Here is a 113836-nt window from a genome sequence, read left to right on the forward strand (position 1 = left end):
TGGGGTATCGCCAAGCGGTAAGGCAGCGGGTTTTGATCTCGCCATCCCTAGGTTCGAATCCTAGTACCCCAGCCATTTTTACTTGTATTCGACGAAAGTCGTGCACAAGACGGCTATGTAGCTCAGTTGGTTAGAGCATCGCACTCATAATGCGGGGGTCACAGGTTCGAATCCCGTCATAGCCACCATTACTCTTGCGGAAGTGGCGAAATTGGTAGACGCACCAGATTTAGGTTCTGGCGCCCTAGGCGTGAGAGTTCGAGTCTCTCCTTCCGCACCATCGAAAGCAGTACCAAACAGACCAGCCCAGGCTGGTTTTTTTGTATCCGGCGTTTGCCACTCTTCTTCCCCTCTCCATGCCATCGCACCTCTACAACCCCTCCCATCGCTGGGCCATGTGCTCTCCTCTGCGACGGCGCTCATGCCCGGCTTTCGCTTTATGTCGTCTTTTTCATGTCAGATTACTGCGGGCAATAAAAAAGGCGGCCCGCAGGCCGCCATGTCATATGTGTCGTCAGAACGGGAAGAACCAGGGGATGGCGATGACGCTCACCACCATCACCAGCGCCGTAAAGGGCACGCCGATGCGCACGAAGTCCACGAACTTGTAGTTGCCTGGGCCCAGCACCAGGGTGTTGACCGGCGAGGAGACCGGCGTCATGAAGGCCGCCGAGGCGGCGATGGCGATGGTCATGGCAAACGGATAGGGCGAGACCCCCATCTGTTGGGCCGTGCCGAGCGCGATCGGGGCCATCAGTACCGCCGTCGCGGTGTTGGAGATGAACAGCCCGATGACGGCGCACAGGGCGAACAGACTGGCCAGCATCACCCGCGGCCCCATTTCCCCCACCGCCGAGATCAGTGCGCCGACGATGAGATCCACCCCGCCGGTCTGTTGCAGCGCGAGCGCAAAGGGCAGCATGCCGACGATGAGGATCAGGGTCGGCCAGTGGATGGACTTGTAGGCGCTCTCCATGTCGATGCAGCGAAACTTGCCCATCAGCAGGCAGGCGATCAGCGCCGCTATCACGTTGGGCACGGGATCCGTCACCATCAGCACTATCATGACCCCGAGCGCGATCAGGGCGTGAATGGCCTGACTGCGGGCCGGCGCCATCTCGTCCACCTCCGCCGGCAGCCCCAGCAAGAGAAAGTCACGGCTGTGGGTCTGCAGCAGGCGGATCAAGCTCCAGTTGCCCACCACCAGCAGGGTATCCCCCATCTGCAGCGCCTCGTCCACCAGCTTGCCGCCAAGCGCCTCGCCGGCGCGGCGGATCCCCACCACGTTGAGGCCATAGTGGGAGCGAAACGCCACTTCGCGGATGCTCTTGCCGAGCAGACGGGATTCGGGGATGAGCGACACCTCCGCCATGCCCACCTCCCGCGCCTGATCGGAAAAATACTCCCCGCGCAGGATCATGGGTTCGAGCCGCGCCTCGCTGCAGAACTCCCGCACGTCCGCATCGGGGTCGGACATGTCGATGAGCAGCACATCCTTGGCCTGGAACTCGGTGACGCCAGAGACGGTCACCATCACCCGCCGGAACTTGCGCCAGCGCTCCACCCCGATGACATTGGCCCCGTAGCGGGCCCGCAACTGCAGCTCGTCCAGGGTCTGGCCGATCAGGGGGGAGTCTGGCCGCAACGCCAACCGGCGCGCCCGCCCGGCCAGCCGATAGTCGCGAATGAGATCGCGCATGGTACTGCGCCCGCTCTGCTTGTGCTTGCCCTCCTCCTCGCTACGTACCAGAGAGGTGCGCATCAGCAGCATGTAGAGGATCCCCATCCCCAGGATGATGACCCCCATGGGGGTGAAGCCGAAGAAGCCGAAGCCGTGGATGTCGTGGCGCATCAGCTCACTGTTGACCACCATGTTGGGCGGCGTAGCCACCAGGGTCATCATGCCGCTGATGAGGCCGGCAAAGCCGAGCGGCATCATCAGCCGGCCGGCCGGGATCCCCATCCGGTTCGCCACGCTCAGCACCACAGGGATGAAGATGGCCACCACCCCTGTGCTGCTCATCACAGCCCCCAGCAGGGCGACCGCCACCATCAGCAGCACCAGCAATCGGGTCTCGCTGCTGCCGGCCACCTTCACCAGTGCGTCCCCCACCTGATAGGCGATGCCGGTGCGCACCAGCCCCTCCCCCACCACGAACAGGGCGGCGATCAGGATGACGTTGGGATCGCTGAACCCCGCCAGCGCCTGTGGCAGGGTCAGGGTGCCGCTCAGCACGAACAAGATGATGATCAGCAAGGCAACCACGTCCATGCGGACCCTGTTGCTCACAAACAGATAAATGGCGCCCACCAGCATGCAGAGGACCCAGACCAGCTCGGAATTCACGCTCGCTCCTTTCGTTCAACACCACCCCAACCATAGCGGGGGGATTCCATCAAACCACAGCCCATTCATCCCCATTTTGTGACATGTCAATAAAGGGCAGGGCATCATCGCATATCAGGGTGTCATCGGGGGCCTAAAGTTGCTTGCGGTTTGTCCATTCTTTGAGGTGGCTCGGCCCTGCACGGACAAAAGTCCTGCAAACACCCTCACACCGCCCCTAGAATAGGCCCGGTTCACTCCCCCCTATTTTCCAAGGAAATGAAAATGAGCATATTCGAGTGGTTCAGCATCAATCACACCCTGGTGACCATACCGCTGGGTGGCGGCTACGCCATGTCGTGGATCGAGGCCGTCGGCACCCTGTTCGGACTGGCCTGCATCTGGTGCGCCAGCCAGGAGAAGACCATCAACTACCTGTTCGGGCTCATCAACGTCAGCCTGTTCGCCATCATCTTCTTCCAGATCCAGCTCTACGGCTTGTTGCTGCTGCAGCTGTTCTTCTTCTGCGCCAACCTCTATGGCTGGTACGCCTGGACCCGCCCGGCCAATGCCCAGGGGGACACCCTGCAGATCCGCTGGCTCAGCAAGTCTAAGCTCATCGCCACCGCCGCCGTGAGCGTGCTGGCCATCGCCCTGCTGACCCTCTACATCGACCCAGTGTTCGCCGCCCTGGCACGTACCTCGGTCGCCCTGCTCAACCTGTTTGGCGCCAACCTCGCCACCCCTGAGCCCTCCCCCGATGCCTTCCCCTTCTGGGATGCCAGCATGACGGTGCTCTCCGTGGTGGCCCAGATCCTGATGACCCGCAAGTACGTGGAGAACTGGATCCTCTGGGTGGTCATCAACATCATCAGCATCGGCGTCTATGCCGCCCAAGGGGTCTATGCCATGTCCCTTGAGTACCTGATCCTGCTGTTCATCGCCGCCAACGGCACTCGCCTGTGGATGGTCAGCGCCAAACGTCCGCAACAGGAAGTGATCGCATGAGCCTGCTGCCCCATCTGCAATGCCGCCCGGATCAGATCGCCGAACGGGTGGTGCTGTGCGGCGACCCGGCCCGGGTCGACCGCATCGCCGGCCAGCTCGATGAGTGTGATGTGCTGGGCCAGCATCGGGAGTTTCGCCTGATCAACGGTCGCTACCGGGGGCTGCCCATTACGGTGTGCAGCACCGGTATCGGTGGCGCCTCCGCCGTCATCGCGCTGGAGGAGCTGGTGCAGGCGGGCGCCCGCACCCTCATCCGGGTCGGCTCCGCTGGCGCCCTGCAGCATGAGATAGCGCTGGGGGATCTTATCGTGGTGGAGGGGGCGGTGCGCAGCGAAGGCGCCTCGCAGGCCTACCTGCCCCCCGAGTACCCCGCCTGCGCCGACATCCGTCTGCAGGCCGCCCTGCTCACCCATCTCGGCGCCAGCGAGCATCCCCATTGGCACGGGCTGGTGCGCTCCCACGACAGCTTCTACCGGGATGACGAGCAGGAAGTGTGTCGCTACTGGCACGCCCGCGGGGTGCTCGGGGCCGACATGGAGAGCGCCTCCCTGCTCGCCGTGGGGCGCCTGCGCAAGGTGCGGGTGGCCGCCGTGCTCTGCAACGTGGTGGCCTTCGAGCAGGACGTGCAAGCGGGGGTGAGCGACTACGCGGCCAGCGAAGCCGCCATGATGACCGGCGAGCGGCTGGCCATCGCCGCCGCCCTCCACGCCCTGACGCAATAGGGCGGGTCTGCCGGGGCCGCAAAGGCCCCGGCAAAACGTTACGCCCGGCACATTCGGGAGCACCAGCGCTGGCATCCAGCCCCCGCCCTTGCTAGCCTCATGACCCTCGTCAAGCCGGGCCTTCCCCATGCAGCAACAACCCTACCCCCTCGGTCGCTTTCACGCCGAGCTTGCCGCACTCGAACCGCGCTTTGCCGCGGCGCTGACGGCCTGCACCCTCTATTCGCGCCGCTACCTGCCGGGCGAGCCCATCATGCGGCAGGGGGAGCGGTGCGAGCAGCTCTATCTGGTGGCCCAGGGCCGCATCTCCCTCAACAGCGCGGTGCACTCGGGACGGCTGTTTCAACTCGGCGAGATCGAGTGCCACCAGCAGATCTTCGGCGAGATGGAGTTCTTCAGCGCCACCCCGGTGCAGTGGAGCGTGGTGGCCGAGACCGAGCTGGACGCTGCCGTCATCTGCGCAGGCAAGCTGGCCAAACGGCTGCTGACCGAGCCCGAGCTGACCCTCTTCTTCGCCGCGGCGCTCGCCAGCGATTATCTGGATACCCTGGACATCACCACCAGCCGGCTGTTGCATCCCATCGCCTACAACATCGCCTTCGAGCTGTGGCGCGAGCGCCAGCGCACCCCCATGCTGGGTTCACGCAAGCGGGCCCACGAGGCGGCGCGCTTCGGCACCACCGAGCGGGTCTATCGGCGCGCCCTCAAGGAGCTGATCGAACAGGGCATCGTCGCCGATGGCCCCGACGGCCCCCTCATCGCCGATCTGGCCAGGCTACGCGCCTATCTCGACCTTTGATTTCCATTCACCCCATTTCGATTCACCCTGTCAGGAGAGTGCCATGTCTACCCATCCCGAGTTCACCTTCTTCAGCCGCTTCGTCGCCGACATCCAGGCCGGCCGCAAGACCATCACCATCCGCGACGAGAGCGAGGCCAACTGGCAACCCGGCCAGCGTCTGGCTCTGTTCACCAACCCGGAGCACCAGCCCTTTGGCACCATAGAGGTGCTCTCGGTCAAGGCGGTCGCCTTCGATGAGCTCAATGATGAACACGCCCGCCAGGAGAACATGACCCTCCCCGAGCTCAAACAGGTCATCCGCGACATCTACCCCACCCTGCCGCCGCTCTATGTCATTGAATTCAAACTGCTTGATTGAGCCGGATTTGGTCTTTGCCGAGCGATGTGTTAATAGTGTCCTCTTTTGAATCAGGGAGGTGATCCGAGTGTTTGAGATAGCGAGCCTGCGAGAGGGCATGATGCACGGGGTCGAGCTGTTCCAGCTGCTGCTGGAGATCATCTCCATCGCCTGCGTGGTGATTGGGCTGGGCAAGACTCTCTGGCTGGCGGCACGGGTGCGGGATCACGAGCCCGGCTTTCCCCATATCCGGCTCTGTTTCGGCAGCTGGCTCATTCTGGCGCTGGAGTTCCAGCTCGCCGCCGACATCCTGGCCACCACGGTGGCGCCGAGCAAGGAGGAGCTGATCCGCCTCGCCATCATCGCGGTGATCCGCACCTTCCTGAACTACTTCCTCGGCAAGGAGCTGGAAGCCCAAACGGAACGCCAGCAAGACAAGGCAGAGCGCCAGCAGGAGCAGCGCAGCGAACAGGCCAAGGCGGCCCAGTAGCCCGCTTCCTTGCACTGCGTCATCGCTGAGTGTCGTGCCATCCCGACCACAACCATGGCTCGGGATGGCCCAGTTGTGACCCTCCCCTCACTTTTGGCAATCAGCCAACTATGGAACCCTTTTCAAGCCTTCCCCCGCCCTGTCGAGGGCCCGCGCATCTGCGTAAGATAAACCATCGCTTCCCCCAACCGGCCCAGTTGATGAACCCGCTACCTCTCCACACACCCGACATCGACCTCGATAGTTGCGTCATCTACCAGATCTACCCCATGAGCTTTCAGGACAGCGATGGCGACGGCATGGGCGACATCAACGGCATTCGTCAGCGGCTCGGTTATCTGGCCACCCTGGGGGTCGATATGCTGTGGCTCACCCCCCTCTATCGCTCTCCCAAGCGGGACAACGGTTACGACGTGGCGGACTACCGCACCATCGATCCCGCCTTCGGCACCCTGGCCGAGATGGAGCAGCTGGTAGCCGAGGCGGCCGCTCACGGCATCGGCATCATGATGGATATCGTCGCCAACCACACCGCCACCGAGCACGCGTGGTTTGTGCAGGCGCTGGCCGGCGATCCCCGCTATCAGGGCTATTACGTATTCCGGGATCAAGCCTTTGTCGATGCTCACCCCATTACCTCAATTTTTGGCGGCAGCGGCTGGCAGTATGTGCCGGCGCTTGATCGCTACTACCTGCACAACTTCGATGCGAGTCAGGCCGATCTGGACTGGGACAACCCGGCGGTGCGCGCCGAAATGGCCGGGGTGATCAACTTCTGGCTGGGCAAGGGAATCAAGGGATTTCGCTTCGATGTGATCGACATGGTGAGCAAGGAGTGGAAACGGCTTGCCATGAGCAACGGCCCGCGCCTGCACGACTATATTCGCGAGCTCAATGCCGAGAGCTTCGGCGGCCAGGGGATCATCACGGTGGGGGAGACCTGGGGAGCGGATCTCGCCCATATGCAGAACTATTCGAACCCCGATGGCAGCGAGTTCAGCATGGTGTTCAACTTCGAGCATCTGGGGCTCGGCAGTGACAAGTGGACCTCCCGCTTCAATCCCCTCGCCTTCAAACGGGCCATGGCCCGCCACCAGCAGGGGCTGCACGGCCGAGGCTGGAACAGCCTGTTTCTCGGCAACCACGACCTGCCCCGCGCCGTCTCCCGCTTTGGCGACGACAGGCCCGAGTGGCGCGAAGTGAGCGCCAAACTGTGGGCCATGGTGCTGCACCTGATGCAGGGCACACCCTTCATCTATCAGGGGGAGGAGCTCGCCATGACCAATCGTCACTGGCAGCCGGACGAGCTGCGCGACCTGGAGGCGATCAACTACCGCGCCAGTCAGGCGAAACTGGACCCTGCCGAGCTCGCCCGCCGCCTCAATGCCATCGGCCGCGACAACGCCCGCACCCCGATGCAGTGGGATGCCGGCCACCAAGCCGGTTTCAGCACCGTCACGCCCTGGATTGCGCTCAATGCCAATCACATCGAGATCAACGCCGCCGAGCAGCTGGCCCGCCCTGACTCGCCGTTTCACTGCTATCGCCAGCTCATCGCCCTGCGCAAGGCCCATCCGGTCATTCGCCACGGCGACTTCGAGCTGCTGGATGGGGATGACCCGGAGCGCATCGGCTATCGCCGCTGCTGGCAGGATCCGGCGAGTGGAGAGCGGCACACCCTGCTGCTGCTTGCCAACCTCACTGACCACCCCCTGGTCATGCCGCACTTTGATCAGGTGGAGGCAGGTGCCACCCTGCTGATGAGCAACTACCTGGGGCAACCCGCCGCCACCTTTGCCCCCTATCAGGCGGCAGCCTGGCTGCTGAAAGCAAGGGGATAACGGCACTCCCTGGCTCGGCGCCAACCTTCGTCACGGGGGCTGGCCCCTGCCCCCTGATGATTCCCCTCCCCTCGGCGGTCGATGCGCCCCGGTGATTTACTCACTTAAAAACTTCACGTTTTCACGCCTGCACCGCCTTGCCAGGCAATATCCAGTCACGGCTCGCTATCGACAATTGAAATAGTTCAACACCTTGTTTTTATTGGCAATAAACCACATCAAAAACGATGTCTTTATCATCAAGTGGCGATATTAAACGCTGTTTAGTCAGGGTTAAAAGTCAATTCAGATTTGCGCCCTTGTGGTTCTTCACCGGCTCCTTATGGTTTCCATCCGAAGCGTGCAGCACGGCGCCGCACGCCGAGGTTCAGGCTCGCGGGCACTCTCCCGCCATAACAACAGGAAATCATCATGCGCAAAACCGGCGTGGCACTTGCCATCTCCACCCTCTTCTGGTTCCACTCGGCCATGGCGGCCCCTCTGATCTTCCCGGACGATCCGACCCTCACCAACGGCCCGCACTCCCCCGCCCTCGATCGCAGTTTCCAGCTGGCCCAGGACGATCTGGGCAACCGGATCCACCAGCTTCACCTGCCCCTCCAGACCGAGCCGGAACTGGTGGCGGAGCTGGAGCAGATCGGCAGGGAGCAGGGCTTTTCGGTCAGCACCCACGCTGACATGTACACCTGGACCGAGGACAACATGTGGCTGTCGCGCGATGGCGCCCTCGTCTTCCGCCCCCGGGCGCCACTGGCCGACAAGGACAGCTACCACGCCTTCGTCACCGCCCTGACCGAGCAGAGCCCGGAGGCCCAGCAGGAGGGCCATCACAGCCTCGGCAGCCAGGCCTCCCAGGGGCTCAACGAGAGCATGCTCTCCCAGGCCAACACCTTCGCCGAGGCGCAGGGGCGCGAGCTCATCCCCACCTTCTCCATCATCGATGGCGGCAACATGCTGACCGGCCAGCGGGCCGACGGCACCCCCTATGCCCTGATCGGCCGCGATGCCCTGCTGCAGACCACCCTGCACCACAGCCGGCTGGACAGTGAGCGCATCGCCGCCCTGCAGGAGAAGATGGAGCGCGACGGCGAGTTTCGGCTGCAACTCAGCGAAGAGGAGTGGCTGGGCAGCCCCTATACCTTCCAGAAGGGCCATGACACCGAGGTGGACCTCATCCTGCTGGAGGCGGCCAATCTGTTGCCGCAGGGGCTGGATGAGCAGCAGCGCCACGCCTTTGCCAGAACCGCGCGTGCCAAGGCCGAGCTCGCCAAGTACGAAGTGGATGGGCCAACCCGGGAGGCGGTGGAGCAGCGGATGTTTCTGAGCCCGCAGCAAGGGGAGCGGATTGCCGAGCGCTATCGCGCCATCCATGGCCAACCGCTGCCGGCCTCCTTCGATCTGCTGACCCGCCTCAAGCAGGAGTACGCCAGCCTGGTGGTGACCGCCGAGCTTCACTCCGAGTTTGGTGATGAGCAGATAGCCCAGGCACTGCCGACGCTGACGGCCGATGCCGCCACTCTGGCCCGGCTGGGCCGCATGCTGCAGGCCGGCGGCTACCAGCGAACTGGGCTGGCTGGCACCGAGCAAGATCATCAGACCCGTCGCTTCCTCGCCATGATGGCCATCAGCCAGCGCCTGATGGCGCAGGAGCTCAAGGTGGCCGAGCGGGATCTGGTGATCCTGGCCCAGCCCGGCTTCCACCTCGACATGGCCATGCGCCCGCTGGCCGACGGCCGCATCCTCTTCAACGATCACGCCGCCAGCGCGGCACTGACCGAACAGGTGCTGGCCAGCGATGCCACCCTGAGCGACAGCGAGCGGCAGGAACTGGCCAAGAGCGTGACCGACCTGCGCCAGCAAGGCGAGCGCTGGCACAAGATCCACGCCCTCATCCATCAGCAACTGCGCGATGCCGGCCTGACCCCCATCGCTACCCCGGGCGCCTTCAGCGTGGGCAAACGGCAGGTGAACTGGATGAACGGCATCATGGGCACCCGTCAGCAGCCCTTCTACATCACCAATGCCGCCAGCATAGCCCCCCTCAATGAGGCGTTCGCCGCCTGGTTGCAGCGCGAAGTAGCCGGGATCACCCCCTATTTCGTGGGGCAGGCTGCCAGCAACCGACGGGATGGCTTGAACCAGGCGGAGGCCCTGCTGCGCGGCAGCGGCGGGCTGGACTGCATCACCCTGCACCACGAGTAGCGCGGGGGTCGCAGATTTGACTCACCGGCAAATTCTGGGTATTTTGCGACCAGAATTTTTGTAGGACCGCTTTTCAATGTTGTACATCCTGTTCAAATGCTCGGTCAGGAGGCTGTGCTCCGTGCACTAACACGATGAAGTGTTGCCCGGAGCCCATCGACTGAATCTTCATCAGCTGCGCGAATGCCCTCTCTTTGGGAGGCTGCCCCGCATCTGATGAAAACAGGAGACACAGGCCGGCGAGATGCTTCATCGCCGGCCTTTTTGTCTCTGCCATTTGGCAGCGTTTCACCTTGCTGAGACGGGGGGCCGGTACGTCGCGTACCTGCCCCCCGTTTTTTTATGGATGTTACAACCATGAGTGTGCTCACTATCCACAACCTGACCTACCACATCGGCGACAAGACCCTGTACCAACAGGCGAGCTTTCGTCTCCACGCCGGCGAGCATGTCTGCCTCACCGGCCACAACGGTGCCGGCAAGAGTACCCTGCTCCAGCTGATCCAGGAGGAGCGCCTGCCAGACGGCGGCGACATCCTCTGGCAGCCCGGCATCAAGGCGGGCTATCTCGACCAGCACGCCGCGCGGGATGGCCACCTCACCCTGCGGGGCTACCTGCAGTCGGTGTTCGCCGACCTCTATGAGGCGGAAGCCGAGATGCTGGCCCTCTACGCCGACCCCGAACTGGGGCCGCGGCAGCTGGCCCGGGCGGCCGATCTGCAGGCGCACCTGGAGAGCCAGGGTTTTTACCAGTTAGATCCGCGCATCGACGAGGTGGCGGCCGGCCTTGGTCTGACCCAGCTCGGGATGCAGACGCGGCTCGCCAGTTTAAGCGGCGGCCAGCGCCACAAGGTGATGCTGGCCGGCCTGCTGCTGCGCACGCCGGAGGTGCTGCTGCTCGACGAGCCGACCAACTATCTGGACACGGCCCACGTCGACTGGCTGGCAGGCTATCTGGAGCGCTTCCCCGGCGCCTTCCTGGTGGTCTCCCACGACCGCGCCTTCGTCAATCGCATCGCCACCGCCATCGCCGACATCGACCGCCAGCAGATCCACACCTATCGCGGCAACCTCGACCAGGCGCTGGCCCAGAAGGGCGCCGCCGAGGCGCTGCACGCCCGTCAATACCAGGCCCAGCAGCGGCAGATCGACAGGCTCGAGCAGTTCATCGCCAAGAACGGGGCCGGGGTCAACGCCAGCATCGCCAACGGCCGCAAGAAGCAGCTGGCGCGCATCGAGCGGCTGGCGGCCCCCGAGCAGGCCAAACCGGTCACCCTCAGCTTTCGCGCCGCCCAGGGGGGCCAGCCGCAACTGCTGACCGCAAGCGAGCTGGAGATCGGCTACCACCAGCCCCTGCTGGCGCCGCTCAGCCTGCAGCTGCGCCGTGGCGAGAAGGTGGTGATCGCCGGCTTCAACGGCATCGGCAAGTCGACCCTGCTCAACACCCTGACCGGCCGCCTCGCCCCGCTCGCCGGTGAACTGGCCCTGGCCCCCGGCCTCAAGTCGGGTTACTTCGAGCAGGCGTTGCACTGGCCCGATCCCGCGGCCACCCCGCTGGCTCTGGTCAAGGCCGCCGCCCCCGGGCTGGATGACAAAGGGGCCCGCCAGCAGCTGGCGCGCCTTGGCATCGGCGGCAAGCTGGCCATCCAGCCCATCAGTGCCCTGAGCGGCGGTGAGCAGACCCGGGTCAAGCTGTGCCGACTGGCGCTGCAGCCCACTCATCTGCTGATATTGGATGAGCCGACCACCCACCTGGATGCCGGCACCAAGGCCGCCCTGCGCCAGGCCCTGTGCGACTACCCGGGCAGCGTGCTCGCCGTCTGCCACGAGCCGGCCTTTGTGGCCGACTGGCCGGATCGGGTGGTGGACATCCAGCAGTTCGCCGCTGTATCGACCCAAGCTTAAGGAATAAAAATTATGTTACTGAAAGTACTGCTGTTTTTGATTGCATTTCTGGTCGGGGCCGATGAGCTGATGCTGGGCCCCCTGCTCGCCCCCATCGGCGCCGAGCTGGGGGTCGCCCCGGAACGGGTGACCCTGTTCATCACCGCCTACAGCGTGGCGCTAGCCCTCATCGCCCCCCTGCTCGGCGGCCTGTCGGATCGCCACGGCCGGCTGCGGGTGATGCTGCCGGCCTCCCTGCTGTTTGGTGCCGCCTCGGTGGCCACCGGCCTGGTGGCGAACTTCGAGGTTGGGCTGGCGACCCGGGTGATCACCGGGCTGGCAAGCGCCGGCATGCTCCCCATCGCCTTCGCCATGGCGGCAGACGGCGCACCGGCCGACGCCATGAAGCGCATCGCCTGGGTGCAGTCGGGGCTCACCCTCGGCATGATCTCGAGCCCGGCGGTGGGCGCCCTGCTGGCCCAGCTCAGCAACTGGCGCACCCCCTTTATCGTGCTCGGCCTCTGCGCCTGGGCCGTGGCGGCGGCCTTGGCCTGGCTCACGGCGCGCACGCCGCAGGTTCATGGGAGCGGCACGCACCCCGCGCCGCAGGGCTCGGTGCTGGCCATTCCGGGGGCGCTCGGCGCCCTGCTCGCCATGGGGTTGGGACTGGGGGGAGGCATCGGCCTGTTCAACCTGGTCGGCCAGCACCTGCACGACAGTCAGGGGCTGCCCGTCTGGTCGGTGGGGCTGCTCTACGGCGCCCTTGGCGTGATCAGCGTGGTCGGCAACGTGCTGATGCCGCGCCTGGCCGGGTATGTGGAGAGCGGCCGCCCCCTGATGCGCGGAGCCCTGGTGGTGTGCGCCCTGGTCAGCGCCTTCTTCTACCTCTATCCGGCCGGCAGCCTGGCCAGCCTCGCCCTGCCGCTGGGCCTGTGGGCGCTGGCCGGCGGCATCGGCTCACCGGCGTTGCAGGGTTACATCGCCCAGCTCGCCCCGGCTCAGCGCGGCATGCTGATGTCGCTGGCCATGACCCTGATGCACCTCGGGGTGGCGCTCTGGTCCGCCGTCGCCGGCTTTGCCTACAGCGCCGGCCCCATGGCCATGGCCCTGCTGGCCCTGCTGCTGTTTGGCGGGGCCATCCTCGCCCTGCGCCCGGTGCGGCTGCCGGGCTGAGTACAACAGGCACAATGACAAGAGGGCTCCCGCGGGAGCCCTCTTCATGACCTCTGCCATGTGGCAGACAACGCCTGGTAACTCCTCCTCTTCACAAGCCGAGGAAATGCATCACCCAAGGTTGACGCTCACTCTGCGGGCCACAGGGACAACAGCTGCTGCACGGCCCGATCGGCCTGCTCTGCGCTGGCAAAGTTGGCAAACCCCATCATCACTCCCCTTTGCTGCGCCGGGTTCATGTACCAGCTACTCAGGGCGTGCAATGCCAGCCCATTGGCTTGGGCGACCTCGACCAGTTGCTGGTCCGTCACGCCCCCGGCAACCTGCGCCAGTAGCTGGATCCCGCCAGCCTGCGGCTGCACCCGCAACCGGTCGCCCAGGCGGGTGGCCAAGGCATCGACCAGATAGCCATGCCGCTCGGCATAGACTCTGCGCATCTTGCTCAGGTGACGGGTGAAATGCCCCTGATCCATGAAGTCTGCCAGGGTGGCCTGCAGCACCGGATTGCCCGCGCCGGGCAACTGCGCCACCAGCTCGCGAAAACGGGCGACCTGCGCCTCGGGCACCACCAGATAGGCCAGCCTAAGGCCGGGGTAGAGCACCTTGCTGAAGGTCCCCGTGTAGAGCACGCGCCCCTGATGGTCCAGGCTCTTGAGGGGAGGCAAGGGCCGGCCGTGGTAGCGAAACTCGCTGTCGTAATCATCTTCAATGATCCAGGCTTTACGCCGCTCTGCCCACTCCAGCAGCGCCAGTCGACGCGGCAGGCTGAGGGCCACCCCCATCGGGCTCTGGTGGGTGGGGGTGACCACCGCAAACCGGGCCTCGTCGGCGGTTTGCTCACCCAGGCTGACGTCCATGCCGTGCATGTCGACGGGCACCGGGTGCAACCGCAGGCCCGCCTGCTGCAAAAACTGGCGCGCATGAAAATAGCCAGGCTCTTCAAACCAGCCCAGATCTCCCGCTCGCAGCAGGGCGCGGCACACCAGATCCAGCGCCCCCCGATAACCAACCGTGATGAATACCTGTTCGTGGCTGCAGCGGATCCCCCGTGAAATGCCCAGATAGGTGGCGATGGCGCGGCGCAGGGCCGGGTGCCCGGCCGGATCCGGCGTCACCATCTCCATATTGCGCAGATGCCGGGTGGCAAGCCGGGCCCAGCTCTTGCGCGGGAACAGATCCAGCGCAGGCACACCCAACTGGAACGGCAGGATTTCGCTGTGAGGGATCCCCTGGGCCGGCGCAGGCGCGGCGGCGGGTCGGGGAGAGGGCGGCGCCTCGACGAGCCTGTTCAGCCCGGCGGCAACCACAGTGCCCGCGGCACCGCGGGATATCAGATACCCTTCACCGATCAGCATCTGATAGGCCATTTCAACCGTGCCGCGCGCAAGGTTGAGTTCGCTTGCCAGACTGCGCACCGAGGGCACACGGTCACCGGCGTTCAAGGCTCCGCTCGCGATGGCATGGCAATAGCGCTGGTATATCTGCAGATAGAGCGGGGTTGCCTGCTCCCGGCTGAGGTTCAGATCCTGAATGTCCATGAGAGGGGTCCATGAAATATGGCTCTGTATTCTATCACTTCCGTTGTTTATCCATTATCCACTCCTGTTGGCATCACGATAGAAGAGCAGCATGACAATATTGGCTGATAACACCCTGTACCATGGAAACATGGTATATGGCGTCATCACGGGCGTGCATTGGCTGACCGCTATTTGCTGATCAGCGTCAGCTTGTCAGTGGTAAAGGTGGTCGTACCGTGGCCATCTGTCGTCGATTTTATTTCATCAGCTTCAGCATTGAATTTTTCGGCAGACAAGGTGACCTTGCCAGAATATTCCATGCCATCCTGGCTTTTTCTGACCGAATCGGCAGAGACAGTCACAGACTCATTATCATTTACCTTCAACATGACATTGCCGGTAAATTCCTGAACCGTTCTGGTTTTATCTGCAGATATTTCCATGGCCATGGCCGAGGAGGTAAATAACAGTGAAAGAGACAGCAGCGCCGCCTTATTAACAGTGAACTCGAACACGACACACTCTCCTTGGTATAGCGCTATCAGCTGGCGTGTTTTTTATACAAGCCTGCGCAATACGTCAAGATTAAAATCCGTCGCCTCCCGCCCGTCTTTATATCACGCTGTGGCCGAATTATCTCTGCCAGCCTACCGGTTGTCGGCAATCAATAAAAGGGAGTCAAAGGAAATCCAATTACTCCCTATTATCTGTATGGACTACTCCATATGACCATTCTTGTCCCTGTTACCCCTTGGCCGCTTTTTTTATCCTCACATTATCAACCTGGCACTCAGTTAAAGGGGAAATAAAACATATGCAGTACCTGACCTCCTTGCTGAGATATTCCCTGGAATAGATTGGCCCACCTCTCGCCGGCCCCGATTGCTGGGAGCCGACTCTCGGTCACTGCGGCCGCTCGCTCATGGCGGCATGACGGGTTGCCTCGCGCAGGATATCGCGCCGCGGTTATCTGAATAGACCCGAATCAAGGTGGTTTTCCGCCCTATCAAGCAGGAATATCAGTATGCCCTTACCTTCCAGGATCGCGGACGAGAGCCGCGAGCACATGATGGTGCAGCGCCCTCACACACTCTGTCTGCTCCCCCCGCTGGCCGCGCTCGGCTATCCGTTTCTATTAGTGATCTTCAACACATTGGTCGGCCAGAACGGCGCTGCCAGTCTGCTCGGCGCCCTGCTCTCGCTGCTGCTGGCCTTGGCCGTTCCCCTGACGGGGCTGATCGTCGCCAATCGGCCCGGCATCACCACAGGCATGCGTCGACTGGCTTACCTGAGCGTGGCGGCCCCCAGCCTCTATGTCCTGCTCGGAGTGGTGCAGACGCTGGTCGGCAGCCCGCTGCCCGATGTGCTGGTGTGGTCTCTGTTCTGGGTTGGCGCCATGCTGCTGGGGTGGGAGTCACACCAGACAGAGGCAGTGCAGGCCCGTCCCGTGAGCGGACCGGGACGCTGGCGCGTCGCCCATGGCATCAGCGCACTGGTGCTCTGTTGCTATGTGATCTTTCATCTGGCCAATCACCTGACCGGGCTGGTCGGCCCCGAGCTTCACGCCCGGGTCATGGAGGCGGGTCGCACCGTCTACCGGGCCGGCGTTGTCGAACCCCTGCTGGTGGCGGCGTTTCTCTTCCAGGTCGGCTCAGGTCTCTATCTTGCCTGGCGCTGGAGCAGTACCCGGCATGGCTGGCTGACCACCTTCCAGATCGCCTCTGGCGTCTATCTGTCGGTGTTCGTGCTGGGGCACATGAACTCGGTGTTCATCTATGCCCGCAGCTTCCTCGGCATACCGACCGACTGGAGTTTTGCCACCGGTGGTGAGGCGGGCCTGCTGATGGATCCCTGGAATATTCGCCTGGTGCCCCACTACACCCTCGGCGTCTTCTTCGTACTGGCGCATCTGCTGGCCGGGTTGCGGGTGGTGCTCGCGGCCCACGGCGTGGCAACGAGCCGCATCAGGCTGCTGTGGTACACCGGACTGGCCGGCTCGGCAGCCCTCGCGCTGGCCATCATTGCCGGTATGGTGGGCGTCAGAATATAAGAAAGAAGAGATGTCAAATCATGGCTTGTGCCGCTTTAAATAGTATTGATGCCTGACCATGAAATATTTCACCGTTCATATTTCGTTGAAATAAATTCGATAAACGACCGGTCCTTTTCGCTTGAACCATCAGTCCCAAAGGAGTGTAGATAATGAAAAAGCATATATTTATGACGGCTTCCGCATTGGTAACCATGCTGACCAGTTATGCCACATTGGCGGACGTCAACTTATATGGCCCCGGCGGGCCGCACACCGCCTTGATCAAGGTGGGCAGCGCCTTTGAAGCGGAGACGGGGATCAAGGTCAACGTCCATTTCGGGCCGCAGGCGACCTGGAATGACGATGCCGGCAAAAACGCCGACATGCTGTTCGGCGCCTCCGAGCAATCGGCCCTGGCGATCGCCACCGACCATCAGCAGCAGTTCGACATCAAGAAGATTACCCCGCTCTACCTGCGCCCGGCCATCATTCTGGTCAAGAAGGGCAACCCCAAGAATATCAAGGGGCTGGCCGATCTGGCCAAACCGGGTATCGGCATAGTCGTGCCGGAGGGGGCCGGGGTCAGCAACACCTCGGGAACCGGTGTGTGGGAAGACATGATAGGTCGCACCGGTGACATCAAGCTGGTCGCCGATTTTCGAAACAACATAGTGCAATACACCCCCAACAGCGGCAGTGCCCGCAAGGCGTTCCAAGAAGATCCCAACGTCGATGCCTGGATCACCTGGATTGACTGGGCCAGGAGCAACCCGGACGTGGGCGACGTGGTGGCGATTGAAGAGCAGCTGGTGGTTTATCGGGATGTGAACATAGTCCTTAACAAGAATCCCAGCCAGGATGCGGTACGTTTCGCCGAATATTTGAAAGGGGAAAAATCAAAGCAGATTTTTCAGCAGCTGGGCTGGTCCGACAAATTTTAATGACAAGAGAATGATGACCTGCTGATGACCATTATTGCATGCCAGTGCAGGGACGCATTGGCATCCATTCCCCCATAAACAGGATGGTCTGATTCACCAGATATTTATTTTGGCAATGCCGACTCTTGCTTAATAAATATGAAGCCTTAATTCATCGAACGGATAAATTTGAAGATTGACAATCACAACGGCAAAACATTACTCATATTAACGTTCCATCACATATTTTTCTTGCCGCAACGTTGATTCACCCCAGCGCAGGATCAGCGAATTCACCGTCACAGGCCAGTGACACAGATTGCCACAAGGAAGGGCACAGCACGCTTTCGCTCCCCCCGGGGCAAGGCCCGGTCTCTTTTGTCGTTTGCGTACCCACGCCGACTGTGCAACCAAGGTTTGAGAATGAAACACGACATGCTAACGACGGACGCCAACAGCGCCGTTGCCTCCGTGGTTTATCGCACCAGCGAAGTGATCGCCATCTATCCCATCACCCCCAGCTCCGCCATGGCCGAGCAGTCGTCGGCCTGGGCGAGCCAGGGCAGTGCCAACCTGTGGGGGGATGTGCCGCGGGTGGTGGAGATGCAGTCGGAGGGGGGCGCCATCGCCACCGTCCACGGCGCCCTGCAGACCGGAGCGCTGGCGACCTCGTTCACCTCCTCCCAGGGGCTGCTGCTGATGATCCCCAACCTCTACAAGCTGGCGGGTCAACTCATCCCCTTCGTGCTGCACGTGGCTGCGCGCACCGTGGCGACCCACGCCCTGTCGATCTTCGGTGACCACTCGGACGTGATGGCGGTGCGCCAGACCGGCTGCGCCCTGCTCTGTGCCAGCAACGTGCAGGAGGCGCAGGACTTCGCCCTCATCTCCCAGGTGGCCAGCCTCAACAGCCGACTCCCCTTCATCCACTTCTTCGACGGTTTTCGCACCTCCCACGAGATAGCCAAAATAGTGCCGCTCGCTGACGACACCCTGCGCGCCCTGCTGCCCGCCGAAGCGATCCGTGCCCATCGGGAGCGAGCGCTGACCCCCGACAAGCCGGTCATTCGCGGCACCGCCGCCAACCCGGACACCTACTTCCAGTGCCGGGAGGCGAGCAACCCCTGGTATGACGATGGCTATCGCCACGTGAGCGAGGCGATGGACGCCTTCGGCGCGCAGACCGGCCGCCATTACCGGCCGTTCGAATACCTGGGTCACCCAGAGGCCGAGCGGGTGCTGGTGCTGATGGGTTCCGCCATCGGCACCTGCGAGGAGGTGATAGAACACCTGCTGGCCAGAGGGGAGAAGGTGGGGCTGGTGAAGGTGCGCCTCTACCGCCCCTTCTCGGCCGCGCACCTGCTGGCGGTCATTCCCGCGAGCGCCAGCAAGATAGCGGTGCTGGATCGCACCAAGGAGCCGGGCGCCCAGGCCGAGCCACTCTATCTGGATGTGATGGCGGCACTGGCCGAGGCGGTCAGCCGGGGTGAGCGGGTCAGCTTGCCGCGGGTCATCGGCGGGCGCTACGGCCTCTCTTCCAAGGAGTTCGGCCCGGCCTGCGTGCAGGCGGTGTTTGACGAGCTGGCGCTGGCTAATCCGCGCCCGCGTTTTACCGTCGGCATCTTTGACGACATCACCGGCCTCTCCCTGCCGCTGCCGACCTCAGTGCCCCCGGCCAGCCACCTCAAGCTGGAGGCGCTGTTCTACGGCCTTGGCAGCGACGGTACCGTGTCGGCGGCCAAGAACAGCATCAAGATCCTCGGCAACCACACCGAGCTCTACCCCCAGGGCTACTTCGTCTACGACTCCAAGAAGGCGGGCGGACTCACCGTCTCCCACCTGCGGGTGGGAACGCGGCCGCTGCAGTCGGCCTACCTGGTGGAAGAGGCGGACTTCGTCGGCTGCCACCAGTGGCAGTTCATCGACCTTTACCAGATGGCGGAGCGGCTCAAGGCGGGGGGCATCTTCCTCCTCAACAGCCCCTATGGTGCGGCCGAGGTCTGGGGCCGCCTCCCCCTCGAGGTACAGCATGCCCTGCGCGAGAAGGGTGCCCGCCTCTACACCATCAACGCCGCCAAGATTGCCCGCGACTGCCAGCTCGGCCAGCGCATCAACACCGTCATGCAGATGGCCTTCTTCCAGCTCACCACCATCCTGCCGCTGGATGAGGCCATCCGGCTGCTGAAACAGGCCATCGCCAACAGCTACGGCAGCAAGGGGCAGGCGCTGGTGGAGCGCAACTGGCAGGCCCTCGCGGCCACCAGTGCAGCCCTGACCCAGGTGCCCCTCGGCGAGATGGAGGCCGACAGCCGGCCCCGCCCGCCGGTGGTCTCCCCCAAGGCCCCCGACTTCGTGCAGACCGTCACCGCCGCCATGCTGGCTGGGCTTGGCGACAGCCTGCCGGTCTCCGCCTTCCCGCCAGACGGCACCTGGCCGGTGGGCACCACCCGCTGGGAGAAGCGCAACATCGCCAAGGAGGTACCCATCTGGCAGGCAGACCTCTGCACCCAGTGCAACTACTGCGTGGCCGCCTGCCCCCACTCCGCCATCCGCGCCAAAGTGGTGGACAAGGCGGCTATGGCCGATGCGCCGGCCACCCTGGATGCGCTGGATGTGAAGGCCCGCGACATGCGCGGCCAGCAGTACGTGCTGCAGGTGGCGCCTGAGGATTGCACCGGCTGCAACCTCTGCGTCGAGGTGTGCCCGGCCAAGGATCGTGCCGATCCGAATCGCAAGGCGATCAACATGGAATCGCGGCTGGATCACCTCGAGGCCCAGAAGGCCAACTACGACTTCTTCCTGGACTTGCCCGAGCGCACGGCCGAGCAGCTGGAGCGCATCGACATCCGCACCTCCCAGCTCATCTCGCCGCTGTTTGAATACTCCGGCGCCTGCTCCGGCTGCGGCGAGACCCCCTACATCAAGCTGCTGACCCAGCTCTACGGGGACAGGTTGCTCATCGCCAACGCCACCGGCTGCTCGTCGATTTATGGCGGCAACCTGCCCAGCACCCCCTACACCACCAACGCCGATGGGCGTGGCCCGGCCTGGGCCAACTCCCTGTTCGAGGACAACGCCGAATTTGGCTTGGGCTTTCGGCTCACCGTGGATCAGCATCGCGAGCGGGTGCGCCGCCTGCTGGCGAGCATGGGGGACGCCGTCCCGGCCGAGCTGCAGCAGGGGCTGCAAGACGCCAGCCTGCCGGTCGCCGAGCAGCGGGCCCATATCGCGCAGCTGCGCGCACTGCTGGAGGGGCGCAGCGACGCCGCGGCCCGGGAGCTCGCCCGTGATGCGGACTACCTGGTGGAGAAATCGGTCTGGCTCATCGGCGGTGACGGCTGGGCCTACGACATCGGCTACGGCGGGCTGGATCACGTGCTGAGCCTGGGGGAGAACATCAACGTGCTGGTGCTCGACACCCAGTGCTACTCCAACACCGGCGGCCAGCAGTCCAAGGCCACCCCGCTCGGCGCCATCACCAAGTTTGGCGAGCAGGGCAAGCGCAAGGGGCGCAAGGATCTCGGTGCCAACGTGATGATGTACGGTCACGTCTACGTGGCGCAGATCTCCCTCGGCGCCCAGATGAACCAGACGGTGAAGGCAATTCAGGAGGCGGAGGCCTACCCGGGCCCCTCCCTCATCATCGCCTACAGCCCCTGCGAGGAGCACGGCTACGATCTGGCCCAGAGCCACGAGCAGATGAAGCAGCTGACCGCCACCGGCTTCTGGCCGCTCTATCGCTACGATCCGCGCCGCAAGGAGGAGGGCAAGGCGCCGCTGGCACTGGACTCCCGCGCCCCCAGCGCGTCGCTGGCCGACACCTTGCAGCAGGAGCCCCGCTTCGAGCGCCTCACCCGCCAGCTGCCGGAGGTGGCCAGCCGGCTCTATGAGGAGGCGCAGGAGGATGCCCACCGCCGCTTCGCCTGGCTGAGCCAGCTGGCCGGCAAAGAGGCGCCGGCGCAGGAGTAAGCGCGCAAGCTGCCACCAATAAAGAGGGCTCCCCGCGGGGAGCCCTCTTTTTATCGGCTGGCGGCCATCAGGCGGGCATGTCGGCCAGCTCGTGGCGCTTCAACGCCAGCAGGGTGACCAGCAGGGCGGCACTGGCGATCAGCGCCATGCCGATATAGGTGGCGCTGAAGCCGGGCGCCAGCTCGACCGGGCTCAGGCTGGCCAGGTTGTGGCTGCTGCCCGCCGGCAGGGCGGAGTGGAACAGCACGGCGCAGATGGCCACCCCGACCGCGCCCCCCAGCTCGCGGCCGAAGTTGAACAGCGACATGCCGATGCCGCGATCTTCCCGCGGCAGGGCGTTTTGCACCACCACCGAGAGCGCGGGCAGCACCAGGCCAAGGCCGATGCCGGCAAACGCCAGCCCCAGCCTGATCCAGACGTCGAAGTGGATCTGCCACAGGGCCAGCGCCGCCAGGGCGAACCCCACCACCACGAAACGCTTGTAGTAGCCGGTGTGACCGATCAGCTTGCCGCCGACGAAGGCCCCCGCCGTGATACAGACCATGAAGATCACCATGATCTCGCCGCTGTCGCTGGCGCTCATCCCTTTCTGCCACTGCATCTGCAGCGGCAGGTAGACCAGCACGGCGAACATCAGCAGTTGCGAGGCCAGCGCCAGCAGCACGCTCACCAGATAACCGGGCTGACGCGCCAGGTGGGCCGGCAAGATGGGGTCGTGGGCCCGCCGCTCGATCAGCACCAGCAACAACAGGGCCACCACTAGCGCGGCCGCGAGCCAGATGGCGGGCAGCGCCGCCTCCGGCGAGAGCAGCAACAGGGTGAGAGTGGTGACAGTGATGAGCAGCGCCGCCCCCTTCCAGTCGAAGCGGCTGTGACGACGCACATTGAGGTGGCCCAGGTTGCGGTTCACCAGCCAGAGGGCGATGGCCCCAAGCGGCAGGTTGATCCAGAAGATCCAGCGCCAGCTGAGCTGCTCGGTAAAATAACCGCCGAGCAAGGGGCCGGCAATGCTGGAAACCGCGTAGACCGCCGAGATGTAGCCCTGATACTTGCCCACCTCCCGCGGCGGTATGCTGTCGGCGATGACGGTGAAGGCGAGCGCGATCAGGCCGCCGCCTCCCAGCCCCTGCAGCACCCGGGCGGCCAGCAGGGTCGGCAGATCCTGGGCCAGGCCGCAGGCCACCGAGCCGGCCAGAAACAGGCCAATGCCGATGTTGAGCATGCGCACGCGACCGAACATGTCGCTCAGTTTGCCGTAGATGGGCAGGGCGGCGGTGGCCGCCAGCAAGTAGGCGGTGACCACCCAGGTGAGGGCGGCGCCGGCATTGAGCTCGTCCCCTATGATGGGTAGCGGGGTGGTGACTATGCTCTTTTCCAGTGAACCCAGCGCGATCACCAGGGCCACGCTCGAGAAGATGGTTTTGGGGGACATAAGACGGGCTCGCTCCTTTGTTGCTCCAGCGTCTGCGGCGCAGAACTTGTTATTGTCTCATACATCACCGGCGGATGACCAAAACCAGGGCATCCATGCCGGCAAGCATGACCCCGGTCGCGGCATTGTGCCCCCCGCTCTGGTAGGCTGCCCTTTTACCCCGAGAGGAAGCAGCCCCATGTCCGAGCAGTTCCGGTTTGAGCAGTACGACGCCCTGATTTTCGATATGGACGGCACCCTGGTGGACTCCATGCCGCGCCACCTGGATGCCTGGGAAGCCACCAGCGCCGAATTCGGCCTGCCCTTCGATCGCGCCCAGCTCAACGAGTACGGCGGCATTCCCACCCGCAAGATCGTCGCCATCCTGGCCGAACAGCATGGGCTGGATATCGATGTGGAAGCCTTCGCCCGCCGCAAGGTGGCCCTCTACATGGAGCATATCCAGCAAGTGAGCGTCTTTCCTGCCATGTGGGAGCTGGTCAGGCGCTACCACGGCAAGGTCCCCATGGGTATCGGCACGGGCTCGCCGCGCAATCAGGCGGAGTCGATCCTCAAAAGTACCGGGCTCGATGCCTATATCCAGGTGGTGGTGAGCGCCGACGACGTGGTCAACCACAAGCCCCACCCCGACACCTTCCTGCAAGTGGCCGAGCAGCTGGGGGCCAACCCCGCCAACTGCCTGGTGTTCGAAGACACCCAGATCGGCCTGCAGGCGGGTCGCGCCGCCGGAATGGAGACGGTACTGGTGCTGGAGGGGGAGCTCTACCAGCGCTAGGCCCAACACTCTGTGTCAGCAAGGACAAAAACGCCTCCACAAGGGAGGCGTTTTGCATGCAGCAGTGCCGGGATGAGCCGGCCCCGCCTTACATGGCGTTGGTGGATTCGAAGATCTTGTCGGCCGACGCCTCGACGAAGCCCGGGTAGAGCACGCCGTCGGCCTGCGGGTAGCGCAGGGCGAATTCGTAGAAGCAGCTCGGGATGGTGCGCACACCGTCGGTAAAGGCCACGTCCGCCTTGTCGGCCATGGTGGAGGATTGCTCCAGCATCACCTGCGGGTCCCCTTTCACCTCGCCGCCCACGCTGTTGAGCACGAAGCCGGCCGCTTTCAGGGCTGCGTTTACCTGCTCTATGGTGTCGAAATCCCGCAGGCGGTTGATGTTGACGGTGAAGTGGTTGGCGCGATAACCCCAGGCTCCCATCCAGGCCGCATACTCGCTCTCGGCCAGCAGAGTCTGGTAGTCGGCATAGGAGACCTGCCAGGGGGCACCGGCATATAGGAAGGCGGCGGTATCGGTCAGATGATCGGGCACCTGATCCACCAGCTTGTGGATGATGGCCTGAGCGCCTTCGGAGAGCTCCTCTACCTTCAGCTCGCTGATGAACACCTTGGGAGCGTCCGGATCCTTGTGCTCGAAGTGCTTGGCGTAGAGCTTCTTGGCCTTGAACACGTACTCGCCCTTCTGCTCGTAGCCGAGCGCCAGGAAGTGGGCCGCCAGCTTCTCCAGCCCCAGCTTGGGCAGGTTGTAGGTACGAAACGCCACGTGATCGTTGACGATGGGTTCACCGCCCCCCAGCAGGGTGTGCACCTTGTGGGCACTCGGGGTCACCTTGATGTAGTTGTCCCACAGATGACTGAACAGGGTGTCGATATCCTTTTGCATCTCTCTTTCCTTTGATTGCGGGTACAGACAGGGGCCCCCTGAGGTGCCCCCTTTTCGTTGTTGTCAGAAGCTCAGGCCGGGAGACAGCTGATCCGGCATGGCAGCCTTGCTGTCTTCGACGGAAGCGACCGGATACGCACAGTAGTCGGCGGCGTAGTAGGCGCTCGCCCTGTGGTTGCCGGAGGCACCGATACCGCCGAACGGGGCGGCACTGGAGGCACCGGTGATGGGCTTGTTCCAGTTGACGATGCCGGCGCGAATGCGCTTGAAGAAGTGGTTCCAGTCCGCCTCGCTGTCGCCGAGCAGGCCGGCCGAGAGGCCGAAGCTGGTGGCGTTCGCCTTCTCGATAGCGGCATCGAAGTCGTCGTAGCGAATGAGCTGCAGCAGCGGGCCGAAGTACTCTTCGTCCGGCAGCGCGCTGACTGCGGTCACGTCTATGATGCCCGGGGAGACGAAACCGGTGCCTGCTTCCAGATGCTTGAGGGAGAGCAGACTCTCGCCACCGAGGCGCTGCAGGTTGACTTGCGCCTCGACCATGCCGAGCGCTGCCTTCTCGCTTATCATGGCGCCCATGAACGGCTGCTCGGCGGCGTCATAGAGGCCGACCTTGATCTGGCTGACCACCTCTACCAGGCGCTTGACCAGGGTATCGCCCCGCTCGCCGCGCTCGACAAACAGGCGACGCGAGCAGGTGCAGCGCTGGCCCGAGGTAATGAAGGCGGACTGCACGATGGCATGGACGGCGCCGTCGATGTCGCTCACGTCTTTCACGAGCAGCGGGTTGTTGCCACCCATCTCCAGGGCCAGGATCTTACCCGGCTGGCCGGCAAACTGCTGGTGCAGGAAGTGACCGGTACGGGACGAGCCGGTGAAGAAGAGGCCGTCAATGTCCGGATTGCCGGCCAGCGCCTTGCCGGTGTCGACCTCGCCCTGCACCAGGTTGAGCACGCCCTTGGGCAGCCCCGCCTCCTGCCAGATCTTCAGCATGGCCTCGGCCACCATGGGGGTCAGCTCGGAGGGCTTGAACACCACGGTATTGCCAGCGATCAGCGCCGGTACGATATGGCCGTTGGGCAGATGACCCGGGAAGTTGTAGGGGCCGAACACGGCCACGACGCCGTGGGGCTTGTGGCGCACGAACGCCTTGGCGCCCGGCATGGGGTTCTCCACCGTGCCGGTACGCTCGTCATGGGCGCGGATGGAGATGGCTATCTTGCCCTGCATGGCGGCCACTTCGGTGCGGGTCTCCCACAGCGGCTTGCCGGTCTCGCGGGCGATGGTCAGGGCCAGCGCCTCCTTGTGCTCGCCAAGCAGGTCGGCGTAGCGGCGCACGATGGCCAGACGATCGTCGAGGGCCAGATCGGACCAATGATAGAAGGCTTGGCGGGCGGCCTTGACGGCGGCATCCACCTGGGCGGCGCTGGCGGCCTCCCCTTGCCAGATCACCTGATTCTTGGCCGGATCCTTTGATTCGAACGGCTTGCCTTCACCGGCCAGCCACTGACCGTCGATAAACTGCACTAAATGAGTCATCCAATCACTCCCTGTGGTATGCAGGCAGCCGAGGCTGCCTGTTTCATATTCGGTTTCGTCGCCAGCCGGATCAGTCGAGATCGACGGCACGCACCATGTCGCCATCCTGCACCTTGAGCGCCGCCGCCATCTTGGGCGGAATGATGGCCTCGTGCTTGTCGAGATCGACCCGGATGTTGCCGTAGCAGGCGCGGTAGTGCTCGTAGCGGGTGTTGCAGATCAGGTGGGTCTTGCCGCCGATGGGCTCGCCCACCAGTACCCGCAGCTTCTGGCTGCGGCGCACGCTGCGAATGTTCTTCACGTCGCACTCGACAGTGGGGCCGGCATCGAAGATGTCGACATAGCCGCGATTCACGAACCCTTCGTCCTGCAGCATCTTGATGGCCGGGCGGGTCTTCTCGTGGGTCTGACCGATGACGGCGCGCGCCTCGTTGCTCAGCAGATTGACGTAGATGGGGTACTTGGGCATCAGCTCGGCGATGAAGCGCTTCTTGCCGATGCCGGTCAGATAGTCGACGGTGGGAAAATCCATCGAGAAGAAATGCTTTTGCAGCCACTCGTAGAAGGGGCTGTGACCATCGCCATCGGAGACGCCGCGCATCTCGGCGAAGACGGTTTCGTCAAACAGCTCGGGGTGTTCGGCCATGAACAGAAAGCGGTGCTTGGAGAGCAGACGGCCGTTGAGCCCCTCGCGGGCGCATTCGCGCAGAAACAGGGTGCAGAGCTCGGAATTGCCGGTGTAGTCGTTGGAGAGGGTGAGCGTCTCCACCACGTTGTAGATGCCGAGCTTGGGGGAAGAGTGCACCACCTTGCCGATGTGATAGTTGTAGAACGGCTGGGACAGGCCCACGGCCGCATCGATGGCGCAGGTACCAACCATTTCGCCGGTCTCCAGATCCTCGGCGACGAAGAAATAGAGGCAGTCACCCTTGCCCGCAGGCTTGTCCGAAAAGGTCTGGATGGAGGCGTCTATCTTGCGCTGCAGCAGTTCATCGTTGACGGGCAACGAGGTCATGCCGGTGCCGGATTCGATGGCACAGGTCTTGAGACCGGCAAAATCTTTTTGCTCGATGGGACGGATAACCAACATAAATGACAACTCCCTTTCATTGACGACAGGTGGGGGCCCGGCTCCTGCCGGGCGGGTTCCCCACCTCAATTTGGATCAGGCGTTAACCACCTGGGCAACCGCTTTCTCGAACCGGGCCAGCCCTTCCTTGATGTCCGCTTCCGGAATAACAAGGGACGGCGCGAAGCGCACCACGTTGGTGCCGGCAACCAGCGCCATCAGGCCCTGATCGATGGAGGCCAGCAGGAAATCGCGCGAGCGTCCCTTGTAGTCGTCGTTCAGCACGGCGCCCAGCAGCAGGCCCTTGCCGCGCACTTCGCTGAAGCAGTGGTACTTGGCGTTGATGGCTTCCAGCCCTTCGCGGAACAGCTGCTCGCGCTGCTTGATGCCGCTCAGCACTTCCGGGGTGTTCACCACGTCGATCACCGCCTCGGCCACCGCACAGGCCAGCGGGTTGCCGCCGTAGGTGGAGCCGTGAGTGCCCACTTTCAGGTGGGAGGCGATTTCGGTGGTGGTCAGCATGGCGCCGATGGGGAAGCCACCGCCCAGCGCCTTGGCGCTGGTGAGGATGTCCGGCGTGACGCCCAGACCCATGTAGGCAAACAGATCGCCGGTACGGCCGACGCCGGATTGCACTTCGTCATAGATCAGCAGGGCGTTGTGCTGGTCGCACAGCTCGCGCACTCCTTTGGCAAACTCGTCGGTGGGACGAATGATGCCGCCCTCGCCCTGCAGCGGCTCCATCACCACGGCGCAGGTATTGTCGGAGATGACCTCGGCCAGTGCGGCCAGATCGTTGTAGGCCACGTGGGTGATGTCAGCGGGCTTGGGACCGAAGCCATCGGAGTAGGCAGCCTGGCCGCCGACGCTGACGGTAAAGAAGGTACGACCGTGGAAACCCTGATGGAAGGCGATGATCTGGGTCTTGTGGGCACCGAACTTCTCGATGGCGTAGCGACGGGCCAGCTTGAGGGCGGCTTCGTTGGCTTCGGCACCCGAGTTGCAGAAATAGACCTTGTCGGCGAAGGTAGCGGCGACCAGCTTCTTGGCCAGGCGCAGAGCCGGCTCGTTGGTCATCACGTTGGAGAGGTGCCACAGCTTCTCGCCCTGGGTTTTCAGGGCCTCTACCAGCTTGGGATGGCAATGGCCCAGGCCATTGACGGCGATCCCGCCGGCAAAATCCACATACTCACGGCCTTCCTGATCCCAGACACGTGACCCTTCACCACGCACCGGGATGATCTTGGCGGGCGCATAGTTGGGAACCATCACTTCATCAAACACTTCACGTGTCACTGCCAACAACTCTGACATATTGCTCTCCTTCGATCTGGCGACAGAATAATCCACCGCCCAAAAGTTAAATCCATGTAAACACATCGGCATTGTCACAGAAAAAAAGCTAAAAGTCTGCAACAAAGCGCGTTACAGGGAACAATGTTCGATTGCCCGTGAGATTTTAGGCAACCGCATTGCATAACGGCTCAGGGGGTGTTGGCAAGAGATAATTTGGACAGGGAGGCAGGTGAATAAAGTGTCAGGGAAAATATTTTTGGCCTCATCACGATTTTGAGAGGCCGATCACGACTTGTCAGGAATTTGCCAGAAAATTGGCCAGCAATTGATGGCCCTGTTCGCTCAAAATGCTCTCCGGATGGAACTGAACCCCTTCTATATTCAACTGCTTATGGCGCAGGCCCATGATCTCGTCCGGGCTGCCGTCGGCATGTTCGCTCCAGGCGGTGATCTCGAGACAATCGGGCAGGGTGTCGCGTTCCACGATGAGCGAATGGTAGCGGGTGACCCGCAGCGGGTCGTTGAGCCCCTTGAAGACTCCCTCCCCCCGATGACGGATGAGCGAGGTCTTGCCGTGCATCACCTGACGAGCGCGCACTACCCGGGCGCCAAAGGCTTGCGCCAGAGACTGGTGGCCGAGACAGACGCCGAGAATGGGAAGCTGACCGGCAAAACGGGAGATGGCCGCCAGAGAGATGCCCGCCTCGTTTGGCGTGCAGGGGCCGGGAGAGATCACCAGATAGCGGGGAGAGAGCCGGGCGATGGCGTCCAGCGTCAGTTCGTCATTGCGCTTCACCACTACCTCCTGTCCCAGGGCGCCAAAATATTGCACCAGATTCCAGGTAAAGGAGTCGTAGTTATCGATCAACAACAGCATGGGTCAACCAGGGCAGAGAATTAACGATCCAGATAGCGACCCTGCTCCATCTCGCGCTCGCGCTGGCACTCGGCCAGGTAGATGGCGGCGGCAATGGCGGGGATTTTGTGGTGCTTGTCGATGGCGTTGGAGACCATCAGTTGCAGGGTATGCAGGTTCTTGGCCTTGCGGAACTTGCGCAGCCAGTGACCCTTGTCACCCAACTCTTCAATCGTGGTATTTGATTCGACAGACATGCTAACTCTTGGGGCAGACGCCCGCGTTTGAAATTGGAAGATGAAAACAACGAATAGCAGGTCGGGTAAAACAAAGAAAGCCAGGCAAATACCCAGCTCTCTTCTACTACACCTTCCCAGTATGTCAGGCTCGAGGAACGAAGCCGACTACATCATATACGCTGGCCAGGGTTTTTTCAGCCCTTTCCCGCGCCTTTTGTGCACCTGCCGCCAAAATGGCCTGCAGATGAGCCTCATCCTGACGCAGCTCGTGGAAGCGCGCCTGGATCGGCTCCAGCAAGGCAACCACGGCCTCGGCGGTTTCGGTCTTGAGGTGACCGTACATCTTGCCTTCGAAATGCTGCTCCAGCTCGGGGATGGAGCGACCGGTCACCCCGGACATCAGGGTCAGCAGGTTGGAGACCCCCGGCTTGTTCTCCGGATCGAAACGCACCACCGCCGGCTCGTCGGAGTCGGTCACCGCACGCTTGATCTTCTTGACGATCTGTTTGGGATCTTCCAGCAGGCCGATGAAGTTAGCCTCGTTGTCATCCGACTTGGACATCTTCTTGGTTGGATCCTGCAGGCTCATCACCCGGGCGCCTTCGGTCGGAATGAAGGGCTCCGGCAGGGTGAACACCTCGCCGTAGAGGTTGTTGAAGCGGGTGCAGATGTCGCGGGTCAGCTCCAGGTGCTGCTTCTGGTCGTTGCCCACCGGCACCTGATTGGCCTGATAGAGCAGGATGTCGGCCGCCATCAGCACCGGATAGCCGAACAGGCCGACGTTGACGTTGTTCTCGAAACGGGCGGACTTGTCCTTGAACTGGGTCATGCGCGACAGCTCGCCCATCTGGGTGTAGCAGTTCAGGATCCAGCCGAGCTCCGCATGCTGCGGCACGTGGGACTGGATGAAGACGGTGCTCTTGGCCGGATCGATGCCGACCGCCAGATAGAGGGCGGCGGCGTCCAGGCAGGCCTTGCGCAGGGCGGCCGGATCCTGGCGGGTGGTGATGGCGTGCAGATCGACGATGCAGTAGAGGCAGTCGAAGTCATCCTGCATGTTGACCCACTGACGCAGGGCCCCCATGTAGTTGCCGATGGTCAGCTGGCCCGACGGTTGGGCCCCGCTCAATACGATAGGTTTAGTCATCAGAGTGTTGATCCTTGTTATTCGGCCTGCCTGGCCAGCTTATTCGGCCAGCAGCGCGTCGAGCTGGGCAAACTGCTCGCATACCCAGTCCGGGCGGGAATCTGCGATGGGACGGCCATAGTTGTAGCCGTAGGTCAGCCCCACCACCTTCATGCCGGCAGCCTGGGCGGCCAGCACGTCATTTTCGGAGTCGCCCACCATCAGGGTGCGCGACGGGCTGACGCCCAGCTCGTGGCAGGCCAGCAGCAGCGGTTCCGGACTCGGTTTCTTGACCGGCACGCAGTTGCCCCCCAGCCAGAGCGCGAAGCAATCGGCGATGCCGAGGGCATCGAGGATCGGCTGCACGAAGTGGCTCGGCTTGTTGGTCACGATCCCCTGCCGGTAGCCCAGCGCCTGCAGGCGGCGCAGGCTCTGCTCGACCCCGTCATACATGGCCAGCCCTTCCAGCAGGCAAGCCTGATAGTGGCGGTCAAACAGCGGACGGGCGCTGGCAAACAGCTCAGGCGCCGCGCGATAGTCCAGCGCCCGCTGGATCAGCTTGTCGGCACCGTTGCCGACCCAGGTCCGCACCACGGCCTCGTCGGCCTCGGCCAGCCCGAGTTCGGTCAGCGTACGGTTGACCGCCAGCGCCAGTTGCGGAGCGCTGTCGATAAGGGTGCCGTCCAGATCGAACAGCACCAGGTCAAAATCACGTTCAGCGTTTGACATGAGAGAGCTCCGCCCGCATCTCGTCGATCACCGCCTTGTAGTCCGGGCGGCTGAAGATGGCAGAGCCGGCCACGAACATGTCGGCACCCGCCTGGGCAATTTCACGGATGTTCTCCACCTTGACCCCGCCGTCGATCTCGAGACGGATGTCACGGCCGCTCTCGTCGATCAGGCGGCGCACCTGGCGCAGCTTGTCGAGGGTACCAGGAATGAAGCTCTGGCCACCGAAGCCCGGGTTGACCGACATCAGCAGGATCACGTCCAGCTTGTCCATCACGTACTCCAGGCAGGTGAGCGGGGTGGCCGGGTTCAGCACCAGACCGGCCTGGCAGCCCTGCTCCTTGATAAGGCCCAGGGAGCGGTCGACGTGGTCGGACGCTTCCGGATGGAAGGTGATGAGGGAGGCACCGGCCTTGGCAAAGTCGGGAATGATGCGATCCACCGGCTTGACCATCAGGTGCACGTCGATGGGGGCTTCGATACCGTAGTCACGCAGGGCCTGACAGACCATGGGGCCTATGGTCAGGTTGGGCACATAATGGTTGTCCATCACGTCGAAATGGACCACGTCGGCACCGGCGGCCAGCACCTTGGCGACATCGTCCCCCAGACGGGCAAAGTCGGCGGAGAGGATCGAGGGGGCAATCAGAAAGTCTTTCATCAGCGTCATCCATTGGCAGCGTGGCAGAAAAAGCGGCGCAATTTTACCGCAAACGAGCGCCGAAAACGACCCGCACACGGTATGGAAAAAGCGGACGCCATCATCAACCGCGGGAGAGATAAAAAACGGCACCCAAGGTGCCGTCTGTCTCAGCCGAGTGGCGCCAGTTCGGCGTCGCTCGGGTAGTATCCCTGCTCCGGCTCGATGCCGGGCGGATAGAGCGCCAGCAGCTCGGCTACCTTATTGCGGGTGCCACCGTTGCGGCTGATGGTGCGCTTGACCAGGATCTCGTCGAGGCGGGCGCCGCGATAGAGTTCGCGGGTCAGCTCGATGTCGTGGTTGCTGATGAGCACGGGCACTCCTTTGCGAGCCGCGGTGTGGCGGGCCAGCCTGGCCAGCACGGCCTGATCGTCCAAGGTAAAGCCGCCGGCCGAATAGGTGGTGAAGCTCGCCGTGGTGGAAAGCGGCGCATAGGGCGGATCGCAATAGATGACCCAATCCTCTTCGGCGCGCTGGATGGCGTCGGCATAACTTTCACAGATGAAGGTCGCCTTCTGCGCCTTCTCGGCGAAGGCCCACAGCTCTTTTTCCGGGAAATAGGGTTTCTTGTAAGAACCGAACGGGACGTTGAAGCCCCCTTTCTTGTTGTAACGGCACAGGCCGTTGAAACCGTGCCGGTTCAGAAACAGGAACAGCAGAGCACGCTCGAAACTGGTATCAGCCTGATTGAACTGGGTACGCAGCCGGTAGTAGGCGGCCTTGTGGTTATGCTCGGCCACGAACAGCTTGCGCGCCTCGGCGATGAAGCTGTCCGGGGTCTGCTTGAGGTGGTTGTAAAGCCCGATCAGATCCGGATTGATGTCGTTGAGCACATAGGCGTCGTAGTCGGTGTTGAGAAACACGGACCCGGCCCCGACGAAGGGCTCCAGCAACACACGCCCGGCCGGCAAACGCTCGGCAATCTCTTCAACCAGGGAGTATTTTCCCCCGGCCCATTTTAAAAAAGCGCGTGTTTTTTTCATGGAAATCCGGTGTTAAGAAGGCATCGACCAAAAAAGGGGGGACGATTCTACCCCCTTCCCGGCCAAAATGGCTATTGCTTCAACTCTTTTTGTACCTGCGCAAACGACTTGGGCCAGGGTTGACCCTTCAGTAAGGCGGGCGACAGCTTGCGAATGGCGGCCTTGGCCTGGTTGCTGCTGGCGTAGTCCCCCTGCAGCACCACGTACCAAGGGCTGCCGCGGAACTGGGTCTGATAGACCCAGATCTTGCCGGCCAGACCATTTTCGGCCACGAACTTGTCGACCGCCTTGGTGTTGCTCGCCCCCATCAGCTGGATGCTGTAGTGGCTGCGCGGCTTCTTGTTCAGGGTGGCAGCGGGGGTCAACGCCACCTTGGGTGCAGGAGTCGCCACCGGCTCGGCGGCAGCCGGTTTGACCACCGGCTTACTGGTAGCCTGCGCGGGCTGGGCCTTGGCGGCTGTTGCCGGCTGGGCAGCCTGGGCGGTGGCATTGGGTGTGGCCGCCTGCTTGGCAGGCGCATCCTGGGTGGCTGCCGCCCGGGAATCAGCACCGGTCAGCTCATCCACCACCGCCGTGGGCAGGGCTCCGCTGACGTTGGGCTGCTTCATCAGCTTCTCGACCACCTCGTCGGAGATCACCACCCGGCGCCCCTCGTAGTTGGTCGATTCGGTGGTAACCGTGTCGCTCTCCACCGCCTTGGGCAAGGCCTTGGCATCGGGCTGCCAGTCACGAACCACACCACCCTGATTGGTGGCGGCACCATCATTGTTCACACTCTGATTGCCGTTCTGGCTGGTGTTGCTGCCGCCGACGGTGAGCGGATCGCCACCCGACACCGGGATCGACAGCGCCGTGCTCTGGGCGGGTTCAGACACGGCCCCTTTGTCGTCACTGCTGAACAGGGCCGGCAGCAGATAACTCAGGGCCAGCAGGCCGCCGGCAACCAGTGCCAGCAGGGTCGCAATCTTCTTGACGGGCAACTCGGCCTGACGTTTCTTGGGCCTTCTGTCGGTCATGATATCCTCCAGTAACTGCATGATGGTGGACGGATGTCCATTCGCCACTTTCAGGATCTCTTCCACTTTCGGCTTGGGCAAGAGGGCTGTCGGGATCTTGAGCTCTTTGGCCTTCTCATACAAGAAGATACGTTGTTCGGGGGCGCTCAGTGGCGCGACTTCCAGCTCCAGTGCCGGCATGGCACGCCCTTTGAGCAACGCCTTCTGGGTGCGACACCAGACGTCACTGCCGGACACCATGATCGCCAGCTGATGGGGCACAGCCAGGGTGTCGTTGTGGCGGCACAGGCTCCACAGCTCGCCAACCAGTTCGGCAGGCAGCTCGTCTGCCCGTTCGATCAGCAGCAGCAATGTGGCCGGTTTGCCCTCCAGCATGCGAAAGAAGCTGTCTGCCAGCGCATCCTGTGGATTGAACAGCGGGCGGGCCACCACTTGGGGCAGCAACAGCTGACGCACGTCCACCATCTTCATGGCCGGACTGCCGATCAGGCTGGCGACGCGGACTTTTTCAGGCAGACGATCGAGCATGTCCTGGCACAAGGTGCCGCGACCACTACCGGGTTTGCCGGAAAGAAAAATGAAAGGATGATTGAATTCAATCAGATGCAGCAGCCGGTCAACCAGCTGCCGCTGGGAAGGAAGCTTCAGCAGTTTATTTGTCACGACCAGACTCGATCACCGCCAGCAGTTCAGCATCGGAGACATCGGCCACTACCTGGGCATGACCGATGCCAACCGGCAGCACCAGACGCAGTTTGCCTTCCAGCACCTTCTTGTCGCGACGCATGTGGCGAATGAAGGCGGCAAAATCCATCTCGGGCGGGGCCTGTACCGACAGATTGGCCGCCAGCAGCAGCGCCCGGATACGGGCTACGTCCTGCTCGGTCACATCGCCACGGGCCTGTGCGGTCCAGGCAGCCAGCATGGTGCCCGCCGCCACGGCCTCGCCGTGCAGCCAGTTGCCGTAGCCCTTTTCGGCTTCGATGGCATGGCCGAAGGTATGACCCAGGTTGAGCAGGGCACGCACGCCATGCTCGGTCTCGTCCTGACCGACCACGTCGGCCTTGATTTCGCAGCAGCGGCGGATGGCATAGGCCAGCGCGGCCGGCTCCTGCGCCTGCAGACGGGACATGTTGGCTTCGAGCCAGCAGAAGAATTCGACATCCCAGATGATGCCGTACTTGATCACCTCGGCCATGCCGGCGGCGAATTCACGGGCAGGCAGGGTCTGAAGGCACTCGGTGTCGATGACCACGTGTCTGGGCTGATAGAAGGCCCCGATCATGTTCTTGCCGAGAGGATGGTTGACGGCGGTCTTGCCGCCGACGGAGGAGTCAACCTGGGAGAGCAGTGTGGTAGGCACTTGAATGAAAGGAATGCCACGCTGGTAGCTTGCCGCAGCAAAGCCGACCACGTCACCTATCACACCGCCCCCCAGGGCGATCAGAGTGGTATCACGGCCATGGTTGGTTTCCAGCAGAGCGGACATGATCCGCTCGAAGGTTGCCAGGTTCTTGTAGGCCTCGCCATCCGGCAGGATCAGGTGTTCAACCTGATAACCGGACAGCAGCTGGGTAATGCGCTCAAGATACAAGGGGGCGACAACGGTGTTGGTCACTATCATGACCCGCTTGCCCTTGATGGTTTGCGTCAGCACCTCTGCATGCTGCAACAGACCTGCCGCTATCTCGATGGGATAGCTGCGTTCACCCAGTTCGACCTTCAACCTTTCCATGGACGTCCTCTTGATTACATGCCGATCAACTTGACGATTTGATTGGCAACAACTTTTGCGCTCTGGTCATCAGTCTGGATGACAAAGTCAGCCACTTCTTCGTACAGGGCGTTGCGCTCTTGCGCCAGACGTTCGAGTACTTCGCGCGGCGGCTCTTCGGTTTGCAGCAGCGGGCGACGTTTGTCACGTTGCGTCCGGGCCAGCTGCTTCTCAATGGTGGTCTCGAGGTACACCACGATGCCGCGAGCAGAGAGTTTGTTGCGTGTTTCACGGCTCTTGATGGCACCGCCACCCGTTGCCAGCACGATACCCTGCTGTTCGGAAAGGTCACCAATGACCTTCTCTTCGCGGATCCGGAAACCCTCTTCGCCTTCAACATCGAACACCCAGCCGATATCGGCACCACTGCGGCGCTCAATCTCATGATCTGAGTCGAAAAACTCCATATGCAGTTGTTCTGCCAGATGTCTACCTATGGTGCTCTTGCCCGCACCCATGGGACCTATCAGGAAAATATTGCGTTTCTCAGCCATGTCTTTTCGTTAGTAATTACAAACTGTACGACCCCGACAAACTCTCGATCGGGGTACCTATGAACCTTATCTTGCGATGGATCAGGAGGGGGATTATCTCAATAGAAATCAGGACTGGCAACCGCAGCCCTTACGCCCCAGCCTCATTGGGGCGTAAGGTTATATGTGTTTTACCTTCACATGTAAAGTCTTCAGAAAGTCTCGGTCACTATCTTCGGTGTCACGAAAATCAGCAGCTCCCGCTTTTTGTTCGCACTGGTCGTCTTGCGAAACAACACCCCCAGACCCGGGATATCACCCAGCAGGGGAACCTTGGTCACATCGTTGGTAATGGTCTGCTGATAGATACCGCCCAGCACCAGCGTCTCGCCATTGTTGACCAGCACCTGGGTGGTGATCGACTGGGCATTGATGGAGACGGCATCGCCGGTACCGGTAGGTACGGTTTCACCCTTGGTGTCCTGGGTCACGGTCAGATCCAGGATCACCCTGTTGTCAGGGGTGATCTGCGGCGTCACCTTGAGACTCAGCACTGCCTTCTTGAAGGTGACCGAGGTAGCCCCGCTGGAGGAGGACTCCACATAGGGTATCTCGGTCCCCTGTTCGATCAGCGCCGGCTTCTGGTTGGCCGTGGTCACCCGGGGACTGGCGATGATCTCGGCCTTGCTCTCCTTCTCCAGAGCCGACAACTCGAGATCCAGCAAGGTGCCGTTCGCCAGCCGCGCCACCTGGAAGGCCAGGGTACCGGCGGCATTGGTCACCGGCAGGTTGACGTTCAACCGATCGTCCACCCCGGGGCGGGTAATGGTCGAGCCACCGTTGTTGTTGCCGGAACCATCATTGCCCTCGATGGAGCCCGAGGTACTGTTGCCGTGACCGTCGTTCTTGGTCACCCCCCAGCGCACCCCGAGAGCCTCGTCGAAGCCATCGTCTATGGTCACCATGCGCGCTTCGATCACCACCTGCTTGACCGGGATATCCAGAATATCCAGCATGCGCTTGATGTTGCTGATGACGTCGGCGGTGTCCTTGACTACCAGCACGTTGGTCCGCTCATCCACGCTCACCGCCCCCTTGGCAGAGAGCAGCTTGGTGCTTTCAGACGAAAGCAGCGCCGCCACCTCGGATGCCTTGGCATAGTTTATCTGCAGATATTCGGTGTAGAGCGGGGCCAGATCGGCGACCTGATTGCGGCTCTCCAGCTGCTGTTTCTCGCGGGCGGCAATCTCTTCCGCCGGTGCAACCAGCAGAATGTTGTTGTCCAGCCGCTTGTCGAGTCCACGCACCTTCAAGATGATGTCGAGGGCTTGCTCCCAGGGCACCCCATCCAGCCGCAGGGTGATGTTGCCCGACACCGAGTCCGTGGTCACCAGGTTGAGATTGTTGAAGTCCGCGATGAGCTGCAACACGGTTCTGACCGGAATATCCTGGAAATTGAGGGAGATGGGTTTGCCCTGATACTGCTTGCCGGCACTCGCCGCGGTGCGCTTTTTCACCTCGACGATGAACATCTTGTCCGCCTGGTCGTAGCGATAATCAAACTGGCCGTTGACCGACAGCTCGAACAGGGTGTCATTGCCCTGGCGAAACACCTCAACCTGAGAAACAGGGGTGGCAAAATCCTGCACATTGATCAGATTGAGCAGGTCGTCCGGAACCCGGGTGCCGTGAAACTTGGCCAGCACAGTCTGACCGCGGCTGCTGACGTCCACGGCGGCTGAGCTGTTATCCAGCGTCACCAGAAATTCCCCCTGTCCGTCCTTGCCACGTCGAAAATCCACGCCTTTGACGGAGTTGAAGTAAGCGCCACTGGCCGAAGTTTGCGGGGTTGGCAACACAGGTTTGCTGGCAACCGGCGCCGCCACCGGAGCACTCTGGCGAGCAAGCTGCTGGCTGTTGATCAAGGCCGACGAGGTTACCGGCTGGGTATTGATAAGGGCGGACGAGGTCGGCTGGGAAGCCACCAGTCCGGAGGAAGAGGTCGTGGTTGGCAATGGCATGGCCGCCTTGTCCCCCAACGCAACTAACAGCTTGTTGCCCTGCTGGTGCACCTGATAGGGAGTCAGTTGATCGAGCGCAATCTTGATATCGAGACCCGCCCCCTTGCCCTCTACCTTGATGTTATCCACCCCCTGCTGCTTGATGGGCAGGGGATTCACGTTGAGTGCCCCCACCGCCCCCGGCACATGCAGCAGCAACTGGTTGGGTTCATAGGATAGCCGATCGGTAAACCCGCTGACCGGTTCACTGAAACTCAGCTCCAGCAGCAGTTGATCGGCCATCAGCGGATTGACTTTGACCTCCTGCAGGGTGGCCACCGCCCAGGCCTGGCCCCATGCACCGACGCAAAACAGCAGGGCCACTCTGGTTGCCTTACCTATTGTTGTTCTCATCGCAGTTCATCCCTGATTATCGTTTTGCTTCAAGATTGGCCATGCCCAGCTGGGTTTCTCGAGTCACCCAGCATCCCTTGCCGTCCGGTATAGTCTCAATCAAATCCACATAAGTGTCAGTGATCCTGATCACCCGCCCCTGATCCAGCCCCATATGCTGGTTGAGGCCCACTCGGATGGACTGACCATCCGGCGTTCTGATCAGGGCCCAGAGCTGCCCCTGCTTGCCAAGGGAACCCTGCATGCTCAGGCTGGCCAGTGAATAGTTCTCCAGCACCTCTTTCTCTCTGTTGGCGACAATCTGGGCGCAATCCGGTTTCACCTTGGCATCCGTCTTGGCACTGCTGGCCTCGGGCTGGGGAGCGATGAAGGGACTGCGCTGATCACTGAGATGATAAGCCATGGGAGAGAAGGGCTTTATTTCGGGAAGCGGTTCAATGGGAACCGGCTTTCTGGCCTTCACATCGGCCACGTAATTATCCATGTCATCCTGACCGCCGCAGGCCGTCAGCAACAATGCCGGCAACAGAACGCAGAGTATCCTCATTTTTTCTGCTCCACCGTCTTGCCGTTGTATTTATAGGTCTTGGCCAGCATCGACATGGCGATCATGTCATCCTGCTCCTTGCCCTGACCCAGTGTGAACGACTCCAGAATGACAATCCTTGGCAAGGCCGCCATGTCTGCCGTGAACTTGCCGATCTCATGATAGGTGCCCACCACTTCTATTCGCATGGGCAGCTCGGTGGAAAACTCGTGCTTGATCTCCGGCTCCCAGTTGATGCGATTCAGCTTGAGGCCGTTGTCGGTGGCAATGAAGCTGATGTCATCCAGCAGCCCGGCAACCTCATGGGTATTGGGCAGCTGTTTGAGCTGGGTATCGACCAGTTGTTCAAGCTGCACCATCTGCGCCTTGTAGGCACCGAGGTTGGCAGCCAGCATCGCCTTGCTCTCAAACTGTGACTTGAGCTCTGCCTCCTTGTCGGTTTCCTGGGTCAGCAGAGTCAGCGACTTGGCAATCACGTAGTAATAGATGGCCCCCCCAAGCAGGGCGCAGAAGAACAGAATGAAGATCCCCTTGGCCAGTTTGGGCCAGCTGGCGATATTGTTGAAATCCAGTTCGTTGAGCTGTTGCAGGTTCATTTCTGCCCCTTAGCCATGTCGAGGCTGGCTCCAGCCGCCACGGCGACCTTGAACATCATGGAAAACTGGCTGAGCGAAACTGGTGCCACATCAGCCGCAAAGATGGTGCTGATCTGCGACTGTCCAAGCCAGCCGGAACCATCGATGCGACGCATCATGCTGGCCACCCTGCCATAGGCTTCGGTCTTGCCGTTCACGTCGATCCGGTTGTCCTGCAGGGCCAACGTGTTGAGATACACCCCATTGGGTACCAACGAAGGCAACTGGTTGAACAGACGAACCGGCAGATTGCGACGCATCTGCAGATGCTCGATCAACTGCATGCGGTCAATCAGCTCCTTGCGCCGCTCCTTGAGCAGACGGATCTCGCCAAGCTGGGCATCGAGAATGGTCATCTCCTGCTGCAGACGCTGGTTGCGCTGCTGCTGATGGCCGATCTGCTGTTCCACCAGCCAGTCGGCGGCAAAACCGAGGGACGCCGTGATGGCCATGAAGATACCGAGCATGACGCCGAACTGCTTCTTCTGACGCAGCGCCCTGGCTTCACGCCAGGGAAGGAGGTTTATATTTGACATGGCGTGAAGCTCCTCAATGCCAGACCCAGCGCCGTCATGTACTTGGCACCATGGGCAGCGACCTCTCCCTTGGGTTTGCCGAACAGGGTAAAGGGATCGGGATGCAACACCTCGCAGCTGAGCTCGTTGCCAATCTGAGCCGCCAACCCGGGCAGCAAACTGCCCCCTCCGCTCAACACCAGTTTGGAAAGCTCCCGGTGGCCGGAAGAGCTGCAAAACAGCTGGACGTTACGCCGCACCTGCTGCAACAACGCATTCATGTGGGGCAGCAACACATCCAGCTCGTGATCAACTGGCAACTTGCCCTGCAGCTTGGCCTGCTCGGCATCATCCAGAGAGAGGCTGTAGAAAGAGGCCAGCGCCTGGCTGTATTGGTCACCGCCAAAGTTCTGCAAGCGGGAGTAGATCACCTCCCCCTTCACCAGCGCGGCAAATGTCATGGCGCTGGCGCCGATGTCGATGACACCGACCGGTTTGTCCCACTCCTGCAACTCAGGCAGACAGGCGAGTACCGCCCGCCCCAAGGCGTGTGCCCCGACATCCACCACCTTGGTGGTCATGTCGGCTTCCGCCAGCGCGGTGACCCGACCATTCACGCTCTCGGTGCGGGCCGCGCTCAGCAGCACCTCCTGACGCTCCTGATCGGCGACCTTGCCCAGGATCTCGAAATCCAGGCTCACTTCATCGAGGGGGAAAGGGATGAGCTGTTCGGCCTCAAGCTGGACCTGATTTTCCAGCTCGCTTTCACTCAGGCTGGCATCCACCTGAATGACCTTGGTGATCACGTTGGAGCCGGTGACGGCAGTAGCCACATACTGGCTGCTGCCCGAGATGAGGCGCTTGAGACTCTTGAGAGACTGGCCGACCCGCTCGATATCCTGCAGCTGATAATCGACCAGGGTGCCTTTGGGAGTGGCAACCTCCGCCACGGATTCGAGGTGCAGCTTGCCGGGACGGCCGGTGATGGTCACGGCCTTGATGGTCTGACTTCCAAAATCAATGCCTGCCAGTGGAAGCAGAGAACCCTTGTTGAATAGCCCAAACATATACACATCCATGCGTTATATGGGTTTTAGGATTGATTGTAGGACAGCTAATCAGAAGATGATGGCTTAACTCATCCTAAATGCTCTATCTATCAATGTCATAAAGTTTATGCCGAAAAGTGATGCAACTCGCTTTCCGAGCCGCGCCCTCCTCCCCTTGGTTATTGAGTCGCAGAGTGCTAACCTCCCGCCTCTTCTCGAGGAACCGGACCATCGTCAGGAAAACCTCGAATTCACGAAGGCAAAAGGGCTATACTCTGCGCCCGTTGGCTAATTTTAAGACGATTGGTAGTTCTTCCATGCTGAAATGGCTCGTACGCCTGTTTATTGTCATGATGCTGGGTGCTGTGCTGGGTGTTGCCAGCCTCATCGGTATCTACTTCTACATCAAGCCCCAGTTGCCGGATGTGACCGCACTGCGCGACGTCAAGCTGGCCACCCCGATGAAGGTGTACAGCCGGGATGGGGAATTGATCTCCCAATTTGGCGAAATTCGTCGCATCCCCCTGCATCTGGATGAAATTCCCCAGTCCATGATCGATGCGGTGCTCGCCACCGAAGATGCCCGCTTCTACGAGCACCCCGGCATCGACCCCATCGGCATTCTGCGGGCTGCCACCGTCTGGGCCGTCTCCGGCCAGGCACGCCAGGGCGCCAGTACCATCACTCAGCAGGTTGCCCGCAACTTCTTCCTGAGCAACGAGAAGACCCTGGTGCGCAAGATCAAGGAGGTCTTCCTGGCCTGGCGCATCGAGCAGAATCTCTCCAAGGACGAGATACTGCAGCTCTACCTCAACAAGATACCGCTCGGCTATCGGGCCTTCGGGGTCGGCGCCGCCGCCCAGGTCTACTTTGGCAAAGAGGTGAAAGAGCTCACTCTGGATGAGATCGCCATCATTGCCGGTCTGCCCAAGGCCCCCTCCATGCTGAACCCGATCCGTTCGCCGGAACGGGCCTTCGCCCGCCGCAACGTGGTGCTGGGCCGCATGCTGGAAACCGGCAAGATCACCCAGGCCCAGTATGACGAAGCCTCCAAGATGCCGATCAAGGCCCGTTATCACGGAGCAGAGACCACCCTCAACGCCCCCTATCTCGGCGAGATGGTTCGCCAAAAGATGGTGGAGCAGTTTGGGGAAGACGCCTACACCATGGGCCTGCACGTCTACACCACGGTCACCGCCAAGCGTCAGCGGGCTGCCCGTCAGGCTCTGCTCGACGGCGTGTTCGACTATGACACCCGCCATGGCTACAAGGGGGTGACCGCCCAGCTGTGGAAGAGCGGCGAGGCCGACTGGGATTACGACAAGATCATGGCCCATCTGGCCAAGCAGCCGACCTATCAGCCGCTGATGGCCGCCGTGGTCACCAAGCTGGGTGACAAGAGCGCGACCATAGTGCTGAAAAACGGCAAGCAGGCCGAGCTTGGCTGGAACGGCATCAAGTGGGCTCGTTCTTTCATCACCGACGATCGCCAGAGTTTTGCCCCGAAATCGGCACGGGACGTACTCAAGGTCGGCGCCCAGATCTGGGTACGGGAGAAGGGTGAAGAGCTGCTGCTCTCCCAGATCCCCGAGGTCAACGCCGCCCTGGTGGCCATGAATCCGCAGGATGGCGCCATCGAGGCGCTGGTCGGCGGCTTCAGCTTCGAGCTGTCCAAGTTCAACCGGGTCGATCAGGCACGTCGCCAGATAGGCTCCAACATCAAGCCTTTCCTCTATGCCACCGCGCTGGAGCAGGGCTATACCCTGGCCTCGCTCATCAACGATGCGCCGATCAACCAGTGGGATCCCTCCAAGGGCCCCATGTGGCAGCCCAAGAACTCCCCGGCCATCTATGACGGCCCCACACCGCTGCGCCTTGGTCTTGCCAAGTCGAAGAACGTGATGTCGGTGCGGCTGATGCGCGCCATCGGGCTGGATACCTATATCGACGGCCTGACCCGCTTCGGCTTTGCCCGCGACACCATCTCGCCCAACGAATCGCTGGCACTGGGCGCGGCCGAGTTCACCCCGCTGGAAGTGGTGCGCGGCTATTCGGTGCTGGCCAACGGCGGCTTCCAGGTCACCCCCTACTTCATTACCGAGGTGACCGACAGCTTCGGGGCGCCTCTCTATCAGGCCAATCCGGCCGCCGCCTGCCGCGATTGCGGCGTACTGGCCGCCGCCGGTCTGGACAGCGCGGATGCCTATGCCAATACGGCCCCCGACTGGAAGGCCCAGTGCCCCATCGATCCCGTCGTGCCCAACAATATGGCGCCGCAGACCATCAGTGCTCAGAGCGCCTTCCTGGTCACCGATACCCTGACCACCGCCATCTGGGGCGGCAATGGCTGGCGCGGCACCGGCTGGCGGGCGGCTCGCGATCTCAAGCGCCACGATATATCGGGCAAGACCGGGACCACCAACGAGTCGCGCGATGCCTGGTTCTCAGGCTATACCCCGAACCTGGTCGCCACCTCCTGGATCGGTTTTGACAACCACCAGCGTGGCCTGGGCCGGGCCGAGTTTGGCGGCGGCGCCGCACAGCCCATCTGGATCGACTTCATGAAGACGGCACTCAAGCAGATCCCCGAGCGCAAGATGCCGGTGCCGGAAGGGATCATCACGGTGCGCATCGACCGTGAAACCGGCCTGCTGACCAACCGCACCGATGGCAGCAGCACGGACGAGTTCTTCAAGGAAGGCACCGAACCGACCCGCTTCGCCACCCAGAGCTCGGATGGCAATCAGGTCTATGGCGGCGATGGCTCGGACACTGACGGCCCTGTCTCCACCGACGATATCTTCTAAGCAACCGCAGCAGACAAAAACCGGCGCCCAGGCGCCGGTTTTCTTTTGGTGAACACGAATGCGTTGTCGTCAGCCGAGCAGGCTTTTCATCAGGGTCGAGATGCGGGCCGCCAGCTCGTTGAAGCAGGGCCGGCGCACCGAGTAGTGGCGATAGAGCAGCGCTATGGTACGCCCCGGCACCGGATCGATCACCGGCCGGTAGCTCACGCCCCCCTCCTCGGTATTGGCAGGCACCGCTAGCCTGGGTACCAGCGTCATGCCGCTGCCGGCTGCCACCATGTTGCGCAGCGTCTCCAGGCTGGTGCCCTTGAAACGCTGATCCTCGCCGATGCCGGCTGCAAAACAGAAGCCCATCGCCTGATCCCGCAAACAGTGGCCATCGGCCAGCATCAGCAGCTTCTTGCCCTTGAGATTGCTGAGCGGCACCGCCTTGGCCTTCGCCTCCGGATGCTGCTCGGGCACCGCCAGCCACATGGGCTCCTGATAGAGAGGAATGGAGCCAAACCCTTCCATCCCCTCCAATTCGGCCAGGATCAGGCAGTCCAGCTCCCCCTCTTCCAGCCGTTTGAGCAGCACCTGGGTCTGCTCTTCATAGAGGTAGAACTCCAGCTTGGGAAAATGTTCGCGCAGATCCTGGATGATGTGGGGCAACAGATAGGGGCCGACGGTGGGAATGAAGCCGATGTGGATCTCGCCGGACATGGGTTCGGCAAAGTGCTGGCCTATGCTCTTGAGTTCGCGCACCTCTTTGAGCACCTTGCGAGCCTGCTGGGCCATGGCATCACCAGCCGGGGTAAACAGCACCTTGCGGGAGGTGCGCTCGATCAGGATCACCCCCAGCTCATCCTCCAGCTTGCGCAGCTGGCCGCTCAGGGTCGGCTGGCTGACGAAACAGCGCTCCGCCGCCTTGCGAAAGTGCTTCTCCTCTTCCAGCGCCACCAAATACTCGAGATCGCGAAGGTTCATACATCCAGAATCCTGCCAACCAATGGGGCCATTAGCATGCCCAAGAACGGCGGGAGGGACAAGGGATGGTGAGATTGGACAGACCATGCACAGGGGATAAATAAAACGGGCCCGGATCCTGGATCCGGGCCCGTCGGGTCAGCGTCGCCTCATCACACCCGGAAGCGGCGTACCAGCTCCTGCAGCTGGGTGGCCAGATGGTTCAGGTCGTTGCAGGCCTGCGCCATCTGGGTCGCCCCTGCCGCCACCTCTTCCGAGGCATGGCTGATATTGACCACGTTGCGGTTGAGCTCTTCACTCACCGCCCCCTGCTCTTCGGTGGCGGTCGCAATCTGGATGTTCATGTGGGAGATGCTCTCCACCGAGCCGCTGATCTCGGAGATGGATGCCCCCGCCTCGCGCGCAGTACTGACGGTGGAGTTCATCATGTCCTGACTTTGCTGCATGGTGGTGCCGGCCTGCTCGGCCCGCTGCTGCAGCTCGGCAATGATGGTGTTGATCTGGGAGGTGGAGTCCTGGGTCCGTTTCGCCAGGGTACGCACCTCATCGGCCACCACCGCAAAACCGCGTCCCTGTTCCCCGGCCCGGGCCGCCTCGATGGCGGCGTTAAGTGCCAGCAGGTTGGTCTGCTCGGCGATCCCGCGAATGACCTCCAGCACCATGCCGATGTTGCGACTGTCGTCCCCCAGCTGGCGGATCACCACGGCGGTACTCTCGATGGCACCGGCCACCTGTTCAATGCGCTTGATGGAGTCGTTGACGGTGCGGGCCCCCAGCTCGGCGGTGCTGCTGGCGGCGCTGGCGGCACTGGCGGCATCGCTGGTGTTGCGGGACACTTCCTGCACCGTCGCCTGCATCTCGTTCATGGCGGTGGCCAGCTGGTTCAGCTCGTGCTGCTGGCTGTTCATGTTGTTGGCGGACTGACGGGCAACCGCACTGATCTCTTCGGCCGCTGAGCTCAGTTGCACCACGGAGCCGGAGACTTCACTGACCAGAGTGCGCAAGTTTTTCTGCATCTCGCCAAAGCCCTTGGCCAGTTGACCCAGCTCGTCATTGTTGAACTGGCTGGCATCAAGATGAGCCGCCAGATCGCCGGCTGCCACCTTGCGGGTCTGCTCCAGCATCGCCATGACCGGGTTGCGGATCTGGCCAGTCAGCAACCAGGCCACCACCACCACGAACAAGACGGTGATGAGGCTGACGATGATGCTCATGGTGCGCGAGCTGCTGTAGAGGTCGGCAACTGCCTTCACCATGCTGTCGGCAAGCTCGTTGTTGATCTCGCGCAGACGATAGGATTTGGCCCCAGCCTCTTCCAGTGCGACACGGGTTTCGTTCCGACGCAGACTCTTCACTTTATCCAGATCACCGCTGGCAAAGGCCGCCATCAGCTCTTCATGTACGGCGAAATACTTGGCACCGGCGGCCAGCAACTGCTCGTAGGTCTGTTTCTCTTCGTCCGTGCTAAACGGCAGTGAACCATATTTTTGCGCAGCGGTGTTGAACTCCTCCTTGGCCTTGTTGAAGGTCCCGGTACGTTCGCTCACCTCCTGCGGATCCTGGTTGAGGCCACCAATCACCTGAGCAAGCTCAGAGCGACGAGCATCGAGAATGGCCACGTGCATCTGGCTGGCATAACGGGTCGATGGCAACAGGTTGCCCGAGATGGTGGCGGTATCGGCATAAAGGTGGGACAGCTGAGTGATGGAGAACCACGCCAGCCCCACCACGAGCAGGGCCAATACGGCAAAACCGGCGCTCAACTTCTGACCTATAGACATATTTTTGAACATGATTGGTATCCTTGGCGGCTAGACGCAAGCCCCTGACATCGAACGTCCGGGCTATCCCCATAGAGCATAGCGCGATGACTGCAAGCGGATGATTTTCAGACTATCCGCTGCTGAATATATCGTCCTGCCCGGGGATAGCATGAGGGTCGCCCAGGCAAGAAAATCCACTCAGGACTCATCCGATCAAGGTTATCTTCGGCAGGATACCAATTCCCCCCTCAGCGCCCCATCAGCTGCTGGATATGGCGGGCAAATGCCTGCGGCTCGCCCAGGAAAGAGGACGCTGACAAGGGCGTTACCTTGTCCCCCTGCACCAGCCCCAGAGTCGGGTAACCCTGCCCGCCGAGACGACGCATCCAGACCTGGCTGTCCGCCAGATGGCTTGCCAGCTCAACCGCCTGATACGCCTGCACAAAGGCCTCCTGCGCAATGCCCTGCTCCGCCGCCAGGCTGGTCAGATGCTCGAGAGAACCGATCCAGATGCCATCGCGATAGTGGGATTGCTGGATGCGGTGCAGCATCACCAACCCATTGCCCCCCAGGGATGTCATCGCCAGGATGGCGCGGATCGGTTGCTCCGAGTCCAGCAGCAGCCCATCGCGCAGCAGCAGCTCGTTGAAATAGCGCTCGCCGAAGGGCTGACCGGTCAGCGCCTGGATCCGCTCGTCATGGGGGCGTACATAGTCGCGCAGCGCCTGACCCATGGCCTGGCGGCGGCCACCCAGCCAGAGGCCGCCGGCATGCAGTTCGATCTGCAAGCCGGCGACATCGGCCGCGGCTTTCAGCAGCGGGGCGGCGCCATAGCACCAGCCACAGAGGGGGTCATAGACATAATGGAGGGTTGTTTGCACTTCGTTCATCATCATTCTCGCTTCAATTCTGGATAAAAAACCGGGCCCTCGGGCCCGGTAAAAAAACACAGGGAAGTAGGCGTCAGGGGATTACCACTTCATCTCGCCGGTATTGACCTTGGCACCGATGGCCAGACCATCGTCGACCGGCAGGGACGGGTAAGCCTTCTTCAACGCTTCAATCAGCTGCCCGGAGTTCTTGGCCTTGGCCAGCTCCTGCTCAAAGCGCTCTACGTAGTCACGGGTGAAGGTCACGGCTTCGGTACCCTTGGGCGCAGTCCCCAGGAAGTGACCCGGCACCACGCGCTCAGGCTTCAGCGCCAGCAGATTGTTCAGCGCCTTGACCCAGTTGCTGCGAGCGGCCTTGGTCTGGCTGTCCGCCATCCACACATGTACGCCGCTGTAGACCGGCACACCACCAAAGGCAGTTTTGATGGACGGCGCCCACAGGTAGGCGTTCGGAGTGTTCATCTCCTTGATCTCGATCTTCTCGCCATCCAGGGTCAGGTGGCTGGCCGTCATCACTTGCGGCACGGTCAGGCTCTTGGGTGCTCCCTTGCCCAGAATGGGGCTCCAGTAGCTCAGCTTGGCATCCTTGGTCTGGTTGATGTGGTCAACCACATGCTGGTCGGCCAGCACCTTGACGTCGGGGAACGCGGCCATGACAGGTTCCAGACCGAAGTAGAAGTCGGGGTCACCGGCACTGATATAGACGGTGGTCAGTTTCTTGCCGCTCTTCTTGATCATGTCGACCAGCGCCTGACCGTTTTGCACGTCAAACTGGGCATCGATCAGGATCGCCTCCTTGTCACCGGCCACCAGGGAAGAGGAGACCGGGAAGATGGCCTTCTCGCCAGGGTTGTAGACAGTTACGGTCAGCGGGGCGGCCATGGCGGCACCGCTCAGCAGGGTGGTAGCCAGGGTCAGATTGCGGATCAGGGTATTGTTCATCGGGTATTCCTCATCAAGTCATCAGGGGTTCATCAGATGGACACAGTTTATTGGATCACTTTCGGTACAAATACAGCATAATGAGCGCATCACTGTTGCATTAATCGAGCATATAGAGAGCCTGAACATGGATCGACTGACCGCATTGCGGGTCTTTGTCAGCGTAGTCGAACAGGGCAGCCTGAGCGGCGCCGGGGAGAAACTGGAGATGTCGCGCGCCATGGTGACTCGCTATCTGGCGGAGCTGGAGCAGTGGATGGGGGCGCGGCTGCTGCACCGCACCACCCGCCGGCTCAGTCTGACCGGCCCGGGAGAAGAGGCGTTGAACCGGGCCCGGGCCATGCTGGCGCTGGGGGAAGAGATGGAGCAGATCGCCGTGCGCGGCGACGAGGCGCCCAAGGGGCAGCTGCGCATCACCAGCAGCTATTCGCTCTCGGAAGCCCTGCTGGTGGGGGCCGCCAACGACTACCTGGCGCGCTATGCGGGCACCGCCATCGATATCCTGCTGCTGGACCGGACCGTCAACCTGGTGGAGGAGCGGATCGATCTCGCCATCCGCATCACCAATGATCTCGATCCCAACCTGGTGGCCCGCCGGCTCGGCACCTGCCACTCCGTGGTTTGTGCCAGCCCGGCCTATCTGGCCAGGCACCCGACACCGCACAAGGTGCAGGAGCTCGCCCTGCACAACTGCCTCACCTACACCTATTTCGGCAAGAGTCTGTGGGAATTTCAGGGGCCGGACGGGCCCGAATCCGTGCCGGTCAGCGGCAACCTCAGCGCCAACATCTCCAACCTGTTGCTGGAGGCGACCCTGGAAGGTGCCGGCATCAGCCTGCAGCCTCGCTATTCCGCCCAGCCCCATCTCGAGACCGGCACTCTGGTACCGCTGCTGGAGCAGTGGCAGCCCAAGCGACTCGGCGTCTACGCCGTCTATGGCACCCGCAAGCAGATGTCACCGCTGTTGCGCAGCTTCCTCGACTTTATGGTGGAGCGAATGGCCGCCGACCCCATGTGGCGTGATTAAACCGGCATGAAAAAGGGGCCAGCAGGCCCCTTTCGTTCAATATGCCAGACTCGCTGGCCGCATTCAGGCTTCGAAACCGCTGAGCGGGGCCTCGGCCGGCGTCTCCTGCGCCACATCCAGGAAGATCTCCCGATATGCCACATAGATGGAGTAGTTGAGCGCCGGGATCACTACCAGCAGCCCCACCAGCATCAGCGCCGCACCAAACAGCATCAGGATGGCGGCGACTATGCCCCACCAGAGGAAGGGCCACATGTTGGTCAGGCAGCCTTTGAAGCTGAGCTTGGCCGCCTGCAGGATCCCCACGTCGTGGAAATAGATGAGCGCGGGGGCGAAGGTGATGGCCATCAGCGCCGGGATCAGCAGCGCCAGCCCCAGCAGCAGGCAGAGCAGCAGCCCCTGGGCCTGGGCCGCCGTGACCACCAGAGATTCGGGATCCTGGGTCAGCAGGGAGGTGAGCCCCCACATGGAGAGCAATCCCAGGCAGATGAGACCGATCAGGCTGAACAGGGCCAGCACCAGCAGGCCCCCCAGCATCAGCGGGGTCAGCTTGTGGCGAAAACCGGAGAAGAAGTCGGCGAAGCGCAACGGGTTGCCTTCATAGCCGTGGTGGGCCACCGCCACCCAGCCAGCGCCCCAGACCATGTAGAGCAGCTGGGAGATGAGGCTGCCCGCCGGCAGGCGTTCCAGCAGCAGACCGACCGCAAACCAGACGAGAACCATGCCGACGCTGGCCCCCATCCCCTTGTTGAAGATATCGAAGCCGGACCGCACCCAGACCCAGCCACGCCCTATGGGGTGACGGGCGGGTGCTGTGCGCAGGGGGGACAATCCATTCATAACAGTTCCTCGGATGAAAACGGCTGGTTGCCGATTCTAGAGCCATGGGGCCCCCGACTCAATGGCGGGCCGCCGTCGACACCGCAGGTGCACGTCATGGCTGCTTGTATCAGACGTTACGGTTATCATAAGAGACCCCTCTGCGAGGGGCGTTCACTTATTCAAGAGAATCCAAAATGCGTACATCTCACCTGGCGCCGCTGCTGCTGGCCTCCCTGTTGCTCAACCTCTGGCAGTGGCAAGCCGACCACACCGCCGCCCAGCCGGAATCCGACGCCGCCGGCACCGCTCGCGCAGCCCAGTGCGACGCGTCAGCTTCCCAGAGCAGCAGCCAGAACCCGGGGCAGAACCTGCTGGCCAAGCTGCCCGGCAAGGGCCCCCAGAGCGAGCCTGCGCCCACCCAGGAGGCGCTCCCCCCCAACCCCGAGCTGGAAGCCGCCATCAGCCAGTGGAGCCAGTCGAGCGAAGGGTCCGTGCTGATCGAACGGCTCTATGACGCCGAGCAGGGCAGCCAGCTCACCACCGTCTTCGATCGGCTCGACATCGTGGAGGACGTGCGCGGCCAGGTGCAGGAGCAACTGCGCGAGCTCTATCGCCTCGGCTTCGATCATCCCGACGCCTATGAGCAGGAGAGCCAGCGCATCTGGAGCAACCTCAGCAACCTGCTGGGGGAGGATACCCGCACCCGGCTCGAGCAGGAGATCTACTCGGGCGACACCAACCGCCTGCTGGAGATCCAGGGACGCCTGGCGGAGCGCGGCGAGCTGCTGGCACCGGCCCAGCGCCAATCCCTGACGCGCCTGTTAAGCGAGGCGAACCAGCAGCTGGCCCAACAGGAGAGCGGCGATGCCGGCACCTATCTGGAGAACCAGCGCGCCTATACCCAGCGGGTGCTGGAGAGCAGCCGTGGATTCCTGAGCCCGGATCAGCTCAAGGTGCTGCAAGACATGCTGGAGCTGGATCTGGTGCGCCAGGAGGTCTCGGTCCAGATGGAGGCCATCTACCAGCGCTTCCAGCCAGCCTCCTGATTTCGTTACCGTTTTGTCTTAGTCAACCCAGCCTGGAATCATCATGAGAGTCGTTTGTTGTCTATTGTTGCTGCTGGCCAGCCAGTCCGCCCTCGCCGAGGGCTTCATCAGCCGCCTGCTCAATCACCCGGTGCCTGGCGGTGTCGCCGTGGTGCCCCTTGGCAGCGAGGCGCAGGCCCCGACCGCCCGCTATCAGGACAAGCCGGTGCTGGTGGTGCGTGAAGAGGGCAAGCGCTGGATTGCCATCGTCGGCATCCCTCTCAAGAGCCAGCCCGGCCCCCACCAGCTGCAGGTGAGCGATGGCCGCACCCTCGGCTTCACGGTCGGCAGCAAGCACTACCGCGAGCAGCACATCAAGCTCAAGAACAGCCGTCAGGTCAACCCGCTGGCCGAGGACATGGCCCGCATCAACCGCGAGCTGGCGGAACAGACCCGCGCCTACCAGACCTTCAGCCCGACCCAGCCCAGCAACCTGCTGTTCGACAAGCCGGTGGAGGGCCCGCTCTCCAGCCCGTTCGGGCTGCGCCGCTTCTTCAACGGCGAGGAACGCAACCCCCACTCCGGTCTCGACTTCGCGGTCGGTGCCGGCACCCCCATCAAGTCGCCGGCAGCGGGCAAGGTGATCCTGATCGGCAACTACTTCTTCAACGGCAATACGGTGTTCGTCGATCACGGTCAGGGGCTCATCAGCATGTTCTGCCACATGTCGAAGGTCGACGTGAAGCTGGGCCAGAGCCTGCCCCGCGGCGGCATCGTCGGCCGGGTCGGCGCCACCGGCCGCGCCACCGGTCCCCACATGCACTGGAACGTCAGCCTCAACGACGCCCGCGTCGATCCCGCCATCTTTATCGGGGCCTTCAAGCCCTGAGGCCGGAGACCTGTCGCGCGCAGGCAGGGGCGTTCAAAACGAAAAAGGCAGCCGAGGCTGCCTTTTTCATGGCCGAATGACCACCTGTCTGGCAGCGCTGTGCTGGTGCGCCTCCCTGTTCATCGCCCGCCACATCACCAGTACCAGCAGGGTGCTGCAGGTGGGCAGCGCCAGCCAGACGCCGGATACCCCCCACAGGGAAGAGAAGCCCCACAGAAAGCCGCCGATCAGCACCAGCTTGCCGCCGGTGAGCAGGGAGGCGACGCGGGCCCGGTTGATGGCCTGGAAGTAGGTGGCCCCCACCAGCAGCAGGCCTTCCATCGGCAAGCCCCAGAAGTAGAGCCAGATGCCCAGGCTGGCCACCGGCAACAGGGCCGCGTTGTCACCGGCAAACAGGTAGACCACCCCCTCCGGCCAGAGATAGAGCGGCAACATGCCGCACAGGGCCACCAGCAGCGTCACCCCGAGCGCCAGGTTGCGCACCCGCAGCACCCGTGCCCAGTTGCCCGCCCCGGCGTTGAAGCTGGCGATGGGCTGGATGCCCATGGCGATCCCCTCGAAGATGAGATAGAAGAAGGCCTCGCTGTAGCTGATGACCCCATAGGCAGCCACGTGCAGTGAAGTGCCGACCGAGAGCAGCGCCTTGTTGTGCAGCGCCAGCACCACCGACAGATAGAGGTACATCAGAAAGCTCGACACCCCGAGTCGCAGCGTCTCCCCCATCAGCCGCCAGTCGGGCCGCAGGGTATCCCAGCCAATGCGCAGCTGGCTGCGCGGGGTGAAGAAGTGCCACAGGCACAGCCCCCCGGTCACCGCCTGGGAGAGCATGGTGGCGATGGCGGCCCCCGCCAGCCCCCAGGGGATCACCGCCATCAGCAGGTAGTCGAGCAGCACGTTGAGCACGCCGCCCCCCACCAGGATCCAGGTGGTGAGGCCGGGTCGCCCGTCGTTGCGCAGCAGGGCGGTAAAGGCCATGGAGAGCACCGCGAACACCCCGAGCCAGGAATACCACTGCAGATAGGCGTATCCTGCGTCGAAGATGGCCCCCTCCGCCCCCATCCACACCAGCATCTCGTCGCCATAGTGGATGCCGATGAAGGCGAGCAGCGCCGAGGCAATGAGCACCATCACCAGCGCGTTGCCGACGATGTGACGGGCCCTGGCCTGCTCCCCCTTGCCCAGATAAAACGAGGCGAGCGCCGAGGAGCCCATGCCGATCAGCGCCCCCACCGCATAGAGCACGGCGCAGATGGGGTAGGCCAGCATCATGCCGGCCAGGCCGTCCTGGCCCAGGATATGGCCGACGAAGATGCCGTCTATGGTGACATAGATGCCGGTGACCAGCATGGCGGCCACGGTCGGAGTGACGTAGCGCCAGAACAGGCGGGAAAGGGGGGCCGTGCCCAGATCGACTGCGGACATAGGATGCTCAATGGAGGGGAAAACGGCCGGAATGATAGCCAAAGCGGGCCGGGATCGCCCGTTATTTATGTTACAAATCATTAATATGGAAAACTTTACCCGCCCAAGCCCCTGCTTTAGGCTAGGGCGACTCCACCTGAACGGAAACGTGCGCCATGTTGCAACGCCTGCTCTCCCTGCTGCTCTGCCTTACTCTTCTCTCTCCCCTTGCCCAGGCCGATGACGCCATCACCCAGGTGGAAGAGCTGCTGCAGAGCGTGCCCAAGACGGACACCCCGGAGAACCAGAAGCTGCGGGAGAGCTACCAGCAGGCGCTGCAATTTGCCCGGGAGGCCCAGCGCTACCGCGAGCAGGGCAAGGCCTATCAGCAGGTGCTCATCGACTATCCAAAGGAGTCGGCCCGCCTCAAGGAGAGCCTGCACAACTACCAGCCCCAGCCTCGCCCTGCCCTCTCTTCTCTGAAGGAGGAGGCGCTGCGCCAGGCCATCGGCCTGAGCAGCAACCGCCAGCTCAACCTGCGCAAGGAGCGCCAGGGGGTGATGGACAGCCTCAACCAGCTGGAGAGCACCGGCCAGGAGTATCACCTGCGGGTCGACGAGCTGCGCAAGCAGTTGCAGCAGACCCGTGCCCTGCTCGATCGGCTCAGCTTCAGCAGCGAGTCTGACCGCCAGCAGGATGCCCAGCAGCTGGTGACCCGCCTCAAGGAGCAGAGCCTCTCCGACCGGATCCAGATGCTGGAGCTGGAGCAGCTCTCCGCCCAGCAGCGCAACGACCTGGGCAAGCTGAGGTTGCAGGAGCTCAACCTCGCCATCACCGACGAGGACGAGTGGCAGACCAGCCTGCTCAACCAGCAGAACCAGCTGCGCCGCGACAAGACAGAACAGGCGCTGGCGGAGAGCGAGCGGCTGCGCAAGCAGCTCACCTCCGACATGCCGCTGCTGCTGGAGCAGCAACAGCAGAACCAGGCGCTCTCCATCCAGCTCGGCGCGCTCGAAGATCAGATTGAACGGGTGCAGGACGAGCAGCGGGTGATCGACACGAACCTCTCGACCCTGAACGACCTGGTCAACTCGGTGCGCGAGCAACTGGAGTGGCTGCAGATCAGCAACGCCTACGGCGAGAACCTGCGCAGCAAGCTCTCGGATCTGCCCGCCTACTTCCCCCTCGACAAGCTGGAGTCGGCCATCGTCAACGCCCGCATGGCCAAATACCAGTACGAGACCGAGCAGGATGCCCTCAAGGATCCGCGCCAGCTGCGCGATCAGCTGCTGGCCACCGACGGCATCACCCTGGATCGCGCCCAGCTGGCGGTACTCGACAACCTGCTCAAAGCCAGACGGCAACTGCTGACCCGACTCAACGACGCCGCCGACAGCCTCATTCAGGAGCAGACCCGGCTCAAGCTGCTCTACAGCCGCCAGAACAGCAAGATCGACGAGATCCGCGAGCTCAGCGCCAGCCACCTGTTCTGGATGCCGGACGTGCGCCCGCTCACCCCGGCCGTGCTGCTCGGGGTGCCGGCCGCCCTCGGTCTCGCCCTCAACCCGGTCAACTGGCTGCAGCTGCCCCAGGCCATCGCCGAGAACAACCCCATCACCCTCACCTTCGCCGGTATCGGCATCCTGGTGCTGGCCTGGTGCTGGTTCAAGCTGGCTCGCCACCTGACCCACTACAGCCAGTACATAGCGCCCCGCATCGGCAAGGTGACCCAGGACAAGTTCAGCCTCACCAGCCGGCTGCTGATGCGCTCCCTGCTGGCCTCCCTGCCGCTGCCCGCCATGGTGCTGATGGTGCGCGGCCTGCTCGACGGCGCCTGGCAATACCCGTTCGCGGTGGCGGTGGCCCGCGGCCTCGGCGAGATCTGGTTCCTGCTGCTGGCACTGCTGATGGCCCGCCACCTGACGCTGGAGAAGGGGATCCTGATCCTCCATTTTCGCTGGCAAAAGGAGAGGGTGCAGAAGGTGTGGAGCCAGTTTCGCACCCTGCTGCTGGTGATCATCCCGAGCTTCTTCGTGCAGGGCATGGCCAACAGCTATCAGGAGCACGCCTTCTACGACTCTCTCGGCCGGCTGGCCTTCATCGTCGGCGCCCTCTGGCTGCTGCTGTTCTTTGCCCGCCTCAACCGGGAGCGGCTGCCGCTCACCTGGGGTCAGGCCGACATGAGCAAGCCCCACCTGCTGCACCACTTCATCTGGAACAGCCTGATGCTGGCGCCGCTGCTGGCGGTGATCGGCTCTCTGCTCGGCTACTTCTATACCTCCCGCATCCTGCTGCGCCAGCTGGAGCTGAGCCTGCTGATGGGGCTGGGTTGCCTGCTCGTCTACTATCTGGCCCACCGCTGGATGCTGATCCAGCGTCGTCGCCTCGCCTTCGAGCGGGCCAAGAGCAAGCGCGCCGAGATCCTGGCCCAGCGCGGCCGGGAAGAGGGACACGACGAGCTCAGCTCCGAGATCCCGGATGTGGTAGAGGACACCGAACTGGATCTGGATACCATCAGCGCCCAGTCCCTCGGGCTGGTGCGCACCCTGCTGATGCTGGGCTTCACCATGCTGGTGGTGGTGCAGTGGTCCGAACTCAACTCGGCGTTCAGCTTCCTGCGCAGCATCGAGGTGTGGCAGGTGAGCAGCAAGATCGGCGGCATCGAGCAGGTCGTCGCCATCACATTGCAGGATCTGATGCTGACGGCCTTCACCTTCATCCTGACCGTGGTCACCGCCCGCAATCTGCCGGGCCTGATGGAGCTGACCCTGCTCCAGCACCTGAGCCTCTCCCCCGGCACCGGTTTTGCCATCACCACAGTGACCAAGTACATAGTGCTGGTGGTGGGGGCTCTGACCGGCTTCTCCATCCTCGGCATCGACTGGTCCAAGGCGCAGTGGATGGTGGCGGCCCTCTCCCTGGGCCTGGGTTTCGGGCTGCAGGAGATCTTCGCCAACTTCGTCTCCGGCCTCATCATCCTGTTCGAGAAACCGATCCGGCTCGGCGACACAGTCACCATCCGCGAGCTGACCGGCACCGTCACCAAGATCAAGACCCGCGCCACCACCATAGTGGATTGGGACCGAAAGGAGATCATCGTCCCCAACAAGGCCTTCATCACCGAGCAGTTCATCAACTGGTCGCTGTCCGACGCCATCACCCGGGTACGGCTGCGCATCCGCATCGGCCTGACCCAGGAGCCGAGAAAGATACAGACCATTCTGGAAGAGTCGATCAAGGCCTCCACCCTGGTGCTGGAGACCCCCTCCCCCGAGGTGTTCCTGATCGAATTCACCGACTCGGCCCTGATCTACGAGATCCGGCTCTACGTCAACAGCATGGATCACCGCATGCCCATCACCCACGAGGTCCACTCGCTGGTGCTGGAGAAACTGCAGCAACAGGGGCTGGGGCTGCCGCACCAGCAGATCGACATTCGTCTGAGCCGGGCCTGAGTCGCCCTCACAGGAGCACAACATGCAGATCATCGCCCATCGCGGCGCCAGCGGACTGGCACCGGAGAACACCCTCAAGGCCATCCGGCTGGCGCTGACGCTGGGGGCTGAAGCCATCGAGATCGACGTGCAGCAGGCCGACGGCGAGCTGTGGGTCTTCCATGACCGAAGACTGGAGCGCTGCACCGACGGCCGCGGCGTGCTGATGGCCCAGTCACGCACCTATCTGGAAAGCCTGAATGCCGGCGAGGGAGAGGGGATCCCGACCCTGTGGCAGGTGATGAAGGCCATCGCCGGCCAGGCCGAGCTGCATATCGAGCTGAAAGGAGGACAAACAGCCGACGAGGTGGCCCGACTGACCCGGCGCGCCGAGGCCGAGCTTGGCTTCACGACCGCCCAGTGGGTCGTATCCTCCTTCCACCATCCCGAGCTTGCCCGCTTCGCCGCCCTGCGCCCCGAGATCAGGCTGGGGGCGCTCACCTCCACCATTCCCCTCACCCAGGCGGCCTTTGCGGCCGAGCTGGGGGCCTGGTCACTCAACTGCGACGTGGATTTTGTCGATCAACAGCTGGTGCAGGATGCCCACGATCGCGGGCTAAGAGTGCTGGTCTACACGGTCGATGATCCCGCCGATCAGGCGATGCTGGCTGCCATCGGCGTCGACGGCATCTTCACCAACCGGCCGGATCGCTTTCTGCCATCCGCCAAATTGGACTCATTGTGTCGGGGGTGATCGATAACCGCTGATTTAAGCTATAAATTTAAAGGCGCACCGGGATACAAAAAGTTCTACTTTGGCCGATACAGTGTTGGCCCATAACAATAAAACCACACATCGCAGACTGAAGCTCACAAGGATGTAAACATGAACTTATCCATCAAGAACAAGCTTGTCCTCGCCATCGGGGTCATTATCCTGGTCATCACAGGCCTGCAGGTCTGGTACAACACCAATCAACTGAAAAGCGAGACCCAGCGTCTGATCTGGAGCTTCATCGACGACAGCTCGGTCTCGAATGTCAAAGGCATCTCCCGCTGGCTGGATGCCCGCATCGGCATGGTCACCGCCACCAAAGAGGCCTTCGCCAAGGAAGACGAACCCATCAGCCACCTGGCCCAGACCATGAACGCAGGCAACTTTGACCTGGTCTACGTGGGTACCAAGGATGGCAAGATGATCCAGAGCAAGCCGACCAACCTGCCGGCCGGCTATGACCCCCGTCAACGTCCCTGGTACAAGGACGCCATGGCAGCCGGCAAGCTGGCCATCACCTCGCCCTACGCCGACATCACCACGGGTCAGCTCATCATCACCATCGCCGAGCCCTTCACCCGGGGCAACACCCAGGGGGTCATCGCCGGTGACGTCTCCATCGATGCCCTGGTACGCGATGTGCTGGCCCTCAATTCGGAAGGTACCTACGCCATCCTGGTTGACGGTAATGGCACCATCATCGCCCACCCGGACAAGGAGCTGGCGCTCAAGCCGGCCACCGCCCTCTCCCCCGATCTGACCGCCGCCAAGGTCAACGAACTGGCCCATGACAACACCATCTCCGAGATGGAGATCAGCGGCAAACCCAGCGTGTTCGACCTGACCGAGATCCCGAACACCAACTGGTATTTCGGTATCGTGGTGGACGAAGCAGTCGCCTACCAGTCAGTCTCACGCATGGTCACCTCCGCCCTGCTGCAAGGCCTGCTGACCATCCTCATCGTGGCCGGTTTCTCCTACGTCGCCATCAGCGGCTCCCTGGCACCGTTGAAGACCCTTGGCGAGGCGATTGCCGATCTCTCCCGCGGCAACGGGGATCTGACCCGCCGCGTCAAGATCGAGCGGGAAGACGAAGTGGGCATAGTCGCCAAACACGTCAACACCTTCATCGACCGCATCCACGTGATGGTGCAGGACATCTCCAACTCCTCCGGGCAACTGAACCAGCAGGCCAAGTCGTCCCACAACATGGCGGAGAAATCGAGCCAAGGTCTGGCCCGCCAGCAAAACGAGATCTCCCAGATCGCGACTGCGGTGCACGAGATGTCCGCCACCGCGGTGGAAGTGGCCAGCAACGCCGAGCAGACTGCCGATGCGGCCCGCAGCTCCTCCAGCAGCTGTGAGCACGGCAAGCAGGTGATCGCCCGCAACCAGCGCTCCATCACGGATCTCGCCACCCAGGTCAAACAGGCTTCCGGCATCATTCAGGAGCTGGAAAAGAACGCTCAGGAGATCAACACCATCCTCTCCACCATTCAGGGCATCGCCGAGCAAACCAACCTGCTGGCACTGAACGCCGCCATTGAGGCAGCCCGTGCCGGCGAGCAGGGCCGCGGCTTCGCAGTGGTGGCCGACGAAGTGCGGGTGCTGTCACAGCGCACCCACAGCTCCACCGTCGAGATCCGCAACATGATCGAGACCCTGCAGCGCAACACCCAGGGCGCCGTCAGCACCATGCATGAAGGCCAGCTGCTGGCCCAGAACAGCGTGGAAGATGCCAACGATGCCACCCAGGCACTGGAGCAGATCACCGCCTCCATCAACCAGATCTCCGACATGGCGACCCAGATCTCCAGCGCCGCCGAGGAGCAGCGGGCCGTTACCGACGAGGTGAGCCGCAACATCCAGGCGGTCAAGGACGTCTCGGACGAGCTGGCGGTCGATGCCGACAGCTCGCGTCATCTCTCTGAACAACTTAAAAATATTTCAGGTGAACTGAGCAATCAGGTCGGCATGTTCCGCATCTGATGCGGAGCGACAAAAGGGGCCATGCAGGCCCCTTTTTTTATGAAAAAATGCTTTGGTTTCAATAGTTATTACCACATCAACCCGCAGGGATTACCGACTCACCTGCACGACACCGGTCAGCCCTCGCTCCTGCAAAAGCTGGTGCACCGTGACATTCGGATTAGTTTTTTGAACTCAATCACCACATTCTTCTATCCGTGAATAATTCTTATTAAATATTTTTGATAAAAAACTTAAAAACTTTGGGGGTAATACCTAAAAAGAGAGGTATTTCTCATTTTTTTGAAAGAAAACTACGTATAATCCTGAGCTTAAAATAACCATAGCAATGACAGCGGCTGATACCGATAACTGTAGGATGGCGATAATTACGGCGTTTTCATCCAAGGAATGGGGTGATTTTGATAAAAATCACCATTGCCAAGCACTAAAACAGACCAGTTTGACTTGCATCAAGCCTGAATTTTTTTCATAGAGCAAAATCGTGCCCAGCAAATCTATCCCTAAGGAGGCAGATGTGGATATTATCAAGACCGATGTCGCCATCATCGGTGCTGGTGGTGGTGGCCTGCGAGCCGCAATCGCCATAGCGGAAGCTCACCCGGAGCTGGAGATCGCCCTGATCTCCAAGGTCTACCCGATGCGCAGCCACACAGTGGCCGCAGAGGGCGGCGCCGCCGGTGTCGTCCGTGATGATGACTCCCTCGAAAACCACTTCAACGACACCGTCTCCGGTGGCGACTGGTTGTGTGAGCAGGACGTGGTCGACTACTTCGTCAACAACGCCACCAACGAGATGATCCAGCTGGAGCACTGGGGTTGCCCCTGGAGCCGCAAGCCGGACGGCAAGGCCAACGTGCGCCGTTTCGGCGGGATGAAGATCCCCCGCACCTGGTTCGCGGCAGACAAATCCGGTTTCCACATTCTGCACACCCTGTTCCAGACCTCCATCAAGTACCCGAGCATCAAGCGCTTTGACGAGCACTTCTGCATGGATCTCATCGTGGAAGATGGTCGCGTCCAGGGCGTACTGACCTTTGACATCCAGAACGGCATCACCCGCTTCATCCAGGCCAAATCCGTCATTCTGGCCACCGGTGGCGCCGGCCGTGTCTATCGCTACAACACCAACGGCGGCATCGTCACCGGTGACGGCATGGCGCTGGCCTACCGCCACGGCGTACCGCTGCGCGACATGGAATTCGTCCAGTATCACCCGACCGGCCTGCCGGGCACCGGCATCCTGATGACCGAAGGTTGTCGTGGTGAGGGTGGCATCCTGCTCAACAAGGATGGCTACCGCTACCTGCAAGACTATGGCTTGGGCCCGGAAACTCCGGTCGGCCAGCCGAAGAACAAGCACATGGAGCTGGGTCCCCGTGACCGTCTCTCCCAGGCCTTCTGGCAGGAGCAGCAGAAAGGCCGCGTGATCCAGGGCCCGATGGGCGACGTGGTTCACCTCGACCTGCGCCACCTCGGCGAGAAGTACCTGAAGGAGCGTCTGCCCTTCATCTGCGAACTGGCCAAGGCCTACGTGGGTGTGGATCCGGTCAAGGAGCCGATCCCGGTACGTCCGACTGCCCACTACACCATGGGCGGCATCGAGACCAACGGCGCATGCGCCACCCGTCTGCCGGGCCTCTATGCCCTGGGCGAGTGTGCCTCCGTCGGTCTGCACGGCGCCAACCGTCTGGGTTCCAACTCCCTGTCCGAGATCGTGGTGTTCGGCAAGGTGGCCGGTGAGCACGCCGGTGAATTTGCCAAGACCCAGTCTCACGGCAACACCCAGGCGCTGGCCGCCAAGGCCGAGGCGCTGATCAAGCAGCACCTCTCCCTGCTCGACATCGACGGCACCGAAAACCCGGCGGATATCCGCAACGAACTGGGCATGTCCATGGAAGCCGGGGTCGGTATCTACCGTACCGAAGAGCTGATGCAGGGCACCATCGACAAGATCAACGAGCTGAAAGCCCGTTACAAGAAGATCAAGATCAACGACAAGTCCTCCGTCTTCAACACCGATCTGCTGTACGCCATCGAACTGGGCTACATGCTGGACGTGGCCGAAGCCATGGCGCACTCCGCCATCAACCGGAAAGAGTCCCGCGGTTCCCACCAGCGTCTGGACGGTTACGAGGAGCGCGATGACGTCAACTTCCTCAAGCACACTCTCTCCTTCTACAACGGCGAAGGGGCCCCGACCATCGACTATTCCGATGTGAAGATCACTAAATCCCAACCGGCCAAGCGCGTGTACGGTTCCGAGGGTGAGAAACAAGACGAGGCTAAGAAGAATGGCTGAGATGATTGAAATTGAAATCCTGCGCTATCGTCCGGAGCAGGATAACGAGCCCTGGATGCAGACCTTCCAGGTGCCCTACCAGAGAGAGATGTCTCTGCTGGATGCGCTGCAGTACATCAAGGATCACCTGGACTCTACCCTGAGCTTCCGCTGGTCCTGCCGGATGGCGATCTGCGGCTCCTGCGGCATGATGGTCAACGGTATTCCGAAACTCGGTTGCAAGACCTTCCTGCGGGACTACCTGCCGGGCAAGATGACTATCGAGCCGCTCAACAACTTCCCGATCGAGCGCGATCTGGTGGTCGACATGTCCGACTTCATCGAGAAGCTGGAGAGCATCAAACCCTACATCATCCCGTCTGAGCCGCGCAACCTGTGCGATGGCGAGTACACCCAGACCCCGGCTGACATGGCGAAGTATCACCAGTTCTCCATGTGCATCAACTGCGGTCTGTGCTACGCAGCCTGCCCGCAATATGGCATCAACAAGAAGTTCACCGGTCCGGCGGCCCTGGCACTGGCCTACCGCTACAACGCCGACAACCGCGACAGCGCGTCCAAAGAGCGGATGAAGATCATCAGCCAGGACGAGGGCGTCTGGGGTTGCACCTTCGTGGGCTACTGCTCCGAAGTGTGCCCGAAAGGCGTGGATCCGGCGGCGGCCATCCAGCTTGGCAAGGTCGAGAGCGCCAAGGACTACATGATCGCCATGTTCAAGCCAGATTGAGAGCAGGAATGAGACCATGAACAACACCAATAGCAAACGTAAGCCTTACGTCCGCGAAATGAAGAAAGACTGGTGGCTGAAGAATGCCTTCTACACCGGCTACATGATCCGCGAAGGCACCAGCATCTTCGTCTCCATCTACGCCGTCGTGCTGATGTGGGGTCTGCTGCGGCTGGTACAGGGTCAGGAGGCGTTCAACGGCTGGCTGGAATCCCTGCAAAGCCCGATCGCCATCCTGTTCCATGTCATCGCCCTGGCAGCCTGCCTGTTCCACGCCAAGACCTGGTTCGCCCTGGCGCCGAAAGCCATGCGCATCTTCCGTGGCGAAGACCTGGTGCCGGAGAAGCCGATCGTCATCGCCCAGTATGTGGCGCTGGCGGTGGTATCCCTGCTTGTCCTGATCATCGTGGCCTGAGGAGAAAACAATGAGACGTTCTGACGAGCCTATATATTGGGGTCTGTTTGGTGCCGGCGGCATGGTCGTTGCCATGCTGCTGCCGGTCATTGTCCTCATCACAGGTCTGCTGGTGCCCATGGGCATCATGGACGTGGAGACCATGAGCTACGAGCGCGTGCTGGAATTCGCCAGCTCCTGGTGGGGTGCCTGCATCCTGCTGGCCATCATCGCCCTGCCCATCTGGCACGGCATGCACCGCATCTACCACGGCCTGCATGATCTGGGGATCCACACCACCAAGCTGCACCACTATGTGTTCTATGGCTTCGCCTTCCTGGTGTCCGCCATCACCCTGGGTCTGCTGATGGTGCTGGTGTTCCAGTAAGCACATCCAGACTGCATGACAAACCGGGCCAAGTGCCCGGTTTTTTTATGTTCATCTCTGCCGCTCATCTCCGTCCGATAGCAGGCCAGCTGTGCTTGATGAGACAGCTTTCAACATCCCTTCACCAGAGCCGCGGTGCCGGCTCACGACCGTTTTCCGCGTAGTAGAGCGACGGCAGAAACTGCGCCAGATAGCTGAACTCGCTGTAGCAGTGGCGCATCAGATTGAAGCCGATCTCGTCCGGCACCTCGTCAAGCGGATTGGCGCAGGCCTTGCCCAGCAGGAAGCGACTGCGCAGCACACAGCCATAAGGGGTATCGCGCACCAGGTGCAACATCTCGCCATCCAGCGGCGCCCCCTGCTCATCCAGCGCCACCTCATCGCCAAAGCCGATGCGGGCGCAGATGGCGGCAGAGAGAGCCTGTGTCTCCCGCGCCTCCTGCAGCGGCTGCGGGTCGAACACCTCTTCGGCGCCATGGAACTTGAGGCGGGCAGCCACCGGCGGCAGCTCGGCAAGCCACTCCACCGCCGCTATGCTGGCTCCCACATAACGCTCACCTCTCTTCCAGTGATGATCCCAGCCCCGGTGCTCGACGTGGTCGTGAGGGTGCCACCACCGGATGTGCTGGGTCGTCTCGAAGAAGGTGAACCACCAATCCAGCATGCGCCCCTTGCAGCCGTGCAGATCGGTGCGGATGGCGACCGTCAGCAGGCCCTCGGTGCTGCGGGTCAGGCCCATTTCCAGGTGCAGCGGCTGCGATCTTAGCAACTCATTGATGTCATTGACGCCCCAGGGGGCAAGCAAGGCGGAAGTATTCATGATGAGACTCCGATAAATTTAGGAAACGAAAGTCGTTTCCTAAATTACGCTATGCCTGTATGCTGAGTCTGTCAATGCTTTCCAGGAGCCCATCATGTCGCACCAAACCGATGAAGAGACACGCTCACGAGGCCGCCCGCTCACCCCGGAAGCGGATCTGCGTGGCGCCCTCGCCGAGGCAACGCTGACCTTGCTGCTCAAGGGAGGATACGGCGCCGCGACCGTGGATGCGGTGGCCAAAGAGGCGGGGGTCGCCAAGAAGACCCTCTACCGCTTTGCCGCCAACCGCGACGAACTGGTGGCGCAGGCGGTGCGCAGCTGGACCGATGCCTTTCAACCCGCATTCGAGCAGGATGCCACTCACCCAGGCGCCCTGGGGGAGATACTGGAGCAGGGCTTGCAGGCGATTGCAGATCAGGTGCTGAGTGCTCAGGCGGTCGGCATGTTCCGGCTGCTGCAGCATGAGTTCACGGGGCGCGATGCCCTGTTGATGGCCTATCAGGAGAACGGTATTGCGCGCGGCAGGGCGACGCTGGCGGCGTGGTTGCAGCGCCAGCAGCAACTGGGCTGGCTGCGCGAGCTTGATTCAGCCCAGACCAGCGATCTGCTGCTGGCGATGACCATGGCGGAGCCGCTGCGCCAGATGGCGCTCGGCTTGCTGGCGCCGGGCAGCGATATCCGCGCGCGCATCGCCGCCGCCGTTGCTCTGGTCCTGCCCGGCCTGGTGCGAGGGTAAAGCCCCCTCGGCCAGGAGGCTACGTCGCGGCAAAGGGCGAGATGACATCAGAACGCGAAACCTGCCGAGAAGTTGCCGCCCCAGTCAGCGCCATCACAGCCATAAAAAACCGGGCATCAGGCCCGGTTTTTTATGGTCATCACTCCATCGGCGGCAAAAAACGGCGCATCACCTCGTCGCTGTAACCGCTGTCCTGAAACTCGATCAGCAACTGGTTGAGTCGGGTCACCAGCTCATAGGAGCGCGGCGAGCCCTTGCTCACCAGCAGATAGAAGCCCTTGCGGCTGGGCAGTGCGAGGTGGAGCAGCCCGCTCTCGCTCTGGTAGATGCCAAGGCCGATACCGCTCATCAGGGGTTCAATCTCGCTGGGCAAGAAATCGCAGCGATCGCGCCCCAGCATGTCCAGCGCCTGCTGCAGCTGCTTGAGCCGGCGCGGCTCCTGCGCCAGCCCGTAGGGGGCATAGTTGTAGCCGAGCACCCCGCACACCCGGGAGCGATTGACCATCTGCAGATCGGGCGCCTCGGGGAAGCGCCGCTTGAGGTAGAAAAATCCGAGGTGGGTGTAGTAAAGCGGCACGCTGTAGAAAGCATATTCCGCCCGCTCCGGCTTGTAACTGGCATCCCAGGTCAGCTCGCACAAGCGGTTCTGGCGATAGTCGGCCAGCTCCTGCTGCACCCTTGCCCAGGGCAGATAGCGGATCTTGTAGGACAAACCGAGCCGCTTCAGGGCCTCGAGCACCTGGGTTGTGGCAGAGCCGGTGAGACGGCCGGTATCGGGCACGCCATCCTTGCGCTCCCAGTAGGTGAAGGGGGCCCACTCGTTGCCCTCCCCCAGGCAGATCTGCACCTCGGGCTCCGCTGCCTCCACCAGCCCGGTCAGGCCCCATCCCAGCAGCAACAACATGGCTCGCGTCATCGTCTCCCTCCTTCGCCTCCCTTGCAGCTTAGTGCAGGCGGGTGTGACACTCCCCGTTATAGTGCCCCCTCCTGCCACAGGGCCAGCAGGGGTGCAGGGATGGCGCCGTAGCGCAAGGTCGGGGTCTGGTGCCAGTCGGCCAGCCGCTGCAGCGCTTTGGCCAGACCCTGCGCCAGGGTCCGGGTCACCCTGACCCCCGCCTCCAGATAGAGGCTCTTTATCTCGAAGATCCCCTGCTGGCGATGGGCCTTGGCGTCCATCCTGCCCACCAGCTTGCCGCGATGCAGCAGCGGCAGCACGAAGTAGCCGTACTGGCGCTTGGGCGCCGGGGTGTAGCACTCGATGCGATAGTCGAACTGGAACAGCTCGCTGGCCCGCTTGCGATCCCACACCAGCGGATCAAACGGTGACAGCGCCGTGGTGTGACTGGCCTTGAGGGTGCCAGCCTGAGCCCGGGCCAGCTCATCCGCCAGCGAGGCGTGCACGAAGGCGCCGTGCTGCCACCCCTCCACCCGCACCGGCAGCAGCTCCCCTTCGTCCGCCAGTTGATGGAGCAGGGCGTCGTATTTCCCGCGCCGCAGCCGATAGTAGTCGGCCACCCAGCCGGTCTTGACCAGCCCCAGCGCCCGGCAACTGGTTCGCACCATGTCCCTTTGCGCCTGTTCCGGGCTCGGCAGATCCCGCTCGTCGCGCCACTCGGGCATCACCCGCTCGGCCAGATCGTAAACCCGCTGGAAGTTGCGCCGCTCGCGCACCATCAGCTGGCCTGCGGTGAACAGCACCTCCAGATGGCGCTTCTCCGGCTTCCAGTCCCACCAGCCATTGCCCTTGCCCCCCTTGCGTTCAAAATCCGCCGCCCGCACCGGGCCATGCTGGCGAATGCGCTCGATGATCTCGCCAATCTCCTGCTGATGGGTAGCGAGCCAGTTGGCCGAAAATTTCCAGCCCATGGCGGCGGGATCCAGCATGCGATGACGCAGCAGGCGGTAATCCTCCCGCGGCACGAAGCAGGCCTCGTGAGCCCAGTATTCGAAGATATCGCCATCGGCCAGCAGTTGCTCCAGCCAGCCTGGTTCGTACTGCCCCAGCCGGCTGAACAGCACCAGGTAAGGGCTGCGGGCCACCACCGAGATAGTGTCTATCTGCAGCAGCGCCATGCGGCGGATGGTGGCCAGCAGATCGGCCGGTTTCGCCTTGCCGCGGCGCGGCGTCAGCAGCCCTTGGGCCGCCAGTTGTAGATGACGGGCGTCTTGCAATGAGAGGTGGGGGATCGACATGGAAATAGGGGCATCCGTTCCTGAGTATCGGGCCACCAGCATGCCCAACTCATGGCCAAATGAAAACGCCCGGCTCAGGGTTTGGTGATGACCGCCACATCCGCGTGAGGAAACTCGACCTGTGCCTGCCAGCGGGTCGCCAGGGTGCGAAAGGAGGCCTCGGCAAAGAAGACGATGTGGGTCGGATCGTGGCGGTAGCGCCACTGCCGGAAGCGCTCGTCCCCCAGCACCCGCTGGGTCTGCAGCACCAGCAGACCGCCGGGCTTGAGGCAGCCCCACAGCGTCTCCAGCACGGCGCGCGGCTCGGCGATGTGCTCGATCACCTCGGTGCTGGTGATGAAGTCATACTGCCGCGTCAGCAACTCGGGCTCGTCGGCATAGAACTTGTCGTAGCCCGCCATCTGGTAGCCCGCCTCCCGCCCCATGGCGATGAGCGCCGGGCCCGGGCCGCAGCCAAAATCGAGGCCGCTGGCCGGCGGAGGCAGGCGGCGCAGCACCTCGCCGAAGGCACGCAGCAAAAAGGCGCGATAGCGGGGGTCATCCACCTGGTTGTCGTGGCCGTCATAGACCGCCTTCTCGCGCGCGGGATCCAGGTGCTCGGCCGCATCCAGCCAGACCAGCTCGCAGGCCCGGCAGCGATGGTAGAGCTTGCCAGCCACCGGCAGCTCATAGGCATCGGCGGCGCAGCAGAGCGGGCAGGATAAGGGGGTCATGGCATCTCCTCTCGAAAGCGGGGCGGTCAAACGTGGCCGCAGCTTGCCTGCCCGCCTGGCGGCTGACAAGGTTTTTGTCCGGCCACCCCGCAATCGGGTCACAGCTTTACTTCTCTTTTCAACCAGTTGCGTCTGTGTGAAACAGATTTTTTACCTCTTAAGGGTTTCTTAAGTTTGCCCCTTTAGTCTGATGACAATCGACAAGAAGGAGCCATCCATGACCACAGACATTCAAGCCCCCTATCGGCTGGCGCTGGCCGATACCCCGCAACAGGTCATGGCACTGCAGGGCTACATCCAGGCCGCCTACAGCCAGGAGTTCAACGCCCGCATTCCCCATTTTCTGCCCTGCCTGCTCGGCCTCTACCGAGCCGACGGCCTGCTGGTCGGCGCCTGCGGTCTCAAGCTGGCCGGCAGCGAGCGCCTCTATCTGGAACAGTATCTGGATCAGCCCATCGAGGCCGCCATCGAAACCCGGCTCGGTTCCCCCGCCCGGCGGGATCGCATCGTCGAGGTGGGCAACCTCGCCTGCAGCGAGCCCGGCAACGCCCGCCTGATGTTTGCGGCGCTCTGCCGCCTGCTGTGCGACAACGACCTCGACTACGTGGTGTTCACCGGCACCGCCAAGCTGCGCAACAGCTTTCACCGCCTCCATCTCACCCCGGTGGAGCTGGCCCCCGCCCAGGCCGACAAGGTGGGTGACGACGCCAGCGCCTGGGGCGCCTATTACCACTGCCAGCCCAAGGTGATGGTCGGCGACCTCGGCCTCGGACGGCAGGCGCTGGCCCGGGGCAGCCTGCTGCTCTCCCTGCTGGCCCCCATGCCCTCCCTGTTCAACTGCCCGCATCGGAGCGCCTTATGATGCTGTTTGACCAAATCGCCTACTTCGCCCGCCAGACGCCCCACAGCCCGGCTCTTGCCAACAGCCAGCACAGCCTCAGCTACGAGGCGCTGTGGCAGCAGTTGCCAGCGCTGGCCGACCGCCTGCAGATGGCCGGGATCAGCCGACTGGCGTTGCAACTGGACAACGGCCTGCCCTGGGCGCTCATCGATCTCGCCTGCGCCATGGCCGGTATCGTGGTGATCCCGATCCCCCACTTCTTCAGCCTGGAGCAGCAGGAGTGGCTCTTGGAGAGCAGCGGCGCCGACGCCCTGATCGGCCCCCACCATCCGGGCTGGCAGGCCAGCGATCCGCTGACGCTCGCGGCCGGCGAGCTGCCGCTGTGGCGCCGTACCCCTGCCCGGCTGCCGCCCCTGCCGGCCGGCACTGCCAAGATCACCTATACCTCCGGCACCACAGGCCAGCCCAAGGGGGTCTGCCTGTCGCTGGCCCAGATGATGGCGGTCTGCGCGTCGCTGGCCGAACGGGTCGCCCCGGCCAAGGTTGAGAAGCACCTGACCCTGCTGCCGCTCACCACCCTGCTGGAAAACCTGACCGGTCTCTACGTACCGCTGCTCACCGGCGCCTGCAGCCGCATCCCTTCGCTGGCAGAGCTCGGCTTTGCCGGCTCCAGCAAGCTGGACCCGGCCACCCTGGCCCAGGCCCTGCTGCGCTGGCCCACCCACAGCCTGGTGCTGGTGCCCGAGCTGCTGCGCCTGCTGCTGGCCCTGTGCAGCGCCAACCCGGCGCTGGCCGAGCAGCTGGCCGGCCTGCGCTTCGTCGCGGTGGGCGGCGGCAAGGTCTCGCCCGAGCTCATCAGCCGGGCCCGCAAGCTGGGGCTGCCGGTCTACGAGGGGTACGGCCTGTCAGAGTGCGGCTCCGTCGTGGCCCTCAACGGCCCCGATGGCCACAGCCTGGGCAGCGTCGGCCAGCCACTGCCCCACTGCCGGGTATCGATCGCCGCCGACGGCGAGATCCTGGTGGAGGGAGCCGCCATGCTCGGCTATCTGGGCAGCGACGAACCGACGCCAGTACAGGTCGCCACCGGCGATCTGGGCCACCTGGATGCCGAGGGCTATCTGCACATCACCGGGCGCAAGAAAAACGTCCAGATCACCGCCTTCGGCCGCAACTTCTCCCCCGAGTGGGTCGAGGCGGAAGCCCAGCTCTGCCCGGCCATCGCCCGCATCGTGATCTTCGGCGACGGCCAGCCGGCCAACGTCGCCCTGATCCAGCCGCAGCCCGGCACCGACGCCCTGCTGGCCCAGCAGATCGAGCAGCTCAATCATCGCCTGCCCGACTACGCCCGCATCCATCACTGGCTGCCGGTGGCGCTGGATCAACATCCGGAGCTGCTGACCGCCAACGGCCGCCCCCGTCGCGAACGGATTTATCACCACTTTTCCCGGCAGATCAGCCAATGCCTTACAGGAGAGACCTCATGAGCTTCTATCAGACTCTGCAACAAGCCACTGCCAGTGAGCGCGAGCATCTGTTCAACGCCCCCATCATAGAGGCGTGCCGCAAGGGGGAGATCTCCCGCGACACCTATCTGCGCTTCCTCTCCCAGGCCTTCTATCACGTGCGCCACACGGTGCCGCTCTTGATGGCCACCGGCGGCAAGCTGGGCCAGGAGTATGAGTGGGTGCGCGGCGCCATCAAGGAGTACATCGACGAGGAGTACGGCCATCAGGAGTGGATCCTGAGCGACATCCGCGCCTGCGGCGGCGATGCCGAGGCGGTGCGCCACGGCCAGCCCGAGCTGCCCATCGAGCTGATGGTGGCCTTTCTCTATGACCAGGTGCAGCGCGGCAACCCCATGGGCTTCTTCGGCATGGTGCAGGTACTGGAGGGCACCAGCGTCGCCATCGCCCTGACCGTGGCCGACCAGCTCAAGGCGGGCCTCGGCCTGCCGCCCCAGGCCATGAGCTATCTCAGCTCCCACGGCGCACTGGATCAGGATCACCTCAAGTTTTTCGAATCCCTGATGAACCGGGTGGAAAACCCGGCCGATCAGGCGGCCATCATTCACTCGGCCAGGGTGGTCTACCGCCTCTACGCCGACATGCTCTATCAACTGACGGAAAACCAGACATCATGAAGCTTGAAGGAAAACTCGTGCTGCTCACGGGCGCCAGCGGCGGGATCGGCGAAGCGCTGGCCCAGGAGCTGGCGGCCCAGGGAGCGCACCTGTTGCTGCACGGACGCAGGGCCGGTGCACTGGAGCGGCTGTGCAAGGAGCTGCCGCACCCGGAGCGCCACCAGACGGTGATCGCCGATCTGGGCTCGCCCCAGGAGCGGGCCAGACTGCTGCAGCACCCGGCGCTGGACGAGGGGCTGGACGTGCTGATCAACAACGCCGGCTGCAACCAGTTTGCCTGGCTGGAGGATCAGAGCAGCGAGCAGGTCGAGCGCCAGCTGCTGCTCAACATCGAGGCGCCGATCCAGCTCACCCGCATGCTGCTGCCCCGCCTGCGCAAACCGGCGGTGATCATGAACATCGGCTCCAGCTTCGGCGCCATCGGCTACGCCGGCTACAGCGTCTATTGCGCCAGCAAGTTCGCCCTGCGCGGCTTTAGCGAGGCGCTCGGCCGCGAGCTGGAGGGAACCGGCATCCAGGTGCTGCACTTTGCTCCCCGCGCCACCCGTACCCGCCTCAACTCGGAGGCGGCCTACGAGATGAATGCCGAGCTCGGCACCCACACCGACAGCCCGCAGGACGTGGCCGAGGAGGCCGTCATCGCCCTGTGCAACGAAACCCGCCGCAGCTGGCTCGGCTGGCCGGAGAAGCTGTTCGTGCGGCTCAACGGCCTGCTGCCCGGCCTGGTAGACCGGGCGCTGGCCAGGCAAAAACCCATCATAGAGCGCTATGCCCGCCACCCGGCGCCCGCTGCCGGCACGTCGGGGCACACCACCTCCGTCATGACAGAGAAGGAACGTTAAGATGAAGCACGCCACTTTCCGCCCCCGTTTCACCCACGGCGCCCTCCTGCTGCTCATGCTGGGCTCGGGGATGGCCCAGGCCGCCGACGCCCTGCCCGCCATCCAGCAGCAGTGGGCCGTCTGTCAGTATCAACAGACCGGCAAGGCCAAGGAGAGCTGCCTCGAACAGCTGAGCAGCGAGGCCGATCAGGCCAGCGCCAAGGAGGCTTTTCGCACCGATCTGCTGATCTGGTCGGCCATCGTCAAGAGCACCTGGGCCGGCGCCAAGGGCGGGCTGGGGGCGCTCGGTCTGGTCAAGGAGGCCAAGGCCAAGCTGGAGATCGCCCTCAGGCAGGACCCCAAGGCACTGGACGGCTCCGCCTACACCAGCCTGGGCTCGCTCTACTACCAGGTGCCGGGCTGGCCGGTGGGCTTTGGCGATGACGAGAAGGCCGAACAGCTGCTCAAGCAGGCGCTGGCCATCAACCCGACTGGCATCGACCCCAACTTCTTCTACGGCGACTTCCTGCTGGATCAGGGCCGCAAGGCCGAGGCCAAGGGCTATCTGGAGAAGGCGCTGGCCGCCCCGCCCCGGCCGGGTCGCGAGCTGGCGGATCAGGGTCGACGCATCGAGATCCGCGACCGCCTCGACAAGCTGTAAATCCGTTCGGGATCAGCGGGCTATTTAAACTCTGCCCACCAGCTTGCATACTGGTGGGCAGCGTCTTTTGAGGGGAATAACAATGCGGATCCTGTTGGTGGAAGATGATGTGATGCTGGGCGACGGCATGGTGGATGCCCTGCGCAGCAGCGGCTACACGGTGGACTGGCTGCAGCAGGGGCTGCCTGCCCTGTCGGTGCTCAAGAGCGAGGAGTTTGCCGCGCTCATTCTGGATCTCAACCTGCCGGACATCGACGGCATCAGCCTGCTGCGCAAGCTGCGCCGGGAAGGCCAGACACTGCCGGTGCTGATCCTCACCGCCCGTGACGCCCTCGACGACCGGGTGCTGGGGCTGGATGCGGGTTCCGACGACTACATGGTCAAGCCGTTCGCCCTGCAGGAGCTCAACGCCCGCCTGCGCGCCCTGGTGCGGCGCAGCAAGGGCCAGGCCCAGGCGGTGCTCGAATACGGCGAGCTGCAGCTCTATCCCGAATCCCAGCAGGTCACCTATCGGGGCGAGCCGGTCAAGCTCACCCCCCACGAATACAAGCTGCTGCAGGAGCTCATCACCCAGAGCGGCCGGGTGCTGAGCAAGGATCAGCTGCAGCAGAGCCTCTACGGCTGGGACGAGGGGGCCGAGAGCAACGCGGTGGAGGTGCACATTCACCATCTGCGCAAGAAGTTCTACAGCGACCTCATCCGCAATATCCGCGGGGTCGGCTACATCATTCCCCAGCTTGAGCAGGCCCAGCGCCGGGACGGCCGGGCATGACGCGTCCCCGCTCCATCCGCCGCTTTCTGCTCTCCGGCATCCTGGCGCTGGTCAGCGCCAGCCTGGCCGTCAGCGCCCTCATCGGCTATCTGGAAGCGAGCCACGAAATGGAGGAGCTGTTCGATGCAAGGCTCGCCCAGTCGGCCCGCATCACCAACCAGCTGCTCGGCCGCTATCTGGAACAAAACGGCGAGCTGCCCGCCAACGGCACCGTCTATCAGGAGTGGGAGCAGAGCAACCCGGAGCCGTGGCAGAAAGACAAGAGCTTCAACCTGCGGGGGGAAGACAGAGAGCTCACCCCCTTCGGTCACGAGTTCGAGCGCAACCTCTACTTCCAGCTGCTGAGCGAGCAGGACGGCATACTGCTGCGCTCCCCCAGCGCCCCCAGCCAGCCCCTCGGCGCGCTGGCCCCCGGCTTCAACAGCGTCACCAAGGACAACCACGAGTGGCGCACCTTCACCCTCTACAACCAGGATGCGCAGACCTGGCTCATTGTGGCGGAGCGGGACGACGAGCGCAGCGAGCTGGCCAGCAAGATGGCCACCCTGACCATGCTGCCGCTGCTCATCACCCTGCCCTTCCTGCTCGGCCTGCTGTGGTGGCTCATCTCCCGCGGGCTGGCGCCGCTGCGCCAGCTGGCCCAGGCCATTGGTGAGCGCCACCCGGCCAACCTGAGCCCGCTCAACCTGAAGATCCGGGCCCAGGAGCTGACCCCGCTCACCAACGAGATCAACCGGCTGATGCACGCCCTTGCCGATACCATAGAGCGGGAGAAGCAGTTCACCAACGAGGCGGCCCACGAGCTGCGCACCCCGCTGGCGGTGCTGCGCATCCACAGCGAGAACGCGCTGGCCGCCGAGGATGCCGAGAGCCGTCAGCACTCCCTGCAGAAGATGCTGCTGGCGCTCGATCGCAGCGATCGGCTGCTGCGCCAGCTGCTGACCCAGGCCCGCATCGACAACCAGCAGGGGCTGGAGCTGACCGAGCTCAACCTGAACCAGCTGCTGCAGGGCACCCTGGCCACCCTGGCCCCCATCGCCCTGAAAAAGGATCAGCAGCTGTCGCTGGAAGGCACCGAGCAGCTGACGGTGATGGGACAGGCCACCCTGCTGGAGCTGATGTTTAGCAACCTCATCGACAACGCCCTGCGCTACACCCAGGCGCAGGGCGAGATTGCGGTCGAGGCGCGCCAGGAGGGGCACAGAGTCAGGGTCGACATTCGCGACAACGGCCCCGGCATCCCCACCGCCGCCCTGTCGCGCCTGTGCGAGCGCTTCTTTCGGGTCAATCCCCAGCAGGGGGACGGGGTCGGCCTCGGCATGGCCATCGTCTCGCGTATCGCCCAGCTGCACGGCGCCGATCTCGACATCCACAACCGGCCAGAAGGGGGGCTGGAAGTCAGCGTGCTGCTGCCCGCCCCAGCCCGCCAGGCCCAACCAGCGCAATGAGAAACGGGGGCCTGGCCCCCGTTTCTCATGCTGCTATTCGCCTCAGCGACAGCTCGGCTGCACCGTGAAGGTACGGCTCGAATCCACCGCGCCGAGATCCGCCAGCAGGCGGCGCCCCAGCAGCACCGGATAGATCATCTTGCTGCGATCCCGCAGGGTGAACCACTCTTCATAGACCTTGTCGCCCAGGCAGATGGACATGGTGACCGTGGGGCGCTGCTCCATGCCGCCGGCGCCACGCACCGTCACCATGTGCTCCACCGGCCGCTCCAGGGTCTGGCTCACCTGCCGGTCGGTATTGGCATCGGTCACCTGCAGGGTAAAGCGCACCCAGGGCTTGCCGTCACGCTTGAAGTGGCGCAGATCCCGCGCATCGAGCGAAGAGGTGAGCGCCCCGGTATCCAGCTTCATCTTCACCGCCACCCCGCTCGGCATGATGAGCCCCTTCTCAATCCAGCCATAGATGGCGGGCGCCGGCGCGGCGAGGGCCGGCAGGGCGAACCCGGCCAGCAGCAGCGGTATCATTCGCAATCGGATCATGTCTACTCCTTGTCAGGACGGGGCCGACACAGGCCCGAGCCGCCCAGAGTGGGGATGGGAGGCGCCGCTGTCAACCGCTGAAAAACACGGCAGACCAGTGAGTGACGAGTGGCCGGATGCGGTGCGTCAGCAGCCTGCGGTGGCGGAGCAGAACAGAGTCATCAGAAGCTGACCTGGCAGGCAAGGAGGGAGGCAAGATTGGCGTTGGATGAAACCCGAGGCTGTGCTCAGGTTGTGACGCCAAAGGCTACCACAAGGCTTCGCGAATTATCAGTCTTGTTCTGGCGGGATTTTTGCCTACACTGTTGTAAACCGGAGGCCCTGAAAACCACCGGTTTTTTTGTGCCTGCCGAAAAGTTGCCACTGCAAAGTGACCTATCAAACAAGGCTCAATAAGGAATTCGTAATGCGTATCGAAGAAGACTTGAAGCTCGGTTTCAAGGATGTCCTGTTCCGCCCCAAGCGCTCTACTCTCAAGAGCCGTTCCCAAGTCAGCCTGACCCGCCAGTTCACCTTCAAGCACACCCAGACCCAATGGCAGGGCGTGCCCGTCATCGCCGCCAACATGGATACCGTCGGCAGCTTCGCCATGGCGCGTACCCTGGCCGGCTTCGAGATGATGACCGCAGTACACAAGCACTACAGCCTTGCGCAGTGGCAAACTTTCGTCAACGAAACCGACCCGGCGCTGCTGGGCCATGTGATGGTCTCCACCGGCACCTCCGAGGATGACTTCAACAAGACCCGCCAGATCCTGGCCATGTCCGAAGCGCTGCGCTTCATCTGCGTCGACGTGGCCAACGGCTACTCCCAGCACTTCGTCGAGTTCGTGCGCAAGATTCGTGACGCCTGCCCCAACCACGTCATCCTGGCGGGCAACGTAGTGACCGGCGAGATGGTGGAGGAGCTGATCCTCTCCGGCGCCGACATCGTCAAGGTGGGCATAGGCCCGGGCTCGGTCTGCACCACCCGGGTCAAGACCGGCGTCGGCTACCCGCAGCTCTCGGCCATCATAGAGTGTGCCGATGCGGCCCACGGTCTGGGCGGCCAGATCGTCGGTGACGGCGGCTGCACCTGCCCGGGGGATGTGGCGAAGGCGTTTGGCGGCGGCGCCGACTTCGTGATGCTGGGCGGCATGCTGGCGGCCCACGAGGAGTGCGGCGGCGAAATCGTCGACGTGGATGGCGAACCCTTCATGAAGTTCTACGGCATGAGCTCGTCCAGCGCCATGGACAAGCACGCCGGCGGCGTCGCCGAGTACCGCGCCTCCGAGGGCAAGACGGTGCTGCTGCCCTACCGCGGCCCGGTGGAGAACACGGTGCGCGACATTCTGGGCGGCGTGCGTTCCACCTGCACGTATGTGGGGGCCAGCCAGCTGAAGGAACTCACCAAGCGCACCACCTTTATCCGGGTGCGTGAGCAAGAGAACAATGTCTACGGCAAGGAGTAACTCGCCGCAGCCACCGTCACGCGCTGACGGTTAGAAGCCAGCCAACCGGTGTGCTACCCTGCGCACCGGTTTTTTTGCATCTGGAACCCCGCGACATGACAAGCCCGCTCCCCCCGTTTGACTGGGACATCTTCTGCTGCGTAGTGGACAACTTCGGTGACATCGGTGTCACCTGGCGGCTGGCCCGCCAGTTGAAACAGGAAGGTGCGCTCCCGGCGCAGGAGAGTGAGGTTCAGGTGCGGCTCTGGGTGGACGATCTGGCGAGCTTCGCCCGCATCTGCCCTGGGCTAGACCCGGCGTTGGAGAGCCAGTGGGTCGACGGCATCCATATCCAGCACTGGCACGACACCCTGCCGGCCGATACCATCCCGGCCCGGGTGGTGATCGAGGCGTTCGCCTGCCAGCTGCCCGCCCCCTTCATTGAACGAATGGCGAGCCAGCCCAGGCCCCCCTGCTGGCTCAACCTCGAATACCTCTCGGCCGAGAGCTGGGTCGAGGATTGCCATGGCCTCGCCTCCCCCCAGCGTCTCGAGAGCCAGAGCCTCGGCAGCCTGAGTCTCAACAAATACTTCTTCTTCCCGGGCTTCACCGCCAGAACCGGCGGCCTCTTGTGCGAGCGCGGTCTCATCGTCGAGCGCGAGCGCTGGCAACAGGATGAAGCGGGACTGAACGCCTACTGGGCGAGCCTGGGCCTGCCCCCCAAACAGGAGCTCGAGCTGCGGGTCAGCCTCTTTACCTACGAGAGCGCCGCCCTGACCAGCCTGGTCGAGAGCTGGTGCCAGGGCGCCACGCCCGTCACCCTGCTGCTGCCGCTCGGGCGCTCCCTCAACGACGTGCTCACCGGCGCCGGGCTGGCAGATGCCGTTCCCACGGCCCGGGCGGGGGATCTGCTGCGCGTGGGCAACCTCACCATCAAGCTGCTGCCGATGACCGATCAGGCCGGCTACGATCGGCTGCTGTGGAGCTGCGATCTCAACCTGGTGCGCGGCGAAGACTCCTTCGTGCGGGCCCAGTGGGCTGCCCGCCCCTTCCTCTGGCACATCTACCCGCAGGAAGAGCAGGCGCACATGGTCAAGCTGGACGGCTTTCTCGACCACTATCTGGCGCAGCTGCCCGCCGCCACCGGCCAGTGGCTGCGCGGTTTCAGCCATGCCCTCAATCTGGGGGAAAACACCCGCGAATGGTGGGCCCAATGGCCGGATCACGCCGCGATATGGCAGCAACATGGGCGACACTGGTCACATAAGCTGCTCCAGGACGGGGATCTCGTCACGAGGTTGGTGAAATTTTTAGAAAGCCGTATATAATCTGGCAGTTTTTATCCGTCCGTTTCACGAACAGGAATTTTTTACATGAAAACCGCACAGGAAATCCGCGCTGGTAACGTAGTCATGATCGGCACCGAGCCGATGGTGGTCCAGAAGGCTGAATTCAACAAATCCGGCCGTAACTCCGCCGTGGTCAAAATGAAGCTGAAAGGCCTGCTGAACGGCAGCGCCACCGAGACCGTCTTCAAGGCCGACGACAAGCTGGACGTTGTTCAGCTGGAACGTAAAGAGTGCACCTACTCCTACTACTCCGACCCGCTGTACGTATTCATGGATACCGAATACAACCAGTACGACGTCGAGAAAGACAACCTGGGTGACGCGCTGAACTACTTGGTAGACGGCATGGAAGATCTGTGTGAAGTGACTTTCTACAACGAGAAAGCCATCTCCGTAGAGCTGCCGACCACCATCGTGCGCGAAGTTGAGTACACCGAGCCGGCTGCCCGTGGCGACACCTCCGGTAAAGTGACCAAGCCTGCCCGTCTGAAGGGCACCACCTACGAGCTGGCCGTTGCCGCCTTCGTAGAGATCGGTGACAAGATCGAAATCGATACCCGCACCGGTGAGTTCAAGCGTCGCGTCAACTAAGTTGACCCCTTGGATCAGTGGTAAAAAAGCGAGCCGTCGGCTCGCTTTTTTTATGGGCGCATCGGCCCCCTGGCTGCATTCGCGGCGCAAACATGGCTAAATGGGGCATGCTGGCTTTTGCCATCCCTCGGAGCGCCCCATGACATCCCTGCACAAAGCGCTGTTGTTGCTGTTGACCCTGCTACTGCTGCTCCTCTCCGGCTGGCAACCCTATGACAGGGCGACCTGGCTGATGGAGGTCGCGCCCGTGCTCATCGCCATGCCATTGCTTATCCTGACGCACCGCTCTTTTCCGCTCACCAGCCTGCTCTATCTGTGCATCACCCTGCACGCCATGGTGCTGATGCTGGGCGGCGCCTATACCTATGCCCGCGTCCCGCTCGGGTTCGAACTGCAGCAGTGGCTCGAGCTCGGTCGCAACCCCTATGACAAGATTGGCCACTTCTTCCAGGGCTTCGTGCCCGCCCTGGTGTGCCGGGAGATCCTGCTGCGCGGAGGTTATGTGCAGGGCCGGCGCATGCTGGCGTTTCTGGTGGTCTGCGTGGTGCTCGCCATTAGCGCCACCTACGAGTTCATCGAGTGGGGAGCCGCCCTTGCGCTTGGTCAGGGGGAGGATGAGTTTCTCGGCACCCAGGGCGATCCCTGGGATACCCAGTCCGACATGTTCTTCGCCCTGATTGGCGCCGTCAGCGCCCTGCTGCTACTCTCCCCCCTGCACGACCGCCAGCTGGCCGGGCTGGCAAGCCTCAAGCGGCCGCCACGCTAGCGCTGCCACTTCCCCCTTCAGAAAACCGGCCTGGTGCCGCTAACCCGAATAACCGGGGGAGCGCACTATGGCCAGACTGTTCTTATCACTGCTGTTACTGACCCTGCTGGCAAGCAACCCCTTGCAGGCCAGCGAGGGCACACCGCTCACGCCCCTCGACTACTGGCAGAACAGCGACTGGCAGGGGCTGCCCAACAGCACCCAGATCGACAAGCAGACGGTGCTGTTTGCCAAGCACGACAGCGACAGCTACGTGGGGCTCGCCATCCTCTTGCCCGACTGGCAGCGCAGTGGCCAGCTGTGGCAGCTGACCCGCGCCCTCGGCCGGCTCGGCTTCGACACCCTGCTACTGCTCCCCTCACCGCAGCAAACCGAATTTGACCCCGCCGCCGAGAAGAAACAGCAAGCCATCGACGACTTTCGCAAGCAGTTTGCCACCCGCATCAGCAAGCTGGGAGACGCCAAGCTGCAGGAGGGGGGCTTCAAGCTGATACTGGCACAGGGCACAGGCGCCGCCTGGGCCACCAACCTCATCGCCAGCGAACAGCTGCCCGCCCCCGATGCGCTGGTGCTGCTCGACGGCTTCTTCCCTGACCAGCAGAGCAACCAAGTCTTCGCCAAGGAGATCGCCCAGGCCACCATGCCGACCCTCGACCTCTATCAGGAGGATGGCGGACGCTGGCCGCTGCTGGCCGCCGAGGCGCGCAGAAGCGAGAGCCGCCGCAGCCACAAGCTCAACTACCGCCCCTACGCCCTGCTGGAGCTGGATGAAACGCCGACCCGGATCCAGGGCTGGCTTACCCACCTCGGCTGGCTCTGACGCCAAAAATGCCGCCTGTCTCACATCCGGCGCGATTGCCAAGGCCTTGAGGTGCAGCAAACTGGCCCTCGGTCGCCGATGTTTGGCATCATGGACGCCTCAACGGCAGGAGGCTTCATGCAGCAAATTGTGTTTCTCGACAGCGATACCCTGGATACCGGCATCACCCTGCGCCACCCCGACTTTCCCCACCACTGGCAGAGCTACCCGAGCACGGCCCCCGAGCAGGTAGTGGCGCGGCTCAAAGACGCCAGCATCGCCATCATCAACAAGGTGCGCATCGGCGCAGCCGAGCTGGCCCAGCTGCCGGAGCTCAGACTCATCGCGCTGGCGGCCACCGGCAGCGACAACGTGGATCTGGAGGCGTGCCGCGCCGCCAACGTCGGCGTCTGCAACATCCGCAACTACTCAGGCCCCTCGGTGCCGGAGCACGCCATGGCGCTGATGCTGGCCCTGGCGCGCAACCTCTTCTGCTGGCGCCAGTCGCTGCTGGAGGGGCGCTGGCAGCAGAGCGGCCAGTTCTGCTTCTTCGATCACCACATCACGGATCTGCACGGCAAGCGGCTCGGCATCATCGGCAAGGGTACCCTCGGTCAGGCCCTCGGCGAGCGGGCCAGGGGGATCGGCATGGAGGTGCGTTACGCCCAGAGCCAGGTCGGCGCCAGCCACGACGAGGATCGGCTGCCGCTGGACGAGCTGTTGCAAAGCGCCGACGTCATCAGCCTGCACTGCCCGCTCACCCCCTATACCCGCAACCTCATCGGCGAGCGGGAGCTGGGGCTGATGAAGCCGGGTGCCCTGCTGATCAACGTCGGCCGCGGCGGTCTGGTGGACGAGGAGGCCCTGCTGCGAGCGCTGGCCAACGGTCGCCTCGGCGGCGCCGGTTTCGACGTGGCGAGCGTCGAACCGCCGCCCCCCGACCACCCCTTGATGAAGGCGCTGCAGTACCCCCACTTCATCCTCACCCCTCACGTGGCCTGGGCCAGCGAGGAGTCGATGCAGCGCCTCGCCGATCAGCTGATCGACAACATCAACGCCTTCGCCGAGGGGCGCCGCCAGCACCGGCTGGTGTGACCCCTCTGGTGACCAAAACGAGAGAGGGGCCCATCGGCCCCTCTCTCAATTGCTGGCTGCGATCAATCATCGTCGTGCCATCTGTGTTTCTTGTGCTTCTTGTGTTTCTTGTAGTGCCTGTGGTCATCGTCGTAGTAGCGATCGTTGCTCTTGTGGCCATCCCCGGTCTTGGCCCCGATGGCAGAGCCGCTGGCCCCGCCGACGCCGGCCCCGATCAGTTGGCCCGTGCTGCCGCCCACGCTCTTGCCGATGGCGGCCCCGCCCAGCGCCCCGACGGCCCCGCCCAGCGCCGCTTCGTTCTTGTTGCCCTTGTTGGCCGTGGCCGCGCCGCCGGCCGCCCCGCCCAGTGCAGCCCCCACCAGGGCGCCTGTGTCACCGCCCAGCTCCTTGCCGATCATGGTGCCGGCCACGCCGCCCGCACCGCCGCCCAGGATGGTATTGAGTGTCTCCGAGGCCTGCGCTACGCCGCTGACCAGCAGCAGTGAGCCCAACAGGGCCAGGGCGCGCATGCCGTGCTTGTTCATCTCCATGGGGTACTCCTGTCAAACCTGATTAATTTCCCCGAACTATACGATTCCCGGCAAAGGGCGCCACTGTCGCAGCAGAGCGACACCCGGCCTGGCACGACCTGCCGCGCTGACCAAATCAGGCTTAACCTTTTGAATTTGCTTACTAAAAAACAGATGTTGTGAAATAGCAGCAGAGGCAGTCGCCGACCCCCCGGGCAGAGCACCTCCGCTCACCCATGATCGATATGACAGGATCTGTCAGCATCTCCGTCCGGCCGGGGCCACTGCGTCAGCGACCAGCCGTCGCGCCCCAGCCTTTTGCTCCGGTAGAGGCACTCGTCGGCCCGCTCGAACAGCAGGGCCCCGTCCTCCGGGCAGTGGGCGCCGCCCACGCTCAGGGTCACCGCCTCGTGAAACTCGCGCCAGCGCTGGTTGCGCACCCTGGTCAGCAACCGGGTCAGCCCCGCCTCCAGCTCGCTGCGCGGCCAGGGCAGCAGGGCGGCAAATTCGTCCCCCCCGATCCTAAAGACACCGCCGCTGCCAAGCTCGGTCACCAGCAGTTCGGCCACCCGGCAGAGCACGCCATCCCCCACCGCATGCCCCCAGCTGTCGTTGATGCGCTTGAAGTGATCCACGTCGAACAGCAGCAGCCAGTGGGGTGTCGCGCGCTCTTCCAGCTCGGCGCGACGCTGGGTGAAGGCCCGCCGGTTCATGATGCCGGTGAGGGGATCGTGCAGCAGCGCATCCTGCCCCTGCAGAAAACTCGCCCGCACCTGATCTATCTCGCTGAGGCTGTCGTGTACGAACCAGGTCTTCAGCCGGCCGGGTCTCCTGGCCTGGGTCGGATCCCGCACTATGCCGGTCAGCGAGCCCGCCACCAGCGCCTGCTCCTGATTGAACACCCGCACCAGAAAGTTGATGCTGCAAAACCAGATGGCAAACAGCAGGAGCAGCGGCAGCGCCACCATCAGCAGGGCTTCTTCAAGGTCGTCATGAAACAGCCTTGGCGGCAGATAGATGTTGAGATCCCAGTCAATATCCTCCAGCTCACGGCGCAGATGGCTGCCGTGCCAGATCACCGCCAGCCCCTTGTCCGCACCGCCCGGCTCGGCCGCTGACGGCTGATAGAGCCCCATGTTGCTGCCCACCACCAGCTTTCCGTCCTCCCGCGCACTGATGTAGATGGCCGCCCGGTTGCTGCCCATGGCCCGCTGCAACGCCTGTTCGATGGTGTTGAAGGACATGTCGACCATCAGCAGGCCGAGCAGTTGATCATCCAGCCCCTTTACCCGCTTGATGAGGGTCAGGATCGGCTTCTGGGTGTCGAACGCCGGATAGGGGCCGAGCCAGACGAGATCCGCCCCCGGCATCGACAACGCCCGATACCAGGGCCGGCTGGCGGCACGATACTCGACCGGCTGCTGCCAGGCCGGGTAACTGCTGAGGCGATCCGTCTGCGGGTGATAGAAGTAGATGTAGTGGCTGTCGCGCTTGATCTGGTGGGCGATGGCCCAGAGCGGGTTGTCGGCCGGCTCGCCGCGGGCGATGGCGGCCTTGTCCAGCGACGCCTCCAGCACGGCGATCTGACGCTGGTTGGCCAGCACCAGCTCGTGGATCAGGGCTGCTTCGAGGGAGGAGAGCATGTGACCGTAGCCGGTCACCGTCTTGTCGATGCTGCGCAGATAGCTGGCCATCGCCAGGGTGAGGGTGACCACCAGCACCAGGGCCCCCAGCAAGAGGGTAAACGAGGTCAACAGATAATAACGCCGACTAACCAACCACTGGATCATCAACACTCCGCAACAAAAACTGGAATGCGAGAATTTTATGGTGCTCAAACGGAATTATTCATTGATTGATATCAGCCGGATTTCGGCTAACTGACAAAAAACACATAAACGTGACGCCGCTCTCCCGCATCACGAAGATGCATATCAACAAAAAGTAAAAACAGTGACCACTGTGCGTTGACGGCTAACCCGCAAGAGGGTGTTATAGTCTACAACTCGAGCAATCGGAGCCGGATGGCCTTGCCAAGGATCACCGAAGACGATTCCCCGTCAAACAAAGGAGATGTTATGAGCAGTCCGTTTATCGAACAGATCAAAGTACGTCGTACCATCTATGCCCTGGGTGACCAGGTTTCCCATACGCCGGAGCAGCTGACCGCCCTCATCCAGGACGCCATCAAGCACAGTCCCTCCTCGTTCAACTCCCAGAGCTCCCGCGCCGTCATCCTGTTTGGAGCCCAGCATCACAAGCTGTGGGATATCGTCAAGGCAGAGCTGAAGAAGATAGTGCCGCCGGAAGCCTACGCCCAGAGCGAAGCCAAGGTGAATGGCAGCTTCCGCGCAGGTGTCGGCACAGTGCTGTTTTTCGAAGACACCGACGTCATCAAGGATCTGCAGCAAAAATTTGCCCTCTACGCCGACAACTTCCCCATCTGGTCGGAACATGCTACCGGCATCGCCCAGTTTGCGGTCTGGACCACCCTGGCCCAGGAGAAGATCGGCGCTTCCCTGCAGCATTACAACCCGCTCATCGACGAGGCGGTGCGCAAGGAGTGGAACCTGCCAGCCAGCTGGCTGCTGCGCGCCCAGATGCCCTTTGGCAGCATCCAGCAACCGGCCGGTGACAAGACCTTCATGGACGACGCCGTGCGTTTTCGCGTGTTCAAGTAATAGCCCCATCGCCAGTCAGGCCCCCGCTCGCGGGGGCTTTTTGTTGTCAGGTGAGCAGCGTCAGCTGCAGACCCTCAGCCTCCACCACCATGCTCACCTGGCGCCAGTCCTGGATCAGGGCACTGATGCCGAGGCTGAGCCGATGCCTGCCCCCCACCTGTACCACGCGGCAACCCGCCCGCAGGGCGCTGCTGATGCCGGCGGGCGCATCTTCAAACACCAGACAATCGGCGGCGGCCAGCCCCAGGCGCTCGGCCGCCAGCAGGTAGGGCTCGGGATCCGGCTTGCCGTGTTCCACATCCTCGGCCCCCACCAGCAGGGAGGGCAGCGGCAGACCGGCGCTGCGCAGCCTATGCTTGGCCACCCGCTGACTGGCGGAGGTCACCAGCGCCCAACGCTCGACGGGCAGACTTGCCAGCAGGGTCCGGGCGCCGGCGAGGGCCTCGGCCTGGCCAGTGTGATTGATCTCGAGATCGTCGAGCAGGGCCACCTCCTGTGCCAGGTCAAGCTGCGGGGCCAGGGTACGGATCACCTCCCGCGAGCGTACCCCGTGGCACATGGCCAGCACGGACTCGGGATCCAGCCGGTGGCGGCGACACCACAGCCGCCACACCGCCTCCACCTCGCCGGTAGAGTGCACCAGGGTGCCATCCATGTCCAACAGCAGGGCGCGGGCCCGCAGCGTGAGCATGCTCATGAAACGGCTCCGGCCACGGCGGGTTCGGCCCCGGCCAGGATCTCGCCGAAGGCCCGCCGCTGGGCAGCCTGCTCATAACAGGCCAGCGCCTGCTCGGCATTGCTCGCCCAGACTTGCAGCGGACCCACCGCAAAGCCCTGCTGCAACAGGCTGGTCAGCAGCTCCCCCGTCTCCGGTGCAGCCAGCGGCTGGGCCAGCACCAGATCTCCCTTGATCAAAAACAGATAGCGTTCGGCAGGCATGAATGACTCCTTGTTAGCAAGCTGACGGGGCCGACAGGGCCCGCTTCAGGTCTATTAGAACAAGGCAGTTAGATAATTTATAATCACAAAATGGCCACTTTCGATAACCAAACAGAATGAAATTCGATTTGAGACAGTTGCAGGCCTTCGTGACCCTGGCGGAGACCGCCAACTACCGGGAGGCCGCCAACCGCCTGTTCATCACCCAGCCGGCGCTCACCAAGCAGATCCAGGGGCTGGAGCAGACCCTCGGCAGCACCCTGTTCAACCGGGGGCGTCACGGCGCCGAGCTGACCGCCATCGGCACCCAGCTGCTCACCCAGGCCAGGGCGCTGGTCGAGCATGGCAAGGGCTTTGAGCGCCACGCCCTGGCGCTGGCCAGCGGCATTGCCGGGCGACTCAAGATTGGTTTCGGGCTGTCGAGCTTTGCGCTGGCGCCGGCGCTGGTGGCCCGCTTCAAACAGCAGGCCCCCGATGTGATGGTGCACCTGCAGGACATGACCTCCGCCATCCAGCAGGAGCGGCTGCTGTCGGGCCAGCTGCAGCTCGGCTTCATGCGCCGGCCCCAGGCCCCGCAGCTTAGGGAGCACAGGCTGCTGACCGACCGGCTGGTGCTGGCGGTGCCGACCCAGATGACGCAGCCGGATCCGGCCGCCTTCGACATCGAGCAGGCCTTGGCCAGCCAGCCCTTGCTGCAGATGGTGGGGCACCGCTGCCCCGGCCTCAGCCAGCAGATCGCCAGCTTCCTCGGCACCAACCGGCTGACCGGCATGGTGCAGGAGGCAGAGGATATCCAGACCCTGGTGGCGCTGGTGGCCGCCGGCATCGGCAACGCCATCCTGCCGCGCAGCGTCAGCTTCATCGCGGGCCGGGACGTCACCCTCTATCCCCTCTCCGGCCCCTGCTCCGAGTGGGAGATAAGCCTGGTGTGGAACCCCGACTTTGCCGACCCGATCCGCGATCGTTTCTTGCAACTGGTCGTCGATGCCCATCCCGAACCGCAGCCGGCCGGGCAACAGCGTTAACAGAGAGCAGAATCGTTCATAGAGAGCAGGGTCGCAGGCAGGATAAAACGAGGAATATCAGGGGGATGGCAGGGCACTGCAGCTGACGCTGTGGCAGCGATTCTTGCCCCCCTGCTTGGCCAGATAGAGCGCCATGTCGGCGGCGCTCAGCAACTCCTCCTCCGAGACGCGGGCCTGCTGCGGCAGCAGGGTGGCGATGCCGACGCTGGCGCTGAGCCTAAGGGTGTCCGCCCCCTGGATCAGCAGCTCGCCGATGCCGAGGCGAATGGCCTCCCCCATGCGGGCGGCGGCCTCGGCCCCGGTGTTGCCGAGGATCAGGGCAAACTCGTCGCCGCCGAAACGGCTCGGCAGATCGGTGGCTCGCTGGCAAAAGGTGCTCAGCAGCCGGCCCACCTGCTGCAAGAAGTCATCCCCCACCTGATGGCCGAAATGGTCGTTGCACAGCTTGAAGTTGTCCAGATCCAGCATGATGAAGGAGAGCGGGGTCTGTTCGCGCATGCTGCGCCGCCACTCGTTGTGCAAAAAGCTGTTGAACAGTCGTCGGTTGGCCAGCCCGGTCAGCGGGTCGTGCAGGGAGAGGTAGGCCATGTCCAGCTCCTGCAGCTTGCGCTCCGTGACGTTGATGTGGCTGATGGTGTAGAACTCGACCTCGATACCCGGGATGGCGGAGACCCGCATCATGAACCAGCGCTGGGTGTCCGGGCTGTGACAGGGGTACTCCAGATGAAAGTGCTGCTGTTCATGGCGCAGCACCCGCCGGATCCCCTCCGCCGCCATCAGGGCCAGCGGCTCCACCGAGTTGTCGCACACCCGCAAGTAGTTGACCCCCAGCCAGTCATAGCCTGCCGGCATGCCGTTCTGCTCGGCAAAGCGATTCCAAGCGAGGTTGGTGTAGTGGATGACACCGTCCCGGTCGATCACCGAGATCTGCTCCTCCAGCGAATTGAGCAGCGCGGCCAGGTATTGCGCCCGATCGGAGAAGTGAAACAGTGAGCCCTGAAAATAGTCCGCCATGACCGCACTCCTCACCCAAAAACGACGTCCCCGACATGGCCGCGACAACCGGAGCCATCCCGGCCCGCCCGTGTGTTGCCAATGACCGGGGCCACACCTGCCATGACCCGACCAGCAAGATAATGATAGATGATCAACGACTTGAGTCAGCCCCCGGGTCCGCTAGTGGCCACACCACTGCCGCTCGCAGGGGATGCCGTCGCCCTCGCCGTCCATCCTGGTATTGGGGCAGTTTCGCAAAAACCAGGTCGCCTCCTCGCAGGAGGTCATCTGGGAGCAGTACTGCCGACCGTCGCACTGGCGGACGAAATTGGCGGTCTGCTGCGGGCTGTCCGAACTGTCGGCCTCTGCCTGGCTGAACGAGGAAGTGGAGGTAGGTGAGACCGACTCGGCCGAAAAACGGGAGTAGAGGGAGAAGATCCCGACCAGCACCAGCAGCGGGATGAGCTTGCCGCGCCAGTGGCTGCGGCGCCGGTTGGCGGGGCGAGGACGCGTGTGCTGCGGGGTAGGCCCGCTGCTCGCCGGGATGCGATTGCCCTCCGACATGCGGCGACCCGCCGGCGTGGGTCGACTCTCATTGCCGTCTGCCAGCGACAAGGGACGCTCGGGGAAAAAAACCTGCTCGGCCCTGGGCTTGCCATCCTGGCCGGCCCCCACCAGGTAGGAGACCCGCTCCCCCGCCATGGGCGGCAGGCCGTCGCACCTCAGTGCCGAGATGTGCACGAACAGTTCGGCCCCTTTCGGGGCACCCTCGCCCTGCTCGGGCGCGATAAAACCAAAGCCGCGCGCTTCGTTCCAGCGCACGATCCGTCCCTGATAACGCATGTCCCCATCCTTGTGGCCATCGATACTCGCTTCATGTTGCCCAAAATGGCTGCGGCCCGACAGGGGGCCGCAGACAAAATGTCAAAACAGTGAGCAAGCTCCGCCTGCCGCCGGGATCAGGCCAGCTGGGCCACCTTGATGATCTCGGCGATGCGGCCGAGCAGACGCAGCGAGGCGTGGTGCTCGTTGGCATCCGCCGCTGCGCAGGCATCTTCCAGGATGGTGATGGCGTAATCCCGATCGTGCCCCTCCCGCACCGCCGCCTGAATGGCCCAGCCGGTGCTCACCCCGCACAGATAGAGGTGCTCGATGCGATTGGCCCGCAGCGCCGGCTCCAGCGCCGTGCCGTAGAAGGGGCTGACCCTGGGCTTGGTCAGCACCAGATCGCCGGGTTGCACGTCCAGATCAGGGTGAAAGTCGGTGCCTGGGTCGGCCAGCGACAGCGCCCCGAACTGGTGGGCCCGACCAAACATGGGGGAGCCCTTGGGCTGCAGCAGATAGTGCGGATCAAAGCCCACCTTGATCTGCACCACCAGCCAGCCGTGGGCGCGGGCATGGGCCAGCGCCTGGTTGGCGTGCGCGATGGCGTCCTGCTCCAGCACATGGGCCGCCGAGGCGGCGATGCGCCCGTCCGGGTGGGCGATGTCGTTGATGAAATCGATCACCAGCAATGCCTTGTTCATGGGCTCTCCTCCCTCATGATGGCGCCACGCGCCTTAAACCAGCCCCAGCGCATAGCGTAGCGCCATCTCCTTGAGCGGGCCCGCCTTGTCCGCCAGATTGAGGGCCAGGTTGCGGGCCAGCTTGAGGGGGCCTATCTCGTTGCTGAAGACACCGTAGAAGAGATCCATCCCCGACTGCATCAGCAGGTTGTCCGGGCGGCGCCGCCGTTCATAGCGGGTCGCCAGCTCGGGCTTGTGCCACTCGGCACCGGCACTGTGCAACAGATCCGCCCAGCAGGCCACATCCTTGAAGCCGAGATTGACCCCCTGCCCCGCCAGCGGGTTGATGGTGTGGGCGGCATCGCCCAGCAGCACCACCCGGCCGGCGTGGTAGTCGTTGGCGTGGCGGCGCACCAGCGGGAAACTCCCCTTGCCGGTCACGGAAAAACCACCGAGGCGAGCCGGGAAGTGGCGGCGCACCTCGGCCGTCAACCCCTCGTTGCTCATGGCCGCCAGCGCCCGGATCCGGGCCGGACTGTCATACCAGACCAGGGAACCGTGCCGGCCCGGCAGCGGCAGGAAGGCGCGCGGGCCGCTCGGGGTAAACTGCTGCCAGGTGATGTCTTCCTGCTCGAAGTCGGTGTCGATATTGATCAGCATGCAGTGCTGGCGGTATTCAAAACGCGACACCCCGATGCCGGCCAGCTGGCGGGTGCGGGATTCGGCGCCATCGCACGCCAGCACCCAACGGGCGGCCAGCTCGCTGCCATCATCCAGGGTCAGCACCGCCTCGTCCGCGCTCTGGCGCAGGCTCTTGACCGCCGCCGGGGTATGGGTCTGGATGTTGAGGAAATCTTCCATGCGTCTGAGCAGCGCCAGCTGCACCAGCCGGTTCTCGATAATGTAGCCGAGCTGGGGCAGGCCGAGGTCGGCGGCGTTGAAGCGGGTGACGAAGCCGTCCAGCTCCCAGGTCTCCAGCCGGCGATAGGGGCACAGCCGCATCTGTTGCAGGTGCTGCCAGGCACCGGCCTGCTCCAGCAGTGCCACCGAGGCCTGACTGATGGCGGAGACCCGCAGATCCAGCGGCTGCTCGGGGGCGTACTGCTCCGGCAACCGGGTCTCGATGACCCGGATGGAGAGGCCCTGCGCCGCCAGCAGACAGGCGGTGGCGGCGCCGACCATGCCGGCCCCGACGATGGCGATATCACACTGTTCCATAACTTGATTCCTGCAAGGGGTGGGCCCGGGCAAGGGGAGAGCGCAGCCGGACCGAATGGTCACATGATACCGCAAGGGGCGCCGAGAAACAGTGAAGGCAGTGGAGAATTAGTGCGCCAAATCAAGGAGAAAGCCGATGCCTGCCGAGGTGGCTACGGCTGCGTTCCGGCCATGGCGGGCTGGATATTTGCTAGGCAGTCTCCGGATTGCGGAGTAAAATGCCCGGTCCTTTGACCATGCCGCATTCAAAACAAGTCAAGAGAAGCAATGAGCAAGAAACTTCACATTAAAACCTGGGGTTGCCAGATGAACGAGTACGACTCGTCCAAGATGGCCGACCTGTTGGATGCCAGCAATGGCTACACGCTGACCGAAGAGCCCGAAGAGGCAGACGTCTTGCTGCTCAACACCTGCTCCATCCGCGAAAAGGCGCAGGAGAAGGTGTTCCACCAGCTGGGACGCTGGAAAAAACTGAAAGCGAACAAGCCCGGTCTGGTGATCGGCGTGGGCGGCTGTGTCGCCTCCCAGGAGGGGGACAACATTCGCACCCGCGCCCCCTATGTGGACATAGTGTTCGGTCCGCAGACCCTGCATCGCCTGCCCACCATGATCAAGCAGGTACAGGAGGGGCGTGGCGCCCAGGTGGACGTCGCCTTCCCCGAAATCGAGAAGTTCGACAGCCTGCCCGAGCCGCGCGCCGAAGGGGCGACCGCCTTCGTCTCCATCATGGAAGGCTGCTCCAAATACTGCTCCTTCTGCGTGGTGCCCTACACCCGCGGCGAGGAGGTGAGCCGACCGCTGGACGACGTGCTCTATGAAATCGCCCAGCTCGCCCAGCAGGGCGTGCGCGAAGTGAACCTGCTCGGCCAGAACGTCAACGCCTATAGGGGCCCGACCTTCGACGGCGGCATCTGCACCTTCGCCGAGCTGCTGCGACTGGCGGCCGCCATCGACGGCATCGACCGCATTCGCTACACCACCAGCCACCCCATCGAGTTCACCGACGACATCATCGAGGTCTACAAGGACACGCCGGAAGTGGTCAGCTTCCTGCACCTGCCGGTGCAGAGCGGCTCCGACCGTATCCTGACCATGATGAAGCGCCCGCACACCGTGCTGGAGTACAAGTCCAAGATCCGCCGCCTGCGCGCCGCCCGTCCCGACATCACCATCAGTTCCGACTTCATCGTCGGCTTCCCGAACGAGACGGACGAGGATTTCGAGGCCACCATGAAACTCATCGAGGATATCAACTTCGACATGAGCTTCAGCTTCATCTACAGCCCGCGCCCCGGTACCCCGGCCGCCGACCTGCCCGATGACGTCGACATGGAGGTGAAGAAAGCCCGCCTGAGCCGCCTGCAGCACGTCATCAACAACCAGGCGATGCAGATTGGTCGCGCCATGCTGGGCTCCACCCAGCGCATCCTGGTGGAAGGGCCCTCCAAGCTCGACCCCATGCAGCTGTGCGGCCGCACCGAGAACAACCGGGTGGTCAACTTCGAAGGCCCGCACACCCTGATCGGCGGCTTTGCCGACGTGGAGATCACCGAGGTGCGCCCCAACTCCCTGCGCGGCAAATTCCTGCGCGGCGAGAACGAGATGAACCTGCGCATCGCCACCGCCCCGAGCGAAATCCTGGCCCGCCGCCCGGACAACGTACCGGATCAGCTGGGCGTGGCCGCCTTCACTCCCCACTAATCTGTTCACCCCATCCGGCCCCGACCGGATGGGGTCGCGTCAAGACGAGGACACTTTGAGCCGACACCTCTCGACCCTGAATCTGCATCTGGAACCCGCCGACAACCAGCGTCTCGCCAGTCTGTGCGGCCCGTTCGATGACAACATCAAACAGCTGGAGCGCCGCCTCGGCGTCGAGATCAGCTACCACGACAACCACTTCCAGCTGCTGGGCAAACAGGCCCAGGTGGACGCGGCCGCCGTCATCATCAAGCATCTCTATGTGGAAACCCAGCCGCTCAAGGGCGGCAAGGTGACCGACATCACCCCCGACATGGTCCATCTGGCCATTCAGGAGTCGCGGGTGCTGGAGCAGGATGACGAGCCGGCGCCGAGCATCCCCTACGGCAAGGAGGTGACGGTCAAGACCAAGCGTGGCCTCATCAAGCCGCGCAGCCCCAACCAGGCCCAGTACATCGCCAATATCGTGCGCCACGACATCTGCTTCGGCATAGGCCCTGCAGGAACAGGCAAAACCTATCTGGCGGTGGCGGCGGCGGTGGATGCGCTGGAGCGCCAGGAGATCCGTCGCATCCTGCTGACCCGGCCGGCGGTGGAAGCGGGCGAGAAGCTCGGCTTCCTGCCCGGTGATCTCTCCCAGAAGGTGGACCCCTACCTGCGCCCGCTCTACGACGCCCTGTTCGAGATGCTGGGCTTTGAGCGGGTGGAGAAGCTGATGGAACGCAACATCATCGAAGTGGCGCCGCTCGCCTACATGCGCGGCAGAACCTTGAATGACGCCTTCATCATCCTGGACGAGGCCCAGAACACCACTACCGAGCAGATGAAGATGTTCCTGACCCGCATCGGCTTCAACTCCAAGGCGGTGGTCACCGGTGACATCACCCAGATAGACCTGCCCCGCAACCAGAAGTCGGGCCTGCGCCACGCGCTGGAAGTGCTGCAGAATGTCGACGGCCTGTCATTCAACTTCTTCCAGTCCGCCGACGTGGTGCGCCACCCTGTGGTGGCCCGCATCGTGCAGGCCTACGAGGCGTTCGATGCCAAACAGGCGGCCGACAAAGTCGCCACCCACACCAGCAAAGAGAGTGCCCAATGAGCGTGACCCTGGATCTGCAACTGGCCAGTGCCAGCACCGACGGTCTGCCGAGCGAGGCCCAGCTGCAGGGCTGGCTCGACGGCACCATTCTCGGCTTCCAGCAGGAGGCCGAAGTGACGGTGCGCATCGTCGACGAGGCGGAGAGCAACGAGCTCAACCTCACCTATCGCGGCAAGGACAAGCCCACCAACGTGCTCTCCTTCCCGTTCGAGGCACCACCCGGTCTGGAGCTGCCGCTGCTGGGCGATCTGGTGATCTGCCGCCAAGTGGTGGAGCACGAAGCCATCGAGCAGGGCAAGCCGCTGATGGCCCACTGGGCCCATATGGTTGTGCACGGCAGTCTCCATCTGCTAGGTTATGACCATATCGAGGATGACGAGGCCGAAGAGATGGAAGCGCTCGAGCGCGACATCATGCAGGAGCTCGGTTTCGCCGATCCTTATCTGAACGACGAAGAGTAAAGAACCGGATGGCCATCGTCTTGAAACAGCCGATGCCCATCCTCATATAGCCACAACGATTTCAAGTGTGTTCATACGAGTAACCAAGAGAGAAAATGACCGACGATCACCCTAGTACCGGCTCGCCGAAGAAAACCTGGCTCGACAAACTCAGCCAACTCTTCCAGGGCGAGCCAAAAGACCGCAACGATTTGGTGGAAGTGATAGCCGACGCCGAAGAGCGCGATCTCATCGATCAGGACACCAAGGACATGATCGAGGGGGTGCTCGAAATTGCCGAGCTGCGCGTGCGCGACATCATGATCCCCCGCTCCCAGATGGTGACCATCGAGAAATCCCAGCCGGTGGACGAGATCCTGCCGGTGATCATCGAGTCGGGCCACTCCCGCTTCCCGGTGATCAACGAGGACAAGGATCACGTGGAGGGCATCTTGCTCGCCAAGGATCTGCTGCCGTTCGGGTTCGGCGGCCACCATGCCAGCGAGCCGCTGCAACTGGAGAATATCCTGCGCCCCACGGTGATCGTGCCCGAGAGCAAACGGGTCGACCGGCTGCTCAAGGAGTTTCGCGAAGAGCGCTACCACATGGCCATCGTGGTGGACGAGTTCGGCGGCGTCTCCGGTCTGGTGACCATCGAGGACATCCTTGAGCTCATCGTCGGCGAGATCGACGACGAATTCGACGACATCGAGGACGAGCCGGACGAGATCCGCCGCATCAGCAAACGGGTCTTCTCGGTGAGCGCCCTCACCGAGATCGAGGATTTCAACGACTTCTTCGGCACCCAGTTCAGCGATGAAGAGGTGGATACGGTCGGCGGTCTGGTGATGCACGCCTTCAGCCACCTGCCCAAGAAGGGCGAGGAGATCGAGCTGGACGGCTACCTGTTCAAGGTGATGCATGCCGACAAGCGTCGTCTGCAGCAGCTGCAGGTGAAGATCCCCGACAACCATGTCGCGGCTCAGTCCGAGGCCCAATAAGCCCTGGTTCGAGTCAACAGCGCCCCGCCCGTCGGGGCGCTGTTCGTTTGAACGCCCCCCTCTGTTTCCCACCGGCTACCGGGCCCGTCATCACCCTTTTATCCCCTCGCTTCGGGCCATCGGCCGGGAGGCTCGCCGTTGACCGCCTTTACGGGTTAAGATACCGGCCATTCAACCCATAGCAGTCCAATCCGAGCCTCATCGCCCGTGAAATTACAGCCCGCAAAATCGAAACTTCTGACCAGCCTGTTTGCCATGGCCTCTGGCGCCATCGCCGTGCTGGCCTTCTCCCCCTTCAACTACTGGCCGCTGGTGATCCCGTCCCTGCTCGGCCTCTACGCCCTGCTGGACAAGGCCACTCCCAAGCAGGCGGCCTGGCGCGGCTTTGGCTACGCCATGGGGCTGTTTTTGCCGGGGCTGTGGTGGATCCACGTCAGCATGACCATGTTCGGCGGCATCGCCCTACCGGTCGCCTTCGTGCTACTGGCCGGGCTGTCGGCCTATCTGGCGCTCTATCCGACCCTGGCCTGCTGGCTGTTTGCCCGTTTCTTCCGCGAACGTCACTGGAGCCGCTGGCTGCTCGCCTTCCCGGCGCTCTGGCTGATGGCCGACTGGCTACGCGGCTGGGTGATGACCGGCTTCCCCTGGCTCTGGTTCGGCTACAGCCAGATCGACGGGCCGCTCAAGGGCTTTGCCCCCATCCTCGGCGTACAGGGCATCACCCTCGCGCTGTTGCTGACCGCCTCCGCCCTCTGGCTGCTCTGGCAGAGCCGCAAACCGGCCTGGCTGCTGGTGCCGGTGGCCCTGGTGGGCGCCGCCCAGGGGCTGATGCAGCTCAACTGGGTGACCCGAGGTGAACCGGTCAAGGTGGCGCTGGTGCAGGGCAACATCGAGCAGTCCCTCAAGTGGGATCCGGAGGCCCTGGTGCCGACGGTGCGCAAGTATCAGGATCTGAGCCGCGAGAACCAGGATGCCGACATCATCGTCTGGCCGGAATCCGCCATCCCGGCCATCGAGAAGGAGATGGGCAACTACCTGGAGAGCCTGGACAAGGCGATGAAGGTGAACGATACCGGCCTGCTGGCGGGGATCATCCACTACAACCTCGAGCAGCAGCGCTTCTTCAATACCGTGCTCGGCATGGGGGTGCAGGATGCGGAAGGCAAGGAGTCCTACTACTACCAGCACAAGAACCGCTACTACAAATATCACCTGCTGCCCATCGGCGAGTTCGTGCCGTTTGAAGATCTGCTGCGCCCCATCGCGCCCTTCTTCAACCTGCCCATGTCCTCCTTCAGCCGCGGGGACGAGGTGCAACCGAACCTGATCGCCAAGGGGCTCAAGTTTGCCGCCGCCATCTGCTACGAGATCATCTTCCCGGATGAGGTGCGCCGCAACGTGCAGCCGGACACCGACTTCCTGCTGACCGTCTCCAACGACGCCTGGTTTGGCACCAGCATCGGTCCCTGGCAGCACATGGAGATCGCCCGCATGCGTGCCCTCGAGCTGGCCCGCCCACTGCTGCGCGACACCAACACCGGCATCACCATAGTCACCGAGATCGACGGCAGCATCATCGCCCAGATCCCGCAGTTCGAGGCTGGCGTGCTGCGCACCGAGGTGCGTCCCGCCCACGGCGTGACTCCCTATCTGCGCTTTGGCAGCTGGCCCATGTACGGTCTGGCCGCCGCCCTGCTGGCACTGGCCCTGTGGCTGCGTCCCCGCGCCCACCCCTGGGCGCGCAAGGGCTGACCCAGTCGTACAACCCGATAAATGAGAGAGGCGCCCTTGGGCGCCTCTTTTTATGGCTTGGCTTATGGCTTGGTACTGTCTGGCTGCTCAGGGCGAGAGCGGCTCACGGTGATACTCATCGGCCCCGCACTCGGGGCAGGTGCCAAGCTGTTCCGGGTGCAGCACGGTATGGCGCCACTCGCAGTGATCGCACACCAATACCCCGAGCCCCACCCAGTCGCCGGCCCGGTAGACTCCCTTGTGCTCCAACTCGTCCGCCAGCTCCTGCCACTCCACCTGGGTGCGGTCGGTCACGTCCGCCAGCCAGGACCAGGCGGTGTCTTTGAGCGCCAGCATGAAGGCGGACTCTTCCACCTGCTCATCCTTGCGCCCCTCGTCATAGTTGCCCAGATCCCGCTTCACGTACTCGGCGATCAGCGCCAGCTCATCCTGGGTCAGATCCCCGGCCGCCTCCAGATAGGCCTGTACCTTGGCGATCATCCGGTTGAGGCGCTCCCCCTGGAACTGTTCTGTCTCTTGCCACTGCTTTTGCAGTTCGGCAATGAAGGCTTCGTACCCTTTTTGACGTTTGTCCATGGCCGTTACTCCTCTACTGAACCCTGATCGAGCCCGGCTTAAGGCCCGAGGGACGCTGGCGGTTGTTGCCGCCGCAGGATATGGGTATTCTATTGCGATTTCCCAGCTGATTTATCTATCCATTTCACAGATCCGGATGTCACCAATGCAAGAGCAATACGTTCCCCAATCCATAGAACCAGCAGTGCAAAAGCACTGGGATGCCAAGAAAACCTTCAAGGCGGTGGAGAAAGTAGACAAGGAAAAGTTCTACTGCCTCTCCATGTTCCCCTATCCGTCTGGTCGTCTACACATGGGGCACGTTCGCAACTACACCATAGGTGATGTGATCTCCCGTTATCAACGCCTCAATGGCAAGAACGTGCTGCAACCCATCGGTTGGGACGCCTTCGGCCTGCCGGCGGAAAACGCCGCCATCAAGAACAACACGGCGCCGGCCCCCTGGACCTACGAAAACATCGAATACATGAAGAACCAGCTGAAGATGCTGGGTCTGGGTTATGACTGGGATCGCGAGCTGGCCACCTGCAAGCCGGACTACTACCGCTGGGAGCAGTGGTTCTTCACCAAGCTCTACGAGAAGGGTCTGGTCTACAAGAAGACCTCCTCCGTCAACTGGTGCCCGAACGACATGACGGTGCTGGCCAACGAGCAGGTTGTCGACAACTGCTGCTGGCGCTGTGACACCCCGGTGGAGCAGAAAGAGATCCCCCAGTGGTTCATCAAGATCACCGACTACGCCGAAGAGCTGCTGAGCGACATCGACAACCTGGAAGGCTGGCCTGAGATGGTCAAGACCATGCAGCGCAACTGGATTGGCCGCTCCGAAGGGGTCAACATCAGCTTCGCCATCGAGGGTCAAACTGAGCATCTGGAGGTCTACACCACCCGTCCTGACACCTTCATGGGCGTGACCTATGTCGGCATCGCCGCCGGTCACCCGCTGGCGCTGCAGGCCGCCGAAAGCAATCCGGAGCTGGCCGCCTTTATCGAAGAGTGCAAGAACACCAAGGTGGCCGAAGCCGAGCTCGCCACCATGGAGAAAAAGGGCATGGCCACCGGCCTCTACGCCATTCACCCGCTGGATGGCCGCAAGGTGCCGGTCTGGGTCGCCAACTTCGTGCTGATGAACTACGGCACCGGCGCCGTGATGGCAGTACCGGGTCACGACCTGCGCGACCACGAATTCGCCACCAAGTACGGCCTCGAGATCAAGCCGGTCATCAAGCAGGCCGACGGTGAAGCGCCGAACGTGATCGAAGCCGCCTACGCCGAGAAGGGTGTGCTGTTCAACTCCGGCGAGTTCGACGGCCTCGACTTCCAGGGCGCTTTCGATGCCATCGCCAACAAGCTGGAAGCCCTCGGCCACGGCAAGCGCACCGTCAACTACCGTCTGCGCGACTGGGGTGTCTCCCGTCAGCGCTATTGGGGCGCCCCCATCCCGATGCTGACCCTGGCTGACGGCACCGTCGTGCCGACCCCGGAAGATCAGCTGCCGGTGCTGCTGCCGGAAGACGTGGTGATGGATGGCATCCAGAGCCCGATCAAGGCCGACGCCGAGTGGGCCAAGACCACCTACAACGGTCAGGAAGCATTCCGCGAGACCGATACCTTCGACACCTTCATGGAGTCCTCCTGGTACTACGCGCGCTACTGCTCCCCGGACTACGACAAGGGCATGCTGGATCCGGCTGCTGCCAACCACTGGCTGCCGGTGGACCAGTACATCGGCGGCATCGAGCACGCCTGTATGCACCTGCTCTACGCCCGCTTCTTCCACAAGCTGCTGCGTGATGCGGGCCTGGTGAACAGCGACGAGCCGTTCAAGCGCCTGCTCTGCCAGGGCATGGTGCTGGCTGACGCCTTCTACTACAAGGACGAGAAGGGCGGCAACGTCTGGGTCAGCCCGCTCGACGTCAAGGTTGAGCGCGACGACAAGGGCCGCATCACCAAGGCGGTCGACCTCGAAGGCCGTGAAGTGATGCACTCCGGCATGACCAAGATGTCCAAGTCCAAGAACAACGGCATCGACCCGCAGCTGATGGTGGAGCGTTACGGCGCCGATACCGTCCGTCTGTTCATGATGTTCGCCTCCCCGGCCGAGATGACCCTGGAGTGGTCCGACTCCGGCGTAGAGGGTGCCCAGCGCTTCCTGCGCCGCCTGTGGCGCATCACCTTCGAGCACGTCTCCGGTGGCGCCGTTGCCGCTCTGGATCTGGCTGCTCTCACCAGCGACCAGAAAGCCGTGCGCCGCGAGCTGCACAAGACCATCGCCAAGGTGAGCGACGACGTGGGTCGCCGTCAGACCTTCAACACCGCCATCGCCGCCATCATGGAGCTGATGAACAACCTGGCCAAGCTGGGTAGCGACGCTCAGGATCGCGCCCTGATGCAGGAAGCACTGGAAGCTGTGGTGGTCATGCTCTACCCCATCACCCCACACATCGGCTTCGAGCTGTGGAAGATGCTGGGCAAGGGCGACGACATCGATCACGCGGCCTGGCCGGTGGCCGACGAGGCCGCCATGGTCGAGACCGAGAAGCTGGTAGTGGTGCAGATCAACGGCAAGATGCGCGGCAAGTTGACCGTGCCGGCCGAGATAAGCCAGGCCGACGTCGAGAAGCTGGCCATGGCCGATGCCTCGGTACAGAAGTTCACCGACGGCCTGACCGTGCGCAAGGTGATCTACGTGCCGGGCAAGCTGCTCAACATCGTAGCCAACTGATGCCATATCGCTTACTGGCAACCGGGGACCGGTTCGGGTCGACGCAACTGCGTCGCCAACAGAGCGGTTGCCAAGCGGTCACAGCAAACGGATGATAACGGCGGGCCCTGCGCCCGCCGCTCTTCACTTCATGCAAAGAGGATTTTCTATGGGCACCACCCTCACCCGCTGGATGGCCATCCTGCTGACCGGTCTGCTGCTGCAGGCCTGCGGCTTCCAGATGCGCGGCACCGCCATCCCGCCCGAGTTGATGACCATGAAGGTGGTCGGTGACAACAAGAGTGACTTCTACCGGCTGGTCACCACCCGCCTCAAGGCCGCTGGCGTCGAACTCGCCGACAAGGAGGGCATTCCGGTGCTGACCCTGTCCGGCGTCGGCAGCACCAGTCAGGTCGCCTCCGTCGACTCCATCGGCCAGGCCCGTGAGTACGTGCTGGGCTACAACACCCAGTTCACCGTCTCCATGCCGGGCAAACCGACCCAGGTCTTCCCCATCGCCTTCAACCGCAGCTTCCTGAACAAGCCGGACGCGGCGCTCGCCTCCTCCCGCGAGCAGGAGCAGCTCGGCAAGGAGATGCAGGAGCAGGCCGCCAACCTGGTGATCCGCCAGCTCAGTCAGGTCAAATTCTGATGCGCCCATCCTGATGAGAGTGTGTTGATGAGAGTCTATCCCGAGCAGTTTGCGGATCATCTCAAGGCAGGGCTCAAGCCCTGCTATCTCATTTTTGGGGACGAGCCCCTGCTCAAGCTGGAAGCGATCGATGCCGTGCGCCAGGTGGCGCGCAAACAGGGCTTCGATGAGCGCCACAGCTTCGTGGTGGAACAGGGGCTGGACTGGAATCAGGTCTACGATGCCTGCCAAGCCATGAGCCTGTTCTCGGCCCGCCAGATCATCGAGCTGGAGCTGCCGGCCAAGGTCGACAAGGATCTGGCCGCCCGCATCAGCGAGATCGGCAAGCAGCTGCACCCCGACCTGCTGCTGGTACTGAGCGGCAATCGTCTCAACCAGACCCAGATGAAGGCGGCCTGGTTTGACAAGCTGAGCCAGAGCGGCACCTATGTGCCGGTCAACCACCCCGAGCCCCGCTTCTTCCCGCGCTGGATGAGCGCCCGCTTCCAGCGCTTCGGCCTCAAGGCGCTGCCGGATGCGGTCAACTTCATGTGCCACTCCTACGAGGGCAACCTGCTGGCCGCCAGCCAGGAGATCGAGAAGCTGACCCTGCTCTCGCCGCCCCAGCCCATCAGCGTCGCCTATCTGCAGGAGACCATCATCCGCCACGCCCACTTCACCCCGTTCCAGCTCATCGACACCCTGCTGGAAGGAAAGGTGAACCGGGCCCAGCGCATCCTGCTGGCCCTGCGCGCCGAGGGCACCGAGCCCGGCATGCTGGCCTGGTCTCTCTGTCGCGAGCTAGAGCAACTCACCGAACTGGCGCTGGCGGCCCGCGCCGGTCAGCCGCTGGTGGAGCATTTCAGCCGCCTGCGCATCTGGCAGAGCCGCCAGCAGCTTATTCAGCAGGCGCTGACCCGGCTCCCCTTCGCCAAGTTGCAGCAGTTGTGGCAGCTGATGGCCCGCCTCGACGACGCCCAGCGTCGCTTCGATACCGACCAAGCCTGGCTGATGCTGCAGACCGTCGCCCTCGGTTTTCGCGATGGTACCCCCTTGCCGCTGGCGGGATCTGACGCATGAGCCAGCCTGTCGACATTCCGGCCATCACCGGCGGGGAACTCATGCTGCAGCCGCCCATCGGCATCCTGGGGGGGACCTTCGATCCCATCCACATCGGCCATCTGCGCCCGGCCATCGAGGCCCGCGACGCCATTGGTCTGGCCGAAGTACGTCTGCTGCCGAACCATATCCCGCCCCACCGCGCCAGCCCCTTCTGCTCGAGCGAGCAGCGTCTGGCCATGGTTGCCCTGGCGGCGGCGGAAAACCCGGGCTTCGTGGTGGATGAGCGAGAGCTCAAGCGCGACACCCCCTCCTGGACCATCGACACGCTGATCGAGCTGAGGAGCGAGCTGCCGGACACCCCGCTCTGCTTTCTGATGGGGATGGACTCCCTGCTGAGCCTGCCAAGCTGGCATCGCTGGCAGGAGCTGCTCGACTACGCCCACCTGGTGGTGAGTACCCGTCCCGGCTGGCAGCCGGATTACCCGGCCGACGTGGTCGCGCTGCTGGCCCGTCACCAGACCCGCGAAGTGGCGGAGCTGCACCGGCTGCGCCACGGCCGCATCTGGCTGGCGGACAACCTGCCCGTCGAGCTGTCGGCCACCCGGCTCAGAGAGCGCTTGGCGGCGGGAGCGGATCCCCGCTATCTGCTGCCGCCATCGGTGGCGGAGTACATCCGCCAGCAGGGGCTCTATCGACCGGCCTGAACCCGGTTTGCCGGGGTGGTTGTCCGACGCGGATCGCGCACTATAGTGATCAACAGGGGGCCGTTTTCCGAGCGGGCACGGCCCCTGTTCCACTCCCCTTCACCGGACTGGGAAACGGGAGTGACCATGATATAATCCGCCGCCCTCACGCCATGAAAGCGCGCCGGAATACAGGAGAGACTCATTGCAAGGCCAAGAACTGCATGCCTTTATCGTCGACAAGATCGATGACATGAAAGGCCGCGACATCATCACCCTCGATGTGCGCGGCAAATCCAGCATCACCGACACCATGATCATCTGCTCCGGCAACTCCAGCCGTCACGTCAGCGCCATCGCCCACCATCTGGCCAGCGAAGCTCGCCATGCCGGGCTCGATCTGCTGAGCGTGGAAGGCCAGCTCACCGGCGAGTGGGTGCTGGTGGATCTGGGCTCCGTCATCGTGCACGTGATGCAGGATGAGCATCGCGATTTCTATCAGCTGGAAAAACTCTGGAGCAACACCGCTCAGGTGAATGCGCAATAAACGAGCACAAGTGTAACGACCGATGAAAATCCAGTTGATTGCGGTGGGCACCAAGATGCCCGCCTGGGTAGAGCATGGCTTCGAAGAGTATCGCCGCCGTTTCCCCAAAGACATGCCATTCGAACTTGTCGAGATCGGCGCCGGAAAACGTGGTAAAAATGCCGACATTCCCCGCATTCTGCAAAAAGAGGGGGAAGCCATGCTGGCTGCCGCCGGCCGCTCGCGCATCGTGACCCTGGACATCCCCGGCAAACCCTGGACTACCGAGCAGCTGGCCATGCAACTGGAAGCCTGGAAGCTCGATGGCCGCGACGTGGCCCTGCTGGTGGGCGGCCCGGAAGGGCTCTCCCCCGAGTGCAAGGCTGCCGCCGAGCAGAGCTGGTCGCTGTCGCCGCTGACTCTGCCCCATCCGCTGGTGCGGGTGCTGGTGGCCGAGAGCCTCTATCGCGCCTGGAGCATCACAACCAATCATCCGTATCACAGAGAGTGAACCATGCGCTATTCCAGCATCACCCTCACATACCCGTATCACAGAGAGTGAGCCATGCACTATCCAAGCATTCCCCTCTCAAACCCGAATCACAGAGCGTGAGCATGCACATCTGCACCCCGTTTCTCACCTGCTCGACAGTCATAAGGTAGCGGCATGCTGAAGACTCGCATCGAAATGCGCGACCACAGCGCCGAGGGTCGCCTCTTCTTCCGACGAACCCTAGTCGCCTACGTTGGCATGATAGTGCTGATGCTGGTGCTGCTGGGCAATCTCTACTACCTGCAAGTAGAGTCTTACGACACCTACCAGACCCGTTCCAACGACAACCGCATACGCGTCGTGCCGGTGGCGCCGCCGCGCGGCCTCATCTATGACACCAACGGCGTGCTGCTGGCGGAAAACCGCCCGGTCTACAGCCTCGAGATCGTGCCGGAAGAGACCAAGGATCTGGAGAAGACCGCCGACGAGCTGATCGCCCTGCTGAAGCTGCCGGAGGGGACCAAGGAGAAGTTCCTGGCCGAGGTGAAACGCCAGCGCCGCTTCAAGCCGGTCGCCCTGTACGAGAAGCTGACCGAGTATCAGGTCGCTCTTTTCTCGGTCAACCAGCACAACTACCCGGGTGCCAGCATCGAGGCCTACCTCAAGCGCTATTACCCGTTTGGCGACACCCTGACCCATGCGCTGGGTTACGTGGCCAAGATCAACACCCGCGACGTGGAGCGCCTCGACAAGGAGGACAAGCTCGCCAACTATGCCGCCACCAAGGATATCGGCAAGCAGGGGGTGGAGAAGTACTACGAGGATCAGCTGCACGGCGTGGCAGGCTACCAGGAGGTCGAGGTCAACAACCGCGGCCGGGTGGTGCGCACCCTGAAATTCCAGCCGCCCGAGCCCGGCAAGGACATCTACCTCAACATCGACATCCGCCTGCAGCTCAAGGCCCAGCAGCTGCTGGCCGGCCGCCGCGGCGCCATCGTGATGATGGATCCCAATACCGGTGCCCTCCTGGCCATGGAGTCGAGCCCGAGCTATGACCCCAACCTGTTCGTGACCGGCATCTCCAGCGCCAACTACTCGGCGCTGCTCAACGATCCGGCCCGGCCGCTGGTGAACCGCACCACCCAGGGCATCTATGCCCCCGCCTCCACCGTCAAGCCCATGATGGCGGTGATGGGGCTCAACGAGGGGGCCATCACCCCCAACTACCGCTACTTTGGCGGCCCCAGCTTCTCCATCCCCGGCACCACCAAGAAGTTTCGCGACTGGCGCCGCTGGGGCCACGGCTGGCTCGACGTCTATCGCGCCATCGAGGTGTCGGCGGATACCTACTTCTACGATCTCGCCTACCGGGTCGGCATCGACAAGATCAACAGCTACATGACCAGGTTCGGCTTCGGTCAGTACAGCGGTGTCGACATCTACGAAGAGACCAAGGGGGTCATGCCGTCCCGCGACTGGAAGATGGCCCGCTGGCGCCAGCCCTGGTATCAGGGTGATACCATCTCCATCGGCATCGGCCAGGGCTACTGGAGCGCCACCCCGATCCAGCTGGCCAAGGCCATCAGCATCCTGACCCAGAACGGCCACGACGTGACGCCGCACCTGCTCAAGAGCACCGCCTCCATCGATGGCGTGGTCAACGCCCCCATCAACCCCAACATGGCCATCCAGACCAAGAGCGACAGCTACTGGCAGGTGGCCAAGGACGGCATGTGGCGGGTCATCAACGGCCACGAAGGGACCGGCCGGCGTGCCTTTGCCAACACCCCCTACAAGGCGGCAGGCAAGTCCGGCACTGCCCAGGTGGTGGGCCTCAAGGAGAACCAGGTCTACAACGCGGCCACCACCAAGGTGGAGCATCGCGACAACGCCCTGTTCGTCTCGTTCGCCCCGTTCGAAGCACCCAAGGCGGTGGTCGCCCTGGTGCTGGAGAACGCCGGGGGCGGCAGCGCCATGGCGGCGCCGGTCGCCCGCAACATGCTGGATGCCTATCTGCTGCCGCCGGAGCCCCAGCTGCCGCCGGCACCGGCCAAGAAGCCCCAATCCGAAGAGGTTGCCTCTCATGAGTAACTCCGCTCGCCAGCAGAGCATCTGGTACAAGCTGCACATCGACTTGCCGCTGCTGCTCGGCCTGCTGACCCTGATGTCCCTCTCCATGGTGGTGCTCTACTCCGCCTCCGGTCAGGACGTCGACTCCATCGTGCGCCAGCTGGTGCGCGGCGGACTGGCGTTCGCCCTGATGATCGGCATGGCCCAGCTGCCGCCCTCCCTCTATGCCCGCTGGTCGGTGCCTCTGTTCGCAGTGGTGGTGCTGCTGCTCATCGCGGTGGACGTGTTCGGCCACATCGGCAAGGGGGCCCAGCGCTGGCTGGACCTCGGCTTCATGAAGTTCCAGCCCTCCGAGGTGATGAAGCTCTCCATGCCCATCATGGTGGCCGCCTGGCTCAGCCGTCATTCGCTGCCGCCCAAGTTCAGCCACCTGGTGCTGAGCCTCATCATGGTGCTGCTGCCCACCCTGCTGATCGCGGCCCAGCCCGACCTTGGCACCTCCATCCTGGTGGCCGCCTCCGGCTTCTTCGTCATCTTCCTGGCAGGGATCAGCTGGTGGCTCATCGGGCTCGCAGTGCTGCTCATCTGCGCCTTCATGCCGGTGCTCTGGTTCTTCCTGATGCACGACTACCAGCGCCAGCGGGTGTTGATGCTGCTGGACCCGGAGAAGGATCCGCTCGGCCGCGGCTACCACATCATTCAGTCCAAGATAGCGATCGGCTCCGGCGGCGTGTTCGGCAAGGGCTGGCTGCAGGGGACCCAGTCCCAGCTGGAGTTTTTACCAGAACGCCACACCGACTTTATCTTCGCGGTGTTCAGCGAGGAGTTCGGTCTGGTGGGGGTCGCCCTCTTGCTGGTGATCTACCTCTACATCATCAGCCGCTGCCTGTTTATCTCCATGCAGGCCCAGAACAGCTTCGAACGCCTGCTGGGCGGTGCCCTGACGCTGACCTTCTTCGTCTACGTGTTCGTCAACATGGGGATGGTGAGCGGTATCCTGCCCGTGGTGGGGGTCCCCCTGCCGCTGGTGAGCTACGGCGGCACCTCCATGGTGACCCTGATGGCCGGCTTCGGCATCCTGATGTCCATCCAGACCCACAGAAGGCTGCTGGCCTGATGCGACTGGCCGGTTTTCTGCTCTCGCTCGTTGCCCTGAACGCAGCGGCGGCCGTCGAGCCCCCGGGGCTCGCCCGGCTCGCCGAGCAGCAGCAGGTGCCGCTGGCCGAGTTGCAGGCCGCCACCGCCCAGGCCAGCCTGCGCCAGGAGGTGCTCGACACCATCAGCCGCCCCTGGGAGGCCAAACCCTGGCATCGCTACCGGCCGCTGTTCATTACCCAGGAGCGGATCCGGGACGGGGTCGGCTTCTGGCAACGCCACGCCGCCACCCTGGCACGGGCCGAGCAGACCTATCAGGTGCCGGCCTCCCTCATCGTCGCCATCATCGGCATCGAGACCTTCTACGGCCGCCAGATGGGCCGCCATCCGGTGCTAGACAGCCTCTACACCCTGGGCTTCCACTACCCCGAGCGGGCCGACTTCTTCGCCAAGGAGTTTGCCCAGCTGGTGCTGCTTGCCCGGGAAGAGAAGTGGCCGCTCACACGCCTGAAGGGCTCCTATGCCGGCGCCATGGGGATGGGTCAGTTCATGCCCTCCAGCTATCGCCACTATGCGGTCGACTTCGACGGCGACGGCAAGCGCGATCTGTTCGCCAACCCGGTGGATGCCATCGGCAGCGTCGCCAACTATTTTGCCGAGCATCAGTGGCGCTGGGGGGAGTCGGCGGTCGAACCCGCCTTGATCGGACTGGCGCCAGTGGGTACCCTGCTGGGGCCGGCCCCCGAGCTGACCCAGACCTGGGCCGAGCTGGCCGCCGCGGGCATTGAACTCGCCACCCCGCTGGCACCCGACACGCCGGTGAAACTGCTGGCATTGGAACAGGCCGATGGACCGGAATACTGGGTCGCGCGCCACAATTTTTACGTGATCACCCGCTATAACCGCAGCCCGCTCTATGCGATGGCGGTGCATCAACTCAGTCAAGCAATCCAGGACGCGTATGCATTACAGCCACAAACTTCTCCCGCTCAGCCTGACCTTGTTGCTGGCCGCCTGTAGCAGCCAGCCGGAACAGCTTCCCCCGCCTCCCGAACCGGTCCAGCCGGAAAAACCCCAGGTCATCGAGATCCCGCAGGCCACCGGCGCCATCCCGCGTCCCGAGCCCCTGAGCGCCAGCGGCAACCGTGACTACTGGATTGGCAAGCAGAAGAACGAGGTGTGGCGCGACATCAAACACTACAGCGAAGAGGGGACCGCCAGCTGGCTCTCCCAGGATCTGGACGGCCAGAAGACCGCCAACGGCGACGTGCAGGACAGCAAGCTGTTCAGCGCTGCCCACCGCAACCTGCCGCTGCCAAGCTATGTGCGGGTCACCAACCTGGACAACGGGCAGGAGACCATAGTGCGGGTCAACGATCGCGGCCCCTTCGGCAGCGATCGGCTGATCGACCTCTCCCATGCCGCCGCCACGCAGTTGGGGATGGTGGAAGGGGGCGAGGCGCGGGTACGGCTCGAGCTAATCAACGACACCCCGGATCAGATGGTACTCATGGCCCCCATGAAGCCCATCGAGATGACGCCGACCACCCCGGCCGCCGCGGCCCCCGTCGCTCAGGACGGCTTCGTCGGCCAACCCACCGAGCTGGCCATGGCCACGCCGACGGCAGAAGAGCCGGCCCCCGTCAAGGCGCCGGTCACCAAACCCGCCAAACCGGCAGCGGCCAAGACGGCGGCGCCCGCCAGCAGCGGCGAGGGCAAGATGATCCAGGTGCTGGCCAGCGGCTCGCAGGTACGGGCGGAGGCGATGGGCAAGGTGATGACCCAGCGTCACGGCCTGCCCTATCGGGTGGACGCCCATGGTGCCATCTTCCGGGTGCTGATCGGCCCCGTGCCTGCCGACCAGCAGGCCGCCACCCTGGAGAAAGTGCGCCAGGGGGGGCTGGAGCAAGCCTTCATCGTCCCCTGAGCGTCTCAGTCTCAAGCTGACCGAACCGCCCTCTGTGGCCCGCCATCACGTCGTTTCCCGGCGTGATGGCGGCTACGGAGGGAGAAAAAACCAGACCAGATGGCACGTCGGGCTTTGACCGACGGTCGCTTCTGGTATAGTGAAGCCCGCATTTTTAACTTGGGTTACCCCAACCAGGCACCAGGAATTTCAAGATGTCCAAATTTGCCCGTTCAGTTATTCTGGCCTCCCTGATAAGCGCCACCGCCCAGGCCAACACGCCTGTACCGACCCCGACGCCGAACGCCAACCCCGTGGTGGTTCCCGCCGCGCCGGAGATCTCCGCCAAGGCCCACATCCTGATCGACTACTACTCCGGTCAGGTACTGGCCGAGCAGAACGCCGAAGAGCGTCTGCCGCCCGCCAGTCTGACCAAGATGATGACCTCCTACATCATCGGCCAGGAGCTGCTGAAGGGGAACATCAAGCGCACCGACATGGTGACCATCAGCCAGAACGCCTGGTCCAAGAACTACTCCGACTCCTCCAAGATGTTCATCGAGGTGGGCAAGCAGGTCTCCGTCGATGACCTGAACAAGGGCATCATCATCCAGTCCGGCAACGACGCCTGCGTCGCCATGGCCGAATTCCTGGCGGGCAGCACCGACTCCTTCGCCAGCCTGATGAACAGCTGGGCCGCCAAGCTCGGCATGAACGACAGCCACTTCATGAACCCGCACGGTCTGGATGCGGAAGGTCACTACAGTACCGCTCACGACATGGCGCGCCTGGGCCAGGCCCTGATCCGCGACCTGCCGGAGGAGTACAAGATCTACGCCCAGAAATCCTTCGTGTTCAACGGCATCACCCAGCACAACCGCAACCGCCTGCTGTGGGATCAATCCCTGCAGGTTGACGGCATCAAGACCGGCCACGTCAGCCAGGTCGGCTACAACCTGGTCTCCTCCGCTACCAACAACGAAGGCATGCGCCTGATCGCCGTGGTACTGGGCGCCAGCAGCGAAGCCTCCCGCGCCGCCGAGAGCAAGAAGCTGCTCACCTACGGTTTCCGCTTCTTCCAGAGCCTGACCCCCTACAAGGCGGGCACCGAGCTGGTGACCCAGAAGATCTGGATGGGCGACAAGCCGGAAGTGAAGCTGGGCGTCGACAAGGACGTCTCCGTGCTGGTCACCCGTGGCCAGGGCAACAACCTCAAGGCGGACTTCCAGCTCGAGAGCGAGCTGAAGGCACCGCTGGCCAAGGGTCAGCGTGTCGGCACCGTGTTCCTCAAGCAAGGGGACAAGGAGATCAAGCAGGTACCGCTGGTCGCCCTGGAAGAGGTGCAAGAGGGTGGCCTGATGAGCCGTCTGTGGGACTACCTGGTGATGCTGGTTTCCAGCTGGTTCAAGTAATCCACACGCAGGATCCCGACCAAACAGCGGCGCCAACAGGCGCCGCTGCTGTCTTTTTGGGGTCGGGCCAGTCAATAACCCTGTAAACTGCAGGTTCCGCCGACTGACGATTTGTGGTAAAAAGCAGCACCTCCATCCCTTGTCTGCCGGTCCGGCCTTGATCCCGGCCCGGGCAATGCCCATATACACTTGAGCAGTGCCCCGCACAGACGGGGGCATGGCGGCCCCGAGGGGCCAACGGCCATTAGCCACAAGCAAGAAAGTCGTCTCGCGACGACCGCAAAAGGTGAGTAAATGAATACCAAGTTTGATGAACTGCTGGAGTTCCCCTGCAAGTTCCCGTTCAAGGTGCTCGGCGTTGCCGACCCGGCCCTGCCGGACATGGTGGTGGAAGTGCTGCAGCAGCACGCCCCCGGCACCTACAGCCCGACCGTCCAGCCCAGCTCCAAGGGCAACTACCACTCGGTCCGGGTCACTGTGACTGCCCAGAGCAAGGAACATATCGAAGCCATGTATACCGCCCTCGGCAACATAGAACTGGTTCGCTACGTCCTGTAAGTCGCCTCTTTCGCCCCGCCACCGGGGCGACTGATTATTTGCCGCCGGCGACCAGCGCCGTGCCGGCCGACCCAAGCGCCTGTCAGTGAGGAAAGATGTCACCCCAAACTCCCGCCGAGTCATCACAGTCCGCCAGCCAGCTGCTGGTGAGACAGCTGGGCCGTCGTCCCTACCAGCCGGTATGGGATGCCATGAAGGCCTTCACCGACAGCCGCTCCCCCGACACCCCGGACGAGTTCTGGGTGGTGGAGCATGACCCCGTCTACACCCAGGGGCAGGCCGGCAAGGCCGAACACCTGCTCGCCCCCGGCGATATCCCGGTGGTGCAGAGCGATCGCGGCGGTCAGGTGACCTATCACGGCCCGGGCCAGCTGGTGCTCTACGTGCTGGTGGACGTGCGCCGCAGCAAGCTGACGGTACGCGAGCTGGTGACCTGCCTGGAGACCGCCATCATCAATACCCTGGCCAAGAGCGGGATTGAGGCTTATGCCAAACCCGATGCCCCCGGGGTCTACGTGAAGAACGAGCTCGGCATGGAGGCCAAACTGGCCTCCCTTGGCCTGCGCATTCGCAAGGGCTGCTCGTTCCACGGGCTGGCCCTCAACATCAACATGGACATGACCCCCTTCCTGCGCATCAACCCGTGCGGCTATGCGGGCATGGCCATGACCCAGACCAGCGCCCTGGGCGGCCCGCAGAGCGTGGCCGAGGCGCAATCCATCCTGGTGGCCGAACTGGCCCGCCTGATTGGTTATCAAACAATAACAAACACCGAGAGTGAATCATGAGCAAACCCGTTCGTATGGAGCCGGGCGTCAAGCTGCGCGATGGCGACAAGATGGCCCTGATCCCGGTGAAATTCATGCCGGATCCCAACGAAGAAGTGCTGCGCAAGCCTGACTGGATGCGGATCAAGCTGCCACCGTCGAGCCAGAAGATCGAGCACATCAAGAGCACCCTGCGCAAGAACAAGCTGCACTCGGTGTGTGAGGAAGCCTCCTGCCCCAACCTGGCGGAGTGCTTCAACCACGGCACCGCCACCTTCATGATCATGGGCGCCATCTGTACCCGTCGTTGCCCCTTCTGCGATGTGGCCCACGGCCGCCCGCTGGCGCTCGACCCGGAAGAACCGAAGAAGTTGGCGCTGACCATCAAGGAGATGAACCTCAAGTACGTGGTGATCACCTCGGTGGACCGCGACGATCTGCGCGACGGCGGTGCCCAGCACTTCGCCGACTGCATCAAGCAGATCCGCGAGCACAGCCCGCAGACCCGCATCGAGATCCTGACCCCGGACTTCCGCGGCCGGATGGAGCAGGCGCTGGAGGTGTTCCGCGAGACCCCGCCCGACGTCTTCAACCACAACCTGGAAACCGCCCCGCGCATGTACCGGGTCGCCCGCCCGGGTGCCGACTACAAGTGGTCCCTGGAGCTGCTGCGCCGCATCAAGGAGATGCACCCCCATGTGCCGACCAAATCCGGCGTCATGATGGGTCTGGGCGAAACCAATGAAGAGATAGTCCAGGTGCTCAAGGACCTGCGCGAGCACGGCGTCAACATGCTGACCCTGGGTCAGTACCTGCAGCCGAGCCGCCACCACCTGCCGGTGAAGCGCTACGTGCCGCCCGCAGAGTTCGACGAGCTCAAAGACGTGGCCATGGAGCTCGGCTTCAGCCACGCCGCCTGCGGCCCCTTCGTGCGATCCTCCTACCACGCGGATCTGCAAGCCAAGGGGGAAGAGGTCAAATAAGCCTCTGCCCACCGACAGCAAAAGAGCGCCTTGTGGCGCTCTTTTTTATGCAGGTCGCAAAGCTCATCCTGCTGGTCGGCGCCCCCGAAACGGGCATGTCGAGGGGCCTTGGTCGCTGTTATGATGTGGCGCCGTTATCGTCAACCGCCCAGGATATGCCATGTCTCAAACCCGCCTCTTCATCGTGCACGGTTATACCGCCTCCCCCGATTCTCACTGGTTTCCCTGGCTCAAGGCCGAACTCGAGGCCCGGGATGTCCGGGTCGAGGTGCTGGCCATGCCTGACCCCCACCACCCAAAGCCCGCCACCTGGGACGCGGCCATGGACAGCCTGGTGCGGGATCACGACGAGCGCACCTTCCTGCTCGGCCACAGCCTCGGCTGCATCACCATACTGCGTCAGCTCGACCGGCTGCCCGCCGGCAGCCAGGTGGGGGGGATCCTGCTGGTCTCCGGTTTCGATCAGCCGCTGCACACCCTGCCGGAGCTGGATCCCTTCATGACCCCGGATTATGACCCGGCCCGCATCATGGCGCTGGCCCCCCGCCGGGTGGTGGTCGCCTCCCGGGATGATGCCATCGTGCCCTATCCCTACAGCCAGCACCTGAGCGAGCGACTGGCCGCGCCACTCTACAGCCTGGAGCATGGCGGCCACTTCCTCGACCGGGACGGCTTTCTGACCCTGCCGCTGGTGCGTGACCGGCTGCTCGCCATGCTGGCGGAGGGCTGAGGCAGACAACAACGGCCACCAGGGTGGCCGTTGTTGTTTTCTACCCGGCTAGAACGACATGCCGGAGAAGGACATGAAGCCGAGCGACATCAGCCCGGCCACGATGAAAGTGATGCCAATCCCCCTCAACCCCTCTGGCACATCCGCATACTTCATCTTCTGGCGCAGGCCGGCGATGGCGACGATGGCCAGCAGCCAGCCCAGGCCTGAGCCCGCTCCATACACCACGGATTCGATGAAGTCGTAGTCCCGCTGCGCCATGAACATCACCCCGCCGAAGATGGCACAGTGCACCGTCAGCAGCGGCAGATAGATGCCGAGCGCGTGATGCAGCGCCGGAAAGTGCTTGTCGAGCACCATCTCCATCACCTGCACCAGCGCCGCCAGCACCCCGATGTAGACGATGAAATCGAGAAAGCTCAGATCAAACTCGCCGAGAAAGGTGCTCTCCGGGCGCAGGATATGGCGGTAGATCAGGTTGTTGAGAGGAATGGCGATCACCATGACCACCAGCACCGTCAGGCCAAGGCCGAAGGCGGTGTTGATGTTCTTGGAAACGGCCAGGAAGGTGCACATGCCAAGGAAGAAGGCCAGCGCTAGGTTTTCGACAAAGATCGATTGAATGAAGAGGTTTACGTAATAGTCCATCGGGTCGGCTCACAACGGGTACGAACGGGAGCCGCCTCCCTGCGCGCAAGCGGGCACGAAGGCGGTGCAAGAGGCGCCGGATCGGAGCCTGGCCCGCAGGCAGTACTCTGTGGCTGGGATCAGGATCGGATCGAACGGGCGCGTGGCGTGCAGCCGGCCTCTAGTCGCTGTGGCAGAACCGAAATTGCAGATGGTGGCAGCATCGCAGCCGCCGATGCAGATAGCCGAAGTGGTCGGCCAGCTGCCTGAGGTAGATGAGGGGCAGGAAGAACAGCAGGCCGCAGAGCAGGCCGAGGATCTCGTGCTGGAACCAGGCCAGCAGCATCTGGTAGAGCTCGGCATGAGCGGCCCCTTCCAGTCGTCGCCCCTGCTCGAAGCCGAGGCGCCACTGGGAGGCTGGCGGCAGGCTGGCGCTGTCGAGCAGCCCCCGCTGGGCCGGCTCGTGCAGCTGCATCGAGCCCTCCTGCCCTCCCTTTGCCGGCCCCGGGGTTGCAACGACCCCTGCCGCGGCAGAGGCGGCAAGCCAGAGAAGGCAGGCGATGGCGAGGGCCATCGACCAGGTCGACAGTCGGCCAGGGGGCAGCAAGGGATGCATCCG

Annotated in this window: 104 protein-coding genes and 3 tRNA genes; 63 read left to right on the plus strand and 44 right to left on the minus strand. The window is 63.0% G+C overall.

Translation table 11 applies throughout. The features are described 5' to 3' along the window. The 3 genes from G5134_RS04900 (at position 1) to G5134_RS04910 (ending at position 280) form a co-directional block, all read left to right on the plus strand. A tRNA-Gln gene (locus G5134_RS04900) sits at positions 1-75 on the plus strand. A gap of 36 nt (positions 76-111) precedes the next feature. Then, positions 112-188, plus strand: a tRNA-Met gene (locus G5134_RS04905). A gap of 8 nt (positions 189-196) precedes the next feature. Then, positions 197-280 (plus strand) — tRNA-Leu (locus G5134_RS04910). 234 nt (positions 281-514) lie between these two features. On the opposite strand, the gene G5134_RS04915 is transcribed toward G5134_RS04910, so the two are convergent. Continuing rightward, the gene (locus G5134_RS04915) at positions 515-2347 is read right to left on the minus strand and encodes an SLC13 family permease (protein ID WP_043171169.1); all 1833 of its coding nucleotides are present in this window, start codon (positions 2345-2347) and stop codon (positions 515-517) included. A 264-nt stretch (positions 2348-2611) separates the two neighbouring features. Between G5134_RS04915 and pnuC the strand changes: the two genes are divergently transcribed. From pnuC to G5134_RS04960, 9 genes are all read left to right on the plus strand, one after another. Further along, positions 2612-3334: a nicotinamide riboside transporter PnuC gene (gene pnuC, locus G5134_RS04920; protein WP_065016851.1), complete on the plus strand. Its 723-nt coding sequence runs from the start codon at positions 2612-2614 to the stop codon at positions 3332-3334. Continuing rightward, the gene (locus G5134_RS04925) at positions 3331-4056 is read left to right on the plus strand and encodes a nucleoside phosphorylase (RefSeq protein ID WP_065016850.1); all 726 of its coding nucleotides are present in this window, start codon (positions 3331-3333) and stop codon (positions 4054-4056) included. Before pnuC ends, G5134_RS04925 begins: the two co-directional genes overlap by 4 nt. A 127-nt stretch (positions 4057-4183) precedes the next feature. Continuing rightward, the gene (locus tag G5134_RS04930) at positions 4184-4855 is read left to right on the plus strand and encodes a Crp/Fnr family transcriptional regulator (RefSeq protein ID WP_065016849.1); all 672 of its coding nucleotides are present in this window, start codon (positions 4184-4186) and stop codon (positions 4853-4855) included. Positions 4856-4898: 43 nt separating this feature from the next. Further along, positions 4899-5216 carry a N(4)-acetylcytidine aminohydrolase gene (yqfB, locus tag G5134_RS04935; RefSeq protein WP_065016848.1) on the plus strand — a complete coding sequence of 106 codons (318 nt, stop codon included), beginning with the start codon at positions 4899-4901 and terminating at the stop codon, positions 5214-5216. Between the two features lie 67 nt (positions 5217-5283). Continuing rightward, the gene (locus tag G5134_RS04940; RefSeq protein ID WP_024941888.1) at positions 5284-5685 is read left to right on the plus strand and encodes a DUF1622 domain-containing protein; all 402 of its coding nucleotides are present in this window, start codon (positions 5284-5286) and stop codon (positions 5683-5685) included. Positions 5686-5885: 200 nt separating this feature from the next. After that, complete coding sequence (locus G5134_RS04945; RefSeq protein ID WP_065016847.1) at positions 5886-7526, plus strand: alpha-glucosidase; 1641 nt, start codon at positions 5886-5888, stop codon at positions 7524-7526. A gap of 411 nt (positions 7527-7937) precedes the next feature. Next, positions 7938-9728, plus strand: coding sequence for a hypothetical protein (locus tag G5134_RS04950; protein WP_065016846.1), 1791 nt, complete (start codon positions 7938-7940; stop codon positions 9726-9728). Positions 9729-10085: 357 nt separating this feature from the next. Beyond that, a complete protein-coding gene (locus tag G5134_RS04955; protein WP_065016845.1) occupies positions 10086-11633 on the plus strand; it encodes an ABC-F family ATP-binding cassette domain-containing protein in 1548 nt (515 codons plus the stop codon). 12 nt (positions 11634-11645) lie between these two features. Then, positions 11646-12785 (plus strand): MFS transporter, encoded by a 1140-nt coding sequence (locus tag G5134_RS04960; RefSeq protein WP_065016844.1) that lies wholly within the window; start codon positions 11646-11648, stop codon positions 12783-12785. Between the two features lie 128 nt (positions 12786-12913). Here the strand turns inward: G5134_RS04960 and G5134_RS04965 are convergent, their stop codons facing one another. Beyond that, a complete protein-coding gene (locus tag G5134_RS04965; RefSeq protein WP_065016843.1) occupies positions 12914-14323 on the minus strand; it encodes a PLP-dependent aminotransferase family protein in 1410 nt (469 codons plus the stop codon). A gap of 170 nt (positions 14324-14493) precedes the next feature. Beyond that, positions 14494-14820: a hypothetical protein gene (locus G5134_RS04970; RefSeq protein WP_017781621.1), complete on the minus strand. Its 327-nt coding sequence runs from the start codon at positions 14818-14820 to the stop codon at positions 14494-14496. Positions 14821-15329: 509 nt separating this feature from the next. Here G5134_RS04970 and G5134_RS04975 point away from each other — a divergent pair. From G5134_RS04975 to nifJ, 3 genes are all read left to right on the plus strand, one after another. Continuing rightward, positions 15330-16355 carry a hypothetical protein gene (locus G5134_RS04975; RefSeq protein WP_065016842.1) on the plus strand — a complete coding sequence of 342 codons (1026 nt, stop codon included), beginning with the start codon at positions 15330-15332 and terminating at the stop codon, positions 16353-16355. A gap of 152 nt (positions 16356-16507) precedes the next feature. Further along, positions 16508-17278, plus strand: a complete 771-nt coding sequence (locus tag G5134_RS04980; protein WP_065016841.1) for a substrate-binding domain-containing protein — start codon at positions 16508-16510, stop codon at positions 17276-17278. Positions 17279-17692: 414 nt separating this feature from the next. After that, positions 17693-21226, plus strand: a complete 3534-nt coding sequence (gene nifJ / locus G5134_RS04985; RefSeq protein WP_065017043.1) for a pyruvate:ferredoxin (flavodoxin) oxidoreductase — start codon at positions 17693-17695, stop codon at positions 21224-21226. Positions 21227-21293: 67 nt separating this feature from the next. Here nifJ and G5134_RS04990 read toward each other — a convergent pair whose 3' ends face one another. Then, complete coding sequence (locus tag G5134_RS04990) at positions 21294-22658, minus strand: MDR family MFS transporter (RefSeq protein WP_421231913.1); 1365 nt, start codon at positions 22656-22658, stop codon at positions 21294-21296. Between the two features lie 178 nt (positions 22659-22836). Between G5134_RS04990 and G5134_RS04995 the strand changes: the two genes are divergently transcribed. Beyond that, a complete protein-coding gene (locus tag G5134_RS04995) occupies positions 22837-23433 on the plus strand; it encodes an HAD family hydrolase (RefSeq protein WP_065016839.1) in 597 nt (198 codons plus the stop codon). 88 nt (positions 23434-23521) lie between these two features. On the opposite strand, the gene G5134_RS05000 is transcribed toward G5134_RS04995, so the two are convergent. The 18 genes from G5134_RS05000 to tapM all read right to left on the minus strand — a co-directional run bounded on the left by G5134_RS05000 (position 23522) and on the right by tapM (position 41303). Next, on the minus strand, positions 23522-24319 hold the full coding sequence (locus G5134_RS05000; RefSeq protein ID WP_421231914.1) for a DUF1338 domain-containing protein: 798 nt from the start codon (positions 24317-24319) through the stop codon (positions 23522-23524). Positions 24320-24382: 63 nt separating this feature from the next. Continuing rightward, positions 24383-25852 carry a succinylglutamate-semialdehyde dehydrogenase gene (gene astD / locus G5134_RS05005; RefSeq protein WP_065016837.1) on the minus strand — a complete coding sequence of 490 codons (1470 nt, stop codon included), beginning with the start codon at positions 25850-25852 and terminating at the stop codon, positions 24383-24385. A 70-nt stretch (positions 25853-25922) separates the two neighbouring features. Beyond that, a complete protein-coding gene (gene astA / locus G5134_RS05010) occupies positions 25923-26942 on the minus strand; it encodes an arginine N-succinyltransferase (RefSeq protein ID WP_421231915.1) in 1020 nt (339 codons plus the stop codon). Positions 26943-27017: 75 nt separating this feature from the next. After that, positions 27018-28235 (minus strand): aspartate aminotransferase family protein, encoded by a 1218-nt coding sequence (locus G5134_RS05015; protein WP_065016836.1) that lies wholly within the window; start codon positions 28233-28235, stop codon positions 27018-27020. A 277-nt stretch (positions 28236-28512) separates the two neighbouring features. After that, a complete protein-coding gene (locus G5134_RS05020; RefSeq protein WP_017765005.1) occupies positions 28513-29094 on the minus strand; it encodes an aminodeoxychorismate synthase component II in 582 nt (193 codons plus the stop codon). Between the two features lie 20 nt (positions 29095-29114). Then, positions 29115-29330 (minus strand): hypothetical protein, encoded by a 216-nt coding sequence (locus tag G5134_RS05025; protein WP_005298403.1) that lies wholly within the window; start codon positions 29328-29330, stop codon positions 29115-29117. Positions 29331-29454: 124 nt separating this feature from the next. Further along, a complete protein-coding gene (gene trpS, locus G5134_RS05030) occupies positions 29455-30459 on the minus strand; it encodes a tryptophan--tRNA ligase (protein WP_005298400.1) in 1005 nt (334 codons plus the stop codon). 39 nt (positions 30460-30498) lie between these two features. Continuing rightward, complete coding sequence (locus G5134_RS05035; protein WP_005298398.1) at positions 30499-31167, minus strand: phosphoglycolate phosphatase; 669 nt, start codon at positions 31165-31167, stop codon at positions 30499-30501. Continuing rightward, the gene (rpe, locus tag G5134_RS05040; protein ID WP_010633199.1) at positions 31154-31828 is read right to left on the minus strand and encodes a ribulose-phosphate 3-epimerase; all 675 of its coding nucleotides are present in this window, start codon (positions 31826-31828) and stop codon (positions 31154-31156) included. Before rpe ends, G5134_RS05035 begins: the two co-directional genes overlap by 14 nt. A 149-nt stretch (positions 31829-31977) precedes the next feature. Then, complete coding sequence (locus tag G5134_RS05045; protein ID WP_017765003.1) at positions 31978-32850, minus strand: Dam family site-specific DNA-(adenine-N6)-methyltransferase; 873 nt, start codon at positions 32848-32850, stop codon at positions 31978-31980. A gap of 71 nt (positions 32851-32921) precedes the next feature. After that, positions 32922-34529: an SPOR domain-containing protein gene (locus tag G5134_RS05050; protein ID WP_065016835.1), complete on the minus strand. Its 1608-nt coding sequence runs from the start codon at positions 34527-34529 to the stop codon at positions 32922-32924. Further along, a complete protein-coding gene (aroB, locus tag G5134_RS05055; protein WP_421231916.1) occupies positions 34519-35601 on the minus strand; it encodes a 3-dehydroquinate synthase in 1083 nt (360 codons plus the stop codon). Before aroB ends, G5134_RS05050 begins: the two co-directional genes overlap by 11 nt. A 14-nt stretch (positions 35602-35615) precedes the next feature. Further along, positions 35616-36134, minus strand: coding sequence for a shikimate kinase AroK (gene aroK / locus G5134_RS05060; protein WP_005298388.1), 519 nt, complete (start codon positions 36132-36134; stop codon positions 35616-35618). A gap of 191 nt (positions 36135-36325) precedes the next feature. Further along, entirely contained in the window at positions 36326-38527 is a 2202-nt protein-coding gene (locus G5134_RS05065; protein WP_065016834.1) for a type IV pilus secretin PilQ, read from the minus strand. A gap of 16 nt (positions 38528-38543) precedes the next feature. After that, on the minus strand, positions 38544-39074 hold the full coding sequence (locus G5134_RS05070) for a pilus assembly protein PilP (protein WP_017787950.1): 531 nt from the start codon (positions 39072-39074) through the stop codon (positions 38544-38546). Further along, positions 39071-39670 (minus strand): PilO family type IV pilus biogenesis protein TapO, encoded by a 600-nt coding sequence (tapO, locus tag G5134_RS05075; RefSeq protein ID WP_005298374.1) that lies wholly within the window; start codon positions 39668-39670, stop codon positions 39071-39073. The genes G5134_RS05070 and tapO overlap by 4 nt, the downstream gene beginning before the upstream one ends. Next, positions 39667-40245 carry a PilN family type IV pilus biogenesis protein TapN gene (gene tapN / locus G5134_RS05080; protein WP_017787952.1) on the minus strand — a complete coding sequence of 193 codons (579 nt, stop codon included), beginning with the start codon at positions 40243-40245 and terminating at the stop codon, positions 39667-39669. The genes tapO and tapN overlap by 4 nt, the downstream gene beginning before the upstream one ends. Continuing rightward, positions 40233-41303, minus strand: a complete 1071-nt coding sequence (tapM, locus tag G5134_RS05085) for a PilM family type IVa pilus assembly protein TapM (protein ID WP_082969887.1) — start codon at positions 41301-41303, stop codon at positions 40233-40235. The genes tapN and tapM overlap by 13 nt, the downstream gene beginning before the upstream one ends. A 287-nt stretch (positions 41304-41590) precedes the next feature. Here tapM and G5134_RS05090 point away from each other — a divergent pair, with 287 nt between their 5' ends. Then, complete coding sequence (locus G5134_RS05090; RefSeq protein ID WP_010633193.1) at positions 41591-44080, plus strand: penicillin-binding protein 1A; 2490 nt, start codon at positions 41591-41593, stop codon at positions 44078-44080. Between the two features lie 69 nt (positions 44081-44149). Here the strand turns inward: G5134_RS05090 and oxyR are convergent, their stop codons facing one another. The 4 genes from oxyR to G5134_RS05110 form a co-directional block, all read right to left on the minus strand. Next, positions 44150-45046, minus strand: coding sequence for a DNA-binding transcriptional regulator OxyR (oxyR, locus tag G5134_RS05095; protein ID WP_065016832.1), 897 nt, complete (start codon positions 45044-45046; stop codon positions 44150-44152). 152 nt (positions 45047-45198) lie between these two features. Continuing rightward, entirely contained in the window at positions 45199-46839 is a 1641-nt protein-coding gene (locus G5134_RS05100) for a methyl-accepting chemotaxis protein (protein ID WP_024941162.1), read from the minus strand. A 218-nt stretch (positions 46840-47057) separates the two neighbouring features. Beyond that, positions 47058-47705, minus strand: coding sequence for a DsbA family protein (locus tag G5134_RS05105; RefSeq protein ID WP_065016831.1), 648 nt, complete (start codon positions 47703-47705; stop codon positions 47058-47060). A 75-nt stretch (positions 47706-47780) separates the two neighbouring features. Further along, a complete protein-coding gene (locus tag G5134_RS05110) occupies positions 47781-48641 on the minus strand; it encodes a Vmh family MBL fold metallo-hydrolase (RefSeq protein WP_017778962.1) in 861 nt (286 codons plus the stop codon). A gap of 127 nt (positions 48642-48768) precedes the next feature. Here G5134_RS05110 and G5134_RS05115 point away from each other — a divergent pair, with 127 nt between their 5' ends. Next, positions 48769-49668: a LysR family transcriptional regulator gene (locus G5134_RS05115; protein ID WP_017764991.1), complete on the plus strand. Its 900-nt coding sequence runs from the start codon at positions 48769-48771 to the stop codon at positions 49666-49668. Positions 49669-49731: 63 nt separating this feature from the next. On the opposite strand, the gene G5134_RS05120 is transcribed toward G5134_RS05115, so the two are convergent. Next, positions 49732-50508: a BPSS1780 family membrane protein gene (locus G5134_RS05120; protein WP_065016830.1), complete on the minus strand. Its 777-nt coding sequence runs from the start codon at positions 50506-50508 to the stop codon at positions 49732-49734. A 176-nt stretch (positions 50509-50684) separates the two neighbouring features. On the opposite strand from G5134_RS05120, the gene G5134_RS05125 reads away from it, so the two are divergent. Together G5134_RS05125 and G5134_RS05130 are read left to right on the plus strand one after the other, a co-directional pair. Further along, positions 50685-51536, plus strand: coding sequence for a hypothetical protein (locus tag G5134_RS05125; protein ID WP_065016829.1), 852 nt, complete (start codon positions 50685-50687; stop codon positions 51534-51536). A 43-nt stretch (positions 51537-51579) separates the two neighbouring features. Further along, positions 51580-52404, plus strand: a complete 825-nt coding sequence (locus G5134_RS05130) for a M23 family metallopeptidase (protein WP_065016828.1) — start codon at positions 51580-51582, stop codon at positions 52402-52404. A 66-nt stretch (positions 52405-52470) separates the two neighbouring features. Here G5134_RS05130 and G5134_RS05135 read toward each other — a convergent pair whose 3' ends face one another. Continuing rightward, positions 52471-53826, minus strand: coding sequence for an MATE family efflux transporter (locus tag G5134_RS05135; RefSeq protein WP_065016827.1), 1356 nt, complete (start codon positions 53824-53826; stop codon positions 52471-52473). A gap of 155 nt (positions 53827-53981) precedes the next feature. Here G5134_RS05135 and mscM point away from each other — a divergent pair, with 155 nt between their 5' ends. The 7 genes from mscM (at position 53982) to frdD (ending at position 63814) form a co-directional block, all read left to right on the plus strand. Next, positions 53982-57260 (plus strand): miniconductance mechanosensitive channel MscM, encoded by a 3279-nt coding sequence (gene mscM / locus G5134_RS05140; protein ID WP_010633183.1) that lies wholly within the window; start codon positions 53982-53984, stop codon positions 57258-57260. A gap of 22 nt (positions 57261-57282) precedes the next feature. Continuing rightward, entirely contained in the window at positions 57283-57993 is a 711-nt protein-coding gene (locus G5134_RS05145) for a glycerophosphodiester phosphodiesterase (RefSeq protein WP_065016826.1), read from the plus strand. Positions 57994-58125: 132 nt separating this feature from the next. Next, on the plus strand, positions 58126-60003 hold the full coding sequence (locus G5134_RS05150; RefSeq protein ID WP_017781600.1) for a methyl-accepting chemotaxis protein: 1878 nt from the start codon (positions 58126-58128) through the stop codon (positions 60001-60003). A gap of 517 nt (positions 60004-60520) precedes the next feature. Further along, positions 60521-62305 carry a fumarate reductase (quinol) flavoprotein subunit gene (gene frdA, locus G5134_RS05155; RefSeq protein ID WP_005298339.1) on the plus strand — a complete coding sequence of 595 codons (1785 nt, stop codon included), beginning with the start codon at positions 60521-60523 and terminating at the stop codon, positions 62303-62305. Then, entirely contained in the window at positions 62298-63032 is a 735-nt protein-coding gene (locus tag G5134_RS05160; RefSeq protein WP_065016825.1) for a succinate dehydrogenase/fumarate reductase iron-sulfur subunit, read from the plus strand. Before frdA ends, G5134_RS05160 begins: the two co-directional genes overlap by 8 nt. 16 nt (positions 63033-63048) lie before the next feature. After that, entirely contained in the window at positions 63049-63447 is a 399-nt protein-coding gene (locus G5134_RS05165; RefSeq protein WP_005298336.1) for a fumarate reductase subunit C, read from the plus strand. A 10-nt stretch (positions 63448-63457) separates the two neighbouring features. After that, positions 63458-63814 (plus strand): fumarate reductase subunit FrdD, encoded by a 357-nt coding sequence (gene frdD / locus G5134_RS05170; protein WP_005298330.1) that lies wholly within the window; start codon positions 63458-63460, stop codon positions 63812-63814. 121 nt (positions 63815-63935) lie between these two features. Here frdD and G5134_RS05175 read toward each other — a convergent pair whose 3' ends face one another. Next, the gene (locus G5134_RS05175; RefSeq protein ID WP_065016824.1) at positions 63936-64634 is read right to left on the minus strand and encodes a DAPG hydrolase family protein; all 699 of its coding nucleotides are present in this window, start codon (positions 64632-64634) and stop codon (positions 63936-63938) included. A gap of 94 nt (positions 64635-64728) precedes the next feature. Between G5134_RS05175 and G5134_RS05180 the strand changes: the two genes are divergently transcribed. Continuing rightward, a complete protein-coding gene (locus tag G5134_RS05180) occupies positions 64729-65370 on the plus strand; it encodes a TetR/AcrR family transcriptional regulator (RefSeq protein WP_017787966.1) in 642 nt (213 codons plus the stop codon). A 139-nt stretch (positions 65371-65509) separates the two neighbouring features. Here G5134_RS05180 and G5134_RS05185 read toward each other — a convergent pair whose 3' ends face one another. The 3 genes from G5134_RS05185 to G5134_RS05195 all read right to left on the minus strand — a co-directional run bounded on the left by G5134_RS05185 (position 65510) and on the right by G5134_RS05195 (position 68276). Continuing rightward, on the minus strand, positions 65510-66286 hold the full coding sequence (locus tag G5134_RS05185; RefSeq protein WP_065016823.1) for a substrate-binding periplasmic protein: 777 nt from the start codon (positions 66284-66286) through the stop codon (positions 65510-65512). 56 nt (positions 66287-66342) lie between these two features. Further along, positions 66343-67563, minus strand: a complete 1221-nt coding sequence (locus tag G5134_RS05190) for a winged helix-turn-helix domain-containing protein (RefSeq protein WP_065016822.1) — start codon at positions 67561-67563, stop codon at positions 66343-66345. A gap of 74 nt (positions 67564-67637) precedes the next feature. Further along, entirely contained in the window at positions 67638-68276 is a 639-nt protein-coding gene (locus G5134_RS05195) for a class I SAM-dependent methyltransferase (protein ID WP_024941175.1), read from the minus strand. 217 nt (positions 68277-68493) lie between these two features. Here G5134_RS05195 and G5134_RS05200 point away from each other — a divergent pair, with 217 nt between their 5' ends. From G5134_RS05200 to G5134_RS05230, 7 genes are all read left to right on the plus strand, one after another. Beyond that, the gene (locus G5134_RS05200) at positions 68494-69138 is read left to right on the plus strand and encodes a thermostable hemolysin (protein WP_024941176.1); all 645 of its coding nucleotides are present in this window, start codon (positions 68494-68496) and stop codon (positions 69136-69138) included. Further along, positions 69135-70601, plus strand: coding sequence for an AMP-dependent synthetase/ligase (locus G5134_RS05205; RefSeq protein ID WP_065016821.1), 1467 nt, complete (start codon positions 69135-69137; stop codon positions 70599-70601). Before G5134_RS05200 ends, G5134_RS05205 begins: the two co-directional genes overlap by 4 nt. Next, entirely contained in the window at positions 70598-71257 is a 660-nt protein-coding gene (locus G5134_RS05210) for a TenA family transcriptional regulator (protein WP_010633173.1), read from the plus strand. The genes G5134_RS05205 and G5134_RS05210 overlap by 4 nt, the downstream gene beginning before the upstream one ends. After that, a complete protein-coding gene (locus tag G5134_RS05215) occupies positions 71254-72099 on the plus strand; it encodes an SDR family oxidoreductase (protein ID WP_065016820.1) in 846 nt (281 codons plus the stop codon). Before G5134_RS05210 ends, G5134_RS05215 begins: the two co-directional genes overlap by 4 nt. Before the next feature lies 1 nt (position 72100). Next, entirely contained in the window at positions 72101-72739 is a 639-nt protein-coding gene (locus G5134_RS05220; RefSeq protein WP_017785058.1) for a tetratricopeptide repeat protein, read from the plus strand. A gap of 82 nt (positions 72740-72821) precedes the next feature. Further along, the gene (locus G5134_RS05225; RefSeq protein WP_005298307.1) at positions 72822-73511 is read left to right on the plus strand and encodes a response regulator; all 690 of its coding nucleotides are present in this window, start codon (positions 72822-72824) and stop codon (positions 73509-73511) included. Continuing rightward, on the plus strand, positions 73508-74959 hold the full coding sequence (locus G5134_RS05230; protein WP_065016819.1) for an ATP-binding protein: 1452 nt from the start codon (positions 73508-73510) through the stop codon (positions 74957-74959). Before G5134_RS05225 ends, G5134_RS05230 begins: the two co-directional genes overlap by 4 nt. 42 nt (positions 74960-75001) lie before the next feature. Here the strand turns inward: G5134_RS05230 and G5134_RS05235 are convergent, their stop codons facing one another. Further along, entirely contained in the window at positions 75002-75499 is a 498-nt protein-coding gene (locus tag G5134_RS05235; RefSeq protein WP_005298299.1) for an ATP-dependent zinc protease, read from the minus strand. A 406-nt stretch (positions 75500-75905) separates the two neighbouring features. Here G5134_RS05235 and G5134_RS05240 point away from each other — a divergent pair, with 406 nt between their 5' ends. The 6 genes from G5134_RS05240 to G5134_RS05265 all read left to right on the plus strand — a co-directional run bounded on the left by G5134_RS05240 (position 75906) and on the right by G5134_RS05265 (position 81528). Then, positions 75906-76949, plus strand: coding sequence for a GMP reductase (locus tag G5134_RS05240; protein WP_019839556.1), 1044 nt, complete (start codon positions 75906-75908; stop codon positions 76947-76949). 95 nt (positions 76950-77044) lie between these two features. After that, positions 77045-78256, plus strand: coding sequence for an elongation factor P maturation arginine rhamnosyltransferase EarP (gene earP / locus G5134_RS05245; protein ID WP_065016818.1), 1212 nt, complete (start codon positions 77045-77047; stop codon positions 78254-78256). A 45-nt stretch (positions 78257-78301) separates the two neighbouring features. Continuing rightward, a complete protein-coding gene (gene efp / locus G5134_RS05250; RefSeq protein WP_005298294.1) occupies positions 78302-78868 on the plus strand; it encodes an elongation factor P in 567 nt (188 codons plus the stop codon). 139 nt (positions 78869-79007) lie between these two features. Then, entirely contained in the window at positions 79008-79634 is a 627-nt protein-coding gene (locus G5134_RS05255; RefSeq protein WP_421231917.1) for a DUF2238 domain-containing protein, read from the plus strand. Between the two features lie 67 nt (positions 79635-79701). Continuing rightward, the gene (locus G5134_RS05260) at positions 79702-80454 is read left to right on the plus strand and encodes a DUF3530 family protein (RefSeq protein ID WP_065016816.1); all 753 of its coding nucleotides are present in this window, start codon (positions 79702-79704) and stop codon (positions 80452-80454) included. Positions 80455-80571: 117 nt separating this feature from the next. After that, positions 80572-81528, plus strand: a complete 957-nt coding sequence (locus G5134_RS05265) for a D-2-hydroxyacid dehydrogenase (protein WP_017780553.1) — start codon at positions 80572-80574, stop codon at positions 81526-81528. Between the two features lie 62 nt (positions 81529-81590). Here G5134_RS05265 and G5134_RS05270 read toward each other — a convergent pair whose 3' ends face one another. Both G5134_RS05270 and G5134_RS05275 read right to left on the minus strand, forming a co-directional pair. Continuing rightward, positions 81591-82058 carry a YMGG-like glycine zipper-containing protein gene (locus G5134_RS05270; RefSeq protein WP_065016815.1) on the minus strand — a complete coding sequence of 156 codons (468 nt, stop codon included), beginning with the start codon at positions 82056-82058 and terminating at the stop codon, positions 81591-81593. A gap of 209 nt (positions 82059-82267) precedes the next feature. After that, a complete protein-coding gene (locus G5134_RS05275; RefSeq protein ID WP_065016814.1) occupies positions 82268-83827 on the minus strand; it encodes a diguanylate cyclase domain-containing protein in 1560 nt (519 codons plus the stop codon). 288 nt (positions 83828-84115) lie between these two features. Between G5134_RS05275 and G5134_RS05280 the strand changes: the two genes are divergently transcribed. Then, on the plus strand, positions 84116-84718 hold the full coding sequence (locus G5134_RS05280) for a nitroreductase family protein (RefSeq protein WP_017780555.1): 603 nt from the start codon (positions 84116-84118) through the stop codon (positions 84716-84718). 46 nt (positions 84719-84764) lie between these two features. On the opposite strand, the gene G5134_RS05285 is transcribed toward G5134_RS05280, so the two are convergent. After that, positions 84765-85415, minus strand: coding sequence for an HAD-IA family hydrolase (locus G5134_RS05285; RefSeq protein WP_065016813.1), 651 nt, complete (start codon positions 85413-85415; stop codon positions 84765-84767). Next, positions 85412-85657, minus strand: a complete 246-nt coding sequence (locus tag G5134_RS05290) for a hypothetical protein (RefSeq protein ID WP_017764966.1) — start codon at positions 85655-85657, stop codon at positions 85412-85414. Before G5134_RS05290 ends, G5134_RS05285 begins: the two co-directional genes overlap by 4 nt. Positions 85658-85773: 116 nt before the next feature. Between G5134_RS05290 and G5134_RS05295 the strand changes: the two genes are divergently transcribed. Continuing rightward, positions 85774-86682 (plus strand): LysR family transcriptional regulator, encoded by a 909-nt coding sequence (locus tag G5134_RS05295; RefSeq protein WP_065016812.1) that lies wholly within the window; start codon positions 85774-85776, stop codon positions 86680-86682. 57 nt (positions 86683-86739) lie between these two features. Here the strand turns inward: G5134_RS05295 and G5134_RS05300 are convergent, their stop codons facing one another. The 4 genes from G5134_RS05300 to G5134_RS05315 form a co-directional block, all read right to left on the minus strand. Then, positions 86740-87696 carry a sensor domain-containing diguanylate cyclase gene (locus G5134_RS05300; protein WP_005298271.1) on the minus strand — a complete coding sequence of 319 codons (957 nt, stop codon included), beginning with the start codon at positions 87694-87696 and terminating at the stop codon, positions 86740-86742. Between the two features lie 162 nt (positions 87697-87858). Then, positions 87859-88521: an excalibur calcium-binding domain-containing protein gene (locus G5134_RS05305; RefSeq protein WP_065016811.1), complete on the minus strand. Its 663-nt coding sequence runs from the start codon at positions 88519-88521 to the stop codon at positions 87859-87861. Between the two features lie 116 nt (positions 88522-88637). Next, on the minus strand, positions 88638-89204 hold the full coding sequence (locus tag G5134_RS05310; protein WP_054545392.1) for a cysteine hydrolase family protein: 567 nt from the start codon (positions 89202-89204) through the stop codon (positions 88638-88640). A gap of 33 nt (positions 89205-89237) precedes the next feature. Continuing rightward, entirely contained in the window at positions 89238-90401 is a 1164-nt protein-coding gene (locus G5134_RS05315) for an FAD-dependent monooxygenase (RefSeq protein WP_065016810.1), read from the minus strand. A gap of 267 nt (positions 90402-90668) precedes the next feature. On the opposite strand from G5134_RS05315, the gene miaB reads away from it, so the two are divergent. The 5 genes from miaB (at position 90669) to lnt (ending at position 96394) form a co-directional block, all read left to right on the plus strand. Further along, the gene (miaB, locus tag G5134_RS05320; RefSeq protein ID WP_065016809.1) at positions 90669-92102 is read left to right on the plus strand and encodes a tRNA (N6-isopentenyl adenosine(37)-C2)-methylthiotransferase MiaB; all 1434 of its coding nucleotides are present in this window, start codon (positions 90669-90671) and stop codon (positions 92100-92102) included. A 55-nt stretch (positions 92103-92157) separates the two neighbouring features. Beyond that, complete coding sequence (locus G5134_RS05325; RefSeq protein WP_065016808.1) at positions 92158-93201, plus strand: PhoH family protein; 1044 nt, start codon at positions 92158-92160, stop codon at positions 93199-93201. Continuing rightward, entirely contained in the window at positions 93198-93662 is a 465-nt protein-coding gene (gene ybeY / locus G5134_RS05330; RefSeq protein ID WP_005298260.1) for an rRNA maturation RNase YbeY, read from the plus strand. Before G5134_RS05325 ends, ybeY begins: the two co-directional genes overlap by 4 nt. Positions 93663-93757: 95 nt before the next feature. Beyond that, on the plus strand, positions 93758-94642 hold the full coding sequence (gene corC / locus G5134_RS05335) for a CNNM family magnesium/cobalt transport protein CorC (RefSeq protein WP_005298259.1): 885 nt from the start codon (positions 93758-93760) through the stop codon (positions 94640-94642). 255 nt (positions 94643-94897) lie between these two features. Continuing rightward, positions 94898-96394 (plus strand): apolipoprotein N-acyltransferase, encoded by a 1497-nt coding sequence (gene lnt, locus G5134_RS05340; protein ID WP_371440812.1) that lies wholly within the window; start codon positions 94898-94900, stop codon positions 96392-96394. Between the two features lie 87 nt (positions 96395-96481). Here the strand turns inward: lnt and G5134_RS05345 are convergent, their stop codons facing one another. After that, on the minus strand, positions 96482-96970 hold the full coding sequence (locus G5134_RS05345) for a zinc ribbon-containing protein (protein WP_005298255.1): 489 nt from the start codon (positions 96968-96970) through the stop codon (positions 96482-96484). Positions 96971-97115: 145 nt separating this feature from the next. On the opposite strand from G5134_RS05345, the gene leuS reads away from it, so the two are divergent. The 15 genes from leuS to G5134_RS05420 all read left to right on the plus strand — a co-directional run bounded on the left by leuS (position 97116) and on the right by G5134_RS05420 (position 112590). Further along, positions 97116-99695 carry a leucine--tRNA ligase gene (gene leuS, locus G5134_RS05350; protein ID WP_065016806.1) on the plus strand — a complete coding sequence of 860 codons (2580 nt, stop codon included), beginning with the start codon at positions 97116-97118 and terminating at the stop codon, positions 99693-99695. Between the two features lie 148 nt (positions 99696-99843). After that, a complete protein-coding gene (gene lptE, locus G5134_RS05355; protein ID WP_005298250.1) occupies positions 99844-100326 on the plus strand; it encodes an LPS assembly lipoprotein LptE in 483 nt (160 codons plus the stop codon). 27 nt (positions 100327-100353) lie between these two features. Further along, complete coding sequence (gene holA / locus G5134_RS05360; protein WP_065016805.1) at positions 100354-101385, plus strand: DNA polymerase III subunit delta; 1032 nt, start codon at positions 100354-100356, stop codon at positions 101383-101385. A gap of 41 nt (positions 101386-101426) precedes the next feature. Continuing rightward, positions 101427-102071: a nicotinate-nucleotide adenylyltransferase gene (gene nadD / locus G5134_RS05365; RefSeq protein WP_065017042.1), complete on the plus strand. Its 645-nt coding sequence runs from the start codon at positions 101427-101429 to the stop codon at positions 102069-102071. 184 nt (positions 102072-102255) lie between these two features. Further along, positions 102256-102597, plus strand: a complete 342-nt coding sequence (rsfS, locus tag G5134_RS05370) for a ribosome silencing factor (protein WP_005298244.1) — start codon at positions 102256-102258, stop codon at positions 102595-102597. 22 nt (positions 102598-102619) lie between these two features. Continuing rightward, entirely contained in the window at positions 102620-103087 is a 468-nt protein-coding gene (gene rlmH, locus G5134_RS05375; RefSeq protein ID WP_421231918.1) for a 23S rRNA (pseudouridine(1915)-N(3))-methyltransferase RlmH, read from the plus strand. Positions 103088-103243: 156 nt separating this feature from the next. Beyond that, positions 103244-105160 carry a penicillin-binding protein 2 gene (mrdA, locus tag G5134_RS05380; RefSeq protein ID WP_017765125.1) on the plus strand — a complete coding sequence of 639 codons (1917 nt, stop codon included), beginning with the start codon at positions 103244-103246 and terminating at the stop codon, positions 105158-105160. After that, entirely contained in the window at positions 105153-106256 is a 1104-nt protein-coding gene (gene rodA / locus G5134_RS05385; protein ID WP_005298235.1) for a rod shape-determining protein RodA, read from the plus strand. Before mrdA ends, rodA begins: the two co-directional genes overlap by 8 nt. Next, entirely contained in the window at positions 106256-107254 is a 999-nt protein-coding gene (mltB, locus tag G5134_RS05390) for a lytic murein transglycosylase B (protein ID WP_408840216.1), read from the plus strand. Before rodA ends, mltB begins: the two co-directional genes overlap by 1 nt. Beyond that, the gene (locus G5134_RS05395) at positions 107196-108161 is read left to right on the plus strand and encodes a septal ring lytic transglycosylase RlpA family protein (RefSeq protein WP_421231919.1); all 966 of its coding nucleotides are present in this window, start codon (positions 107196-107198) and stop codon (positions 108159-108161) included. The genes mltB and G5134_RS05395 overlap by 59 nt, the downstream gene beginning before the upstream one ends. Positions 108162-108355: 194 nt before the next feature. Beyond that, the gene (locus tag G5134_RS05400) at positions 108356-109552 is read left to right on the plus strand and encodes a D-alanyl-D-alanine carboxypeptidase family protein (RefSeq protein ID WP_005298230.1); all 1197 of its coding nucleotides are present in this window, start codon (positions 108356-108358) and stop codon (positions 109550-109552) included. A gap of 294 nt (positions 109553-109846) precedes the next feature. Next, positions 109847-110110 carry a DUF493 family protein YbeD gene (ybeD, locus tag G5134_RS05405; RefSeq protein ID WP_005298227.1) on the plus strand — a complete coding sequence of 88 codons (264 nt, stop codon included), beginning with the start codon at positions 109847-109849 and terminating at the stop codon, positions 110108-110110. Positions 110111-110205: 95 nt separating this feature from the next. After that, the gene (lipB, locus tag G5134_RS05410) at positions 110206-110898 is read left to right on the plus strand and encodes a lipoyl(octanoyl) transferase LipB (protein WP_065016802.1); all 693 of its coding nucleotides are present in this window, start codon (positions 110206-110208) and stop codon (positions 110896-110898) included. Further along, the gene (lipA, locus tag G5134_RS05415; protein WP_065016801.1) at positions 110895-111860 is read left to right on the plus strand and encodes a lipoyl synthase; all 966 of its coding nucleotides are present in this window, start codon (positions 110895-110897) and stop codon (positions 111858-111860) included. Before lipB ends, lipA begins: the two co-directional genes overlap by 4 nt. 160 nt (positions 111861-112020) lie before the next feature. Then, positions 112021-112590, plus strand: a complete 570-nt coding sequence (locus tag G5134_RS05420) for an RBBP9/YdeN family alpha/beta hydrolase (RefSeq protein WP_065016800.1) — start codon at positions 112021-112023, stop codon at positions 112588-112590. Positions 112591-112638: 48 nt separating this feature from the next. Here G5134_RS05420 and nqrE read toward each other — a convergent pair whose 3' ends face one another. Together nqrE and G5134_RS05430 are read right to left on the minus strand one after the other, a co-directional pair. Further along, complete coding sequence (nqrE, locus tag G5134_RS05425; RefSeq protein ID WP_010633144.1) at positions 112639-113238, minus strand: NADH:ubiquinone reductase (Na(+)-transporting) subunit E; 600 nt, start codon at positions 113236-113238, stop codon at positions 112639-112641. A gap of 160 nt (positions 113239-113398) precedes the next feature. Beyond that, complete coding sequence (locus G5134_RS05430) at positions 113399-113692, minus strand: hypothetical protein (protein WP_082033526.1); 294 nt, start codon at positions 113690-113692, stop codon at positions 113399-113401. Between the last annotated feature and the right edge of the window lie 144 nt (positions 113693-113836).

This window comes from Aeromonas sp. 600276 (assembly GCF_049175815.1).
GTDB classification, from domain to species: domain Bacteria; phylum Pseudomonadota; class Gammaproteobacteria; order Enterobacterales; family Aeromonadaceae; genus Aeromonas; species Aeromonas dhakensis.

Bases quoted from the DNA above. Each gene is read 5' to 3' on its own strand.
- mscM (WP_010633183.1), top strand. From the start codon at position 53,982: ATGTTGCAACGCCTGCTCTCCCTGCTGCTCTGCCTTACTCTTCTCTCT.
- aroK (WP_005298388.1), bottom strand. From the start codon at position 36,134: ATGGCTGAGAAACGCAATATTTTCCTGATAGGTCCCATGGGTGCGGGC.
- oxyR (WP_065016832.1), bottom strand. From the start codon at position 45,046: ATGAACCTTCGCGATCTCGAGTATTTGGTGGCGCTGGAAGAGGAGAAG.
- ybeY (WP_005298260.1), top strand. From the start codon at position 93,198: ATGAGCGTGACCCTGGATCTGCAACTGGCCAGTGCCAGCACCGACGGT.
- G5134_RS05255 (WP_421231917.1), top strand. From the start codon at position 79,008: ATGACATCCCTGCACAAAGCGCTGTTGTTGCTGTTGACCCTGCTACTG.
- leuS (WP_065016806.1), top strand. From the start codon at position 97,116: ATGCAAGAGCAATACGTTCCCCAATCCATAGAACCAGCAGTGCAAAAG.
- G5134_RS05165 (WP_005298336.1), top strand. From the start codon at position 63,049: ATGAACAACACCAATAGCAAACGTAAGCCTTACGTCCGCGAAATGAAG.
- G5134_RS05130 (WP_065016828.1), top strand. From the start codon at position 51,580: ATGAGAGTCGTTTGTTGTCTATTGTTGCTGCTGGCCAGCCAGTCCGCC.
- frdD (WP_005298330.1), top strand. From the start codon at position 63,458: ATGAGACGTTCTGACGAGCCTATATATTGGGGTCTGTTTGGTGCCGGC.
- G5134_RS05035 (WP_005298398.1), bottom strand. From the start codon at position 31,167: ATGTCAAACGCTGAACGTGATTTTGACCTGGTGCTGTTCGATCTGGAC.
- tapO (WP_005298374.1), bottom strand. From the start codon at position 39,670: ATGAACCTGCAACAGCTCAACGAACTGGATTTCAACAATATCGCCAGC.
- G5134_RS04950 (WP_065016846.1), top strand. From the start codon at position 7,938: ATGCGCAAAACCGGCGTGGCACTTGCCATCTCCACCCTCTTCTGGTTC.
- G5134_RS05345 (WP_005298255.1), bottom strand. From the start codon at position 96,970: ATGGACAAACGTCAAAAAGGGTACGAAGCCTTCATTGCCGAACTGCAA.
- G5134_RS04965 (WP_065016843.1), bottom strand. From the start codon at position 14,323: ATGGACATTCAGGATCTGAACCTCAGCCGGGAGCAGGCAACCCCGCTC.
- G5134_RS05105 (WP_065016831.1), bottom strand. From the start codon at position 47,705: ATGATGATGAACGAAGTGCAAACAACCCTCCATTATGTCTATGACCCC.
- G5134_RS05280 (WP_017780555.1), top strand. From the start codon at position 84,116: ATGAGCAGTCCGTTTATCGAACAGATCAAAGTACGTCGTACCATCTAT.
- G5134_RS04995 (WP_065016839.1), top strand. From the start codon at position 22,837: ATGTCCGAGCAGTTCCGGTTTGAGCAGTACGACGCCCTGATTTTCGAT.
- holA (WP_065016805.1), top strand. From the start codon at position 100,354: ATGAGAGTCTATCCCGAGCAGTTTGCGGATCATCTCAAGGCAGGGCTC.
- ybeD (WP_005298227.1), top strand. From the start codon at position 109,847: ATGAATACCAAGTTTGATGAACTGCTGGAGTTCCCCTGCAAGTTCCCG.
- mrdA (WP_017765125.1), top strand. From the start codon at position 103,244: ATGCTGAAGACTCGCATCGAAATGCGCGACCACAGCGCCGAGGGTCGC.
- rodA (WP_005298235.1), top strand. From the start codon at position 105,153: ATGAGTAACTCCGCTCGCCAGCAGAGCATCTGGTACAAGCTGCACATC.
- G5134_RS05420 (WP_065016800.1), top strand. From the start codon at position 112,021: ATGTCTCAAACCCGCCTCTTCATCGTGCACGGTTATACCGCCTCCCCC.
- G5134_RS05290 (WP_017764966.1), bottom strand. From the start codon at position 85,657: ATGCCTGCCGAACGCTATCTGTTTTTGATCAAGGGAGATCTGGTGCTG.
- G5134_RS05225 (WP_005298307.1), top strand. From the start codon at position 72,822: ATGCGGATCCTGTTGGTGGAAGATGATGTGATGCTGGGCGACGGCATG.
- G5134_RS05235 (WP_005298299.1), bottom strand. From the start codon at position 75,499: ATGATCCGATTGCGAATGATACCGCTGCTGCTGGCCGGGTTCGCCCTG.
- G5134_RS05015 (WP_065016836.1), bottom strand. From the start codon at position 28,235: ATGTCAGAGTTGTTGGCAGTGACACGTGAAGTGTTTGATGAAGTGATG.
- G5134_RS04975 (WP_065016842.1), top strand. From the start codon at position 15,330: ATGCCCTTACCTTCCAGGATCGCGGACGAGAGCCGCGAGCACATGATG.
- G5134_RS05195 (WP_024941175.1), bottom strand. From the start codon at position 68,276: ATGACCCCCTTATCCTGCCCGCTCTGCTGCGCCGCCGATGCCTATGAG.
- G5134_RS05395 (WP_421231919.1), top strand. From the start codon at position 107,196: ATGCATTACAGCCACAAACTTCTCCCGCTCAGCCTGACCTTGTTGCTG.
- G5134_RS05065 (WP_065016834.1), bottom strand. From the start codon at position 38,527: ATGAGAACAACAATAGGTAAGGCAACCAGAGTGGCCCTGCTGTTTTGC.
- G5134_RS05300 (WP_005298271.1), bottom strand. From the start codon at position 87,696: ATGGCGGACTATTTTCAGGGCTCACTGTTTCACTTCTCCGATCGGGCG.
- G5134_RS05305 (WP_065016811.1), bottom strand. From the start codon at position 88,521: ATGCGTTATCAGGGACGGATCGTGCGCTGGAACGAAGCGCGCGGCTTT.
- G5134_RS05295 (WP_065016812.1), top strand. From the start codon at position 85,774: ATGAAATTCGATTTGAGACAGTTGCAGGCCTTCGTGACCCTGGCGGAG.
- astA (WP_421231915.1), bottom strand. From the start codon at position 26,942: ATGTTGGTTATCCGTCCCATCGAGCAAAAAGATTTTGCCGGTCTCAAG.
- rpe (WP_010633199.1), bottom strand. From the start codon at position 31,828: ATGAAAGACTTTCTGATTGCCCCCTCGATCCTCTCCGCCGACTTTGCC.
- earP (WP_065016818.1), top strand. From the start codon at position 77,045: ATGACAAGCCCGCTCCCCCCGTTTGACTGGGACATCTTCTGCTGCGTA.
- G5134_RS05200 (WP_024941176.1), top strand. From the start codon at position 68,494: ATGACCACAGACATTCAAGCCCCCTATCGGCTGGCGCTGGCCGATACC.
- G5134_RS05210 (WP_010633173.1), top strand. From the start codon at position 70,598: ATGAGCTTCTATCAGACTCTGCAACAAGCCACTGCCAGTGAGCGCGAG.
- G5134_RS05315 (WP_065016810.1), bottom strand. From the start codon at position 90,401: ATGGAACAGTGTGATATCGCCATCGTCGGGGCCGGCATGGTCGGCGCC.
- G5134_RS04945 (WP_065016847.1), top strand. From the start codon at position 5,886: ATGAACCCGCTACCTCTCCACACACCCGACATCGACCTCGATAGTTGC.
- G5134_RS05150 (WP_017781600.1), top strand. From the start codon at position 58,126: ATGAACTTATCCATCAAGAACAAGCTTGTCCTCGCCATCGGGGTCATT.
- G5134_RS05190 (WP_065016822.1), bottom strand. From the start codon at position 67,563: ATGTCGATCCCCCACCTCTCATTGCAAGACGCCCGTCATCTACAACTG.
- G5134_RS05020 (WP_017765005.1), bottom strand. From the start codon at position 29,094: ATGCTGTTGTTGATCGATAACTACGACTCCTTTACCTGGAATCTGGTG.
- aroB (WP_421231916.1), bottom strand. From the start codon at position 35,601: ATGGAAAGGTTGAAGGTCGAACTGGGTGAACGCAGCTATCCCATCGAG.
- G5134_RS05025 (WP_005298403.1), bottom strand. From the start codon at position 29,330: ATGTCTGTCGAATCAAATACCACGATTGAAGAGTTGGGTGACAAGGGT.
- G5134_RS04955 (WP_065016845.1), top strand. From the start codon at position 10,086: ATGAGTGTGCTCACTATCCACAACCTGACCTACCACATCGGCGACAAG.
- efp (WP_005298294.1), top strand. From the start codon at position 78,302: ATGAAAACCGCACAGGAAATCCGCGCTGGTAACGTAGTCATGATCGGC.
- G5134_RS05135 (WP_065016827.1), bottom strand. From the start codon at position 53,826: ATGTCCGCAGTCGATCTGGGCACGGCCCCCCTTTCCCGCCTGTTCTGG.
- G5134_RS05120 (WP_065016830.1), bottom strand. From the start codon at position 50,508: ATGAATGGATTGTCCCCCCTGCGCACAGCACCCGCCCGTCACCCCATA.
- G5134_RS05205 (WP_065016821.1), top strand. From the start codon at position 69,135: ATGATGCTGTTTGACCAAATCGCCTACTTCGCCCGCCAGACGCCCCAC.
- G5134_RS04990 (WP_421231913.1), bottom strand. From the start codon at position 22,658: ATGTCCCCCAAAACCATCTTCTCGAGCGTGGCCCTGGTGATCGCGCTG.
- G5134_RS05110 (WP_017778962.1), bottom strand. From the start codon at position 48,641: ATGAACAATACCCTGATCCGCAATCTGACCCTGGCTACCACCCTGCTG.
- G5134_RS05180 (WP_017787966.1), top strand. From the start codon at position 64,729: ATGTCGCACCAAACCGATGAAGAGACACGCTCACGAGGCCGCCCGCTC.
- G5134_RS04925 (WP_065016850.1), top strand. From the start codon at position 3,331: ATGAGCCTGCTGCCCCATCTGCAATGCCGCCCGGATCAGATCGCCGAA.
- tapN (WP_017787952.1), bottom strand. From the start codon at position 40,245: ATGTCAAATATAAACCTCCTTCCCTGGCGTGAAGCCAGGGCGCTGCGT.
- rlmH (WP_421231918.1), top strand. From the start codon at position 102,620: ATGAAAATCCAGTTGATTGCGGTGGGCACCAAGATGCCCGCCTGGGTA.
- trpS (WP_005298400.1), bottom strand. From the start codon at position 30,459: ATGACTAAACCTATCGTATTGAGCGGGGCCCAACCGTCGGGCCAGCTG.
- G5134_RS05430 (WP_082033526.1), bottom strand. From the start codon at position 113,692: ATGCAGCTGCACGAGCCGGCCCAGCGGGGGCTGCTCGACAGCGCCAGC.
- G5134_RS05230 (WP_065016819.1), top strand. From the start codon at position 73,508: ATGACGCGTCCCCGCTCCATCCGCCGCTTTCTGCTCTCCGGCATCCTG.
- G5134_RS05175 (WP_065016824.1), bottom strand. From the start codon at position 64,634: ATGAATACTTCCGCCTTGCTTGCCCCCTGGGGCGTCAATGACATCAAT.
- G5134_RS05310 (WP_054545392.1), bottom strand. From the start codon at position 89,204: ATGAACAAGGCATTGCTGGTGATCGATTTCATCAACGACATCGCCCAC.
- G5134_RS05115 (WP_017764991.1), top strand. From the start codon at position 48,769: ATGGATCGACTGACCGCATTGCGGGTCTTTGTCAGCGTAGTCGAACAG.
- nifJ (WP_065017043.1), top strand. From the start codon at position 17,693: ATGCTAACGACGGACGCCAACAGCGCCGTTGCCTCCGTGGTTTATCGC.
- corC (WP_005298259.1), top strand. From the start codon at position 93,758: ATGACCGACGATCACCCTAGTACCGGCTCGCCGAAGAAAACCTGGCTC.
- G5134_RS05125 (WP_065016829.1), top strand. From the start codon at position 50,685: ATGCGTACATCTCACCTGGCGCCGCTGCTGCTGGCCTCCCTGTTGCTC.
- lptE (WP_005298250.1), top strand. From the start codon at position 99,844: ATGGGCACCACCCTCACCCGCTGGATGGCCATCCTGCTGACCGGTCTG.
- G5134_RS05400 (WP_005298230.1), top strand. From the start codon at position 108,356: ATGTCCAAATTTGCCCGTTCAGTTATTCTGGCCTCCCTGATAAGCGCC.
- G5134_RS04960 (WP_065016844.1), top strand. From the start codon at position 11,646: ATGTTACTGAAAGTACTGCTGTTTTTGATTGCATTTCTGGTCGGGGCC.
- G5134_RS05215 (WP_065016820.1), top strand. From the start codon at position 71,254: ATGAAGCTTGAAGGAAAACTCGTGCTGCTCACGGGCGCCAGCGGCGGG.
- nqrE (WP_010633144.1), bottom strand. From the start codon at position 113,238: ATGGACTATTACGTAAACCTCTTCATTCAATCGATCTTTGTCGAAAAC.
- G5134_RS04930 (WP_065016849.1), top strand. From the start codon at position 4,184: ATGCAGCAACAACCCTACCCCCTCGGTCGCTTTCACGCCGAGCTTGCC.
- G5134_RS05265 (WP_017780553.1), top strand. From the start codon at position 80,572: ATGCAGCAAATTGTGTTTCTCGACAGCGATACCCTGGATACCGGCATC.
- G5134_RS05145 (WP_065016826.1), top strand. From the start codon at position 57,283: ATGCAGATCATCGCCCATCGCGGCGCCAGCGGACTGGCACCGGAGAAC.
- G5134_RS04980 (WP_065016841.1), top strand. From the start codon at position 16,508: ATGAAAAAGCATATATTTATGACGGCTTCCGCATTGGTAACCATGCTG.
- G5134_RS05285 (WP_065016813.1), bottom strand. From the start codon at position 85,415: ATGAGCATGCTCACGCTGCGGGCCCGCGCCCTGCTGTTGGACATGGAT.
- G5134_RS05260 (WP_065016816.1), top strand. From the start codon at position 79,702: ATGGCCAGACTGTTCTTATCACTGCTGTTACTGACCCTGCTGGCAAGC.
- mltB (WP_408840216.1), top strand. From the start codon at position 106,256: ATGCGACTGGCCGGTTTTCTGCTCTCGCTCGTTGCCCTGAACGCAGCG.
- G5134_RS05275 (WP_065016814.1), bottom strand. From the start codon at position 83,827: ATGATCCAGTGGTTGGTTAGTCGGCGTTATTATCTGTTGACCTCGTTT.
- G5134_RS05220 (WP_017785058.1), top strand. From the start codon at position 72,101: ATGAAGCACGCCACTTTCCGCCCCCGTTTCACCCACGGCGCCCTCCTG.
- tapM (WP_082969887.1), bottom strand. From the start codon at position 41,303: ATGGATGTGTATATGTTTGGGCTATTCAACAAGGGTTCTCTGCTTCCA.
- G5134_RS05270 (WP_065016815.1), bottom strand. From the start codon at position 82,058: ATGGAGATGAACAAGCACGGCATGCGCGCCCTGGCCCTGTTGGGCTCA.
- lnt (WP_371440812.1), top strand. From the start codon at position 94,898: ATGGCCTCTGGCGCCATCGCCGTGCTGGCCTTCTCCCCCTTCAACTAC.
- G5134_RS05000 (WP_421231914.1), bottom strand. From the start codon at position 24,319: ATGCAAAAGGATATCGACACCCTGTTCAGTCATCTGTGGGACAACTAC.
- lipB (WP_065016802.1), top strand. From the start codon at position 110,206: ATGTCACCCCAAACTCCCGCCGAGTCATCACAGTCCGCCAGCCAGCTG.
- yqfB (WP_065016848.1), top strand. From the start codon at position 4,899: ATGTCTACCCATCCCGAGTTCACCTTCTTCAGCCGCTTCGTCGCCGAC.
- G5134_RS05090 (WP_010633193.1), top strand. From the start codon at position 41,591: ATGCTGAAATGGCTCGTACGCCTGTTTATTGTCATGATGCTGGGTGCT.
- astD (WP_065016837.1), bottom strand. From the start codon at position 25,852: ATGACTCATTTAGTGCAGTTTATCGACGGTCAGTGGCTGGCCGGTGAA.
- nadD (WP_065017042.1), top strand. From the start codon at position 101,427: ATGCTGCAGCCGCCCATCGGCATCCTGGGGGGGACCTTCGATCCCATC.
- G5134_RS05100 (WP_024941162.1), bottom strand. From the start codon at position 46,839: ATGTTCAAAAATATGTCTATAGGTCAGAAGTTGAGCGCCGGTTTTGCC.
- G5134_RS05185 (WP_065016823.1), bottom strand. From the start codon at position 66,286: ATGACGCGAGCCATGTTGTTGCTGCTGGGATGGGGCCTGACCGGGCTG.
- miaB (WP_065016809.1), top strand. From the start codon at position 90,669: ATGAGCAAGAAACTTCACATTAAAACCTGGGGTTGCCAGATGAACGAG.
- lipA (WP_065016801.1), top strand. From the start codon at position 110,895: ATGAGCAAACCCGTTCGTATGGAGCCGGGCGTCAAGCTGCGCGATGGC.
- pnuC (WP_065016851.1), top strand. From the start codon at position 2,612: ATGAGCATATTCGAGTGGTTCAGCATCAATCACACCCTGGTGACCATA.
- G5134_RS05070 (WP_017787950.1), bottom strand. From the start codon at position 39,074: ATGAGGATACTCTGCGTTCTGTTGCCGGCATTGTTGCTGACGGCCTGC.
- G5134_RS05240 (WP_019839556.1), top strand. From the start codon at position 75,906: ATGCGTATCGAAGAAGACTTGAAGCTCGGTTTCAAGGATGTCCTGTTC.
- G5134_RS05160 (WP_065016825.1), top strand. From the start codon at position 62,298: ATGGCTGAGATGATTGAAATTGAAATCCTGCGCTATCGTCCGGAGCAG.
- G5134_RS05045 (WP_017765003.1), bottom strand. From the start codon at position 32,850: ATGAAAAAAACACGCGCTTTTTTAAAATGGGCCGGGGGAAAATACTCC.